The organism is Microbacterium sp. C-MGS6 (assembly GCF_058140415.1).
The window spans coordinates 1628607-1739802 of the sequence record NZ_CM176934.1; the positions used below are offsets into that span (position 1 = coordinate 1628607).

The 111196-nt window shown below is 70.0% G+C and carries 113 protein-coding genes, 3 tRNA genes and 1 pseudogene (2 of these 117 only partly in view); 78 read left to right on the forward strand and 39 right to left on the reverse strand.

Annotation, left to right across the window (positions count from 1 at the left end):
* A protein-coding gene (gene rsmD / locus AC3B5L_RS07800; RefSeq protein WP_259951674.1) for a 16S rRNA (guanine(966)-N(2))-methyltransferase RsmD crosses the window boundary here: on the reverse strand, positions 1–292 show its 5' portion. The gene continues 323 nt to the left of window position 1, outside the view; the window shows 292 of its 615 coding nt (coding positions 1–292); the start codon lies at positions 290–292; the stop codon falls past the left edge of the window.
* A gap of 60 nt (positions 293–352) precedes the next feature.
* Between rsmD and AC3B5L_RS07805 the strand changes: the two genes are divergently transcribed.
* The 6 genes from AC3B5L_RS07805 (at position 353) to mutM (ending at position 5451) form a co-directional block, all read left to right on the forward strand.
* A complete protein-coding gene (locus AC3B5L_RS07805; RefSeq protein WP_187663964.1) occupies positions 353–2527 on the forward strand; it encodes an ATP-dependent DNA helicase RecG in 2175 nt (724 codons plus the stop codon).
* Between the two features lie 31 nt (positions 2528–2558).
* Positions 2559–3056, forward strand: a complete 498-nt coding sequence (gene coaD, locus AC3B5L_RS07810) for a pantetheine-phosphate adenylyltransferase (protein ID WP_187663965.1) — start codon at positions 2559–2561, stop codon at positions 3054–3056.
* A gap of 129 nt (positions 3057–3185) precedes the next feature.
* Positions 3186–3680, forward strand: a complete 495-nt coding sequence (locus AC3B5L_RS07815; protein ID WP_025103319.1) for a YceD family protein — start codon at positions 3186–3188, stop codon at positions 3678–3680.
* Positions 3681–3682: 2 nt separating this feature from the next.
* Positions 3683–3892, forward strand: a complete 210-nt coding sequence (rpmF, locus tag AC3B5L_RS07820) for a 50S ribosomal protein L32 (protein ID WP_013586329.1) — start codon at positions 3683–3685, stop codon at positions 3890–3892.
* A gap of 10 nt (positions 3893–3902) precedes the next feature.
* Positions 3903–4595, forward strand: a complete 693-nt coding sequence (rnc, locus tag AC3B5L_RS07825) for a ribonuclease III (RefSeq protein WP_060923098.1) — start codon at positions 3903–3905, stop codon at positions 4593–4595.
* The gene (gene mutM, locus AC3B5L_RS07830; protein ID WP_490096370.1) at positions 4588–5451 is read left to right on the forward strand and encodes a bifunctional DNA-formamidopyrimidine glycosylase/DNA-(apurinic or apyrimidinic site) lyase; all 864 of its coding nucleotides are present in this window, start codon (positions 4588–4590) and stop codon (positions 5449–5451) included. Before rnc ends, mutM begins: the two co-directional genes overlap by 8 nt.
* Positions 5452–5482: 31 nt before the next feature.
* Here the strand turns inward: mutM and AC3B5L_RS07835 are convergent, their stop codons facing one another.
* From AC3B5L_RS07835 to AC3B5L_RS07850, 4 genes are all read right to left on the reverse strand, one after another.
* On the reverse strand, positions 5483–6802 hold the full coding sequence (locus tag AC3B5L_RS07835) for an FtsX-like permease family protein (protein WP_187663967.1): 1320 nt from the start codon (positions 6800–6802) through the stop codon (positions 5483–5485).
* On the reverse strand, positions 6799–7494 hold the full coding sequence (locus AC3B5L_RS07840; RefSeq protein WP_187663968.1) for an ABC transporter ATP-binding protein: 696 nt from the start codon (positions 7492–7494) through the stop codon (positions 6799–6801). The genes AC3B5L_RS07835 and AC3B5L_RS07840 overlap by 4 nt, the downstream gene beginning before the upstream one ends.
* Positions 7495–7593: 99 nt before the next feature.
* Positions 7594–8673: a GNAT family N-acetyltransferase gene (locus AC3B5L_RS07845; RefSeq protein WP_187663969.1), complete on the reverse strand. Its 1080-nt coding sequence runs from the start codon at positions 8671–8673 to the stop codon at positions 7594–7596.
* Positions 8674–8781: 108 nt separating this feature from the next.
* Positions 8782–9066, reverse strand: coding sequence for a hypothetical protein (locus AC3B5L_RS07850; RefSeq protein ID WP_187663970.1), 285 nt, complete (start codon positions 9064–9066; stop codon positions 8782–8784).
* Between the two features lie 519 nt (positions 9067–9585).
* Here AC3B5L_RS07850 and smc point away from each other — a divergent pair.
* A complete protein-coding gene (gene smc / locus AC3B5L_RS07855; protein ID WP_490096371.1) occupies positions 9586–13131 on the forward strand; it encodes a chromosome segregation protein SMC in 3546 nt (1181 codons plus the stop codon).
* A gap of 124 nt (positions 13132–13255) precedes the next feature.
* On the opposite strand, the gene AC3B5L_RS07860 is transcribed toward smc, so the two are convergent.
* Positions 13256–13933, reverse strand: a complete 678-nt coding sequence (locus tag AC3B5L_RS07860) for an alpha/beta hydrolase (protein WP_490096372.1) — start codon at positions 13931–13933, stop codon at positions 13256–13258.
* Between the two features lie 28 nt (positions 13934–13961).
* On the opposite strand from AC3B5L_RS07860, the gene ftsY reads away from it, so the two are divergent.
* Positions 13962–14834: a signal recognition particle-docking protein FtsY gene (gene ftsY / locus AC3B5L_RS07865; RefSeq protein ID WP_025103328.1), complete on the forward strand. Its 873-nt coding sequence runs from the start codon at positions 13962–13964 to the stop codon at positions 14832–14834.
* A gap of 43 nt (positions 14835–14877) precedes the next feature.
* Positions 14878–15378, forward strand: a complete 501-nt coding sequence (locus AC3B5L_RS07870; protein ID WP_060922216.1) for a DUF2004 domain-containing protein — start codon at positions 14878–14880, stop codon at positions 15376–15378.
* 10 nt (positions 15379–15388) lie between these two features.
* On the opposite strand, the gene lipA is transcribed toward AC3B5L_RS07870, so the two are convergent.
* Positions 15389–16378 (reverse strand): lipoyl synthase, encoded by a 990-nt coding sequence (gene lipA / locus AC3B5L_RS07875; RefSeq protein WP_490096373.1) that lies wholly within the window; start codon positions 16376–16378, stop codon positions 15389–15391.
* Complete coding sequence (lipB, locus tag AC3B5L_RS07880) at positions 16375–17025, reverse strand: lipoyl(octanoyl) transferase LipB (RefSeq protein WP_187663974.1); 651 nt, start codon at positions 17023–17025, stop codon at positions 16375–16377. The genes lipA and lipB overlap by 4 nt, the downstream gene beginning before the upstream one ends.
* Positions 17026–17112: 87 nt before the next feature.
* Here lipB and AC3B5L_RS07885 point away from each other — a divergent pair, with 87 nt between their 5' ends.
* The 4 genes from AC3B5L_RS07885 (at position 17113) to ffh (ending at position 20451) form a co-directional block, all read left to right on the forward strand.
* Positions 17113–17700, forward strand: coding sequence for a TetR/AcrR family transcriptional regulator (locus tag AC3B5L_RS07885; RefSeq protein WP_490096374.1), 588 nt, complete (start codon positions 17113–17115; stop codon positions 17698–17700).
* Between the two features lie 66 nt (positions 17701–17766).
* The gene (locus AC3B5L_RS07890; RefSeq protein ID WP_490096375.1) at positions 17767–18369 is read left to right on the forward strand and encodes a hypothetical protein; all 603 of its coding nucleotides are present in this window, start codon (positions 17767–17769) and stop codon (positions 18367–18369) included.
* Positions 18366–18875, forward strand: a complete 510-nt coding sequence (locus AC3B5L_RS07895) for an RNA polymerase sigma factor (protein WP_490096376.1) — start codon at positions 18366–18368, stop codon at positions 18873–18875. The genes AC3B5L_RS07890 and AC3B5L_RS07895 overlap by 4 nt, the downstream gene beginning before the upstream one ends.
* Before the next feature lie 13 nt (positions 18876–18888).
* Positions 18889–20451 (forward strand): signal recognition particle protein, encoded by a 1563-nt coding sequence (gene ffh / locus AC3B5L_RS07900; RefSeq protein WP_490096377.1) that lies wholly within the window; start codon positions 18889–18891, stop codon positions 20449–20451.
* A 12-nt stretch (positions 20452–20463) separates the two neighbouring features.
* Here the strand turns inward: ffh and AC3B5L_RS07905 are convergent, their stop codons facing one another.
* Positions 20464–21372, reverse strand: a complete 909-nt coding sequence (locus AC3B5L_RS07905) for an EamA family transporter (protein WP_490096378.1) — start codon at positions 21370–21372, stop codon at positions 20464–20466.
* A 78-nt stretch (positions 21373–21450) separates the two neighbouring features.
* Between AC3B5L_RS07905 and AC3B5L_RS07910 the strand changes: the two genes are divergently transcribed.
* On the forward strand, positions 21451–22335 hold the full coding sequence (locus tag AC3B5L_RS07910) for a LysR family transcriptional regulator (RefSeq protein ID WP_280567973.1): 885 nt from the start codon (positions 21451–21453) through the stop codon (positions 22333–22335).
* A gap of 152 nt (positions 22336–22487) precedes the next feature.
* Here AC3B5L_RS07910 and glpK read toward each other — a convergent pair whose 3' ends face one another.
* The 3 genes from glpK to AC3B5L_RS07925 form a co-directional block, all read right to left on the reverse strand.
* Positions 22488–24002 (reverse strand): glycerol kinase GlpK, encoded by a 1515-nt coding sequence (gene glpK, locus AC3B5L_RS07915; RefSeq protein ID WP_187663980.1) that lies wholly within the window; start codon positions 24000–24002, stop codon positions 22488–22490.
* Between the two features lie 36 nt (positions 24003–24038).
* Positions 24039–24812, reverse strand: coding sequence for an MIP/aquaporin family protein (locus tag AC3B5L_RS07920; protein ID WP_490096379.1), 774 nt, complete (start codon positions 24810–24812; stop codon positions 24039–24041).
* 92 nt (positions 24813–24904) lie between these two features.
* A complete protein-coding gene (locus AC3B5L_RS07925) occupies positions 24905–26614 on the reverse strand; it encodes a glycerol-3-phosphate dehydrogenase/oxidase (protein WP_187663982.1) in 1710 nt (569 codons plus the stop codon).
* 102 nt (positions 26615–26716) lie between these two features.
* Between AC3B5L_RS07925 and AC3B5L_RS07930 the strand changes: the two genes are divergently transcribed.
* Entirely contained in the window at positions 26717–27688 is a 972-nt protein-coding gene (locus tag AC3B5L_RS07930; protein ID WP_187663983.1) for a sugar-binding transcriptional regulator, read from the forward strand.
* A gap of 12 nt (positions 27689–27700) precedes the next feature.
* Here AC3B5L_RS07930 and AC3B5L_RS07935 read toward each other — a convergent pair whose 3' ends face one another.
* A complete protein-coding gene (locus AC3B5L_RS07935; protein ID WP_490096380.1) occupies positions 27701–28852 on the reverse strand; it encodes a glutamate--cysteine ligase in 1152 nt (383 codons plus the stop codon).
* A gap of 208 nt (positions 28853–29060) precedes the next feature.
* Between AC3B5L_RS07935 and rpsP the strand changes: the two genes are divergently transcribed.
* From rpsP to AC3B5L_RS07965, 6 genes are read left to right on the forward strand one after another with little or no spacing between them, the layout of a single operon-like run.
* Positions 29061–29498, forward strand: coding sequence for a 30S ribosomal protein S16 (gene rpsP, locus AC3B5L_RS07940; RefSeq protein ID WP_280567961.1), 438 nt, complete (start codon positions 29061–29063; stop codon positions 29496–29498).
* 6 nt (positions 29499–29504) lie between these two features.
* Positions 29505–29735: an RNA-binding protein gene (locus tag AC3B5L_RS07945; protein ID WP_025103341.1), complete on the forward strand. Its 231-nt coding sequence runs from the start codon at positions 29505–29507 to the stop codon at positions 29733–29735.
* A complete protein-coding gene (gene rimM / locus AC3B5L_RS07950) occupies positions 29719–30336 on the forward strand; it encodes a ribosome maturation factor RimM (RefSeq protein ID WP_187663986.1) in 618 nt (205 codons plus the stop codon). The genes AC3B5L_RS07945 and rimM overlap by 17 nt, the downstream gene beginning before the upstream one ends.
* Positions 30337–30355: 19 nt before the next feature.
* Positions 30356–31060, forward strand: coding sequence for a tRNA (guanosine(37)-N1)-methyltransferase TrmD (gene trmD / locus AC3B5L_RS07955; RefSeq protein ID WP_280567952.1), 705 nt, complete (start codon positions 30356–30358; stop codon positions 31058–31060).
* A 46-nt stretch (positions 31061–31106) separates the two neighbouring features.
* Positions 31107–31841 carry a class I SAM-dependent methyltransferase gene (locus AC3B5L_RS07960; RefSeq protein ID WP_280567949.1) on the forward strand — a complete coding sequence of 245 codons (735 nt, stop codon included), beginning with the start codon at positions 31107–31109 and terminating at the stop codon, positions 31839–31841.
* Complete coding sequence (locus AC3B5L_RS07965; RefSeq protein ID WP_187663989.1) at positions 31838–32320, forward strand: pyrimidine dimer DNA glycosylase/endonuclease V; 483 nt, start codon at positions 31838–31840, stop codon at positions 32318–32320. Before AC3B5L_RS07960 ends, AC3B5L_RS07965 begins: the two co-directional genes overlap by 4 nt.
* On the opposite strand, the gene map is transcribed toward AC3B5L_RS07965, so the two are convergent.
* Positions 32283–33065 (reverse strand): type I methionyl aminopeptidase, encoded by a 783-nt coding sequence (gene map / locus AC3B5L_RS07970; protein ID WP_280567943.1) that lies wholly within the window; start codon positions 33063–33065, stop codon positions 32283–32285. The genes AC3B5L_RS07965 and map overlap by 38 nt on opposite strands.
* A 108-nt stretch (positions 33066–33173) precedes the next feature.
* Here map and AC3B5L_RS07975 point away from each other — a divergent pair, with 108 nt between their 5' ends.
* The 9 genes from AC3B5L_RS07975 (at position 33174) to AC3B5L_RS08015 (ending at position 40212) form a co-directional block, all read left to right on the forward strand.
* Positions 33174–33662, forward strand: coding sequence for an MFS transporter permease (locus AC3B5L_RS07975; RefSeq protein ID WP_280567940.1), 489 nt, complete (start codon positions 33174–33176; stop codon positions 33660–33662).
* A gap of 169 nt (positions 33663–33831) precedes the next feature.
* Positions 33832–34182 carry a 50S ribosomal protein L19 gene (gene rplS, locus AC3B5L_RS07980; protein WP_025103348.1) on the forward strand — a complete coding sequence of 117 codons (351 nt, stop codon included), beginning with the start codon at positions 33832–33834 and terminating at the stop codon, positions 34180–34182.
* A gap of 119 nt (positions 34183–34301) precedes the next feature.
* The gene (gene lepB / locus AC3B5L_RS07985) at positions 34302–35027 is read left to right on the forward strand and encodes a signal peptidase I (RefSeq protein ID WP_187663992.1); all 726 of its coding nucleotides are present in this window, start codon (positions 34302–34304) and stop codon (positions 35025–35027) included.
* Complete coding sequence (gene rnhB / locus AC3B5L_RS07990) at positions 35024–35683, forward strand: ribonuclease HII (RefSeq protein ID WP_280571768.1); 660 nt, start codon at positions 35024–35026, stop codon at positions 35681–35683. The genes lepB and rnhB overlap by 4 nt, the downstream gene beginning before the upstream one ends.
* A 56-nt stretch (positions 35684–35739) precedes the next feature.
* Positions 35740–36066, forward strand: a complete 327-nt coding sequence (locus tag AC3B5L_RS07995; protein ID WP_017204525.1) for a DUF2469 family protein — start codon at positions 35740–35742, stop codon at positions 36064–36066.
* Positions 36067–36177: 111 nt separating this feature from the next.
* Positions 36178–36540, forward strand: a complete 363-nt coding sequence (locus tag AC3B5L_RS08000; RefSeq protein WP_187663994.1) for a YraN family protein — start codon at positions 36178–36180, stop codon at positions 36538–36540.
* On the forward strand, positions 36537–38066 hold the full coding sequence (locus AC3B5L_RS08005; protein ID WP_280567138.1) for a YifB family Mg chelatase-like AAA ATPase: 1530 nt from the start codon (positions 36537–36539) through the stop codon (positions 38064–38066). Before AC3B5L_RS08000 ends, AC3B5L_RS08005 begins: the two co-directional genes overlap by 4 nt.
* On the forward strand, positions 38063–39253 hold the full coding sequence (dprA, locus tag AC3B5L_RS08010; RefSeq protein WP_280567137.1) for a DNA-processing protein DprA: 1191 nt from the start codon (positions 38063–38065) through the stop codon (positions 39251–39253). Before AC3B5L_RS08005 ends, dprA begins: the two co-directional genes overlap by 4 nt.
* Before the next feature lie 56 nt (positions 39254–39309).
* On the forward strand, positions 39310–40212 hold the full coding sequence (locus tag AC3B5L_RS08015) for a tyrosine-type recombinase/integrase (protein ID WP_280567136.1): 903 nt from the start codon (positions 39310–39312) through the stop codon (positions 40210–40212).
* Between the two features lie 23 nt (positions 40213–40235).
* On the opposite strand, the gene AC3B5L_RS08020 is transcribed toward AC3B5L_RS08015, so the two are convergent.
* Positions 40236–40844 carry a murein hydrolase activator EnvC family protein gene (locus AC3B5L_RS08020; RefSeq protein WP_280567135.1) on the reverse strand — a complete coding sequence of 203 codons (609 nt, stop codon included), beginning with the start codon at positions 40842–40844 and terminating at the stop codon, positions 40236–40238.
* Between the two features lie 304 nt (positions 40845–41148).
* Between AC3B5L_RS08020 and rpsB the strand changes: the two genes are divergently transcribed.
* From rpsB to AC3B5L_RS08065, 9 genes are all read left to right on the forward strand, one after another.
* The gene (rpsB, locus tag AC3B5L_RS08025) at positions 41149–42090 is read left to right on the forward strand and encodes a 30S ribosomal protein S2 (RefSeq protein ID WP_259951634.1); all 942 of its coding nucleotides are present in this window, start codon (positions 41149–41151) and stop codon (positions 42088–42090) included.
* 41 nt (positions 42091–42131) lie between these two features.
* Positions 42132–42959 (forward strand): translation elongation factor Ts, encoded by an 828-nt coding sequence (tsf, locus tag AC3B5L_RS08030; RefSeq protein WP_187664000.1) that lies wholly within the window; start codon positions 42132–42134, stop codon positions 42957–42959.
* Positions 42960–43049: 90 nt separating this feature from the next.
* Positions 43050–43766 carry a UMP kinase gene (pyrH, locus tag AC3B5L_RS08035; protein ID WP_025103358.1) on the forward strand — a complete coding sequence of 239 codons (717 nt, stop codon included), beginning with the start codon at positions 43050–43052 and terminating at the stop codon, positions 43764–43766.
* Between the two features lie 67 nt (positions 43767–43833).
* Positions 43834–44388, forward strand: a complete 555-nt coding sequence (gene frr / locus AC3B5L_RS08040; RefSeq protein ID WP_187664001.1) for a ribosome recycling factor — start codon at positions 43834–43836, stop codon at positions 44386–44388.
* Between the two features lie 5 nt (positions 44389–44393).
* Complete coding sequence (locus AC3B5L_RS08045) at positions 44394–45527, forward strand: phosphatidate cytidylyltransferase (protein WP_187664002.1); 1134 nt, start codon at positions 44394–44396, stop codon at positions 45525–45527.
* Positions 45528–45547: 20 nt separating this feature from the next.
* Positions 45548–46129: a DivIVA domain-containing protein gene (locus tag AC3B5L_RS08050; RefSeq protein ID WP_187664144.1), complete on the forward strand. Its 582-nt coding sequence runs from the start codon at positions 45548–45550 to the stop codon at positions 46127–46129.
* Between the two features lie 66 nt (positions 46130–46195).
* Complete coding sequence (locus AC3B5L_RS08055; protein WP_187664003.1) at positions 46196–46888, forward strand: aggregation-promoting factor C-terminal-like domain-containing protein; 693 nt, start codon at positions 46196–46198, stop codon at positions 46886–46888.
* Between the two features lie 9 nt (positions 46889–46897).
* Positions 46898–47185, forward strand: coding sequence for an Rv1322 family protein (locus tag AC3B5L_RS08060; protein WP_232089226.1), 288 nt, complete (start codon positions 46898–46900; stop codon positions 47183–47185).
* Between the two features lie 2 nt (positions 47186–47187).
* Entirely contained in the window at positions 47188–47904 is a 717-nt protein-coding gene (locus tag AC3B5L_RS08065) for an alpha/beta hydrolase (protein WP_268776563.1), read from the forward strand.
* A gap of 18 nt (positions 47905–47922) precedes the next feature.
* On the opposite strand, the gene AC3B5L_RS08070 is transcribed toward AC3B5L_RS08065, so the two are convergent.
* Positions 47923–48984: an AI-2E family transporter gene (locus AC3B5L_RS08070; RefSeq protein WP_060922797.1), complete on the reverse strand. Its 1062-nt coding sequence runs from the start codon at positions 48982–48984 to the stop codon at positions 47923–47925.
* A gap of 178 nt (positions 48985–49162) precedes the next feature.
* Between AC3B5L_RS08070 and AC3B5L_RS08075 the strand changes: the two genes are divergently transcribed.
* Entirely contained in the window at positions 49163–51106 is a 1944-nt protein-coding gene (locus AC3B5L_RS08075; RefSeq protein WP_268776363.1) for a DUF8094 domain-containing protein, read from the forward strand.
* Between the two features lie 5 nt (positions 51107–51111).
* Positions 51112–52038 (forward strand): tetratricopeptide repeat protein, encoded by a 927-nt coding sequence (locus tag AC3B5L_RS08080; protein WP_370428569.1) that lies wholly within the window; start codon positions 51112–51114, stop codon positions 52036–52038.
* A gap of 54 nt (positions 52039–52092) precedes the next feature.
* On the opposite strand, the gene glgB is transcribed toward AC3B5L_RS08080, so the two are convergent.
* From glgB to glgX, 3 genes are all read right to left on the reverse strand, one after another.
* Complete coding sequence (gene glgB, locus AC3B5L_RS08085) at positions 52093–54294, reverse strand: 1,4-alpha-glucan branching protein GlgB (protein ID WP_187664006.1); 2202 nt, start codon at positions 54292–54294, stop codon at positions 52093–52095.
* Positions 54291–56360 (reverse strand): alpha-1,4-glucan--maltose-1-phosphate maltosyltransferase, encoded by a 2070-nt coding sequence (locus AC3B5L_RS08090; RefSeq protein ID WP_187664007.1) that lies wholly within the window; start codon positions 56358–56360, stop codon positions 54291–54293. The genes glgB and AC3B5L_RS08090 overlap by 4 nt, the downstream gene beginning before the upstream one ends.
* 64 nt (positions 56361–56424) lie before the next feature.
* Entirely contained in the window at positions 56425–58497 is a 2073-nt protein-coding gene (gene glgX / locus AC3B5L_RS08095) for a glycogen debranching protein GlgX (protein WP_490096381.1), read from the reverse strand.
* A gap of 101 nt (positions 58498–58598) precedes the next feature.
* Between glgX and AC3B5L_RS08100 the strand changes: the two genes are divergently transcribed.
* From AC3B5L_RS08100 to ligA, 3 genes are read left to right on the forward strand one after another with little or no spacing between them, the layout of a single operon-like run.
* Positions 58599–59774 carry a cysteine desulfurase family protein gene (locus tag AC3B5L_RS08100; RefSeq protein WP_490096382.1) on the forward strand — a complete coding sequence of 392 codons (1176 nt, stop codon included), beginning with the start codon at positions 58599–58601 and terminating at the stop codon, positions 59772–59774.
* A gap of 9 nt (positions 59775–59783) precedes the next feature.
* The gene (mnmA, locus tag AC3B5L_RS08105) at positions 59784–60881 is read left to right on the forward strand and encodes a tRNA 2-thiouridine(34) synthase MnmA (protein WP_259951627.1); all 1098 of its coding nucleotides are present in this window, start codon (positions 59784–59786) and stop codon (positions 60879–60881) included.
* A gap of 38 nt (positions 60882–60919) precedes the next feature.
* The gene (gene ligA / locus AC3B5L_RS08110; RefSeq protein WP_490096383.1) at positions 60920–63235 is read left to right on the forward strand and encodes an NAD-dependent DNA ligase LigA; all 2316 of its coding nucleotides are present in this window, start codon (positions 60920–60922) and stop codon (positions 63233–63235) included.
* Between the two features lie 3 nt (positions 63236–63238).
* On the opposite strand, the gene AC3B5L_RS08115 is transcribed toward ligA, so the two are convergent.
* The 3 genes from AC3B5L_RS08115 to AC3B5L_RS08125 are packed head-to-tail and all read right to left on the reverse strand — an operon-like array spanning position 63239 to position 67315.
* Entirely contained in the window at positions 63239–63718 is a 480-nt protein-coding gene (locus AC3B5L_RS08115) for a GNAT family N-acetyltransferase (protein ID WP_187664012.1), read from the reverse strand.
* A gap of 11 nt (positions 63719–63729) precedes the next feature.
* A complete protein-coding gene (locus tag AC3B5L_RS08120) occupies positions 63730–65568 on the reverse strand; it encodes a DEAD/DEAH box helicase (protein WP_490096384.1) in 1839 nt (612 codons plus the stop codon).
* 46 nt (positions 65569–65614) lie between these two features.
* Complete coding sequence (locus AC3B5L_RS08125; RefSeq protein WP_490096385.1) at positions 65615–67315, reverse strand: long-chain-fatty-acid--CoA ligase; 1701 nt, start codon at positions 67313–67315, stop codon at positions 65615–65617.
* A 65-nt stretch (positions 67316–67380) separates the two neighbouring features.
* Between AC3B5L_RS08125 and gatC the strand changes: the two genes are divergently transcribed.
* The 6 genes from gatC to AC3B5L_RS08155 are packed head-to-tail and all read left to right on the forward strand — an operon-like array spanning position 67381 to position 72933.
* The gene (gatC, locus tag AC3B5L_RS08130; RefSeq protein WP_025103377.1) at positions 67381–67680 is read left to right on the forward strand and encodes an Asp-tRNA(Asn)/Glu-tRNA(Gln) amidotransferase subunit GatC; all 300 of its coding nucleotides are present in this window, start codon (positions 67381–67383) and stop codon (positions 67678–67680) included.
* The gene (gatA, locus tag AC3B5L_RS08135) at positions 67677–69194 is read left to right on the forward strand and encodes an Asp-tRNA(Asn)/Glu-tRNA(Gln) amidotransferase subunit GatA (RefSeq protein ID WP_490096386.1); all 1518 of its coding nucleotides are present in this window, start codon (positions 67677–67679) and stop codon (positions 69192–69194) included. Before gatC ends, gatA begins: the two co-directional genes overlap by 4 nt.
* Entirely contained in the window at positions 69194–70708 is a 1515-nt protein-coding gene (gatB, locus tag AC3B5L_RS08140; RefSeq protein ID WP_259951623.1) for an Asp-tRNA(Asn)/Glu-tRNA(Gln) amidotransferase subunit GatB, read from the forward strand. The genes gatA and gatB overlap by 1 nt, the downstream gene beginning before the upstream one ends.
* A 48-nt stretch (positions 70709–70756) precedes the next feature.
* The gene (gene dinB, locus AC3B5L_RS08145) at positions 70757–72013 is read left to right on the forward strand and encodes a DNA polymerase IV (RefSeq protein WP_187664016.1); all 1257 of its coding nucleotides are present in this window, start codon (positions 70757–70759) and stop codon (positions 72011–72013) included.
* 37 nt (positions 72014–72050) lie between these two features.
* Positions 72051–72368 carry a hypothetical protein gene (locus AC3B5L_RS08150; protein ID WP_071328758.1) on the forward strand — a complete coding sequence of 106 codons (318 nt, stop codon included), beginning with the start codon at positions 72051–72053 and terminating at the stop codon, positions 72366–72368.
* On the forward strand, positions 72352–72933 hold the full coding sequence (locus tag AC3B5L_RS08155) for a nucleoside/nucleotide kinase family protein (protein WP_187664017.1): 582 nt from the start codon (positions 72352–72354) through the stop codon (positions 72931–72933). The genes AC3B5L_RS08150 and AC3B5L_RS08155 overlap by 17 nt, the downstream gene beginning before the upstream one ends.
* 6 nt (positions 72934–72939) lie before the next feature.
* Here the strand turns inward: AC3B5L_RS08155 and AC3B5L_RS08160 are convergent, their stop codons facing one another.
* From AC3B5L_RS08160 to orn, 6 genes are all read right to left on the reverse strand, one after another.
* Positions 72940–73437: a DUF2017 family protein gene (locus tag AC3B5L_RS08160; RefSeq protein ID WP_268776352.1), complete on the reverse strand. Its 498-nt coding sequence runs from the start codon at positions 73435–73437 to the stop codon at positions 72940–72942.
* Positions 73434–73727 (reverse strand): ATP-dependent Clp protease adapter ClpS, encoded by a 294-nt coding sequence (clpS, locus tag AC3B5L_RS08165; RefSeq protein ID WP_268776351.1) that lies wholly within the window; start codon positions 73725–73727, stop codon positions 73434–73436. Before clpS ends, AC3B5L_RS08160 begins: the two co-directional genes overlap by 4 nt.
* Positions 73724–74071 carry a metallopeptidase family protein gene (locus AC3B5L_RS08170; protein WP_187664020.1) on the reverse strand — a complete coding sequence of 116 codons (348 nt, stop codon included), beginning with the start codon at positions 74069–74071 and terminating at the stop codon, positions 73724–73726. The genes clpS and AC3B5L_RS08170 overlap by 4 nt, the downstream gene beginning before the upstream one ends.
* 30 nt (positions 74072–74101) lie before the next feature.
* Complete coding sequence (locus tag AC3B5L_RS08175) at positions 74102–74731, reverse strand: LysE family transporter (protein WP_187664021.1); 630 nt, start codon at positions 74729–74731, stop codon at positions 74102–74104.
* 87 nt (positions 74732–74818) lie between these two features.
* Positions 74819–74894 (reverse strand) — tRNA-His (locus tag AC3B5L_RS08180).
* Positions 74895–74930: 36 nt separating this feature from the next.
* Positions 74931–75557 carry an oligoribonuclease gene (orn, locus tag AC3B5L_RS08185; protein WP_187664022.1) on the reverse strand — a complete coding sequence of 209 codons (627 nt, stop codon included), beginning with the start codon at positions 75555–75557 and terminating at the stop codon, positions 74931–74933.
* 61 nt (positions 75558–75618) lie between these two features.
* On the opposite strand from orn, the gene AC3B5L_RS08190 reads away from it, so the two are divergent.
* Positions 75619–75694: transfer RNA gene (locus tag AC3B5L_RS08190), tRNA-Arg, on the forward strand.
* Between the two features lie 27 nt (positions 75695–75721).
* Here AC3B5L_RS08190 and AC3B5L_RS08195 read toward each other — a convergent pair.
* A complete protein-coding gene (locus AC3B5L_RS08195) occupies positions 75722–75997 on the reverse strand; it encodes a hypothetical protein (protein ID WP_187664023.1) in 276 nt (91 codons plus the stop codon).
* Positions 75998–76203: 206 nt separating this feature from the next.
* On the opposite strand from AC3B5L_RS08195, the gene AC3B5L_RS08200 reads away from it, so the two are divergent.
* The 4 genes from AC3B5L_RS08200 to AC3B5L_RS08215 all read left to right on the forward strand — a co-directional run bounded on the left by AC3B5L_RS08200 (position 76204) and on the right by AC3B5L_RS08215 (position 79410).
* Positions 76204–76659, forward strand: a complete 456-nt coding sequence (locus AC3B5L_RS08200) for a single-stranded DNA-binding protein (protein ID WP_490096387.1) — start codon at positions 76204–76206, stop codon at positions 76657–76659.
* 9 nt (positions 76660–76668) lie between these two features.
* Positions 76669–77154, forward strand: a complete 486-nt coding sequence (locus AC3B5L_RS08205; protein ID WP_490096388.1) for a DUF6993 domain-containing protein — start codon at positions 76669–76671, stop codon at positions 77152–77154.
* Positions 77155–77234: 80 nt separating this feature from the next.
* The gene (gene ettA / locus AC3B5L_RS08210) at positions 77235–78914 is read left to right on the forward strand and encodes an energy-dependent translational throttle protein EttA (RefSeq protein ID WP_025103391.1); all 1680 of its coding nucleotides are present in this window, start codon (positions 77235–77237) and stop codon (positions 78912–78914) included.
* A 7-nt stretch (positions 78915–78921) separates the two neighbouring features.
* Positions 78922–79410, forward strand: a complete 489-nt coding sequence (locus tag AC3B5L_RS08215) for an acyl-CoA thioesterase (protein ID WP_268776348.1) — start codon at positions 78922–78924, stop codon at positions 79408–79410.
* A gap of 8 nt (positions 79411–79418) precedes the next feature.
* Here the strand turns inward: AC3B5L_RS08215 and AC3B5L_RS08220 are convergent, their stop codons facing one another.
* Positions 79419–80306 carry an acyl-CoA thioesterase gene (locus AC3B5L_RS08220; protein WP_490096389.1) on the reverse strand — a complete coding sequence of 296 codons (888 nt, stop codon included), beginning with the start codon at positions 80304–80306 and terminating at the stop codon, positions 79419–79421.
* A 50-nt stretch (positions 80307–80356) separates the two neighbouring features.
* Here AC3B5L_RS08220 and AC3B5L_RS08225 point away from each other — a divergent pair, with 50 nt between their 5' ends.
* The gene (locus AC3B5L_RS08225) at positions 80357–81022 is read left to right on the forward strand and encodes a DUF8185 domain-containing protein (protein WP_259951560.1); all 666 of its coding nucleotides are present in this window, start codon (positions 80357–80359) and stop codon (positions 81020–81022) included.
* A gap of 35 nt (positions 81023–81057) precedes the next feature.
* Here the strand turns inward: AC3B5L_RS08225 and AC3B5L_RS08230 are convergent, their stop codons facing one another.
* From AC3B5L_RS08230 to pepN, 4 genes are all read right to left on the reverse strand, one after another.
* Positions 81058–82722: an FAD-binding dehydrogenase gene (locus tag AC3B5L_RS08230; protein ID WP_490096390.1), complete on the reverse strand. Its 1665-nt coding sequence runs from the start codon at positions 82720–82722 to the stop codon at positions 81058–81060.
* Complete coding sequence (locus tag AC3B5L_RS08235; protein ID WP_187664029.1) at positions 82719–83168, reverse strand: globin; 450 nt, start codon at positions 83166–83168, stop codon at positions 82719–82721. The genes AC3B5L_RS08230 and AC3B5L_RS08235 overlap by 4 nt, the downstream gene beginning before the upstream one ends.
* A complete protein-coding gene (locus AC3B5L_RS08240; protein ID WP_187664030.1) occupies positions 83165–84241 on the reverse strand; it encodes a mechanosensitive ion channel family protein in 1077 nt (358 codons plus the stop codon). The genes AC3B5L_RS08235 and AC3B5L_RS08240 overlap by 4 nt, the downstream gene beginning before the upstream one ends.
* A gap of 80 nt (positions 84242–84321) precedes the next feature.
* Positions 84322–86874, reverse strand: a complete 2553-nt coding sequence (gene pepN / locus AC3B5L_RS08245) for an aminopeptidase N (protein ID WP_280566290.1) — start codon at positions 86872–86874, stop codon at positions 84322–84324.
* Positions 86875–87043: 169 nt separating this feature from the next.
* On the opposite strand from pepN, the gene AC3B5L_RS08250 reads away from it, so the two are divergent.
* Genes AC3B5L_RS08250 through AC3B5L_RS08270 form a run of 5 tightly spaced genes read left to right on the forward strand, consistent with a single transcriptional unit; the run spans position 87044 to position 91922 of the window.
* Positions 87044–88228: a ferrochelatase gene (locus AC3B5L_RS08250; protein ID WP_268776343.1), complete on the forward strand. Its 1185-nt coding sequence runs from the start codon at positions 87044–87046 to the stop codon at positions 88226–88228.
* A gap of 31 nt (positions 88229–88259) precedes the next feature.
* Positions 88260–88745, forward strand: a complete 486-nt coding sequence (locus AC3B5L_RS08255) for a ribose-5-phosphate isomerase (protein ID WP_136052822.1) — start codon at positions 88260–88262, stop codon at positions 88743–88745.
* Position 88746: 1 nt separating this feature from the next.
* On the forward strand, positions 88747–89745 hold the full coding sequence (locus AC3B5L_RS08260) for an Fpg/Nei family DNA glycosylase (RefSeq protein WP_025103401.1): 999 nt from the start codon (positions 88747–88749) through the stop codon (positions 89743–89745).
* Positions 89746–89787: 42 nt separating this feature from the next.
* Positions 89788–90429, forward strand: coding sequence for an FMN-binding negative transcriptional regulator (locus AC3B5L_RS08265; protein ID WP_280566285.1), 642 nt, complete (start codon positions 89788–89790; stop codon positions 90427–90429).
* The gene (locus AC3B5L_RS08270) at positions 90426–91922 is read left to right on the forward strand and encodes an amidohydrolase (RefSeq protein ID WP_490096391.1); all 1497 of its coding nucleotides are present in this window, start codon (positions 90426–90428) and stop codon (positions 91920–91922) included. The genes AC3B5L_RS08265 and AC3B5L_RS08270 overlap by 4 nt, the downstream gene beginning before the upstream one ends.
* A gap of 63 nt (positions 91923–91985) precedes the next feature.
* Here the strand turns inward: AC3B5L_RS08270 and AC3B5L_RS08275 are convergent, their stop codons facing one another.
* Positions 91986–92471 (reverse strand): Dps family protein, encoded by a 486-nt coding sequence (locus AC3B5L_RS08275; RefSeq protein ID WP_025103404.1) that lies wholly within the window; start codon positions 92469–92471, stop codon positions 91986–91988.
* 129 nt (positions 92472–92600) lie between these two features.
* On the opposite strand from AC3B5L_RS08275, the gene AC3B5L_RS08280 reads away from it, so the two are divergent.
* From AC3B5L_RS08280 to AC3B5L_RS08315, 8 genes and pseudogenes are all read left to right on the forward strand, one after another.
* Positions 92601–93137: a gamma carbonic anhydrase family protein gene (locus tag AC3B5L_RS08280; protein WP_187664036.1), complete on the forward strand. Its 537-nt coding sequence runs from the start codon at positions 92601–92603 to the stop codon at positions 93135–93137.
* A 28-nt stretch (positions 93138–93165) separates the two neighbouring features.
* Positions 93166–93239, forward strand: a tRNA-Ile gene (locus tag AC3B5L_RS08285).
* Between the two features lie 94 nt (positions 93240–93333).
* Positions 93334–93846: a DoxX family membrane protein gene (locus AC3B5L_RS08290; RefSeq protein ID WP_292795194.1), complete on the forward strand. Its 513-nt coding sequence runs from the start codon at positions 93334–93336 to the stop codon at positions 93844–93846.
* Between the two features lie 306 nt (positions 93847–94152).
* Entirely contained in the window at positions 94153–95916 is a 1764-nt protein-coding gene (locus AC3B5L_RS08295) for a DUF5979 domain-containing protein (RefSeq protein ID WP_490096392.1), read from the forward strand.
* Between the two features lie 147 nt (positions 95917–96063).
* Complete coding sequence (locus tag AC3B5L_RS08300; RefSeq protein ID WP_268776338.1) at positions 96064–96570, forward strand: hypothetical protein; 507 nt, start codon at positions 96064–96066, stop codon at positions 96568–96570.
* 89 nt (positions 96571–96659) lie between these two features.
* Positions 96660–97037 (forward strand): annotated as a pseudogene (locus tag AC3B5L_RS08305) (globin domain-containing protein); the annotation flags it as partial.
* 147 nt (positions 97038–97184) lie between these two features.
* A complete protein-coding gene (locus AC3B5L_RS08310; RefSeq protein ID WP_490096398.1) occupies positions 97185–97874 on the forward strand; it encodes a ferredoxin reductase domain-containing protein in 690 nt (229 codons plus the stop codon).
* A 104-nt stretch (positions 97875–97978) separates the two neighbouring features.
* Complete coding sequence (locus tag AC3B5L_RS08315; RefSeq protein ID WP_187664041.1) at positions 97979–98239, forward strand: DUF6458 family protein; 261 nt, start codon at positions 97979–97981, stop codon at positions 98237–98239.
* A gap of 53 nt (positions 98240–98292) precedes the next feature.
* Here the strand turns inward: AC3B5L_RS08315 and AC3B5L_RS08320 are convergent, their stop codons facing one another.
* Both AC3B5L_RS08320 and AC3B5L_RS08325 read right to left on the reverse strand, forming a co-directional pair.
* Positions 98293–98610 carry a DUF7882 family protein gene (locus AC3B5L_RS08320; RefSeq protein ID WP_060921991.1) on the reverse strand — a complete coding sequence of 106 codons (318 nt, stop codon included), beginning with the start codon at positions 98608–98610 and terminating at the stop codon, positions 98293–98295.
* Positions 98611–98794: 184 nt separating this feature from the next.
* Positions 98795–99709: a helix-turn-helix transcriptional regulator gene (locus tag AC3B5L_RS08325; protein WP_268776336.1), complete on the reverse strand. Its 915-nt coding sequence runs from the start codon at positions 99707–99709 to the stop codon at positions 98795–98797.
* 134 nt (positions 99710–99843) lie between these two features.
* Here AC3B5L_RS08325 and AC3B5L_RS08330 point away from each other — a divergent pair, with 134 nt between their 5' ends.
* A complete protein-coding gene (locus AC3B5L_RS08330; RefSeq protein ID WP_187664043.1) occupies positions 99844–100743 on the forward strand; it encodes an alpha/beta fold hydrolase in 900 nt (299 codons plus the stop codon).
* Here AC3B5L_RS08330 and AC3B5L_RS08335 read toward each other — a convergent pair.
* On the reverse strand, positions 100715–101188 hold the full coding sequence (locus AC3B5L_RS08335; RefSeq protein ID WP_025103414.1) for an Lrp/AsnC family transcriptional regulator: 474 nt from the start codon (positions 101186–101188) through the stop codon (positions 100715–100717). The two genes, AC3B5L_RS08330 and AC3B5L_RS08335, sit on opposite strands and share 29 nt — an antisense overlap.
* A gap of 171 nt (positions 101189–101359) precedes the next feature.
* Here AC3B5L_RS08335 and pdhA point away from each other — a divergent pair, with 171 nt between their 5' ends.
* From pdhA to AC3B5L_RS08350, 3 genes are read left to right on the forward strand one after another with little or no spacing between them, the layout of a single operon-like run.
* Positions 101360–102475 (forward strand): pyruvate dehydrogenase (acetyl-transferring) E1 component subunit alpha, encoded by a 1116-nt coding sequence (pdhA, locus tag AC3B5L_RS08340; protein ID WP_268776561.1) that lies wholly within the window; start codon positions 101360–101362, stop codon positions 102473–102475.
* A gap of 2 nt (positions 102476–102477) precedes the next feature.
* Positions 102478–103488, forward strand: coding sequence for an alpha-ketoacid dehydrogenase subunit beta (locus AC3B5L_RS08345; RefSeq protein WP_490096393.1), 1011 nt, complete (start codon positions 102478–102480; stop codon positions 103486–103488).
* Complete coding sequence (locus AC3B5L_RS08350; protein WP_490096394.1) at positions 103485–104864, forward strand: dihydrolipoamide acetyltransferase family protein; 1380 nt, start codon at positions 103485–103487, stop codon at positions 104862–104864. The genes AC3B5L_RS08345 and AC3B5L_RS08350 overlap by 4 nt, the downstream gene beginning before the upstream one ends.
* On the opposite strand, the gene AC3B5L_RS08355 is transcribed toward AC3B5L_RS08350, so the two are convergent.
* Entirely contained in the window at positions 104857–105459 is a 603-nt protein-coding gene (locus tag AC3B5L_RS08355) for a TetR/AcrR family transcriptional regulator (RefSeq protein ID WP_259951545.1), read from the reverse strand. The two genes, AC3B5L_RS08350 and AC3B5L_RS08355, sit on opposite strands and share 8 nt — an antisense overlap.
* 112 nt (positions 105460–105571) lie before the next feature.
* Here AC3B5L_RS08355 and AC3B5L_RS08360 point away from each other — a divergent pair, with 112 nt between their 5' ends.
* The 5 genes in view from AC3B5L_RS08360 to AC3B5L_RS08380 are tightly spaced (at most 9 nt apart) and all read left to right on the forward strand, a layout consistent with a single transcriptional unit that may run on beyond the window.
* Positions 105572–107125, forward strand: coding sequence for a carboxyl transferase domain-containing protein (locus tag AC3B5L_RS08360; protein WP_259951544.1), 1554 nt, complete (start codon positions 105572–105574; stop codon positions 107123–107125).
* Positions 107126–107130: 5 nt separating this feature from the next.
* Positions 107131–109065 (forward strand): acetyl/propionyl/methylcrotonyl-CoA carboxylase subunit alpha, encoded by a 1935-nt coding sequence (locus AC3B5L_RS08365; RefSeq protein WP_490095636.1) that lies wholly within the window; start codon positions 107131–107133, stop codon positions 109063–109065.
* Positions 109065–110213, forward strand: a complete 1149-nt coding sequence (locus AC3B5L_RS08370) for an acyl-CoA dehydrogenase family protein (RefSeq protein ID WP_490096399.1) — start codon at positions 109065–109067, stop codon at positions 110211–110213. Before AC3B5L_RS08365 ends, AC3B5L_RS08370 begins: the two co-directional genes overlap by 1 nt.
* A gap of 9 nt (positions 110214–110222) precedes the next feature.
* Positions 110223–110711, forward strand: a complete 489-nt coding sequence (locus AC3B5L_RS08375; protein ID WP_259951542.1) for a MaoC family dehydratase — start codon at positions 110223–110225, stop codon at positions 110709–110711.
* Positions 110708–111196 carry the 5' portion of an HpcH/HpaI aldolase/citrate lyase family protein gene (locus tag AC3B5L_RS08380; RefSeq protein ID WP_363444026.1) on the forward strand. The gene runs 318 nt beyond the window's last position, so 489 of the gene's 807 nt are visible here — the first part of the coding sequence; the start codon lies at positions 110708–110710; its stop codon lies beyond the right edge, outside the window. Before AC3B5L_RS08375 ends, AC3B5L_RS08380 begins: the two co-directional genes overlap by 4 nt.

The window sequence follows — 111196 nt, forward strand, 5'->3', positions numbered from 1 at the left end:
CGGACGCGGCGCCGGATGCCTTCGTCACTGCCGCGACGTTGCGGCGTACGACGGCTGCCGCCTGCCGGTTGCGCTCCACGAGGTCGGCGCTTCGGGCGCCGCGGCTCAGGGCCTCGAGCCCGAGCGCGCCGGAGCCCGCGTAGAGGTCGAGCACCCTGGCACCCGCGATCGCGTCGAGCGACTCCAGGGCGCCGAACAGCGACTCGCGCACGCGATCGCTCGTCGGCCGTGTCCCGGCACCGGGGACGTCGAGCCGGGTGCCGCGTGCCGTTCCGGCGATGATCCTCGTCACCCGTTCACGATACGACAGGGCGCGGGCGGTCGTGTCCGTGCGGTTCCCTAGACTCGGAGCATGTCGCTCACGCTCGAATCCTCGCTGGAGGAGGCCCTCGGTGCGGCGTCGGCCAAGACGCTCGACCGCGCCTTCGGCATGAAGACCGTCGGCGATCTGCTCGCGCACTATCCGCGTCGGTACGCCGACCCCGGCGAGCTCACCCCCATCCGCGACCTCCCCATCGGAGAGACCGTCACCATCGTCGCGGAGGTCCTCTCGTCGAGCTTCCGTCGGATGCGCAACCGGCCGGGAGCCATGGTCGACGTCGTCATCGGCGACGGCGTCGGTCGCATGTCGTTGACCTTCTTCGCGAAGAACGTCGGCGCAGCGGAATGGCGCTCCAAGGATCTGGCGGTCGGACGCCGTGGCGTGTTCTCCGGCAAGGTCGGCGAATTCAACGGGATGACCCAGTTCGCCCACCCGGAGTACGAACTGTTCGACGACGAGGACGCGGCGCGGCGGCGTGCCGATGCCAGGGCAGCCGTGCCGATCCCGATCTACCCGGCCACCTCCGCGATCCAGACGTGGCAGATCGCCCGGCTCGTCGGTCGTGTCCTGGACGACCTCCCGACCGTGCCGGACCCGCTGACCCCGGAGATCCGCACCCGCGAGGAGCTGCTGACGGCGCGGGAGGCGCTGGAGGCGATCCACCGCCCGCGCTCCCGCAACGACATCGATCCCGCGGTGCGCACATTGCGCATGCACGAGGCGCTGACCCTGCAGACGGCCCTGCTCCAGCAGCGTGACGCGGTGCGGGCTCTGGCCGCCACCTCGCGGCCGGCGACCCCAGGCGGCCTCCTGGAACGCTTCGACGCCGCCCTGCCCTATACGCTCACGCCCGACCAGGAGACGGTCGGTGCGCAGATCGCAGACGACCTCGTCGGCTCCTGGCCGATGAACCGACTGGTGCAGGGCGAGGTCGGTTCGGGAAAGACGCTGGTGGCCCTGCGGGCGATGCTGCAGGTCGCCGAGAGCGGGGGACAGGCGGCTCTGATCGCGCCGACGGAGGTCCTCGCGGGGCAGCATCTGCGTTCGATCACGAAGATGCTCGGTCCGCAGCTCGCCCCCCTGCTGATGCCGACCCTGCTCACCGGGCAGATGCCGGCTGCCGACCGTCGCAAGGCCGCGCTGCGCGTCGCCTCCGGCCAGGCGCTGATCGTGGTCGGCACCCATGCGCTCCTCGGGGAGAAGACCACGTTCGCCGACCTCGGGCTGGTCGTGGTCGACGAGCAGCATCGGTTCGGGGTCGAGCAGCGGGAGGCGCTGCGTGCGAAGGGATCCAGCCCGCACGCGCTCGTCCTCACCGCGACGCCCATCCCGCGGACGGTCGCGATGACGGTCTTCGGCGACCTCGACACCTCGGTCATCCGCACGATGCCGGCCGGCCGCGCCGGCATCGAGTCGTACGTCGCGCCGTTGGCCGAGCATCCCGGCTGGTTCAACCGGGTGTGGGAACGGGCAGCGGAGGAGATCGCGCAGGGCCGGCAGGTGTTCGCCGTCTGCGCGGCCATCGACACCGCAGCGAAGACGGCCGAGGCGGGGGAGCAGGCGCTGCTCGCCCCCGAGGGCGGCAAGGGCCCCCGCTGGGGCGTGGTCCAGCTCGACGAGGCCTTGGCCACCCATCCGACCCTCGGCGGGCTCCGGCGGGCGGTGCTCCACGGGAAGATGCCCTCCGAGGAGAAGGACGCCGTCATGCAGGCCTTCGCTCGCGGGGAGATCGACCTCCTCCTCGCGACGACCGTGATCGAGGTGGGCGTGGACGTCCCCAACGCCTCGACAATGATCGTGCTGGACGCGGACCGCTTCGGGGTCTCCCAGCTGCACCAGCTCCGCGGTCGGGTGGGGCGAGGCGGCGTCCCGGGACTCTGCCTGCTTGTGACCGAGGCCGAGGCCGGATCGGTGGCCCGTGAGCGTGTCGACGCGGTCGCCGCCACCCTCGACGGCTTCGCGCTGGCCGAGGTCGACCTCGAACTCCGCGGCGAGGGCGACGTGCTCGGCGCGGCACAGGCCGGTGTGCGGTCGTCCCTCAAACTGCTGCGCGTCGTCAAGGATGCCGCCCTCATCACCCGGGCTCGCGAGCTCGCGGAGGACATCCTCGCCATCGACCCCGAGCTGGCGGCGCATCCCGGGCTCCGGGAGGCCATCGGACGGCGCGTCACCGACGAGGATCGCGCGGCGCTCGCGAAGAACTGATCGCCGTTCCGGGTGCCCTAGGCTGGATGCCATGAGCAGCCGGATCGCCGTCGTCCCGGGTTCCTTCGATCCGCCGACCCTGGGTCACCTCGACGTGATCCGGCGTGCGGCCGCCCTCTACGACGAGCTGCACGTGCTCGTCGTGCACAACCCGGGCAAAGAGGCGATGCTGCCGATCGCGCAGCGGCTGGCACTCCTGGAGCGCTCGATCGCCGAGGACGGCATGGCGGGCGACATCGTCATCGGGTCCTGGAGCATGGGTCTGCTCGTCGACTACGCGCGCGATGTGAACGCCGGCGTGCTCGTGAAGGGGATCCGCTCGCAGGTCGACGTGGCGTACGAGTCGCCGATGGCGATCGTCAACCGGCACCTCGCCGACATCGAGACCGTCTTCCTGCTCCCCGACCCCGCGCATGCGATGGTCTCGAGCTCCCTGGTGCGGCAGGTCGCGAGCCTCGGTGGAGACGTGTCGCCGTTCGTGCCGCCGGCGGTCGCCTCGTTCCTCGACACCGGCGCGCGCGGGATCTGATCCGCGTCCCGCTCCCGGCGGTCTCCCGGCCCTCCTCTCCGGTGACCCGGGTAGCATGGCGGGGTGCGTTCCCGACTCAACAGCCCTTTCGTCCTCCCCGTCCGTGACATCGTCCGGCGCCCGGGGGAGATGCGCGAGCACTCCTTCTCGGTGCCCCTGACGGAGCAGTGGGGGGAGGGGATCGTCTCCTTCGAAGCGGGCTCGGAGCTCGATCTCGACGTGCGCCTGGAGTCCGTCCACGAGGGCATCCTCGTCACCGGAGAGGCGGAGGGCGAGTACGTCGGCGTGTGCGGTCGATGCCTCACCGACATCGCCCGGCCCGTCGAAGTCGAGTTCCAGGAGCTTTTCGCGTATCCTGGTGAGGAAGAAACTGACTTCGAGGTTCAAGACGACCACGTGGATCTTGAAACTCTCGTCAGGGATGCGGCCGTTTTGGCCCTTCCTTTTCAGCCGGTGTGTCAGCCGGATTGCCTCGGGCTCGACCCGGTCACAGGCGAGAGGCTGACCGAGAGCACCGGAACGGAGCAGGCCGCTCCCATCGATCCTCGGTGGAGCGCGCTCCAGCAGATCACAGACCAGGACGGCACGGCAGAACGCGGTGCCGCCGAGAAAGAAGAGAGCTAGTCATGGCTGGTAACCCCCCGAAGCGCAAGGTCTCCCGTTCGAACACCCGCTCGCGCCGCGCGCAGTGGAAGGCGGAGGCCCCCGCGCTCGTCAAGACCATCGAGAACGGCAAGGTCGTCTACAGCCGTCCGCACCAGGCGAAGGTCGTCACCGACTCGCAGGGCACCGAGCTCTTCCTCGAGTACAAGGGCCGCAAGGTCGCCGACGTCTGAGTCGCGAACCGTGACGGAGGTCCCCGGGGGGACGAGGCCTCTCCCAGACAAGCTCCGCGTCGATATCGACGCGGAGCTTCTGGAGTTGGCCCTCACCCACCGCTCCTACGCGTACGAGCACGGCGGCATCCCGCACAACGAGCGTCTCGAGTTCCTCGGCGACTCGGTGCTGGGGCAGGCCGTCACGGTCATGCTGTTCACACGGCACCCCGAGCTCGACGAGGGGGAGCTGGCGAAGCGTCGGGCGAGCGTCGTGTCGACGGTCGCCCTGGCGGAGGTCGCTCGCGGCATCGATCTGGGCAGTCACCTGCTGCTCGGACGCGGTGAGGAGCAGACCGGTGGTCGCGACAAGGACTCGATCCTCGCGGACACCATGGAGGCCGTCATCGGCGCCACCTACCTGTCCGCCGGGCCCGAGGCCGCGACGGCGCTCGTCCTGCGTCTGACCGAGCCGTTGCTCGCCGATCCCGAGCGGTACGGCGCGGCGATGGACCCGAAGACCAGCCTGCAGGAGCTCGCGGCACGCCTCGGCGCCACGCCGCCGCAGTACTCGGTCGAGGCCAGCGGCCCCGACCACGACCGGCGCTTCACCGCGACCGTGGCCGTCGGCGACGTTCGCATGACGGGTGCCGGCAGCAGCAAGAAGACGGCGGAGATGGCGGCGGCACTCAGCGCCTGGCGCACCCTCAGCGAACGTGCCTGAGCTCCCCGAGGTCGAGGTCGTCCGCTCGGGCCTCGCCCCGGCCGCGGTGGACGCCGTCATCACCGGCGTCAGCGTCTTCGACGAACGCGCGCTCACCCGGCACACTGCCGGAGCCGCGGACTTCGTCCAGCGTCTGGAGGGTCGCCGCTTCACCGCGGCCGCGCGGCGGGGCAAGTTCCTCTGGTTGCCGCTCGATTCCGACGACTCCGCTCTGATCACGCATCTGGGCATGAGCGGCCAGATGCTGCTCCGCGCGCCGGACGCTCCATCCGAGCGGCACGAGCGGATCCGTCTGAGTATCGAGCACCCGCGACACGGCGAGCTCGCGATCGTGTTCGCCGATCAGCGCACCTTCGGATCGCTGGCCGTCGACGCCCTCGTCCCCGACGGCCCCTCCCGCATCCCGACACAGGTCGCGCACATCGCACGCGACCCGCTCGACCCGTTCTTCGACGACGCGGTCTTCCGGGCCGCCCTCGCCCGGCGGCACAGCGCGATCAAGCGGGTGCTGCTGGACCAGGGTGTCGTGAGCGGCATCGGCAACATCTACGCCGACGAGTCGCTGTGGGCGGCCCGCATCCATCCGGAGACACCGGCCGACGCCCTGCCGACCCGGGCGGTGAATCGCCTGCTCGCCGAAGTGCGATCCGTGCTGCAGAAGGCTCTCGCCGAGGGCGGCACGAGCTTCGATGCCCAGTACGTCAACGTCAACGGGCAGGCCGGCTACTTCGCGCACTCCTTGAACGCCTACGGTCGTGGTGGGAAGCCCTGCCCGCGCTGCGGCACGCCGATCACCCGTGCCGCCTTCATGAACCGCTCCTCGCACTTCTGCCCGCGCTGCCAGCGGAGGCGCTGACCCGGGCCGGTATCCCCGGCCCGCGACCGCATCACGCCGGAGCGAAAGCACGATCCAGCAGCGGACGGGTCGCCCAGGTGCTCGCCCACACGACTCCGATGCCGACGGCGACGACGGTCGCGATCGTCATCAGCGAGAGGGGCGCGACGATCAGCGCGATCCCCACCAGCGGGAACACGAGCACCGCAGCGCACAGCGCGGATCCCACCGCCGTGACGAGCAGCGGCGACATGATCGCGCGACGGCGCGCGCGGTCCACGGTCTCGACGGGCATACCCAGGTGGTGCAGGCTCCGGTGCAGGTCGCTCTTGTCGAGCACGTCCGAGGCCTGATTCACACCGACGGAGGCGGCAACCATGAGGAACGAGCCGACGAGGGTGATGATGAGCCCGGTGCGGATGTCCTCCGCGAGCGCGATGCTGGAGGGATCGTCACCGGCCCCGATCGTGTCGAGGAGGGCGACGCCGGTGCCGGCGAAGACGGCCATGAAGCTCGCCATCGCGATGCCGCCGACCTGACGCCAGGCCGCCTTCGGAGCGTCGAGCACGAGGCGTGCGGCCAGCAGCCGTTCGGGACGCTCCGCCCGCCGAAGCTGACGTCCCGCCGACACCTTCAGCACCCATGGGCCGAGCACGTTCAGGACCGTGAGGGCGAGCGCGAACGTCGCCGCGAGCACCGCGATCGTCGCCACGATCCCGCCGATCATCGGGAAGACCTTGACGAGCACGAACGCGAAGGCGATGCCCACCACCGCGATGACGGCCCGGACCCAGTGCACGTTCGTCGGCGCCGTGCGCGTTCGGACTCCGAGTGGCGAGATGACGACGCGGCGCAGCCCCACGACGGCACTTCCGGCGGCGAGCACGAGCACGCCGGCCACGACAGCGGCGATCATCACCGGAGGGAGCACGACCGCAGGCAGGCCGAGCGGCTCGCCACGGAACGGGATCAGACCGATGAGCGGGCTCAGGGCCAGATGGCCGCCGACACCGATGATCGCGCCGGTGGCGGCGACGAGGACGGACTCGACGACGGTCGCCGTCGTCACCCCGCCCGGAGTCACCCCGAGCAGACGCAGAGTGGAGAGACGTTCGTCGCGGCGTCGGGCGGACAAGCGGGCGGCGGCGCCGCCGAGCGAGGCCAGCGGCACGACCAGGAGGACCAGGGCGATGGCGGCGAGCGCCTGGTACAGGACGGCCTCGTCGTCGGTCCAGGTCCAGAAGGCCTGGGCCCCGCCGACGACGGTGAGGACGAGGGTCGTGACCACCGCGAAGGCGACGATCGGGAGCGCGAGGACGCTCCGCTGTCCGGGAGCGGGACGCAGGAGCAGGCCGAGGACGGAGAGGTTCACGCGTTCACCGCCGAACCGAGGATGCGGCCGTCCCGGACAGCGACCGTGCGGGTGCAGCGGGCGGCGACGTCGGCGTCGTGCGTGACGACGATGAGGGTGCGGCCCTGTCCGGTCGTGGACCAGAGGAGCGCGTCCATGACCTCGGCGGAGGTGTGCGAGTCCAGGGCGCCGGTCGGCTCGTCGGCGAAGACGAGGTCCGCACCCGTGGCCTGGGCTCTGGCGATGGCCACGCGCTGGGCCTGTCCTCCCGACAGCTCGCCGATGCGCCGTTCCTCCATGCCGCCGAGACCCAGTGCCGCGAGCCACGACGCCGCGTGGGGGAGTGCGTCCTTCTTCGCGACACCGTTGATCATCGAGGCGAGGGCGACGTTCTCCACTGCCGTCAGCTCGGGGATCAGCAGTCCCTGCTGGAAGACGAACCCGAATCGCTCGCGACGCAGCCGGGAGCGCGCCGCCTCGCCGAGCGCGGTCACCTCGATGGGCGTTCCGGTGGACGGGTGGAAGACCACGCGCCCGCTGTCCGGGGCGGTGATGCCCGCCAGCACGTGCAGGAGTGTGGTCTTGCCCGACCCCGACGCTCCCATGATGGCGACGGACTCGCCGCGGTGCACGGTGAGGTCGACTCCGGCGAGGGCGTGTGTGACGCCGTAGGTCTTCACGAGGGCGTGGGCTTCGATCACGGGAGTGTTCATGTTCCCAGCCTCGCCGGAGACCTGTGCCGGTGTCGTCGGTCAGGCGGATGAAGCTGAGCGGTAGCCGTCATCCGAGAGGATGACGGCTACCGCTCGTCCTCAGATCTTCTTCTGCCACGCGCCCGCGTACGACACGGGGACGAAGCCGATCGCCTCGTTGATGTCGAGCATCGGCCGGTTCTCCTCGGCGTTGAACGTGGAGACCACGTCCGAATCCGGGACGAGCTCCCGCCACCGCAGGAGGTTGGCGCACTTCACGATCGTTCCGAGGCGATGGCCGCGGTGGTCCTTGGCGACCAGCGTCCCGAACTGGTGGGTGGTCCCGGTCTTCTCCGCACCGATCAGCAGCTCGTTGTACGCGACGAGGGTGCCGGACGGGACATGCTCCACGGCGACCACGGACACCGTCTGGCCGGCGCCCGTGAGACGAGCATCGCGGCGGACGACCCGATCGGCGTCGTAGACCTCGGCGACGAAGTCCATGTCGCCACTGGGGGCGTCGGTCGACAGTCGGGCGAGCACCGCGGCGTATCCGTCGCGGAACTCCGGCGGGGTGGGCAGCTCCCACTCGACCACGCGGTAGTCCGGACCCGCCGCCGTGAGCGCCGCGCCCAACGCGCGGCGCAGGGGCTCCGGGTCGGCACGCAGGTCGAGCTCGCTGTTGCGCTCCACCTGCTCCAGCGTGAAGCCGCGGGCTTCGACCACGTCGCTCAGCGCTGTCGCCGGGATGCGCCCCCATCCCGTGCGCGGTTGGAGCATGCGGTCGGCCTCCTCGGGGCGGTGGAGGGTCCAGATCTGCAGGACGCTCCGGCCGCGCTCCCTGGCCTCGGTCTCGGCGCGGTCGAGCAGCGCGTCCTCGACACCACGCCCGGTGTGGGCGGCCGGGACGAGGAGGTCGAGCTCGGCGGCGTGCGCGTCCTCCTCCTGTGCGAAGGACACCGTCACCATGCCGATGATGTCGTCCCCCTCGCGCGCCACGAATCCGAGGTCCAGCGCATCGGAGTCGTCCTGCCAGTTGGGCAGCATCTGCGCGGCGTCCGGGGCGAGGTCGGGGAGGCCGACCTGCTCGTCGCAGATCTGTCGATTGAGGGCGCCGTAGGCGCGGAAGTCCGCGGCGTTCGCATCGGCGAGGGTGGCCGGGACGATCAGCGGCGTGATCGTCAGTGCGGCGGTCGTCATGTCGGGTCCTTCGTGTCGGAGGGAGGAGGAGGTGCCGGGTGGCCCGGCGTCCGTCCGCAGCTGTACGGACGGACGCCGGGTCGGCGTCGATGCGGTCGTCATCGTCTGTCAGCGCATTCCGCGCTGCATGTCGTGCATGAGGAGGGCGTGCGCCTCCGCAGCCGAGCGGTGACGCTGCTCTCCGACGAGGAACAGGTCGCCGGGATCGACGGTCCACGACCGGCGCGGACGCCGGGGCCGCTGCGCCCGCTGGAACAGCCAGAGGCCGATCCGGAGCGAGAGGCGGTCCGCGATGCCGAGCTGACGCAGCTCGTCGTCGCGGGGGATCTGGAGGACCTCGCGGTCCTCGGTATCGGGCGGATGGGTGGTGCTGCGTGACAGCGTGATGTTCACGATGGTTCCTTCGAAAGGGATGGATGGGGTGCGGAAGCACCACGTCAGGACCGAGTCGTCGGCCGCGACGGGTGCGGACGAGAGCAGCGCCTGTGGAGCCGCGGAATGCGGAGGCCGGAGGCGGGGATCCATGATCCGAGGGGATCAGAGGGTGGGACGCGACAGAACAGGCGGGAGAAGACCCGGATCGGGTCTGCGTTCCCAGGCTGCGGTTCTAGCCGAGCGAGCCGTGACGGACGCCGGCGGTCACCGATGCCGCGTGGCGCGGCGCAGAGTGCGCAGGCGCGGCGAGGCCAAAGACCTCTGCGGTGTGCTGAGTGATCATCATCGGTAACCTCCTTTCGTGTGGCGATCCGGAGGCCACCGTAGCGAAACTCACAGGAGATCGTCAAGCATTTCGTGCTAGCACCGGCGTGTCGCGATCGAGCCGGGGTCCGTGACGACCGCGCGGGATACCGGCCGTTCCGCGGGATTCCGGTAGCGTAGCGGCGTGAATCTCCCCGGACGAGCGGTCGCCCCATGCACCTGAAGAGCCTGACGCTCAAGGGGTTCAAGTCGTTCGCACAGCCGATGACCTTCGTGTTCGAGCCCGGCGTCACGTGCATCGTCGGACCGAACGGCTCCGGCAAGTCCAACGTCGTCGACGCCCTCGCCTGGGTGATGGGGGAGCAGGGAGCGAAGACGCTCCGCGGCGGGAAGATGGAGGACGTCATCTTCGCCGGCACGTCGACCCGCGGCCCCCTCGGGCGTGCCGAGGTGCAGCTCACCATCGACAATGCGGACGGCGCGCTGCCCATCGAATACGCCGAGGTGACCATCAGCCGCACGCTGTTCCGCAACGGCTCCAGCGAATACGCGATCAATGGGGAGGGCTGCCGTCTCCTCGATGTGCAAGAGCTGCTCAGCGACTCCGGCCTCGGCCGCGAGATGCACGTCATCGTGGGTCAAGGACGGCTCGACACGGTGCTCCAGGCCTCGCCGGAGGATCGACGCGGCTTCATCGAGGAGGCGGCGGGCATCCTCAAGCACCGTCGGCGCAAGGAGAAGACGCTGCGCAAGCTCGACGCGATGGAGGCCAACCTCACGCGTCTGAGCGATCTCGCGGGGGAGATCCGCCGCCAGCTCAAGCCGCTCGGCCGCCAGGCCGAGATCGCGCGCGAGGCGCAGACCATCGCCGCCGTCGTCCGCGATGCCAAGGCCCGACTGTTCGCCGACGACGTCGTTGCGCTGCGCACAGCCCTCGCCGACCACACCCGGACCGAGCAGGAGCGGCACACCGAGCGCCTGGTGCTGTCCGACCAGGCCGAGACCGTGCGCGCCGGGATCGCTCGGCTGGAGAAGAACCAGAACTCGATCGCCGTCGACGAGGCGCGCAGCGTCGCCTTCGGGCTCGAGCAGGTGCAGGAGCGGGTGCGCGGGCTCTACACTCTCGCCAACCAGCGCCTCGCGCTTCTCGGGTCCGAGGAAGACGACGCGGCCGTGACCGCGGTGACCGTCACACAGGCGACGATCGACGAGGCGAAGGAGGACATCGAGACGATCTCGTCCGGCCTCGGCGATGCGCAGGACGCCGCGGCTGCGGCGAGTCGCGAGGTCGTGAACGCCCGCGCCGAGCTCGACACGCTCGACGTGGACATCGCGGAGCAGAGCGCGCTCGTCTCCGAGTACGACATGCGACTGTCCTCGCTCCGCGGGAACGCCGATGCGGCGGCATCGGCCCTGGCCGCCGTCCGCGGCGCCGTGCTCCGCCAGGAGAACGCCCTCGAAGCCGCGCACGCCCGGCGACGAGAGGCCGAAGAAGCCCTGGAGGCGATCGACGACGCCGAGGCCCCCGAGGGCACGGCCGTCGAGTACGCCGCGGCCTACGAGAGCGCTCAGCGTGCGGCGACGGCGGCGGAGGCGGAACGGGAGAGCCTGCGCGAACGGCTGCATGCCGCCGAGCGCGAGGTCGACGCCCTCACCGCGAAGGCCGCCGCCCTGAGCAGTGCCCTGTCGCTGTCGGGAGGCGCCGCCGAGATCGTCGCCGAGGGGGGTCCAGGGGTCCGCGGTCTCGTCGGTGATGCCGTGCAGGTGCGGGCGGGATACGAAGCCGCGATCGCGGCCGTCCTCGGTCCGCTGGCCGAGGGTGTGCTGGTCGGTTCCGCGGAGGATGCGTTCATCCTCGCGGCGGAGGCCGCAGAGCGCCGCCGGGGCGTGGTCGACTTCGTGGTCGCCGATGCCCCGAGGGAGCAGCCGACACCCCCGGCCGTCGACGGCGTGATCGCCGCGACGGAGACGGTGACCGCGCCGGACGGGATCCTCGGCATCCTGGCGCACGTTCTCATCGCCGACGACCTCGATGCGGCGCGTGCCGCGCGGCGCGTTCTCGACGCGAGAGGCGACACCTCGACCACGATCGTGACCACCGGCGGCGACGTCATCACCGCTCAGACCCTGCGCACGGGTTCCGGAGGGGAGCGTTCGCGCCTCGAACTCGCGGCGGAGCGGGACACCGCGACCGAGCGGCTCACCGAGATCCAGGTCGTCGTCGACTCCCTCCGCGAGGCGCGTATCGACGCCGACGAGGCCGTGGAGGAGACGCGGCGTCAGGCGAAGGACGCGCTGCGCGCGTTGCGCGAGCACGACGCCGCCCTCGCGACGCACGCGGAGCAGCTCAACAAGGTGACCGTGCGTCACGAGGCCGCTGTCGCCGAATGCGATCGCCTGGAGACCGGACTCGCCCAGGCGCAGGCCGCCGTGGCCGACGCGGAGGCGAAGGCGGAGGCGGCGAAGGCGGAGCTCGATGCCGCGGTCGCCGCACCGCGTCCGGTGCTCGACGCCTCGGCGCGCGACGGTCTGTTGGAGGCACTGGAGAGCGCCCGCGAGGGCGAGGTCCGGGCTCGTCTGGAGGTCGAGACCCTGCGGGAGCGGGTCCGGGCGGCGCAGTCCCGGGTGACCGCATTGGAGCGGCAGCGCGAGCAGGAGCGGGACGCCGCGGCAGAGGCCGCCCGACGCGCCGTCATCCGCCGGGCGCAGCGCGAGGCGGCATCCGGAGTCGTGGACGAGCTGCCGCGCATCCTCGACTCCCTCGACCGCTCCGTGACCGAAGCCCGCGTCGCTCTCGCGGAGGCGGAAGCCGCCCGGTCGGCGCAGAACGAGGAGCTCGTCGCGCTGCGCGCCCAGGAGTCGTCGCTGCGGGAGCGTCTGGCCGGGCTCACGGAGAGCGTTCACGGCCTGGAACTGCAGATCCACGAGAAGAAGCTCCACCTGAACAGCCTGTTGGAGCGCGTCTCCTCGGAACTCGCGCTCGACGAGGACGTGCTCGTCGCCGAGTATGGGCCGGACCAGCTCGTGCCGCGGGATCCCGGGGCGGAGCCGGCCGATGGCGAGCTGCTCGACGACACCGCGATCCCGTTCGACCGCCGCATCCAGCAGCGGCGTCTCGCGGACGCGGAGCGGAAGCTCGCGCAGCTCGGGCGGGTCAACCCGCTGGCACTGGAGGAGTTCGCCGCCCTGGAGCAGCGTCACGCGTTCCTCACCACGCAGCTCACGGACCTGACGCAGACCCGGCAGGATCTGCTGACCATCATCGCCGACCTCGACGAGCGCATGCAGACGATCTTCGCCAGCGCGTTCGAGGACACCAAGGAGGCGTTCGGCCAGGTCTTCCCGCTGCTGTTCCCCGGCGGCACCGGCAGCATCTCGCTGACCGATCCGGACAACATGCTGACGACGGGCATCGAGGTCTCGGTCCGTCCCGTCGGGAAGAAGATCGAGCGGCTGTCGCTGCTGTCCGGCGGCGAGCGGTCCCTGGCCGCGGTGGCGCTCCTGGTGGCGATCTTCAAGGCGCGTCCCAGCCCGTTCTACATCCTCGACGAGGTCGAGGCCGCCCTTGATGACGCGAACCTGGGCCGGCTCCTCACCGTCTTCGAGCAGCTGCGGGAGAGCTCCCAGCTCCTCGTCATCACGCACCAGAAGCGGACGATGGAGATCGCCGACGCGCTCTACGGCGTGTCGATGCGTCAGGACGGCGTCTCGGCCGTGGTGGGTCAGCGCGTCGGCGACCGCGCCGCCGCCGCCGTCTGAGTCCTGCCGCCCTCCCTCGGCGCGCACAGCTTCGGAGATCATGGCCCTCATCCGGCGTGTCGATGGTCGGATCCGGCGTGTCGCCCGCGGTCTCCGAAGCTGTGACCGGACGGACGGGGCCGGGTCACATCGCGAGGGAGCGTTCGAAGCCCGTGATCACAGTCGGGAAGTCGGGATGGTCCTGCGGGCGGTGAGCGAAGCCGGGGAGCATCATGTGGTCGGCTCCGACGTCGACGAGCCTGCTGGCGATGATCTCGTACTCCTCGTTCCATCCGCCGGTGACCACGAGGGTCGGCACGCCGGCGAGACAACGCTCCCGGATGCCGTGACCCCAGGGAAGGTTCGTGGTCGCCCACCGCTGCGCGACCGCGCGCTCGTCCTCCCAGCGCTCCCGGGTGGACGGGCCTCCGAACATGAGCGGGCGCAGGATGGACCAGAAGCCGAAGAGGTCGCCCTGCGTCACCCTCGCCCGTGCCTCCGTCACCACCGCGATATGCCGCTCGATCGGAGCTTCACCGCGGGCGATGTCGTACAGGGCGGGCTCGACGAGGACGAGGCCGGACACCCGCAGGCCGTCGGCGACGGCGCGGACGGCGGTCACCGCGCCGATCGAGTGCGCGAACACGAGCGGCGTCCGGTCATGCTCTCCCTCGACGAGAGCGCCCGCCTGCGCTTTGACGGACGACTCCGGCGGGAAGCTGAGGAAGGTCCCCGACTCCGGATCCTGCGAGGGCCACGCGGTGGTGCCGCGTCTCCCGGCACCGTGCAGGAACACCCGGTGCGGGAGCGGCGCGCGGTGCATCCCTGGATGCTACCCGTAGGCTGGACGCATGGCAGAGAAGTCCTGGTCTCTCGGTCGCGCGCTGCGCGGCATGTTCGTGAAGCCCACCATCGACGAGACGACGTGGGAAGACCTGGAGACGGCGCTCATCACGGCGGACTTCGGCCCCGACATCAGCGAACGCATCGTCGAAGAGCTGCGCGACAAGGTCGCGAAGTACCGCACCACCGACCCCAAGGACCTGCAGCGCATGTTGCGGGAGACCCTGGAGGAGCACTTCGCGAAGTTCGACACCACTCTGAAGCTCACCGAGCGGCCCGCCGTGGTCCTCGTCGTGGGTGTGAACGGCGTGGGCAAGACGACGACGATCGGGAAGTTCACGAAGTTCCTTCGCGGCTACCAGCGGAGCGTGGTGGTGGGGGCTGCCGACACCTTCCGTGCGGCCGCCGTCGACCAGCTCGCCACCTGGGCCCAGCGCGGGGGAGCGGCGATCGTCCGCCCGCAGCAGGAGGGGCAGGACCCGGCCTCCGTCGCCTTCCAGACCGTCGAATACGCGAAGCGCGAGGGTATGGAGATCGCGATCATCGACACGGCGGGACGCCTGCACACCAAGGGCGGACTCATGGACGAACTGGGCAAGATCCGCCGTGTCGTCGAGAAGCAGGCTCCCATCAGCGAGGTGCTCCTGGTCCTCGATGCGACGACGGGGCAGAACGGCGTCATGCAGGCGGAGACCTTCCTGCAGCACGCCGGCGTCACAGGTCTCGTGCTCACCAAGCTCGACGGCTCGGCCAAGGGCGGCTTCGTGCTCGCGGTGCAGGAGCGCACGGGCATCCCGGTGAAGCTCCTCGGCCAGGGCGAGGGCATCGACGATCTGACCGGTTTCACGCCGCACGTGTTCGTGCAGGCGCTGGTCGGCTGACACAGGGCTTCCGCCCCGAGCACCAGGCTGGTTTCATAGCGTTATGGCGATCGAACACGACTACTTCGGACTGCTGTCGTCGGGCCCCGACGGCTCGATCTTCTGGTCGGAGACGGTCGAACTCGGCGACCAGAGCGTGACCGTGGACCTGACGGCTCCGGACCAGGACGACGTCTCCGCCGACGCCCTCGACATCGCCGCCGGACTCATCGCCGGTCTGGAGAACGTGGACGCGACCGCGCGCCGCGGAATGCTCGCCGAGGTGGACGACCGCACGAGTGAGGTGACCGAGTACATCCTGCAGCAGCAGGAGGTGTTCGGCGACGACCTCCCCGACGTCCTCATCGACGTGTCCGGGGACGCGGCCGTGGACATCATCCGGTCGCTGCGCCTGATGAGCATGACGATCCTCGCCGACGAGCATGGCGGCTCCGAGCCGTTCGCCGTCCTGGAGTACGCGCTCGATGACAGCGCCACCGACGACGTGCTGCTCGTGAACCTCGGTTCCGACGGCAGCGTGCAGTCGGTGATGAGCGCCGACTGACCGCCGCCCGTCAGACGGCCTGCGCGAACCCGAGGTCGGCGCTGTCCGCGATGTGCGCGAGATGAGCGGGGATCTCCCGTCCCTTCGAGGTCATCGACTGCGCCCAGAGCCGCCCGGCGCGGTACGAGGAGCGCACGAGAGGACCGGCGAGCACCCCGAGGAAGCCGATCCGCTCCGCCTCCTCCTTGAACTCGACGAACTCGGCGGGCTTCACCCACCGGGAGACCGGAAGGTGCCGCGGCGTCGGGCGGAGGTACTGGGTGATGGTGATGATGTCGCAGCCGGCGTCGTGGAGGTCCTGCAGCGCCTGGACGACCTCCTCCGGCTCCTCGCCCATGCCGAGGATGAGGTTCGACTTCGTGATGAGTCCGGCATCGCGAGCCTGCGTGAGCACGTTCAGCGAGCGCTCGTAGCGGAACGCGGGGCGGATGCGCTTGAAGATGCGGGGCACGGTCTCCACGTTGTGCGCGAACACCTCGGGGCGTGCATCGAAGATCTGGCCGAGGAAGGTGGGGTCGGCGTTGTGCTCGTTCGCCAGCAGCTCCACTCCGGTGTTCGGGTTGAGCTCGTGGATCTTCCGCACCGTCTCGGCATTGAGCCAGGCTCCGGTATCGGGGAGGTCGTCGCGGGCCACGCTCGTCACGGTCGCGTAGCGGAGGTTCATCCGCTGCACGCTCTCGGCGACGCGTCGTGGCTCGTCGGTGTCGTAGTCCGCGGGCTTGCCGGTGTCGATCTGGCAGAAGTCGCAGCGGCGCGTGCACTGCGACCCGCCGATGAGGAAGGTCGCCTCGCGGTCTTCCCAGCACTCGTAGATGTTCGGGCAGCCGGCCTCCTGGCACACGGTGTGCAGGTCCTCGCTCTTCACGAGGGAATGCAGCGCCGAGTACTCCGGCCCCATCTTGGCCTTGGTCTTGATCCACTCGGGCTTGCGCTCGATCGGGGTCTCGGCGTTGCGGATCTCGAGGCGGAGGAGCTTGCGCCCCTCGGGGGCGGCGGTCATGCCGGGACTCCTGTCAGGTCGGGTGCGTGGGCGGTGCGGAAGGCGTCCTGCACGGCGTCGACGAGGTCGAGCGGGCCGACCACGCGGCCGGACACCTCGCTCACCGTGGTCACGCCGGCGTCGGTGATGCCGCAGGGGATGATGTCGCGGAAGGGCGCGAGGCTGTTGTCGCAGTTGATGGCGAAACCGTGCATGGTGACGCCCTGCTGCACGCGCACGCCGATCGCGGCCACCTTGTCCTCCGACAGCGGTCGACGCACCCACACCCCGCTCCGCCCCTCGACCTGGTGACCGTCGACTCCGAACGGGCGCAGCACCTCGATGAGGATCCGCTCCAGACGCCGCACGTGCGCGACCACGTCCATCGGCTCCGGCAGCCGGAAGATCGGGTAGCCGACGAGTTGCCCCGGCCCATGCCAGGTGATCTTCCCGCCCCGGTCGACGTCGATGACCGGGGTCCCGTCCTGGGGGCGCTCGTGGTCCTCCGTGCGCTTCCCCGCGGTGTACACGGCCGCGTGCTCGAGCAGGATGAGGGTGTCCGGGCGGGCGCCGGAGACCACGTCCGCGTGCACGCGGCGCTGCAGGGCCCAGCCCTCTTCATAGGGGACGGGGGTCGGCATGAAGCCGGGAGTGAGGATGTCGAGCATGTGTCGTCGCTTCCCTCGAATACATGGATTGCGTCCAACAATACATCCTCGTCCGGGCCGCGGCGTCCCGCGCGGTACCGTGAAGTCATGAACCGGACTGGTCGCGCCGGCCGCCCGAAGGCTTCCTCGCGCGAGACCCTCGCCGAGGCCGCCTGCGAGCTCTTCCTGGAGCGCGGGTACGAGGCCGCCTCCATCGCCGACATCACCCAGCGGGCGGGGGTCAGCCGGTCGAGCTTCTTCAATTACTTCACGTCGAAGAGCGACGTGCTGTGGTCCGGCATCGACGAGCGCATCGGCGTCGCGATCGCCGCGCTGGACGACCTCGGCCGCGAGGCCACGGGGACGCGGGTGCGCGGGATCCTGCAGGGGATCGTGGACGATTTCGCCCCGGATCCGTTGGCGTTGGCGCTGCGGAATGCGGAGGCCATGGCGCTCGAGGTGGAGCTGGTGCGGGAGACGGGTGTCCGTCTGGCCCGCCTCGCCGCCGCGGTCTCCCGTGCGGCGTGCGCGGCGGGTATCGATGTGATGCGTGCGGACGTGCTGGGAGCGGCGCAGGCGGCCGCCGTCCTGTCCGCCCTGCGCGTCTGGGCCGAGGAGGGGGCAGGCCGCGGCACGCCGGAGTCCGTGCTCCGCGAGGCGCTCGCCCGCGTGCACGATCTGCCCTGGGGGGAGTGACGCGCGGACGGATCGGTGTCGGCCGGACACGTCAGTGATGAAGGCATCCCTGACGAGGAGGACACCATGACCACGGATCCGCTGGACGACCTGCTGGACGGCTCGGCGCCGCCCACCCCCGCCCTCGCTGGACACGAGCTGCGGGCGATGATCGACGCGTCCCGTGGGCGCGCTCGGCCCCGCCTCCGGTCGCGCGGTGTGATCGCCGCGGTCACGGCGGTGGTCCTGGTGGGCGGCGCCGGGGTGGCCACCGCCTCCTCCGACTGGCTCTGGGGCGACGGCCTCGAGGATCCCGCGCGGAGCTACCGGTTCACCGCGCCGACCTGGGGAGAGTGCGAGATCCGCTTCAGCCGCCTGGACACGCACAACCCGCTGATCCAGGCCGATGTCGATCGTGTGATCGATCAATGGTTCGCCTCGGCGGATGTGGAGGCGGAGGCCGCGCCCTACGTGGACGGCCAACTGCGGATGCTCGAGCAGGGCGACGAGGCCGCGGGTGTTCCGACGACGGATCAGAATGCGGCGGACACCCGCGCCTGGATGGCTCATGAGGGCGCGTTGAACGAGGCGCTCCACGCCGAACTCGAGGAGCACGGGTTCGGTCCGATCCCCGGAGCCGACTCCCACTCCCAGGTGCATTGCGACGACGAAGCCTGGAGCGGCGAGTGAGCAGCCGTGCCGACGACGCGGCGCTGATCGGCGCGTTCGAGGCGTGCGCCCCGGATCTCCTGGCCTACCTCGCGCGTCGGGTCGGGGCGGATGACGCCGGCGACCTGCTCGGCGAGACGATGGTCGTCGCCTGGCGGCGCGTCCGGCATCTGCCCGACGACCCCGAACGGGCGCGGATGTGGCTGTTCGGAGTCGCTCGCAAGACCCTGCTCAACCACGCCCGCGGTGAGAGGCGTCGGCGCGCCCTGCACGAACGGATGCGGGGAGAGGGAGAGGGATCCCGGCTGCAGGCACCGCCGGCGGACGGGGGCGCGGAGGTGCGCGACGCCATCGCCCGCCTGGATCCCGACCTCGCGGAGGTCATCCGCCTGGTGCACTGGGACGGATTCAGCCTGACCGATGCGGCCGCACTGCTCGGGGTCCCCGCGTCCACGGTCCGGGGGCGTCACCAGCGGGCCAAGACACTGCTCCGTGCCGCGCTGAGCGTGGAGGCTCCGCTCGCGTAGAATCGTAGGCACCATGGCTACCTTTGGCACGCTCTCCGATCGGCTCACCGACACCTTCCGCAACCTGCGCACGAAGGGAAAGCTCACCGCCGCCGACGTCGACGGCACGGTGCGCGAGATCCGTCGTGCTCTGCTCGACGCCGACGTCGCGCTCGCGGTCGTCAAGGACTTCACCGCCAAGGTGCGCGAGCGCGCTCTCGGCGACGAGGTCAACAAGGCGCTGAACCCCGCGCAGCAGGTGGTGCAGATCGTCAACGAGGAGCTGGTCCAGATCCTCGGCGGAGAGCAGCGGCGCCTGCAGTTCGCCAAGACCGCGCCGACCGTGATCATGCTCGCCGGTCTTCAGGGCTCGGGAAAGACGACGTTCGCCGGCAAGCTGGCCAAGCAGCTCGAGGGCGAAGGGCACACGCCCCTCCTCGTCGCCGCCGACCTCCAGCGCCCGAACGCGGTGAACCAGCTCCAGGTGGTCGCCGAGCAGGCCGGAGCCACGGTGTACGCGCCCGAGCCGGGCAACGGCGTCGGCGATCCCGTCAAGGTGTCGCGCGACGGCGTCGAGTACGCCCGCCGCCAGCAGCACGACGTGGTCATCATCGACACCGCCGGCCGCCTCGGCGTCGACGCCGAGCTCATGAAGCAGGCCGCCGACATCCGCAAGGCCGTCGACCCGGACGAGGTGCTCTTCGTCATCGACGCGATGATCGGTCAGGACGCGGTCAACACCGCCAAGGCCTTCCAGGAGGGAGTGGACTTCACCGGCGTCGTCCTCTCGAAGCTCGACGGCGACGCCCGAGGCGGAGCGGCGCTCTCGGTCGCCTCGGTCACGGGGCGTCCGATCATCTTCGCCTCGACGGGCGAGCGGCTGGAGGACCTCGAGCCGTTCCACCCCGATCGTATGGCCAGCCGCATCCTCGACCTCGGTGACATCCTCACCCTCATCGAGCAGGCGCAGCAGGCGTTCGACGAGGACGAGGCGCGCAAGGTCGCCGAGAAGCTCGCGAACGAGGCCTTCACCCTGGAGGACTTCCTCGAGCAGCTTCAGCAGATGAAGAAGATGGGCTCGATGAAGAAGATGCTCGGGATGCTCCCGGGCATGGGGCAGATGAAGCAGCAGCTCGAGGACTTCGACGAGCGCGAGATCGACCGCACCGAGGCCATCATCCGCTCCATGACGCCGGTCGAGCGTCGCAACCCCAAGATCCTCAACGGTTCCCGTCGTCTGCGCATCGCGCGCGGCTCCGGCATGACCGTCACCGACGTCAACCAGCTCGTGCAGCGCTTCGAGCAGGCCGCGAAGATGATGAAGACCGTCGCTCGTGGCGGCACGCCGAACATCCCGGGCATGGGTCCGGTGCCCGGAATGGGCAAGCCCGGGGCCTCGTCGAAGCGCGGCAAGAAGGGCAAGGGCGGCGGCGGAAACCGCTCCCGCTCCGGCAACCCGGCGAAGCGCGCTGCGGAGAACGCCGGCCTCGCGGCTTCCACGGCACCCACCGGCTCGGGCTTCGGCCTCGGCGGGGGAGCGGAGGCACCGTCGGAGGCCGACCTCGCCGAGATCCAGAAGCTGTTCGGCAAGGGCTGAGCGGCCGGGACCTCAGCGCACGGCGACGGGCGCGGCCGATTGCTCGACCGCGGTCGCCGGCGTTCCTCGCGGCCGCGCCGCGAACTGCCCGCCGACGAGGGCGGCGAGCGTGATCAGGATGCCCGCCACCTGGACCATGGTGAAGCTCTCGCCGGCGATGAGCACGCCGAGCAGCGTCGCGACGATCGGCGAGAGCAGTGCGAGGAGGCCCGGCACGATCACGGGCAGGCGCTGGATACCGCGGAACCAGAGCGTGTAGGCGATGATTCCTCCCGCTGTCGCGAGCCAGAGGTAGCCGAGGAGCGCACCCGCGTCGAGGGCAGGAGGCGGGCCCTCGACCACGAAGGTGAGGGGGAGGAGCAACAGCCCTCCCGCCGTGAGCTGCCACCCCGCGTAGGCCACGGGACCGACGCCGGAGGGGCGGCCCCAGCGCTTGGTGAGGATCATCCCGAGGCCGGTGGCGGTCACGCCGCCGAGAGCCGCGACGAGGCCCCAGAAGTCCAGCGCGGCGGCAGGGCCGAGGACGACGAGGGCGACCCCCGCTGCCCCGGCGACGGCGGCGGCGGCGGATACCGGTCGGACACGTTCCCCGAGCACGATCGCTCCGAGCCCTAGCACGATCAGCGGCTGCGCTCCGGCGACGGCGGCGGCAACCCCACCGGGGAGGCGTTCGGCCGCAAGGAACAGCAGCGGGAAGAACGCGCCGATGTTCAGGGCCCCGAGCACGAGCACCTTGCCCCACCAGGACCCGTGCGGCAGACGGCGGGCCAGCAGCACCGCGAGGAGACCCGCAGGAAGCGAGCGGAGGAGGCCGGCGAGGAGCGGATGTCCGGCGGGGAGCAGCTCCGTCGTCACCAGGTACGTCGTACCCCACGTCGCAGGGGCGAGAGCCGTGACGAGGGTGAGGGTGAGGCGGTTCATGTCTCCAGGGTGCGCGCATCCGGGGTATGAGTCCAACGCATTCTTGTCACATGATCTATGAAGCGAGATCATGAGTGGATGGAGCTCCAGCATCTGCGGTATGTCGTCGCGGTGGCGGACACCGGTTCGTTCACCCGCGCGGCGGAGCGCTGTCATGTCACGCAGTCGGCGCTTAGCCACCAGGTCGCCGCTCTCGAACGCGAGTTGGGCGTGCGGCTGTTCGCGCGCACCAGTCGCAGCGTCCGCGCGACCGAGGCCGGAGAGGCGTTCCTCCGCCCCGCGCGTCTGGCGGTCCGCGCCGCAGACCAGGCCCGGGAGGATGCGGCGGCGGCGAGCGGGAAGGTGGTGGGCACGCTGCGACTGGGCGTCATCCCCACGGTGAGCGCTGTCGACGTCCCGGCGCTCCTCGTGGCCTATCGCGCCGCGCATCCAGCCGCCCGCGTGGAGCTCCGTGAGGGGAACAGCGATGCGCTCGTGGCGGCGATTCGACAGGGCGATCTCGACGCCGCATTCCTCGGGCTCCGGGAGGGCGTCGAGCCCGAGGGGGTCGCCTCCCGCGCGCTGTCCCGGGAACCGCTGGTGGCCGTGGTGCCCCGCGGGCATGAGCTGGGCCGGGCGAGGGAGGTGCAGCTGAGCGACCTCGCGGACTCCGCGTTCGCCGACTTCCCCGCCGGCACGTCGGGGCGAGCCCAGAGCGACGCGGCATTCCTGGCCGCGCGGGTGCGGCGTGATGTGGCTTTCGAATCCGACACGGCCGCGAGTCTGATCGGTCTGGTCGCGGCGGGCCTCGCCGTCACCCTGCTGGCGCCCGCGGTGGTGCGGGGGTACCGGGAGGTCGTCGACACGGTGGCGGTCCAGGATGGCCCGGTCCGTGTCGAGCACCTGGCCTGGGACGCCGCGGCAGCGCGCAGCGCCGCGCGCGCCTTCCTCGACATCGTCGCGGAAGGCCTCCTGAGCCCCTGATCGGTCTGCACGACCAGGGAACGGGTGTACGACGGAACCGCCGGAACGGGTGGGCAACCGTATTCGGATCGTGCAGGTGAACGGGCGGATGGCGGCCCGGAGACGACGAAGCGGGCCCGGGAAGAACCCGGACCCGCCTCGTCATGCGGTGATCAGCGCACGTCGTCGTCGACCCAGTCCATCGACTTGGTGACGGCCTTGCGCCACAGGCGCAGCTGACGGTCGCGCTCATCCGCGTCGAGCGAGGGCTCCCAGCGGCGGTCCTCCTGCCAGTTCGCGGACAGGTCGTCGAGACCGCTCCAGAAGCCGACCGCGAGACCGGCCGCGTAGGCCGCACCGAGCGCCGTGGTCTCCGCCACGACCGGACGCACGACCGGGACACCGAGGATGTCGGCCTGGAACTGCATGAGCGCGTCGTTGGCGACCATGCCGCCGTCGACCTTGAGCTCGCTGAGATCCACTCCGGCGTCCGCGTTGACCGCGTCGAGCACGTCACGGGTCTGGAAGGCCACGGCCTCCAGGGCGGCGCGCGCGATGTGGTTCTTGTTCGCGTAGCGGGTGAGGCCGACGATCGCGCCGCGGGCGTCAGGACGCCAGTACGGCGCGAAGAGACCCGAGAACGCGGGGACGATGTACACGCCGCCGTTGTCCTCGACCTTCTCGGCCAGCTCCTCGACCTCAGGGGCCGAGGAGATGATGCCGAGCTGGTCGCGCAGCCACTGGATGAGCGAGCCGGTGACCGCGATCGACCCCTCCAGCGCGTAGTGCGTGGGCTGGTCGCCGAGCTTGTAGCCGACGGTGGTGAGCAGTCCGTTCTTCGAGCGGACGATCTCCTCGCCCGTGTTGAAGATGAGGAAGCAGCCCGTGCCGTAGGTGTTCTTGCTCTCGCCCTTCTGGAACGCGGCCTGGCCGAACGTCGCCGCCTGCTGGTCGCCGAGGATGCCGGCGATCGGCGTCTCGCGGAGCAGCGATGAGCTCTCGGCCGCACCGTAGACCTCGGAGGAGGAGCGGATCTCCGGCATCATCGAGCGCGGCACGCCGAACGCCTCGAGGATGTCGTCGCGCCATTCCAGCGTCTCGAGGTCCATGAACATCGTGCGCGAGGCGTTGGTGACGTCGGTCGCGTGCACGCCGCCGTCGATGCCGCCCGTGAGGTTCCACAGGACCCAGGAGTCGGTCGTGCCGAAGAGCAGGTCTCCGGCCTCGGCCTTCTCGCGGGCGCCTTCGACGTTCTCCAGGATCCAGGTGATCTTGGTGCCGGAGAAGTACGTCGCCAGGGGGAGCCCGACGATCGACTTGAACCGGTCGACGCCCTCGTCGCCCGCGAGGCGGTTGACGATCTCCTGCGTGCGGGTGTCCTGCCAGACGATGGCGTTGTAGACCGGCTTGCCCGTGGTCTTGTCCCACACGACCGCGGTCTCGCGCTGATTCGTGATGCCCACGGCGGCGATGTCGTGGCGGGTGAGATCGGCGCGACCGAGGGCCAGACCGATCACCTCCTGGACATTGCGCCAGATCTCGGCGGCGTCGTGCTCGACCCATCCGGCCTTGGGAAGGATCTGCTCGTGCTCCTTCTGACCGGTGGCGACGATGCTGCCCTTCTTGTCGAAGATGATCGCGCGGCTCGACGTGGTGCCCTGGTCGATCGCGATGATGTAGTCAGCCATGTGTTCTCCTTTGAATTCCCGAGCGGTTGAGGGGGATCAGCCGGCGAGGCTGAGAAGGCCGGGGGCGGCGAGGGCGGCGATGACACCACCGATGAGCGGACCGACGACGGGCACCCACGAGTAGGACCAGTCGCTGGAACCCTTGCCCTGGATCGGGAGGATCGCGTGGGCGATGCGAGGACCGAGGTCACGCGCCGGGTTGATGGCGTATCCGGTCGGACCACCGAGCGATGCACCGATCGCGACCACCAGCAGGGCGACCGGAAGAGCGGTGAGCGGGCCGAGGCCACCGGGCGTGCCGACCTCGATGTCGCCGTAGTCCGCGAACGCGAAGATGACGAAGACGAGGACGAAGGTGCCGATGATCTCCGTGACGAGGTTCCAGCCGTACGAGCGGATGGCGGGGCCGGTGGAGAAGACGCCGAGCTTGTTGGCGGCCTCCGGCTCCTGGTCGAAGTGCTGCTTGTAGGCGAGCCAGACGACGATGGCACCGATGATCGCGCCGAGGAGTTCCGCCCCGGTCGCGGTGAGGAACATCGTGAAGTCGATGCCCTTGGCGGGATCCAGCAGGTTCTGCACCCAGAGGCCGATACCGACGGCCGGGTTCAGGATGGCACCGGAGTACGCCGAGACGAGCACACCCGCGAACACCGCGAGACCCCATCCCCAGTTGACCATCAGGAAGCCGCCGCCGAAGCCCTTGTTCTTCGCCAGGGCGACGTTCGCCACCACACCGCAGCCGAGCAGGACCAGCATCGCTGTGCCGACGAGCTCCGAGAGGAAGTAGAGACCGAGACTGACGTCAGTCATGTCTTCGTTGACCTTTCTTGCGGGTCGGGGCCCCTCTGCCCCGACCCCTTATGGGGTAGCACCGCGAGGAGGGCGCGGTGGTCGGGGCCCCGTCAGCCGCGGGTGCGGGACGGGATGTCGAGTCCGTGTCGCTCGTTCAGCAGCAGGCGCGTCTGCTCCACCTCGGCGTCGTGACGCTCTCGGTCCCATCCGAGGAGCGGTGCCAGGGCGTCGGCGATCTCGTCGAGGACTTCTGCCTGCGCTCCACCGGTGAAGGCGATGCTGGTGCGGCGGAGGATGACGTCCTCGAGACGGGCGACCATCTCCTCGTTGACCATCCACTCCAGCTCACGGGTCGACAGGTCGCCGCCGGCGAGGGGGGCGTCGTCCCCCTGCTCGACGAACGCCCAGACGGCCGCCGCTCCGGTGCCGTAACGGGCGAGGAGCTGATCGGCCCGAGCGCCGGCGCCGGCGAGGTTCTCCTGGATCCAGATCCGCTTCGCCTTCTCGGTGCGCGGGAACTCGCGTCCGCCGCCGATCGCGCGTCCGGCCGTGGAGACGGTGCGCGTGCGGCCGAGGAGGCCGAGCACGGTGTCGGAGAGCGACTCTCCCAGGGCGCGGAACGTGGTCCACTTGCCGCCCACGAGGCTCACCAGCGGGACGGCGCCCTTGCGGTCGACCTCGACGCGGTAGTCGCGCGAGACGAATCCGGGAGCGGTGTCCTCGTGGCGGGGGAGCGGCCGGATGCCGGAGAAGTTGTAGACGATCTGCTCGCGGGTCACCGAGATCGACGGGAACACGTGGTGGATGAGGTCGAAGAAGTAGTCGATCTCCTCCTCCGTGCACACCGGCACCTCGCGCGGGTCGGCGTCGATGTCGGTGGTGCCCACGAGGACGCGCCCCTTGAGCGGGTAGATCAGCACGATACGGCCGTCGGAGTGCTCGAAGAAGATCTCGCGACCTCGCGTCGCCTCGAGCAGCTCCGGGTGGTCGAGCACGATGTGCGAGCCCTTGGTGCCGCCCATGAAATGGGTGTCGGTGCCGAGCGCGTCGTTCGTGAGGTCGGTCCACGGGCCGGAGGCGTTCACGACGACATCCGCGGTCACGGTGAACTCGGTGCCGCTCTCGCGGTCACGGAGGGTGATCTGCTCGCCGTCGCGGCCGATCGCCTCGACGTAGTTGAGAGCCACCGCACCCGGGTGGCTCGCGCGGCCGTCCTGCAGCACGTCGAGCGCCAGGCGCTCCGGATCGTGCATCGAGGCGTCGTAGTACGTGGCCGTGTACTTGATCTTCGGGTCCATCGACGGCAGCTCGGCAAGGGACTTCTTGCGTCCGAGGAAGCGGTGGCGGGGCACGGTGCCGCCGTCGCGGGAGAACGTGTCGTAGATGGTGAGGCCGACCTTGATGAGGAAGGCGCCGCGCTCCTTCGGCTTCCCGCTCTTGTGCGTGAGGAACCGGAGGGGAGCGGAGAGGATCCCCGAGAACGTGGAGTAGATCGGGATCGTCGTCTGCAGCGGCTTGACGTAGTGCGGGGCGATCTTGAGCAGGCCGTTGCGCTCTTCCACCGACTCCCGGACGAGGCGGAACTCGCCGTTCTCGAGGTAGCGGATGCCGCCGTGGATCATGTGGCTCGAGGCCGCGGAGGCACCGGAGGCGAAGTCGCCGCGTTCGACCAGGACGACGTCCACACCCTGCAGGGCCAGATCACGGAACGTCGAGATGCCGTTGATGCCGCCGCCGATGACGAGGACGCTGGTGCGCCCGGATTCCCGGAGCGCGCGGACCGCGTCCCGCTCCGGGGACGTGTGGGTGGAATCGATCATCATCGACCCTCTCTTCCTTGCTTGCCACCAGCATCGACCTCCGTGACGCCGCGCGCAAGCTGGCTGCACATATGTGCAAGGATCGAGGGAGAGGAGGTCATCATGGCGGGATCCGGAGCACCGTCGCGCGACGGGAAGCTGATCGCCGCGCTCACGGCCGCGCAGCTGTACTACATGCAGGACAAGACCATGGAGGTCATCGCGCAGGAGCTCGGCACCTCCCGGTCGTCCGTGTCACGGTTGCTCAGCTTCGCGCGGGAGAGCGGCCTCGTCGACATCCGGATCAACTCCCCCCTGGAGCGTCTGGGAATGCTCGAGCAGCGCATCAGGGATCGGCACCGCGTGGTGGCGCACGTCGTGCCGATGGCGGAGATCGTGAGCGAGGTCGAGCGACTGGAGCGCGTGGCGCTGACCGCAGGACGCCTCCTGTCCCAGTTCGTCGACTCCAACATGATCGTCGGCGTGGCGTGGGGATCGACGATCAGCGCGGTCAGTCGCGGTCTCACCCAGAAGGAGACGCACAACACGACGTTCGTGCAGCTCAACGGCGCCGGGAACACCCAGACCAGCGGTGTGGAGTACTCCAGCGACATCCTGCAGCGCTTCGGGAGCGCGTTCGGTGCGCAGGTGCAGCAGTTCCCCGTGCCCGCCTTCTTCGACGACCCCGCCACCCGGGAGGCTATGTGGCGCGAGCGCAGCACCCGCCGCGTGCTCGATCTGCAGGCGAAGATGGACATTGCCGTGTTCAGCCTCGGGTCTCCGGCGGCGGAGGTGCCCAGCCGCGTCTACGTCGGCGGTTACCTCGGGCGGGAGGACTACCGCAGTCTGCGGGAGGACCATGCGATCGGCGACGTGGCGACGGTCTTCTTCCGTGCCGACGGCTCCTGGCGCGACATCCGGCTCAACGCGCGGGCGACGGGGCCGGGACTCGACCGGCTCCGGCGGGTGCCGCGTCGCGTGTGCGTCGTCTCGGGTGTGCCCAAGCTCGCGAGTCTGCGGGCGGCGATAGCCGCCGAGCTGATCACGGACGTGGTGCTCGACGAGGGTCTCGCACGTCGACTCGTCGAGGACTGAGTCGCGTCCGCGTCACTCGCCTTCGATCGACGACTGCGGTCCGGTCCGGAACTCCCGGATGAGGCGCTGGACCACGGCGCGGAGATCGCCGTCCGTGGCGTCGGCGACCGCGAGCTGACGGGCATAGCTCGCCCCGCCGTCGAGGATCGACGCGATGCTGCCGAACTCCCGGACGCATCCGAGCTCGACGGCGACCGGGGCCAGTTCCTCGATCTTCTCGGTCAGGTGCTCGCGAACGGGGCGCTGCGTGCCGATCGTGTCGACGATGACGCGCGCGTCCAGGCCGTATCGGGCCGCGCGCCACTTGTTCTCGCGGTGGAACCAGGCCGGAAGATCGGGGAGTGCCGCGCCTTCGTCGAGAAGTCGGGAGAAGTGCTCGACGAGGACCTGTACGAGCGCGGCCACCGCGGCCATCTCGGAGAGCGTCGAGAGGCCGTCGCACGCGCGGACCTCGATCGTGCCCCAGCGCGGAGCGGGGCGGATGTCCCAGCGCACCTCGGTGGCATCGGCCATCACGCCGGTGCGGACCATGTCGTCCAGATACCGCTCGAACTCCGACCAGTCCCGGAGCGGCCAGGGCAAGCCCGCCGTCGGCAGCTGCTGGAAGACGAGCGCGCGGTTGGAGGCGTACCCCGTGCGCTCCCCGGCCCAGAACGGACTGGACGCCGACAGAGCCTGGAGATGGGGAAGATACGCCGACAGTGCGTTGATGATGGGGAAGACCTTGCGCTGCTCGTCGACGCCCACGTGCACGTGGATACCCCAGATCATCATGTTGCGCCCCCACCACTGGGTGCGCTCGATGAGGCTGTGATAGCGGGTCTTGTCTGTCACCGACTGGTCGTACCACTGGGCGAAGGGGTGGCTTCCGGCGGAGAGCAGCTCGATGCCGGCCGGATCGGTGGCCGACCGCACCGCCGCGATCGCGTTCGCGATGTCATCGACGGCGTGCGCGACGGAATCGCCGATCCCGCTGGTCACCTCGATGGTGTTCGTGAGCAGCTCGCCGGTGACGGTGTGGCGCTCGTCCTCGCTCTCCGCCTCCAGTGCGGCGAGGAGCTCCGGTGCGCGACCGACGAGATCACCGGTCTCGGGATCGGCGAGCATGATCTCCCACTCGAGACCGACGGTGGAGCGGGCCGAAGCGGCGAAGTCGAGCTGCACGGGGACAGTCTGACACGGGCCGGGGCCGACTCCGCAACGCCGTGTCGCCGGGTTTCGCGCCCGGCGCGCGCATCTGGCAGAATAGAGGGTCGGACGACGTGCTCGACCCTCTATCCAGCACTCGTCCTCCTCATTTGAGCTTCCGCCGGGTGTGCACCCCACGCTCCAGGCGACCGGTTCGTTTCCTTCCACACCATTCAGGAGAATCGTGGCTGTCAAGATTCGTCTCAAGCGCATGGGCAAGATCCGCGCGCCGTACTACCGCATCGTCGTCGCCGACTCGCGCACCAAGCGCGACGGTCGTGTGATCGAGGAGATCGGCAAGTACCACCCCACCGAGGAGCCCTCCTTCATCGAGGTCGACTCCGAGCGTGCGCAGTACTGGCTCTCCGTCGGCGCGCAGCCGACCGAGCAGGTCACCGCCATCCTCAAGATCACGGGCGACTGGGGCACCTTCAAGGGCGACAAGGACGCCAAGTCCACCCTCAAGGTCGCCGAGCCGAAGGCCGCCTTCGAGGTCGACGCCTCCAAGAAGTCCGTCGTGAAGCCCAAGGCGGAGAAGAAGGAGGAGGCCCCCGCTGCGGAGGCCCCCGCCGCTGACGCCGACGCGGAGGCCGCTGAGGCTTCCGCCGCCGACGCCGAGTAATCCATCGTGCTCGCCGCCGCGCTCGAACACATCGTCAAGGGGATCGTCGATCACCCCGAAGATGTGCGCATCCACGAATCCTCGTCGCCCCGTGGCGACCTGCTCGAGGTGCGTGTGCACCCCGACGACCGTGGACGCGTGATCGGGCGCGGCGGCCGCACGGCCAAGGCCCTGCGCACCCTCGTGAGTGCACTCGCCGACGGGCGTCGTGTCCGCGTCGATGTCGCGGACGACTGACGTGGTGTCGCAGGACCGCACCCAAGGCCGTAACCAACTGCGCGTCGGGCGCCTGGTCAAGGCTCACGGGCTCAAGGGCGCGCTGAAGCTCGAGCTCTACACCGACAATCCGGAGCGGCGCTTCGTCCCCGGGGCCGCGTTCACGTTGCAGGTGCCAGAGGCATCTCCGTGGCACGGCAAGGAGATCGTCGTCCGCGAATACCGCGTGATGAACGGCAACCCCGTCGTCTTCTTCGAGGACGTGGACGATCGCACCGCCGCCGAGAGCCTCGTCCGCGCCATCCTCTGGATGGACCAGGACGAGGACGAGACCGAGGACAACGCCTGGTTCGACCACCAGCTCGTCGGCCTGGACGTCGTGCGGGACGAGGTCGTCGTCGGCCGCGTGGTCCGCGTCGAGCACCTGCCGGCGCATGACCTCCTGATCGTGAAGCCGTCGTCGGGCGGGAGCACGGACGAGGTGATGGTCCCGTTCGTCGAGGCCATCGTCCCCACCGTCGACGTCGCGGCCGGACGGGTCATCGTCACCCCTCCCGCCGGGCTCTTCGAGGAGCTTCCCGAGTCGGAGGACGAGACCACCGCCTCCGACGCTGCCGAGTGACCGCTGATACGGTTCCCCCGTGCGCATCGACGTCGTCTCCATCTTCCCCTCGTACTTCGACGGACTGACGCTCTCCCTGCTCGGCAAGGCCCGCGGCTCGGGTCTGCTCGACCTCCAGGTGCATGATCTTCGCGACTGGACGCACGACCGCCATCGCACCGTCGACGACACTCCGTACGGCGGAGGAGCGGGCATGGTCATGAAGCCCGAGCCGTGGGGGCTCGCCCTCGACGAGCTCACCGCGGATACCGCCGCGCCGCCGACCATCATCTTCCCGTCGCCGGCGGGCGAGGTCTTCACCCAGGCGACCGCGCGGGAGCTCGCGGGGCGCGACCACCTCGTGTTCGGCTGCGGGCGCTACGAGGGCATCGACGAGCGCGTCTTCGAGTACGCCGCCGAGCGTGGCGAGGTCCGGCTGCTGAGCCTCGGTGACTACGTGCTCAACGGCGGCGAGGTCGCGACGATGGCCATGATCGAGGCCATCGGCCGTCTCATCCCCGGGGTCGTCGGCAATCCGGAGAGCCTGGTCGAGGAGTCGCACGAGGACGGCCTCCTCGAGTACCCGTCGTACACGAAGCCCTCCGTCTGGCGTGACCGTGCGGTACCGGATGTGCTCCTCAGCGGCAACCACGGGGCGATCGCGGCATGGCGGCGCGAGCAGCAGCTCGTCCGCACGCGGCTGCGCCGCCCCGATCTGCTTCCGGACGCGCCGACCGACGACTGACCGCACCGCGACCGTCTGCGGCGACGACTGCTGTTAGCGTCGAGACATGGTGGATGTGACACGCGCGCGATCGTTCGAAGGCATCGGCGAGGAGTACGACCGCTACCGACCGGGCTTCCCGGAGCGTGCGGCCGACATCATCGTTCCGGCGCCGGTGGCCACGGCGCTCGACCTCGGCGCCGGCACCGGCAAGTTCACCAGCCTGCTCGTCGAGCGTGCGGCGCGGGTGATCGCCGTCGAGCCTTCCGCGCCGATGCTCGCCGTCCTCGCCCGGACGCTGCCGACGGTCGAGGCGCGGCCAGGGACCGCGGAGAGCATCCCCGTGCCGGACGGTTCCGTCGATGTCGTCAGCGTCGCGCAGGCGTTCCACTGGTTCGACCGGGATACGGCGGCGGCCGAGATCGCCCGCGCACTCGTCGCCGACGGGACGCTCGGGCTGCTCTGGAATCGCGCCGACCCCGCCTGTGCGTGGGATCTCGCCTGCCATCGGGTGGCGCATCCCGCGGTCGGCGCGGACGACGACACCTCCGCATCGGCGACCGACATCCCCGGCTTCGTCCTGGAAACCCACGAGGAGGTGCGCTGGACGGAGCGGATCAGCCGCGAGGTCTACCTCCGACGCTGGGGCACGGTGAGCAGTCTCCTCGTGGCGGACGACGCGGAGCGTGCAGGGATGGTGGCGGCCCTGGAGGCGGTGCTGGACGGCGCGGACGAGACGCGCGGGAAGGCGGAGTTCGGCCTCCCCCATCTCACCGATGTGTTCCGCTACCGCCGCGTATGAGGATCTGGTCGCTGCACCCTGAGTACCTCGACCGTCAGGGTCTCGTCGCCTGCTGGCGGGAGACGCTGCTCGCGCAGGCGGTGCTCGCCGACGCCACGAAGGGGTATCAGCGACACCCGCAGCTCGAGCGCTTCCGGGAGGCAGCGGATCCGCTGGCCGCGGTGGGCGCGTACCTCGTCGCTGTCGCCGACGAGGCGGACGCCCGCGGCTACCGTTTCGACCGCACGCGCATCCGGCGCCGGGAGCCTGCCGTTCCGACCATGCCGGTCACCGCGGGCCAGCTCGCGCGGGAATGGGAGCACCTGCGTGCGAAGCTCGCCGAGCGCAGTCCTGAGGTGCTTCAGCGGCACGGGGATGTGGCGCTCCCGAAGGCGCACCCGCTGTTCACCGTCGTGCCGGGGCCGGTCGCATCCTGGGAACGCGCCGACCCGGCGGCCGAGGTCAGTCCACCCCGAGGAACGAGCGATCCGTCAGGATGATCGGCCCGTCGTCGGTGATCGCGATGGTGTGCTCGGAGTGCGCCCCTCGGGACCCGTCCGCGCTGCGCAGCGTCCACCCGTCGGGGTCGGTGACCAGCTCGTCCGTGGTCGCGAGGAACCAGGGCTCCAGCGCGAGCACAAGGCCGGCGCGGAGCGGGAACCCGCGGCCCGCGCGGCCGTCGTTCGCGACGTGGGGGTCGCCGTGCATCGTGCGGCCCACGCCATGCCCGCCGAAGTCGGTGTTGATGGAGTACCCCTCGCCGTGCGCGATCTCTGCGATGGCAGCGGAGATGTCACCGATGCGGTGCCCGACCACCGAGGTCTCGATCGCGGCGGTCAGCGCGCGCTCGGTGGTGTCGATGAGACGCAGGTCCTCATCCCGCGGCGTGCCCACGACGAAGGAGACCGCGGAATCCGCGACCCAGCCGTCGACCGAGACGGCGAAGTCGAGGGTGACGAGGTCGCCGTCCTTGAGTGCGTAGTCATGGGGGAGACCGTGCAGCACCGCGTCGTTCACCGAGGTGCAGATGACCTTGCCGAACGGGCTCGCGCCGAACGACGGGTGGTAGTCGATGTAGCAGGACTCGGCGCCCGCCTTGCGGATCATGTCGTGGGCCCGGCGGTCGATCGCCAGGAGGTTGGTGCCGACCTTCGTCTCGTCGCGCAGGGTCGCCAGCGTCTCGGCGACGAACCGGCCTGCCGCGCGCATCTCATCGATCTCGGCAGGGGTGCGCAGCTCGATCATCAGTGTCCTCTCGTCCCGTCCATTCTCCCTGATCGTGCGGACACCCGGCGCCTCCCGCTCTCAGCGAACACCTGTGACGCGGACGTGACGTCCCCGTAGCATCGGAGCATGTGGATCCGACAGGCCTTCTTCCGCTGGCTGCTGCCCTCGGCCTTCCTCCTGCCGCTGTGGCTGCTCATCGGCTGGGCCGTCTTCCAGGGCGGGTGGTCGATCCTCTGGGTGCTGCTCATCGCGATGCCCTCGGTCTTCGTGGGACAGCTCCTGCTCACGCTGCTGACGCGTTCCCGGCCGTCTGTCCGCGCCGAGCGCGCCCTGTCGTGGTGGGACGTCGCCGGGTTCGGTCTCTGGCACGCGCTGACGATCGCGGTCGGCTTCTTCATCGATGGCGCTTTCGGTTGGCTCCTCGCCGCCGCCATCGTGGTGGGCATCGGACTGGTGTGGCTGCAGCTGTGGCAGCTCTGGAACGAAGCACGGGGGAGTGGAGCGCGGATTCGCGAGACCATCTCCTGGTCGACGATGACCGCGCCCCGCGCGGAGACGACGCAGACCAGCGTGCACGAGGTGATCGTGGTGCGGGAGACCGACGACCGGCCCTGAGCGCTCGTTTTGGTGGGGCCTGCCATCCGTGGCAGAATGGTTCTTTGTGCCGTGACCGGCTCTGCCCCAGGGGAGCCCGCGGACGCGTCAGCGCCGTTCGGCACACTCCCATTCTTGTTCCTTCCTAATCCGTGCATCCGACCTGAGGCGAGTGCAGAGAGAGACGATCATGCAGATCCTCGACGCCGTCGACGCGGCTTCGCTCCGTTCCGACATCCCCGAGTTCTTCCCCGGTGACACCGTCAAGGTGCACGTCAACATCACCGAGGGCAACCGTTCTCGTATCCAGGTCTTCCAGGGCGTCGTCATCGGCCGCCAGGGCGACAGCGTCCGCGAGACCTTCACCGTCCGGAAGATCAGCTTCCAGGTGGGCGTCGAGCGTACTTTCCCCGTGCACTCCCCGGTGATCGACCACATCGAGGTCGTCACCCGCGGTGACGTGCGTCGCGCCAAGCTCTACTACCTGCGCGAGCTCCGCGGCAAGAAGGCGAAGATCAAGGAGAAGCGCGTCAACAACTGACGCGAAGCTTCTTCACAGCACCCCGGGACACGATGTCCCGGGGTGCTTTCGTTCTGTCCCCGGTGTGCGAACCTTGTTACTGCCGTGCGCTCACGGTGCACTCTTCGAGAAGGAACCAGATGACTGACTCTCCGTCCGCACGCCCGACACGACGGCGGCGCGGGTTCCTGGTCTTCCTCCGTGACGTGCTGGTCATCGTCGTCATCGCCGCGCTGGTGTCGTTCGTCATCAAGACGTTCGTGGTCCGATCGTTCTACATCCCGTCGGCCTCCATGGAGCGCACGCTGCTGATCGACGACCGCATCCTCGTCGACGAGCTCACCCCGCGCTGGACCGGCTATGAGCGCGGTGACATCGTCGTCTTCAAGGATCCGGGCGGCTGGCTCGACCCGATGCCGCAGACACCTGCACAGCCGCCGCTGGTCCAGGCCATCGACTGGGTGCTCACATTTGTCGGCATCTCGGCAACCGACACCCAGGACCATCTGGTCAAGCGGGTGATCGGCGTCGAAGGTGACCATGTGGTGTGCTGCAACGCGCTGGGGCAGATCACGATCAACGGTGCCCCGATCGATGAGCTGAGCTACCTGAACCTCCCCGAGGGCGACACCGCGGCCTCCAACGAACCTTTCGACGTCGTCGTGCCCGAGGACTCCGTGTGGCTCCTCGGCGACAACCGGGACCGCTCCCGCGACGCCCGTGCACACCAGGAGCTGCCCAGCGGCGGTTTCGTCCCGGTGTCCAACATCGTGGGCAAGGCGTTCCTGACGACCTGGCCGCTCGACCGCTTCGGACCGATCGACGGCCACCACGAGATCTTCAACGGAGTGCCGGACCCCGAATGACTGTCATCGCGCCTCGACTGACCCTGGAGCGGAAGCTGCTGGGGGAGTGCGACCTGATCATCGCCCTCGACGAGGTCGGTCGCGGGGCGCTGGCCGGGCCGGTGGCCGTCGGGGCGGCGGTGATGGACGCCAAGGGGGCTCGTCGCCGCGTGCCGGAGGGGCTGCGCGACTCGAAGCTCGTCCCCGAGCGCCGGCGCCCCGACGTCGCCGCCCGCGCGGCTGCGTGGGTGCAGGCCTCGGGCGTCGGCTGGGCGACCGCCGCGGAGGTCGACGAGGTCGGGATCATGCGGGCGCTGGGCCTTGCCGCCTCCCGCGCCGTGCTGGCGGTGGTGGCGCAGGGTGCCACGGTCGAGAACGCTCTGGTCCTCCTCGACGGCAACCACGACTACGTCTCGCGCGTGCATCCTGGGCCCTTGAACGTCCGGCCGGTCGTCAAAGCGGACCGCGACTGCGCCTCGGTGTCGGCGGCGTCGGTGATCGCGAAGGTCGCCAGGGACGGGTACATGGCCGAGCTCCACGAGGATCACCGCGATTACCAGTGGGACCGCAACAAGGGATACGCGAGTCCGGAGCACCGGGAGGCAATCCGGTCGTTCGGCCTCTCACCGTTCCACCGTTCGTCGTGGGCGATCGCCGACGCACCGACGCTCTTCTGAGCGGTCGCGGCCGGGATGCCGCGACCGGCGCCCGCCGACCATAGGATGGACTCATCATGGATGAGGAAGCCTTCGACGACTACGACCGTGAGCTCGAGCTCGCGCTGTTCCGCGAGTACCGCGACGTCGTCTCTCAGTTCCAGTACGTCGTGGAGACCGAGCGTCGCTTCTACCTGGCCAACGAGGTCAACGTCGTGCGCCGGGACACCGAGCACGACTTCTACTTCGAGATCTCCATGAGCGATGTGTGGGTGTGGGACATCTACCGTGCGGACCGGTTCGTGAAGGCCGTCCGGGTGCTCACGTTCAAGGACGTGAACGTCGAGGAGCTGCAACGCCGCGAGTTCGAACTGCCGCAGGAGCTCTCGCTCGACGGAGAGTGACTCCAGCCGCCGTTCCTGCACAACGGTGACGTTCTCCGTTGTTTCCACAGCGGCCGGGCTGTCTGCTCCGGACCGCGGGGGTCACGGGGTGGCCCCGGGAATCCTGTGGGGATGGCAGCGAAAGACGACCTCGGGCGAGCCGGGGAACAGCAGGCAGCGGACTACCTGACGAAGCGCGGGTATCGCATCGTCGATCGAAACTGGCGGTGTCCGCAGGGCGAACTGGACATCGTCGCCGTCGTCGGTCGGCATCTGTCCGTGGTCGAGGTGAAGACACGGCGGTCGGCGTCCTTCGGGCACCCGTTCGACGCCATCGACGACCGGAAGCGCCGGCGGCTGTGGCAGCTCGCCTATGCGTGGCGGGCTGCGCATCCGGATCTGGCAAGGGGACGGGTGCTGCGGGTGGAGGCGGTCGGCATCGTGGGGGCGGTTCCGGAGACCGCGTCCATCGAGCACCTCGAGGACATCGCGTGAGCACCGCTCGGACGTGGTCGGTGGCCCTCACCGGGGCGGAGGGGCATGTCGTCGAGGTCGAGGCCGACCTCTCGCCGCAGACGCCGGAGTTCCGCATCATCGGCCTCCCCGACAAGTCTCTGGGCGAGGCGGTGCAGCGCGTGCACAACGCCTGCGTGAACTCCGGGCTCTCGCTGCCCCGGCGGCGTCTGACGGTGAACCTCTCGCCGGCGAGTCTGCCCAAGCACGGGTCCGCCTTCGACCTCGCGATCGCGGTCGCCTCCCTCGCCGCGAGCGACATGCTCGCTCGTCGTGCCGTGCGGCAGACGGTGCACCTGGGGGAGGTCGGGCTGGATGGCCGTCTGCGGCCCGTCCCCGGTGTGCTTCCCGCGGTCTTCGCCGCTGCACGCGCCGGCTTCGAGCGCGTGATCGTGCCGCACGGCAACGCGACGGAAGCCGGTCTCGTCGCCGGCGTCGAGGTGCGCGCCGCCGCGTCGCTCGCCGAGGTGGCAGTCTGGCACGGGGCCGAGGTGGAGGTGCCGGATGTCGAGCCGGTTCCCGGCCCGCAGCCGCCGGAGGGAGAACCGGACGACCGGGACCTCAGCGATGTCCTCGGACAGGAGGAAGCCGTCGAGGCCCTCATCGTCGCGGCCGCGGGCGGCCACAACATGCTCCTGAGCGGTCCGCCGGGAGCAGGCAAGACGATGCTCGCCGGGCGACTGCCCGGGATCATGCCGCCGCTGACGGAGCAGGAGGCCATCGAGGTCGCTTCCGTGCGCTCCCTCTGCGGCGAGGCCGTGACCGGGCTCGACCACCAGCCTCCGCTGGTCGCTCCGCACCACAGCGCCTCGGTGGCGGCGATGGTCGGCGGCGGGTCGCGGACGGCGCGCCCCGGCGCGGTCGCACGGGCTCATCGGGGCGTGCTCTTCCTCGACGAAGCGGCCGAGTTCCCCCGGGTGGCCTTGGACGCGCTCCGTCAGCCACTCGAGACCGGCTTCGTCGACGTGCATCGATCCGGCTTCGTCGTGCGGTTCCCGGCGCGGTTCCAGCTGCTCCTGGCGATGAACCCGTGTCCGTGCGGGAACCGGGGGGTGCGTGACGGCGACTGCATCTGCCCACCGCAGGCGCTGCGACGCTACGCGACTCGCCTCTCCGGGCCATTACGCGATCGTCTCGACATCGATCTGCCGGTCTCGCGCGTCGCCGCCTCACGCTCGCTCGCGGGGGAGCGCTCCGGGGTGACCACCGTCGAGGCCCGGCGCCGCGTCGGCGAGGCGCGCGCTCGAGCGGAGCGGCGATGGCGTGGCACGCCCTGGCGACGCAATGCGGAGGTTCCCGGGACCCTGCTCCGGCACGGCGGATTCCGCCTCCCGCCAGACGCGCGGGCCGGTCTCGATCGGGCACTGGAACGAGGGGCGTTGACGCTCCGCGGATACGACCGCGTCCTCCGGGTGGCCTGGACCATGGCCGACCTCGCCGGACACGACCTCCCCGGAACGGACGAGATCGGCCGCGCGCTCCTTCTGCGGACGGGGGTGGCGCGGTGATCGACGAACTCGTCTCCCAGCAGGATGCGCTCGACGCCGCTCGGAGACTGCGCGGCACCGACGACGTGGCGGAGGCGCTCGCACGTGTCGCCTGGTCCGTCATCGCCGATCCCGGGGACGCCGTCGCCGCGACCCTCGTGCGCGAGTTCGGACCTGTCGACGGCATGCGTTTCGCTCTCGACGCGCGGGGACGGTCATGGCCGATGGTCCGCGCCGCGGGCGCACGACGGGCGCTCGACGAGGCGCGGGCGCGGTGGCGACAGCGTGCCGATCCGGCGGCTGTGATCGATGCCCTCCGGCGGGCGCAGACGACGGGCGCCCATCTGCTCCTTCCGGGAGATCCCGACTGGCCGCTCGCCGTCGACGATCTGGATACGGAGGGTCCGGTGGTGCTGTGGGCGCGCGGGCGCCCGGAGCTCCTGACCAGCGCGGCACGCGTCGCCATCGTGGGCGCCAGGGCGGCCACCGCCTACGGGGAGCGCGTCGCCGCCGACCTCTCCGGCGATCTGGCCGCCGCGGGGACGGCTGTCGTGTCGGGCGGCGCGTACGGCATCGACGGGGCAGCCCACCGCGCCGCGTTGACTGTCGGTGGGGGGACGATCGCGGTTCTCGCCGGAGGCGTGGACCGCCCGTACCCCGCCGGGCACCGCAACCTTCTCACGCGGATTGCTGTCGACGGGGTCGTGGTCAGCGAGGTGCCCTGCGGGACGGCGCCGACCCGGTGGCGCTTCCTCGCCCGCAACCGACTGATCGCGGCACTGGGGCAGGCGACGGTGGTCGTCGAGGCCGGGTGGCGCAGTGGCTCCCTCAACACGGCGGGGCACGCGGCAACGCTCGGCAGGCCACTCGGCGCGGTGCCCGGTCCCGTCACCTCCGCCTCGTCGGCCGGCTGTCATCGGTTGCTCCGCGAGTACGACGCGGTGTGCGTCACCTCCGCGGCGGAGGTGGCCGAGATGCTCCCGATCGACGCGCGGTCGCCGCACGCACACGATGCCACGGAGGAGGGGCGGGTCCTGCTGCTCCGTGCCCTGAGCACCCGGACCGCTCGGACGGAGGCGGAGCTCGCGCAGCGCGCGGATCTCACCGTCGAGCGGACCAGGGCACTGCTCGGCCTCCTCGATCTCGACGGCCTTGCGCGGCGGGACGGGGACGGCTGGCGCGGGATCGGCGCGGCACGGACGTCATAGGACGGCTCGCGGCGGGGCGCGCGGCTCGGGGGGCGGGGGCGGGCCAGGGTGGAGGTATGGACTTCGCGGTCGCTGTCGAGGCGTTCGCCGACCACCTGGAGAAGGTGCGCCGGCTGTCGCCCGCGACCGTGAAGGCGTATCGCTCCGACCTGCGGGACCTCGGGGCGAGCGTGGCGGGCGGTCCGGTGGACCGGATCGACCTGGAGATGCTGCGTGAATGGCTGTGGCAGGCGACCCAGCGCGGCGACGCGCGAGCGACCCTGGCCCGACGTGCGGCCACCGCGCGAGCGTTCTTCGGCTGGGCGCGCGAGCAGGACATCATCCCCATCGACCCGAGTCTTCGGCTCGTGGCGCCGAAACGGGCCAAGACGCTGCCGACCGTGGCATCGAAGGACGCGATGTCCGAGCTGTTGGAACGCCATCGGCAGGCCGCATCCTCGGGCGAGCCCGTCGCCCTCCGTGACCACGCCGTCCTGGAGCTTCTCTACGGCTCCGCGGTCCGCGTCTCCGAGCTCTGCGGTCTCGACATCGACGACCTCGATCTCGACCGCGGGACGGCTCTTGTGCGGGGCAAGGGCGACAAGGAGCGCGTCGTGCCATTCGGTGCCCCGGCCAGGGATGCACTCGGTGCGTACCTGCGCCGCGCTCGCCCGGCGCTCCTCAGCAGGGCCGCGGGTGCCTCGCCTGCCGTCTTCCTCGGAAGCCGCGGCGCCCGGCTGGGACCGCGGACGGTCTACGAGGTGGTCGCCCGTGCGCTCGCACCCGTCGTCGGCGCGGAGACCGTCGGGCCGCACGCCCTCCGCCACACGGCAGCGACGCATCTGCTCGACGGCGGCGCCGACCTGCGCGCCGTGCAGGAGATCCTGGGGCACGCGAGCCTCGGCACGACGCAGATCTATACGCATGTCTCGGCGGAGCGGCTGACGGCGACGTACCGGCTGGCGCATCCTCGCGCCTGAGCGGCTGCCCGCTCGGTCGGAGATCAGGTCCCGCAGCAGGGCAGGAGACGGGCCCGCAGGACGGCGCCGAACAGCAGCATCGGGTTGATGTACTCCCCATCGCGCCGCACACCGACATGCAGCGCGCCAGGAGCCGTGTGCCCACCTGTGGAGACCCGACCGATCTCCTGACCCCGGCTGACCGTGTCGCCCGCCCGGAGCGAAGACTCCAGCGGCTCGAACGAGCTCACCAGGCCATCTGTGTGTCGGATGGTCAGCACGGGACGATCGACGACCACGCCCTGGAATGCGACCACTCCGTCCGCCGGAGCGCCGACAGCGGTACCGACGGCGGCGGTGACGTCCATGCCCCGGTGTCCGGGACCGTAGGCGTGCGCCGGTGCGCGATACGCGGCGCTCACATGGCGGCCACCGTCGACGGGCCATCGCCATGCACCCTCCGAGGCGGAACTGTCGGCCGGGGACGGGCCGGAGCGGGATGCCGTCGCCGTGTGTACGGACGCAGGGGCGGCGAGTGGGGCGCCGCCGCCGCCCAGAAGCACGAGACAGGCGAGCGCCGCCGTGATCGCGACGCGAGCGGCACGAGACGAGTGTGAACGGACAAGGTGAGGGGAACCGGAGGGAGAAGTCATGCGGTGAGTGTGCGCCGGGGGCGATCGCGCGGACCGGACGCCCGGGGGAAGAACCCTGTAGCGGGGGAGAAGGGCGAGGATTGCGCTCCTGTGCAGGACGAGCCGGCGGCGCATGATCCTGTATGCTGGACGAGCACCTCGATCTCGGGGTGACTACGCGTGCCCAGAGCGACTCCGTCGTGGCATCCACTCCCGCAGGTCCCGTTCTCCGAACGGGTGGGCGTGAGCCGGGCACCAGGATGTCCGACCGTCCGGTCGGCATGACAACCTCAACGGCGCTCCGCGCCAGAATCAGGAGACGACCATGGCTGTGGTCACCATCCGCCAGCTGCTCGACAGCGGCGTGCACTTCGGACACCAGACCCGTCGGTGGAACCCGAAGGTGAAGCGCTTCATCCTCACCGAGCGCAGCGGCATCCACATCATCGACCTCCAGCAGTCGCTCGGCTACATCGACAAGGCGTACGACTTCGTCAAGGAGACCGTGGCGCACGGCGGCACGATCCTCTTCGTCGGCACCAAGAAGCAGGCGCAGGAGATCCTCGCGGAGCAGGCCACGCGCGTCGGCCAGCCCTACGTGAACCAGCGCTGGCTCGGCGGCCTCCTCACCAACTTCTCCACCATCGCGAAGCGTCTCGCCCGCATGAAGGAGCTCGAGGAGCTCGACTACGAGAACCCCTCCGCCTCCGGCTTCACGAAGAAGGAGCTGCTGCTCAAGAAGCGCGAGCTGGACAAGCTCCACAAGTCGCTCGGCGGTATCCGCAACCTCACCAAGACGCCGTCCGCCCTCTGGGTGGTCGACGCCAAGCGTGAGCACCTCGCCATCGACGAGGCCAAGAAGCTCGGCATCCCGGTGATCGGCATCCTCGACACCAACGCCGACCCGGACGACTTCCAGTACCCGATCCCCGGCAACGACGACGCCATCCGTTCGGTGTCGCTGCTGACGCGCATCATCGCCGACGCCGCCGCCGAGGGCCTGCAGCAGAAGCACAACCCGGAGTCGGGCGACGCCGAGCCGCTGGCCGAGTGGGAGAAGGAGCTCCTCGAGGCTCCCGTCCAGGAGTCCGCTGACGCCGCCGAGGTCGTTACCGCCGACGACGAGGCCGCTGTCGTCGAGACCCCTGCCGCCGACGCCACCGCCGCCGACGAGGCCGGTGCCGAGGCGCACGACGAGGCGATCGCCGCCGCTTCCGGTGAGGAGACCGCCGAGGTCGCCGCCGCCGAGGCCGCAGACGCCAAGTAATCCCTCGTACACCCACACAACGAAGCAAGGAGCCACCACACATGGCCAACTTCACCATCGCCGACCTCAAGGCGCTGCGTGAGCAGCTCGGCACGGGAATGGTCGACACCAAGAAGGCACTCGAGGAGGCCGACGGCGACGTCGAGAAGGCCACCGAGATCCTGCGCCTGAAGGGTGCGAAGGGCAACGCCAAGCGCGCCGACCGTTCGACCAGCGAGGGCCTCGTCGTCGCTCGCGAGCAGGACGGCGCCGTGACGCTCGTCGAGCTCGCCTGCGAGACCGACTTCGTCGCGAAGAACGAGCGCTTCATCGCGCTGGCCGACAAGGTCGCCGACGCCGTCGCCGCCGTGAAGGCCGACTCGGTCGAGGCCGCTCTGGCCGCTCCGGCGGGCGACAAGACCGTCGAGCAGCTCATCTCGGAAGAGGCCGCCATCATCGGCGAGAAGGTCGAGCTCCGTCGCGTGCGCACCGTCACCGGTGACAGCGTCGAGGTCTACCTGCACCGCACGAGCAAGGACCTGCCGCCGCAGATCGGTGTCGTCGTCGCCTACACGGGTGACGACGCCGAGACTGCGCGCAGCATCGCCCAGCACATCTCGTTCGCCAACCCGTCGTACCTGTCCCGCGAGGACGTGCCGGCGGATGCGGTCGAGAAGGAGCGCGAGATCGTCACCGAGATCTCCCGCAACGAGGGCAAGCCCGAGGCCGCTCTGCCGAAGATCGTCGAGGGCCGTGTCTCCGCGTTCATCAAGCAGGTCGCCCTGCTCGAGCAGGACTACGCGAAGGACAACAAGCTCTCCGTCGCCCAGGTGGCGAAGGACGCCGGTATCACCGTGACGGACTTCGCGCGCTTCAAGGTCGGCGCGTAGCACTGTCGAAGGGGTTCGGATCGCTCGATCCGAACCCCTTCTTCATGCCCACCAGGCACTATCTTGAATCGGGACGAGAGGACATCCCCCATGACTGAACGCACCGGACGCCGTCGCGTCCTCCTCAAGCTCTCCGGAGAGGCGTTCGGCGCCGGGCAGCTCGGCGTCAACCCCGACGTGGTCAGCCAGATGGCGCGCGAGATCGCCGCTGCGGTCGACCGGGTCGAGGTGGCGGTCGTCGTCGGCGGCGGCAACTTCTTCCGCGGGGCCGAACTCAGCCAGCGGGGCATGGACCGGGGGCGGGCCGACTACATGGGCATGCTCGGCACCGTGATGAACGCGCTCGCGCTGCAGGACTTCCTGGAGCAGGCGGGCGCGGCGACGCGCGTGCAGTCGGCGATCTCGATGACCCAGGTCGCCGAGCCCTACATCCCGCGTCGCGCGGAGCGGCACATGGAGAAGGGCCGCGTGGTCATCTTCGGTGCCGGTGCGGGCCTGCCGTACTTCTCCACCGACACGGTCGCCGCGCAGCGCGCACTGGAGATCGGTGCGCAGGAGGTCCTCGTCGCCAAGAACGGCGTCGACGCGATCTACACCGCCGACCCGAACAAGCACGCCGACGCCGAGCGCATCGAGCGCGTGACCTACCGCGATGCGCTCCAGCAGGGCCTCAAGGTCGTCGACTCGACGGCGTTCAGCCTGTGCATGGACAACAACATGGACATGCGCGTCTTCGGCATGGAGCCGGCGGGCAACGTCACCCGCGCTCTCCTGGGCGAGCCCATCGGCACGCTCGTCACCGCCTGAGCGCCTGCACGGGACGGGGGCCCGCTCCCGATAGAATTTCCAGAACACCCCGACGATAGGAGCCACCGTGATCGCGGACGTCCTCGCTGAAACCACCACCCGCATGTCCCGGGCCGTCGAGGCTGCCAAGGAGGACTTCTCCACGGTGCGCACGGGTCGTGCGAACCCGCAGCTCTTCCAGAAGGTGCTGGTCGACTACTACGGCACGCCGACGCCGCTCGCTCAGCTCGCGTCGCTCGCGAACCAGGAGGCGCGCACGCTCATCATCACGCCGTACGACAAGTCGGCGCTGAAGGCGATCGAGCAGGCCATCCGCGACATGCCGAACCTCGGCGCGAACCCGACGAACGACGGCAACCTCGTGCGCGTCACGATGCCCGAGCTCACGGCGGAGCGCCGTAAGGAGTACGTCAAGCTCGTGAAGTCGAAGGCGGAGGACGCCAAGGTCCACGTCCGCGGCATCCGCCGGAAGGCGAAGGACGAGCTCGACGGCCTGAAGAGCGAGCTCGGCGAGGACGAGATCTCCCGTGGTGAGAAGGAACTCGACGCGCTGACCCGTCAGCACGTCGACCTCATCGACGACGCGCTGAAGCGCAAAGAGGCAGAACTCCTCGAGGTGTAGTCCGCATGTCCGACGAATCGCGAGGCACCGACGAGGGCGCTCCGGTGGCGCGGCCGGAGGTCGGCCCCGACGGCGGCGTGCCGCTCGGCGACGCGGCCTTCCCGGCCTTCGACGCCGACCGCGTGCCCCCGCGACCGCCGCTTCCGGCGACGCCGGGTGCAGCGCCGGTGACCGCCGACCGGCTGGACACCGCGGATCACAATGCGATCCGCGAGCAGTGGCGCCAGGCGCGGGACGAGTTCGGCACGCACGTGTCGCATGCGCGGGATCAGCTCGACCAGGCGAACGAACGCATCAAGCAGCGCACCGGACGTGACCTCGTCCTCGCGATCCTGATCGGCCTCGCCTTCGGTGCGGCGCTCCTCGGCTCGCTGCTCTTCATCAAGGCGCTGTTCGTCCCGTTCGCGTTGGCCGCGGCGCTCCTCGGCGTCTACGAGCTCTCGCGCGCGCTGCGCGCCGCCGGGCGTCGCGTCGACGTGATCCCGCAGTTGATAGCGGCGACCTTCCTCGTGCTCTCCGCGTACTTCGCGGAGCCCTGGCTGAGCTGGGTCATGCTGTTCGTCTCCGTGGCGTTCGTCATCGTCTGGCGCCTGCTCGCCCAGATGGTCGCGAAGGATGGGCGCACGTACGGCGATGTGCTCACCGACGCCGTGATCGGCGGGTTCGTGCAGGTGTACGTGCCATTCCTCGCGGGTGTGGCCCTCATCCTGCTCGAGCAGGAGGGTGGCCAGTGGTGGGTGCTCAGCTTCATCGCGATCGCCGTGGCGGCCGACACCGGCGCTTACGCCGCGGGGCTCGCGTTCGGGCGACACCCGATGGCGCCGCGGATCAGCCCCAAGAAGACCTGGGAGGGCTTCGGCGGTGCGGTGGTGGCGTCGCTCGCGGCGGGCGTCCTCCTGGCGATGTTCCTGCTCGACCTGCCCTGGTGGGGCGGTGTGATCTTCGGGGCCGCGATCCTGCTGTCCGCCACGCTCGGAGACCTCGGCGAGTCGATGCTGAAGCGGGATCTCGGGATCAAGGACATGAGCTCCTGGCTCCCCGGGCACGGTGGGCTCCTCGATCGGCTGGACAGCATCCTGCCGTCGACCGTCCCGGCCCTCTGCCTGTACTTCCTCCTCTCTCCCTGGTTGGTGCTGTGATGAACGACAGTGGTGCTGTGATGAACGACGACCGTCGCGAGGTCGCCACGCAACGCGCGGCCACGCCGGCCTTCGCGCTCACGACCGGACGCACGAAGGGGTACCACCGTGCCGCGGTGGACGGATTCCTCGCCTCGGCACGGCGGGCGTTCGAGAGCGGCGCGGACGATCTCACGGCCGATGACGTCCGCACCGTCTCCTTCCCCCTCGTCAAGGAGGGGTACGTGGTGGCTGACGTCGACGCGGCCCTCGGACGGGTCGAGGACGCTTTCGCCGCCCGAGAGCGGGAACGCGCCGTGCGGTCTCTCGGAGCGGGCGCCTGGGTGGAGCAGGCCAGAGCCGACGCGCAGGTCATCCTGGACCATCTGGCGCGTCCGCGTCGCCACCGGTTCGCCCGTACCGGCTTCCTCACGTTCGGGTACCGCGTCGACGAGGTCGACCACGTCACCTCCCGGATCGTCCGCTACCTGCGGGACGGCGACGCGCTGTCCGCTGAGCAGCTGCGGTCCGCAGCGTTCCGCATGCAGCGTGGCGGCTACCGCGAGGAGCAGGTCGACGCGCTCCTGGACGCCACCATCGACGTGATCCTGGCGGTCCGCTGAGCCGTCTGATGGCCTCTTCAGGCAGGTATGCGTAAACTGTCCTCCATCGTGAACTCCCGAAACGACATGATTCCCGAACGAAGCGACGCCGTGCTGGTACCCGCAGCCACGGCTGCATCAGCCTCCCGCGGCACGCGCCGCTGGTCGCGCCGCCGCGGTGTCGTGGGCGTCTTCAGCTCGCTCGCGGTCGTCGCATTCGCGGCCGCGATGGTCGCGCCCACCGGCGTCGCGCTCGCTCAGCCCGTCGCCACGGAGGCCCCGGACTCCGTGTATGCGGTGGCCCTGGCGGACACCCAGAACCTCACGGTCACGGTGGAGGGCGCGGCGATCACTCCCGTCGAGCGCGGCTCCTTCGACGTCTACGTCAAACCCAAGCCGAAGCCCAAGCCGAAGCCGGCCCCGGTGACCACCTCCTCGTCGTCGTCCGAGGGCTCGCAGGGCGGGTCGTCCGGGGGCGGCGGACTCCCGCCGTACAGCGGCGGAGGCGCACCCGCGGAGTGGATGGCAGCCGCCGGGATCGCGCAGGGCGACTGGCAGTACGTCGACTACATCGTCTCGCGGGAGAGCGGCTGGAACCCCAACGCGACGAACTCCTCCTCCGGTGCCTGCGGCCTCGTCCAGGCCCTGCCCTGCAGCAAGGTGCCGGGGAACGGCTACAACCCGGTCGACAACCTCCGCTGGGCGACCGGATACGCCACGGGTCGCTACGGCAGCTGGGCCGGCGCGTACAACTTCTGGGTCACCAACCACTGGTGGTGAGCCGGCACCATGCCCCGCTCACGCCGACGTCCTTCCGCGCGCCCTGAGGGCGAGGACTCGTTCGACCGTCTCCTCGCCGGCTGGAAGCGCACCGAGGTCCGCCGAGGCGTGGAGTGGACGGTGCAGCCCGTCTCCGCGCTCCAGGCGCAGAAGGCGTACATCTGCCCGGGCTGCGGACGATCCGTCGAACCGGGTACCGCCCATCTCGTGGCCTGGCGCGCCGACGGCGTGCTCGGCGATGCCGCAGCCCTGGCTGACCGCAGACACTGGCACAACCACTGTTGGAGGATCGCATGACCATGGAGATCCGGGGACCGCTGGAGCTCCCGGCGCGCCGCGAGGACATCGAGCTGCACACCGCGGACGGCCTGACGCTCGTCGGCGAGCTCGCGACGCCGGAAGCCGCAGCCCCGGTGGCGACGCTGGTCACGCTGCACCCGTTGCCGACCGCCGGTGGCTTCATGGATTCGCACATCATCCGCAAGGCGTCCGCGCGTCTTCCCGCCCTGGCCGATCTCGCGGTGCTGCGGTTCAACACCCGTGGTACCACCTCGCCGCGCGGCACCAGTGAGGGGACGTTCGACGGCGGCGCTGCAGAGCAGTTCGACGTCGCGGCCGCCATGGACGTCGTCCGCGACCGCGCGCTGCCGCGCCCCTGGCTCGTCGGGTGGTCGTTCGGGACGGAACTCGCCCTCAAGTACGGTGCCGACCACGACATCGAGGGCATCATCCTCCTCTCGCCGCCGCTGCACCGCGCGACGGCGGAGGAGGTCGCCGCCTGGGGGGAGACCGGCCACCGCGTGGTCATCCTCGTGCCCGAGTTCGACGACTACCTGCGCCCGGCGGAAGCGCGGGAGCGCTTCGCGACGATCCCGCAGGCGCAGCTGATCGCCGTCGAAGGGGGCAAGCACCTGTGGGTGGGGGAGACGCAGACGCGCCGGGTGCTCACCGAGATCGTCGCCGCCGTCAATCCGTCGGCGCTGCCGCTGCCGACCCACTGGCCGGCAGCGGACTGACGGCGAGGCCCGCCCCGGTCACCGCTCGTTCATGCGCGGGATGAGCACCTGCCGGTAGAGGATCAGGATGCTGGCCGCCACGGGGATCGCGATGAGCGCCCCGAGCAGGCCCAGCAGGCTTCCTCCCGCGAGGGCTGCCACCACGACGACGGCGCCGGGCACGGAGACGGCGCGGCTCATGATGCGCGGCGAGATCACGTACGCCTCGATCTGCATGTAGATCAGGTAGTAGATCGCCGCCGCGAGAGCCGTGCCGGGGGAGCCGAGGCCCGGGATGAGGCAGACGAGGACGATGATCGTCGAGCCGGTCAGGGTGCCCACCAGCGGGATGAGCGAGAAGAAGAACGCGACGACCGCGAGAACGGCGGGGAACGGCGCGTCGATGATCGTCAGGTAGATCGCGCTGAGGACGCCGTTGATGACGCCCTGGCTGACCTGGCCCATGACGTAGTAGCCGACCGAGTCGGTGATCTGCTCGGAGAGATCGATGAAGCGATCCCGCTTGGACGCCGGGACCAGCTGGTACACCGCGCGCTTGAGCGAGGGTGTCGAGGCCGTGAGATAGATGGTCAGGATGAGGACGATGAAGGCGCCGAACACGCCGCTGAGCACGGCGCCGCTGGCGATCAGCACGCCCTGACCGATAGACCCGCCGATCTCCGCGAGATTGGTCGTCAGCCAGTCCTCCACATACGCGAAGACGTCGTCGACGAGGAGGTTCGGGAACGTCTCCTGGATCCAGCTCCTCAGATCCTCGATCGCGGTTCCCCGTTGCACGATCGCCGTGATCTGGGCGATGAGCTGCGAGATCTGGTCGACCAGCACGGGCAGCACGATGAGGATGATCCCGACGAAGACGGCCAGCACGGCGACGATCGTCACGAGGACCGCGAGCCAGCGGGGCAGGCGTCGACGCTCGAGGAACGTGACGAGAGGGTCGAGGCCGAGGCTGAGGAAGAGGGCGGTGCCGATGTAGAGCAGCACGGTCGACAGCGTCTGGACGCTGCTGATCAGGACGATCCCGAGCCCCACGCCGAGTGTCGCCACGAGGGCGGTGCGGAACGGGTTGTGGATCTTCATGCAGACTCCTCGGTACGGCTGCAGCAAGGCTACCCATGCCGCGGCTCGACGCGCCGCCGACGTGCCGGGCGACGGACGAGGGAGGGCCCTCGTGGTCAACACACAGGTGGGTTCGCTAGTCTGAAATGTCGAGTGTGGCGTCGTGGGCGGGAAGCCGCGATGCGTGAGGAGACTATTCGTGCGTTTCGTATGGGCCGTGGTGGCCTTCGTGCTGGCTGCCGTGCTGATCGGTGCGGGGATCGCCCAACGCACCATCTTCGTCGGCCCTTCGTCCGAGGAGGCTCGCGTCGACATCGAGGAGCCCGCGCCCTTCGTTCTCCTGGACGGCGACGTCCTGCGGATCAACGCCGGCGCGCAGAAGCTGCTCATCCGCGGCGAAGGGGAGATCTTCACCAGCTACGGGCGCACGGCCGACATGGAGGCCTGGCTCTCCGACTCCGAGTACAACCACGTGGCCGTCGGGGACGAGGACGAGCTCGTCGTCGAGCATGTCGCCGCAGCGGACGACGAGGGGTCCACCGAGACGCCGGCGCCCGAGACGACCGCGACCCCGGCGCCGGGGGAGGACGCCGACGCGCCCGCGGGCCGGAACCCTGCCGGCTCCGATCTGTGGCTCGACTCCTTCAGCGAGGAGAACTTCCTCGCCACTGACAAGATGCAGCTCCCGGAAGGGACCAGCGTGCTGATCGCCTACGACGGCACCAAGGACGCGCCGGACGACATCGTGGTCTCCTGGCCGCTGGACACGCGGACGCCGCTGGCGGGCCCGCTCATGGCGGCAGGCGGGTTGGTGCTCCTCGTGGGCCTGGTCCTGTACGTGCTCGCGATCCGTCACCAGCGCCGTGGCCGCGGCCCGCGCCGGAAGGGGCCCGGGCCGCTTCCCACGACGCAGCCGATCGACGTGGCGGCCCTTCCGCCGTCCGAGCGCGAGGCCCTGGAGGCCACGGACGGCGAGCAGGCGCCGACACCGGCGAGGAAGGACGACGTGGAGGACGCGGAGATCGTCGACGAGAAGGAGCAGGACGGGAAGAGCACGATGCGCGCTGAGCGCCCGAGGCGTCGTCGGCGCCTGCTCGCCCTCCCCGCCCTCGGCCTGACCGCCCTGCTGGCCTCCGGCTGCACGGCGGAGTCCTGGCCGGAGTTCGGGGCCCCCTCCGCATCGCCGTCTCCGACCCCGACCGTGATCGCCCCCGAGAACCAGAAGCCGCCGGCGGTCACCGAGACGCAGGCCGAGCGGATCCTCCGGGAGGTCTCCGAGACCCTGGTGCAGGCCGATGAGGCGAAGGATCTGGACCTCGCGGCCACCCGTCTCGACGGCGCACCTCTCACGACGAGGACCACCGACTACGCCCTGCGCGCGAAGCTCCCGGATCGGGCCGCGCCCGCCGCGATCCCGACGGACGACGTCGAGGTGGTCCTCCCCGAGGCGACGGACCGCTGGCCACGCACCGTCCTCATGCTCTCGAAGAGCACCGGCGACGACACCGTGCCGCCGGTGGTGCTGACCATGACGCAGGCGGACCCCTGGTCCAACTACAAGGTCACGAACATGGCGGAGATGTCGGCGGACGCGGCGTTCCCCGAGGTGGCGGCCAGCTGGCTGGGGACCTCGCTGGTCCCGGCGGATTCGGCCTTCCTGTCGGTGCCGCCGAACGAGGTCGCCGCGGCTTTCGCCGACGTCGTCGACAACGGTGAGAAGAGCGCCTCCTACGGGCAGTTCGACGATCTGGCGCTGAACCTGGCGACATCGATCAGGGACAGCCGACAGAGCCTGGTGAAGGGACTCGCCGACGCCGGGGCTGCGAAGACCTCCAAGGCCGCGTTCGACATGAAGCCGACGACGACGGAGCCCGTCTCGATGACGACGCTGGACAGCGGCGCCATCGTCGCCGTCTCCGTCCTCGATGTCGAGACCATCACGCCCACGTCCTCCGATGTCGTCATCCGCTTCGGTGACAACAAGGAGGCCAAGGCGCTCACCGGGGCCAACGAGTCCGCGAAGGGCGCCCAGACGACCTATGAGTTCCAGCTGTTCTTCGCCGTCCCGTCCCAGGGGTCGAGCGAACCGATCCGTCTCCTGGCGTCCCGTCAGGATCTCGTGTCCGTGAAGGTGATCAAGTGAGTGAGATGTCTCCCGCGGCCCTGCGTGGCGCCGTCGATCTGTCCAGCCTGCGCAACCGTCCGTCCCCGCCGGCGGGTGGTGCAGCGGCGCCCGCGACCGCACCGGTGGCTGACGTCGTCGTCGACGCGACCGACGAGAACTTCGGTCAGGTCCTGGAGCTGTCGCGCACCGTCCCGGTGGTCGTCGACCTGTGGGCCGAGTGGTGCGGGCCGTGCAAGCAGCTGAGCCCGATCATCGAGAAGGTCACTCGGGAGCTCGGCGGCCGCGTGCTCCTGGCGAAGGTCGACGTGGATGCGAACCCGCAGCTCGCGCAGAGCTTCCGCGCGCAGTCCATCCCGATGGTCGTCGCCCTCATCGCCGGCCAGCCGGTGCCGATGTTCACGGGCGCCGTACCGGAGCAGCAGGTGCGTGAGGTCTTCGCGCAGCTGCTCCAGGTGGCGGCGCAGAACGGCGTCTCGGGAACGCTCCCCGTCGGCGACGCCGAGACCGGGGAAGCCGAAGCCGCTGCCGAGCCCGAGCTGCCGCCGCTGCACGCGGAGGCGTTCGCCGCCATCGAGCGCGGCGACTACCGTGCGGCCATCACCGCCTATGAGAAGGCACTCGCGGAGAACCCGCGCGACGAGGACGCCATCGCCGGCCTGGGCCAGGTCCGCCTGCTCGACCGTGTGCAGGGACTCGACCTCCAGACCGCCCGAGCCGCGGCCGCAGCGGCTCCGCTGGACGTGCAGGCCCAGTTCGACGTCGCGGACCTCGACCTCGCCGGTGGACATGTCGACGACGCCTTCGGCCGGCTCCTCGACCTGTTCGCTCAGCTGCCGTCCGACCAGCGCACTCCCGTCCGGGAGCGTCTCATCGAGCTCTTCGGCCTCATCGGCGCCAGCGACCCGCGCGTGATCGCGGCTCGGAACCGACTCTCCTCGCTGCTCTTCTGATCGGCCTGCGCGGGGATTGTTCCTCCGCGCAGACCGATCGTCGCCGGCCGTCCGTCAGCCGTTGTTCACCGTCGGCACGTGCGGCTCGGGCTGGTGGCGGAGCCAGAGCGTCGACAGCGCGGGCAGCGTGATCGACGCCGTGGGGGCGCCGGCGTCCGCGGGCTCGGCGATCACCATCCCGAGGTTGCCCGACCCCCGTCCGCCGTAGGCGACGGCATCGGAGTTCAGGATCTCCTGCCACACGCCCTCTCTGGGCAGCCCGAGACGGTAGCCGGTGCGTTCCACTCCGGCGAAGTTGCTGACGACGACGAGGCGCCCGCCGTGCGCGTCCCGTCGTTCGAAGGCGATGACCGACGGGTCCCAACTCGGGGCGCCGAGGCGGGTGAACCCGGAGCCGTCGTTGTCGCGCTCCCAGAGGGGGGCCTGCGACCGGTACACCCCGTTCATCGCGGCGACGAAGTCCTGCAGCTGGGCGTGGGAGGGCTGGTCACGGAGCCACCAGTCCAGCTCCCGACCCTCCGACCACTCCGCGAGCTGACCGAACTCCTGTCCCATGAACAGCAGCTTCTTCCCGGGATGCCCCCACATGTAGGCGAGGTAGGCACGGACGTTCGCAAGCTTGTGCCAGTGGTCGCCCGGCATCTTGGACAACAGGCTGCCCTTGCCGTGCACCACCTCGTCGTGGCTGATGGGCAGGACGTAGTTCTCGCCGAACGCGTACACGAACGAGAACGTCATCTCGCCCTCGTGGTGCGCGCGGTACATCGGATCGCGTCCGATGTACTGGAGCGAGTCGTTCATCCAGCCCATGTTCCACTTGAAACCGAACCCGAGGCCGGCGTGATCCGTCGGTGCCGTGACGCCGGGGAAGCTCGTGGACTCCTCGGCGATCATCAGGATGCCGGGGTGGAGCCGGTAGGCGGTGGCGTTGACCTCCTGGAGGAAGCGGATCGCCTCGAGGTTCTCGCGTCCGCCGTGGATGTTCGGCTCCCACTCGCCCTCCCGGCGCGAGTAGTCGAGGTAGAGCATCGACGCCACGGCGTCGACCCGCAGGCCGTCGACGTGGAACTCGTCCAGCCAGTAGAGGGCGTTGGCGACGAGGAAGCCGCGTACCTCGGGCCGGCCGTAGTCGAAGATGAGTGTGCCCCAGTCCTGATGCTCGCCGCGGCGGGGATCGGGGTGCTCGTACAGGGGCTGGCCGTCGAAGCGGGCCAGCGCGAAGGCGTCCTTGGGGAAGTGCCCGGGGACCCAGTCCATGATGACGCCGATGCCGGCCTGGTGCAGGCGGTCGATGAGGTAGCGCAGGTCGTCGGGGGAGCCGTACCGGCTCGTCGGTGCGTAGTATCCACTGACCTGGTAGCCCCACGAGCCGCCGAACGGATGCTCGGCCAGCGGCATGAACTCGACGTGGGTGAACCCCGTCTCCTGCACGTGTGCGATCAGCGGATCGGCCATCTCGCGGTAGCCCAGCCCCTCGCGCCAGGAGCCGACGTGCACCTCGTACACCGACAGCGGCTGCGCGACGGCATGGGTGGCGGCGCGACGGGTCATCCACGCGCCGTCCTGCCAGGCGTAGGACGAGGCGGTGACGACCGACGCGGTCTCCGGCGGCACCTGCGCCGCCAGCGCCATCGGGTCGGCCTTGAGGATCCAGGCGCCGCTCCGGGTGCGGATCTGGTACTTGTAGCGGGTGCCGACGGGCAGGTCGGGGATGAAGATCTCCCAGACGCCGCTGGCGCCGAGCGAGCGCATGGCGTGGCTCTCGCCGTTCCAGCCGTTGTGATCGCCCACGACCCGGACGGCCGAGGCATCGGGGGCCCAGACCGCGAAGGACACGCCCTGTTCGTCGCCCTGCGTACGGGGATGCGCCCCCAGCGCCTCCCACAGACGCTCGTGCCGCCCCTCGGCGATGAGGTGCAGGTCGAGTTCGCCCAGTGTCGGTGCATGCCGGTACGGGTCGCCGGAGACGATCTCCTCCTCGCCGCGGTAGCGCGTCGCGATGCGGTAGGGGAGCGGTGGCCCGGGGTGCGTGCCCTCCCAGAGGCCGTGCGCGACGTGGGACAGGGCGAGTCGGCTTCCATCGCTGAACACGGCCTCGACGCTCTCGGCGAGCGGTCGGCGGACGCGGATGGCGGTGACGGTACGGTCGGCGGCATCCTTGGCGGGGTGCGCGCCGAGCAGGGAATGCGGGTCGTGATGCTGACCGGCCGCGACGGCCTCCCACTCGGCGTTCGGGGTGTCCTCGATGCGGCTCATGCGCGCTCCCTCACCTTCAGGATGTGGACGGGCTCGGCGAAGGCGTCGAGCCGGACGTAGTTGTGATCGCTCCAGGTCCAGACGGCGCCGGTCAGGAGATCCTCCACCTCGAAGGTCTCGCCCAGGGGGACTCCCCAGCGCGTGGTGTCGAGGTGGACGGTGGTCTCGCGCACCGAGTGCGGGTCGACGTTCGCGACGACGATGAGGGTGTCCGGTCTCCCGGTACCGGTGAAGGCGGCGTCGAGATGCTTGCTGAACACGAGGATGGCGTCGTCGTCGCTCCAGTGCAGCTCGAGGTTGCGGAGCTGGCGCAGCGCGGGATGCGCCGCACGGATCTCGTTGAGCCGCCGGAGCAGCGGGGCCAGCGACTCCCCGCGTTCCTCGGCTCCCGCCCAGTCGCGGAACTTGTACTCGTACTTCTCGTTGTCGATGTTCTCCTCGGAACCCGGGCGAGCCACGTTCTCGACGAGCTCGTACCCCGCGTAGACCCCGTACACGGGCCCTGCCGTCGCGGCGATGCAGGCGCGGATGCGATACGCCGCGCGTCCGCCGAACTGGAGGTACTCGGTGAGGATGTCGTGGGTGTTCACGAAGAGGTTCGGACGCATGTAGTCGGCCGTCTCGTGGGAGATGGAGGTGAGGAACTCCTCCAGCTCGGATTTGGTGTTGCGCCAGGTGAAGTAGCTGTAGCTCTGCTGGAAGCCCACGGCGGCGAGCGCGCGCATCACGGCGGGCCGGGTGAAGGCCTCGGCGAGGAAGATGACGTCGGGATCCGTCGCGTTGACCGTCGCGATCAGCCACTCCCAGAACTGGAGCGGCTTGGTGTGCGGGTTGTCCACGCGGAAGATCCGCACACCCTCGGCCACCCAGTGCCGGACGATCCGGAGCATCTCGGCCGCGATGCCCTCCGGGTCGTTGTCGAAGTTCAGCGGATAGATGTCCTGATACTTCTTGGGCGGGTTCTCCGCGTACGCGATGCTGCCGTCCGGGAGGGTGGTGAACCACTCGGGGTGTTCGCGGACCCACGGGTGGTCGGGGGATGCCTGCAGCGCGAGATCCAGGGCGACCTCCAGCCCCTCCTTCCGCGCGGCGCGCACGAACGCGCGGAAGTCCTGCGGGGTGCCGAGGTCGGGATGGATGGCGTCGTGCCCCCCTTCAGTGGCGCCGATCGCGTACGGCGAGCCCGGGTCTCCCGCCTCGGCGACGAGCGTGTTGTTGCGCCCCTTGCGATTGGTGCTGCCGATGGGGTGGATCGGGACGAGGTAGATCACATCGAAGCCCATCCCGGCGACCTCGGGCAGGCGCTTCGCCGCCGTGCGGAACGTGCCGCTGCGCACCGTGCCGTCCTTGAGCCGTCTGGCACCTTCGGAGCGTGGGAAGAACTCGTACCAGGCGCCCACGCCCGCACGGGTGCGCTCGACGCGGAGGACCTGCTCCGCGGAGAGGGAGCGGAGGGTCGCGATCGGGCGGTCGCGGAAGATCGTTGCGAGTTCGGGGTCGACGGCCATCGCCGCAGTGGTGGTGGCGTCGCCGGCCTGGAGCTCATCGGCTCGGACGCGCAGGCGCGTGCGCTGTGCCGCGGGGCGATCCTTCTCCGCCGCGGCCCGCCGCAGCAGCTCCGCGCCGAGCGCGGCCATCACCTCCACATCGACGCCTGCGGCGACCTTGACGTGCGCGGCGTGCGCCCAGGTGGCGAAGTCGTCGGAGAACGCCTCGAAGTGGAAGTGCCAGACGCCCTCCGCGTCGAGGGCGATCTCCGCCTCCCAGCGGTCGGTGCCGTCCGCGAGGGCGGTGAGCCGGTGCAGGCTCTCCTCGCCGGTCGGGGACGTCAGCCGCACGTGCACGCCGATGAGGTCGTGACCTTCCCGGAAGGCGACCACGCGGAACGGCACGACCTCGCCGGCGAAGGCCTTGGCCGGGAAGCCACCGGGGACCGCGGGGCTCCCGTCGAGCAGCGGGATCCGCGTCGTGCGCAGCGCTCCGGGGCGGTCCGCGTCGGCGGCGCGCGTCGGGATCTGAACGGGGCTCCGCAGAGCCGTGGGCCGGGTTCCAGCACGAGCAGTCACATGCCGAATCTACCGGTCGGGCGTGCGGGAACCTACCGCTCGACCAGGGCGGCGAACCGTGCTATCACTCGACGCGGAACAGGCGCATCGAGGTGCCGGGGATCGGCAGCACCTCGCCCGGTACGAAGGTCTCCTCGGCGTCCGACGGCCGCTCATCCGCGCTCGACCAGAGCGAGACGAACCGGGTGGCGCCGTCGATGTCCTCCGGGAGCCGGACGTCGATCGGAGCCTCCGTGCCGTGCACGATCAGCAGGATCCGGTTCGCGGCTTCCTTGTCCGGCGTGGACGCGGCGACGTACTGCAGGGTGCGGTTGCCGGGGTCCGTCCACTGGGCCGGCTCCATCGTCGCGCCGTCCTGGTCGTACCAGTCCATGACCGACGCGTTCGGGATGTGCTCGCCGAGGCGCGCGTACCGGCTCGGGCGCAGCGCGGGGTTCTCCTCACGGAGCCGGAGGAGGCGCGCGACGTGGGCGCGGAGGTCCTCCTGCCACGGCTCGAACTCCCAGGAGAGCCAGGACAACGGAGAGTCCTGCGCGTAGGCGTTGTTGTTGCCCCGCTGCGTCCGTCCCACTTCATCCCCGGCGGTGAGCATCGGGATGCCGGCCGAGAGCAGCAGGGTGCCGAGCAGGTTGCGCATCGCCTTCCGCCTGGCGGCGAGGATCATCGGATCGTCGGTGGGGCCCTCCACGCCGTGGTTGAAGGACCGGTTCAGATCCGCGCCGTCGCGGTTCTGCTCGCCGTTGGCCTCGTTGTGCTTCACGTCGTACGACACGAGGTCGTGGAGAGTGAAGCCGTCGTGCGCGGTGACGAAATTGATGCTCGCGAGCGGTCCCCGATCCTCGCTGAAGGTGTTGGATGAGCCGGCCAGACGTGTCGCGAAACCGCCGATCCCCACCGGTGCCGAGGCCCGCCGGGCGTAGTCGATGTCGCTGAGCCAGAAGTTGCGCACCCGGTCGCGGTAACGGTCGTTCCACTCATGCCAGCCCGAGGGGAAGTTCCCGGTCTGCCAGCCGCCCAGACCGACGTCCCAGGGTTCCGCGATGAGCTTGGTCTCCGCGAGCACGGGGTCGGCGGCGATCGCCTGCAGAAGGGGATGGTCGGGGGTGTAGGTGTGCGCGCCGTCGCGGGCGATCGCCGTGGCCAGATCGAAACGGAATCCGTCGATCTGCATCTCCTCGGCCCAGTACCGGAGGGAGTCCACGACGAGGCGCGCCCCGGCCTCGGTGGCGGTGTTGAGCGTGTTGCCGCATCCGGTGGTGTCGATGTAGACGCCCGCGTCGTCCTGCCGGTAGTACCGGGCGTTGTCGAGGCCGCGGAGGCTGGACCGCGGGCCGCCGATCCCCTCCTCGGATGTGTGGTTGTACACGACGTCGAGGATCACCTCGAGACCCGCTTCGTGCAGCAGCCGCACCATGCCCTTGAACTCGGCGATGATCGCCTCGGGCCCGGCCTTGCGCGCGCCCTCGGTGGCGTACGCGGCGTGCGGTGTGAAGAAGTTCAGGGTGTTGTAGCCCCAGTAGTTCGTCAGACCACGCTCGAGGAGTCGGGGTTCCGGGACGAACGCGTGGACGGGGAGCAGCTCCACCGAGGTCACCCCGAGCGTGCGGAGGTGCGCGATCATGGCGGGATGCGCGAGGCCCGCATACGTCCCGTGCAGCGCCGGCGGGATGTCGGGGTGACGCTTGGTCAGCCCTTTCAGGTGGCCCTCGTAGATCACGGTCCGGTCGGCCGGGACCCGCGGCTTGGTGGAGTCGCCCCAGTCGAAGCCGTCCTCGATGAGCACGCCGCGCCACTCCTGGTAGCCGTGGCCCTGGGCGAGACCACGCGCGTACGGGTCGAGGAGCAGCGTCTCGGGGTTGAACGTGTTGCCGGGGCCGTGCGGTCCCTCGACCCGGAGGGCATACCGCACGCCCGGCTGGAGCAACGGCGTCGTGACCTCCCAGACCCCTCCGGGCCGCCTTTCCAGCGCCGCCTGGTCGACCACCCAGTCGAGGTCCGTGGCGTCGAACACGACGAGCTCGACGGCCGAGGCGTTCTGCGACCAGACCCGGAGAGTGCCGACGTCGTCGTGCAGGCGAACGCCGAGATCGTCGAGGGTCGCCCCACCGGGCACGACGGAGGCGGGGGACGAAGGCATGGATACACCCTAAACGTGTTGCATTTCAGTCTCATGACAGGACGCACCCGGTCTCACGCGCAGACGGAGCGTCCGCCGCGCGGATCGGGGAGAATCGACGTATGCGGCACTATCTCGACCACGCGGCGACGACCCCGCTGCGCCCGGAGGCCAGGGACGCGTGGCTGGAGGCGTCCGTCATCGTCGGCAACGCCTCGTCGACGCACGGGGCAGGGCAGGATGCGCGCCGGGTGCTGGAGGAGTCCAGGGAACGCGTGGCCGCGGTTCTCGGGGCCGACCCGATCGAGGTGGTGCTGACCTCCGGCGGGACCGAGTCCATCAACCTCGCTCTCCAGGGCCTGTGGCGCTCGCGTCGTCCGGGCTCTTCGGCGGTCGTCGTGCCGGACGGTGAGCATCACGCGACGATGGACACGGTCGCCGCCCTCGTCTCCGACGGAGCCGAGGTGCGCGCTGTTCCTCTCTCTGCCCAGGCGCGCATCGACGGAAGCCGCTTCGCGTCGGCCCTGCCCGGTGCGGCGTTCGCGACCGCGCTCGTCGCGAACAACGAGACCGGGACGGTCAACGACGCGGCGGCTCTGACCGCGGCCGCCGCCGATGCCGGAGTGCCGCTGCACCTCGACGCGGTCGCCGCGCTCGGGCACCTCCCGCTGTCGTTCCGGGAGCTGAGGGGCGGTGCGGACGAGGGGACGGGCCTGGTGGCGCTCAGCGTCGCCGGTCACAAGGTCGGCGCGCCCGTGGGCGTCGGTGCGCTGGTGGTCGCTCGGTCCGCCCGACTGACCCCGCTTCTGCGGGGCGGGGGCCAGCAGCGGGGTCTGCGTGCGGGTACGCAGGATGTGCCGGGAGCCGCGGCACTGGCGACCGCGCTCGAGCTCGCCGAACGGGAGCGGGCCGCCGAGACCGTCCGGGTGGGCCGCTTGCGCGACGGTCTCGTCGAGGGGGTCCGTGCGCGGGTGCCGACGGCCGAGCTCCTGGGCGACCCCGATCACCGTCTTCCCGGGACCGCGCATCTGCTCTTCCCCGGTGCCGTGGGGGAGAGCCTGCTGTTCCTGCTGGACGTGGCCGGGGTCTCGGCCTCCACGGGATCCGCCTGTCAGGCGGGGGTCGCCGAGCCCTCGCACGTCGTGATGGCGATGGGGCGCAGCGAGTCGGACGCCAGGAGCGTGCTGCGATTCTCTCTCGGCCGGACCTCGACGGACGCCGACGTCGACGCGGTGCTCGGGGCGATCGGCGATGCCTACGCCCGGGCATCCGGGGCCCGTGCAGCCGAGCGCTCGTAGACTGGACCCATGCGAATCCTTGCGGCCATGAGCGGCGGTGTGGACTCCGCCGTCGCGGCCGCCAGGGCCGTCGAGGCGGGGCACGATGTGGTGGGCGTGCACCTGGCGCTCTCCCGCGCCGGGGGGACCCTGCGCACCGGCAGTCGAGGCTGCTGCACGATCGAGGACGCGCTGGACGCCCGCCGGGCCGCCGACCTCCTGGGCATCCCCTTCTACGTGTGGGACTTCTCCGAGCGCTTCCGGGATGACGTGATCGACGACTTCGTCGCGGAGTACCGCGCCGGTCGTACTCCGAACCCGTGCATGCGGTGCAACGAGAAGATCAAGTTCGCGGCCCTGCTGGAGCGCGCCCTGGAGCTCGGCTTCGACGCCGTCTGCACCGGACACTACGCGACCCTGGTGGACGGTCCTGAGGGTCTCGAGCTGCACCGGGCCTCGGACAACGCGAAGGACCAGTCCTACGTGCTCGGTGTCCTGACGGCCGACCAGCTCGCGCACACCTATTTCCCGCTCGGGACCACGCCGTCGAAGGCCCTCGTGCGGGCGGAGGCGGCGCAGCGCGGTCTCAGCGTGGCCCAGAAGCCGGACAGTCACGACATCTGCTTCATCCCCGACGGCGACACCCGGGGGTGGCTGGCCGAGAAGGTCGGCACGGCCACCGGTGAGATCGTCGATCGCACGGGCGCGGTCGTCGGCGCGCACGAGGGCGCGCACGCGTTCACCGTCGGCCAGCGGCGCGGGCTCAAGCTCGGTGTCCCGGCGCCGGACGGCAAGCCCCGCTTCGTCCTCGAGGTGCGTCCCGTGTCGAACACGGTGGTCGTCGGCCCCAAGGAGGCCCTGGCGATCGCCGAGATCGCGGGGCAGCGTTTCAGCTGGGCCGGCGCCGCACCTGCCGCGTCGACGTTCGCGTGCGATGTGCAGATCCGCGCGCACGCCGAGCCGGTGCCCGCCACGGCCACCGTGACCGCGGAGGGCGTTCGCGTGGTGCCGCAGACTCCGCTCGACGGCGTCGCTCCGGGACAGACCGCCGTGCTCTACGTCGGCACACGAGTGCTCGGGCAGTTCACGATCGATACGACCGTCTCCGCCGTTCCGGTCGGCGTCTGATCCGGGTGGATGTCGGTCCCCGCTCCTAGACTGGCGGGGTGCCGGAGAACATCTCACTGGAAGACGCCCGCAGCGAGGCGGAGGAGCTGACCACCCGCATCCTCGAGGCGAAGGACGCGTACTACGGGCGCGACACGTCGCTCGTCGACGACGCGACGTACGACGGCTGGATGCGGCGCCTGGAAGAGCTCGAGCGCCTGCACCCCGAGCTCCAGGGTCAGGACTCGCCGACGCAGATGGTCGGCGCGGCCGAGGCGACAGGGCTCGCGACCATCGAGCACGCCGAGCGCATGCTCAGCCTCGACAACGTCTTCTCGATCGAGGAGTTGCGGGAGTGGGCGCAGAAGACGCGGGCGGCCGCCGGGCGCGACGTCGATTGGCTGACCGAACTCAAGATCGACGGGCTCGCGATCAATCTGCGATACGAGCACGGCGTCCTGACGTCGGCCGCGACCCGCGGTGACGGGCGGGTCGGCGAGATCGTCACCGAGAACGCGCTCCGGCTCCCCGAGATCCCGGAGCGGCTCGCCGGGGGGGGACACCCGCCGATCGTCGAGGTCCGCGGAGAGGTCTTCATCCCCGTCGCCGCGTTCGAGCGTCTGAACGCGGCGCAGGCGGCTTTCCGCGACCGCGCGTATGCCGACGCCCTCGCGCGGTGGGAGGCCAGGGGCGGCGCGAAGAGGCCGTTCGATGAGGAGAAGGCGCGCACCGCGGCGGCGCGGCGCTTCCCGGCCTTCGCCAATCCCCGCAACGCCGCCAGCGGCGGCCTGCGTCAGCAGATCGACAAGAAGGACGGCCTGGAGCTCGAAGCGGGCCTGCTGCGCATCGAGTCGCTCGCGCTCTACGTGCACGGCATCGGCGCCTGGACGAACCCGCCGGTCGCGGCGCAGAGCCAGGTCTACGAGCTGCTGGCCGCCTGGGGGCTGCCGACGAGCCCGCACACCAAGGTGTGCCGCAGCATCGAGGACGTCGTCGCCTTCGTCGAGCACTACGGGGAGCATCGGCACGACATCGAGCACGAACTGGACGGCATCGTGGTCAAGGTCGACGAGCTCGACCTGCACGACGAGCTCGGGGCCACGAGCCGGGCCCCCCGCTGGGCGATCGCCTACAAGTACCCGCCGGAGGAGGTGCAGACGAAGCTCCTCGACATCGTCGTCTCCGTCGGGCGCACCGGTCGCGCCACTCCCTTCGCGGTCATGGCACCGGCTCACGTCGCCGGATCCGTGGTCCGTCAGGCCACGCTCCACAACAAGGACGTGGTCAAGGCCAAGGGCGTGCTCATCGGCGACACCGTGGTGCTCCGGAAGGCGGGCGACGTGATCCCCGAGGTGCTCGGCCCCGTGGTCGAGAAGCGGGACGGGACGGAGCGGGAGTTCGTCATGCCGGCCGACTGCCCCGAGTGCGGCACGCCGTTGCGCGCCATGAAGGAGGGCGACATCGACCTCCGGTGCCCGAACGCGCGGTCGTGCCCTGCGCAGGTGCGCGGACGCGTCGAGCACATCGGTTCCCGCGGCGCCCTCGATGTCGAGGCCCTGGGCGAGGTCACCGCGGCGGCCCTGACCCAGCCCACGACTCCGGCCGAGCCCCCTCTGAGCACGGAGGCAGGGCTGTTCGCCCTCACGCTGGAGCAGCTCGTGCCGATCGAGGTCGTCGTGCGTGATGCGGAGACGGGTCTGCCGCGCGAGGACGAGGACGGCCTCGTGAAGACGCGCGCGCCGTTCCGACGGAACCCGACCGCCGCCGAGAAGAAGTCGGGTCTGGAAGGTCCGCAGCCGTCCTCGCAGGCGCTGACACTGCTCGCGGAGCTGGAGAAGGCGAAGACCAAAGACCTCTGGCGGCTGCTCGTCGCCCTCAACATCCGCCACGTCGGACCGGTCGCGGCGCGGGCGCTCGCGCAGTGGTTCGGGTCGCTCGACGCGATCCGGGAGGCATCGCGGGAAGAGCTCGCCGCGGTCGAGGGCGTGGGCGGCATCATCGCCGACTCCTTGCTCGCGTGGTTCGACGTCGACTGGCACCAGGACATCGTCCGGCAGTGGACGGATGCGGGCGTGCAGTGGGCGACGCCGGGCCACCCCGGGCCGGGAGCAGCTGTCGCCGCCGGGGGAGTGCTGGAAGGCCTCACGGTGGTCGCGACGGGATCTCTCGACGGCTACACCCGCGAGGGCGCGCAGGAGGCGATCATCAAGGCCGGCGGCAAGGCGGCCTCGAGCGTCTCCAAGAAGACCGACTTCGTGGCCGCGGGTCCCGGCGCCGGCTCCAAGCTCGCGAAGGCGGAGGAGCTCGGCGTCCGCATCCTCGACGCCGCGCAGTTCCACGTGCTGGTCACGGAGGGCCCTGCGGCGCTGGAGTGAGGCTCAGGCGCTCTCCGGGGCCGCCGTGGTGGGCGCGAGGAACTGTCGCAGCCGCGGTGAGTCCGCGAATCCCAGCTTCTGGTAGAGACCCACGGCGGCCTCGCTCGAATGCACGGTGATCCGCTCGGCACCGACGGACACGGCGTGCGCGCAGGCGGCGGCGACGAGGCCGCGGCCCGCTCCGCGCCCTCGATGCTCCGGGAGGACGAAGACGCTCTGGATGTCCGCGGAGATGCGATCGACCGCCCCGGGCCGCGGCACACGCGGCACGAGGGCGACCCAGGCGGCACCGACGATACGGTCATCCTCCTCGGCGCGCGCGACGAAGGCGACGTGGGTGCGGGCGTGCGCCTGCCACCAGTCGCCGAGTTCCGCGGTGTACGTGTCGAGCGATCGACCGGCCGTCAGGTCCCTCGGCACGTCCTGCCACTTGAGCTGGGCGAGCGCGGGGAGATCCTCCCTGCCGGCGCGGTCGATGCGCATCGTCGGTCCGCTCAGGCCTTGTGACGGGGCTTCCGGAAGGGCTTCTCCTCGCGGTCGCCGTGCGCCGGGCGCTCGTCGCGGTCGCGCTTGTCGTAGCGGGTCGGGCGACCACGGCCGTCGCCGTCGCGCGAGGACGACCCGCGTCGCGCCCCGGGGCCACGGTCGGGAGCGATCTCGATCAGTCGTCCCGAGATACGGGTGTCGCGGAGCTTGTCGAGGACGGCGGGGTCGAGGTTCGCCGGAAGCTCGACGATCGAGAAGTCGGGACGGATGTTGATCGCCCCGAAGTCGTCGCGGCCCAGACCGCCCTCGTTCGCGAGCGCGCCCACGATCTGTCGCGGCTCGACGCGGTGCCGGCGACCCACCTCGATGCGGTACGGCGTGTAGTCGCCGCGGCCGCGACGCTCCCGGGGTTCGCGCGGCTCCCGCGTCTGCCGCTCGCGCGGCGGGCGGTTGTCGGCGGCCACGGCCTGCGACAGGGCGTCCTGGGCGGGGTCGAGGAGCAGCGGCGTGGCGCCCTGGGCGACCACGGCGAGAGCGGCCGCGACGTCGCCTTCCGGCACATCGTGATGCCGCACGTAGTGGGCGATGATGTCGCGGAACGCGTCGATGCGCGTCGTCTCCGAGAGCGCGGTCGTGATGGCGTCGTCGAAGCGGGCGAGCCGCGTCGTGTTCACGTCCTCGGTGCTCGGGAGCTGCATCTGCGTGGGCTGCTGACGCGTGGCCTTCTCGATGTGCTTGAGCAGGTAGCGCTCGCGCGGGGTGATGAAGCTGATCGCGTCACCCGTCCGGCCGGCCCGCCCGGTCCGTCCGATGCGGTGGACGTACGACTCGGTGTCGGTGGGGATGTCGAAGTTGACCACGTGGCTGATGCGCTCGACGTCGAGGCCGCGGGCGGCGACGTCCGTGGCGACGAGGATGTCGAGCTTGCCGTCCTTGAGCTGGTTGACGCTGCGCTCGCGCTGCACCTGCGGCACGTCGCCGTTGATCGCGGCGGCGGAGTATCCGCGGGCGCGGAGCTTCTCGGCCAGGGTCTCGGTCTCGTTCTTCGTGCGGACGAAGACGATCATCCCGTCGAAGTTCTCCACCTCGAGGATGCGGGTCAGAGCGTCCACCTTCTGCGCGTAGGAGACGACGAGGTAGCGCTGGGTGATGTTCGTGTTGGTCGCGGTCTTGGACTTGACCGTGATCTCCTCCGGGTCGCGGAGGTACTGCTGCGCGAGGCGGCGGATCTGCGCGGGCATCGTCGCCGAGAACAGGGCGACCTGCTTCTCCTCCGGCGTCTGCGCGAGGATCTGCTCGACGTCTTCGGCGAAGCCCATCTTCAGCATCTCGTCGGCTTCGTCCAGCACGAGGTACTGCAGCTCGGAGAGGTCGAGCGTGCCCTTGGCGAGGTGGTCCATGATGCGGCCGGGGGTTCCCACGACGACGTGCACGCCACGGCGGAGCGCGGACAACTGCACCCCGTAGCCCTGACCGCCGTAGACGGGGAGCACGTGCACGCCCTTCATGCGCGACGCGTAGGACTCGAAAGCCTCGCAGACCTGCAGCGCGAGCTCGCGGGTCGGGGCGAGGACGAGGGCCTGCGGCGTCTTCTGCGTGACGTCGAGCCGCTCCAGCACGGGGAGGGCGAAGGCGGCGGTCTTGCCGGTGCCGGTCTGCGCCATGCCGACCACATCGCGGCCGGCGAGCAGCGTCGGGATGGTCGCGGCCTGGATGGGCGAGGGGGTCTCGTAACCGAGATCCTTGACGGCCTTGAGGACCGGCCCGGTGATGCCGAGGTCCTCGAATCCGGGGGTTGCGGGGGACTCGTCAGGGGCGTCGGTGGGGGTCACTTCTTCAGGGGTCACTTCCCAAGGGTAGCGCGCCCGGCGACCCGCTTCCTGTGCGACCGGGTCAGACGCCCGAGGTGAGGGCGAGCAGCTTCTCCTTCACCTGCCGGCGGAGCACCTTGCCGATCAGCGACGTCGGCAGCTCGTCGACGACGAAGACGCGGCGCGGCACCTTGTACGGCGTGAGGATGCTGCGGGCGTACTCGCGGATCGCCTCGACATCGACATCGGCCCCGGGGTCGACGACGATCGCCGCCACGACCTCCTCGCCCGAGTGGTCGCTGGGCAGTCCGACGACCGCAGCGTCGACGACCGACGGATGCTGGCGCAGCGCGTTCTCGACCTCGGTGGGGGCGACGTTGAAGCCGCCCGTGATGATGAGCTCCTTGATCCGGTCGACGATCCGCACGAATCCGGCGTCGTCGATCGTGACGATGTCGCCCGTCCGGTACCAGCCGTCGACGAACACGGCCTCCGTCTCCTCGGGCTTTCCGTAATACCCGGAGAAGACCTGAGGGCCGCGCACGACGAGCTCGCCGGCGGAACCGGCCGGGACGTCCTCGGTGGGGTCCTCCGGATCGACGACGCGGCACTCCGTCCCGGGGAGCGGGAGGCCCACCGTGCCGGGGACACGGTTGTCGGCCACCGGGTTCGCCATGAGGACGGGGGAGCACTCGCTCAGACCGTAGCCCTCGACGAGATAGCCGTGCGTCGCGGCTTCGAACGGGACGACGAGTTCGTGCGGCAGCGCCATGGCGCCGGAGATCGCCACTTCGATGCCGTCGAGGGAGACGCCCTTGGCGTTGGCGGCCGCGAGCAGCCGGTCGGCGATGGGCGGCACGAGCGGCAGGAACGTCGCCGGGTGCTTCTTGACCACGTCCAGCACGAGATCGGGATCGAACTTCGGGAACAGCACGAGGCGCGCCCCCATCGACATCGCGAAGGTGAGGCAGAGGGTCAGGCCGTAGGCGTGGAACATGGGCAGCACGGCGTACACGACGCAGCCCTTGCCGCGCTGGATGGATGGGACCCAGGCCTGGGACTGTGCCGCATTGGCGAGGAGGTTGCGGTGGGTGAGGGCGGCGCCCTTCGGCGTGCCCGTGGTCCCCGACGTGTACTGGATGATCGCCAGGTCGTCCGTGCCGGGCTGCGGGTGCGAGGCGGGGATCGGGGCACCGGCGACCACCGACTCCCAGAGGACGGTGCCGCGGACGCGCTCGGTCAGCGCCGCCCGCGATTCCCTCGCCTTCGCCACCGGCAGCCGGAGCGCGAAGCGGGTGAGTGCGGGCATGGCGCGAGTGACGTCAACGGACACGAGCGTCGAGACGGCCAGGTCGCTCGGGAACTCCTGAACCGTCGCCACGACCTTGTTCCAGACGATCGCGTGCTTGGCGCCGTGGTCCTCGAACTGCTTGCGCAGCTCGCGGGGGGTGTAGAGCGGGTTGTGCTCGACCACGACCGCTCCGAGTCGCAGCACGGCGTAGAACGCCACGATGTGCTGGGGGCAGTTCGGCAGGACGATGGCGACCGGGTCGCCGGCGCGCACGCCGAGATCCCGGAGCCCCGCGGCGGCGCGATCGATCGCCTCCTGCAGCTGTGCGTAGGTGGTCTCCCTGCCGAAGAACTGCAGGGCCGGGGCATCGGGATAGTCCCGCGCCGACGCGGCGACGATGTCCACGAGGGAGCCGCTGACGGGGGCGAGGTCCTCCGGGACGCCGTCGGCGTAGCTGGCGATCCACGGGCGAGGGGGCTGGAACGTGCTCACGCGCCCAGCTTAGGCGGGCCGCGCCGCACCGAGCGGCGGGCGGCTCGCCAACTAGACTGGGGAGCGTGTCTGAAATCACCCCTGATCTTGTGCGCCATCTCGGCGTGCTCGCGCGCATCCAGCTGAACGACGACGAGGTGACGCGGCTCACCGGCCAGCTCGACGCCATCGTCGACAACATCGCCAAGGTGTCCGAGGTCGCGACCGCCGATGTCGCCGCGACCAGCCACCCGATCCCGCTGAGTAACGTGTTCCGTCCCGACGTGGTCGGCGAGACGCTGACGCACGAGCAGGTGCTGCAGAACGCCCCGGACCAGGCCGACGGCCGGTTCCGCGTCACCGCGATCCTGGGAGAAGAGCAGTGAGCGACATCATCCGACTGACGGCGGCGGAGCTCGCCGACAAGCTCACGACGCGCGAGGTCTCCAGCGTCGAGGCCACGCAGGCGCACCTCGACCGCATCGCCCAGGTCGACGGCGCCGTGCACGCGTTCCTGCACGTCAACGAGCACGCGCTCGAGGCCGCGGCCGACATCGACGCCCGCCGTGCCGCGGGGGAGGACCTCGGGCCGATCGCCGGTGTCCCGCTCGCGATCAAGGACGTCCTCGTCACGACCGATCAGCCGACCACGAGCGGCTCGCGGATCCTCGAGGGCTACCGCTCGCCGTATGACGCGACGGTCGTGGCCCGCTCCCGTGCCGCCGGACTCATCCCGCTCGGCAAGACGAACATGGACGAGTTCGCGATGGGCTCGTCGACGGAGCACTCCGCCTACGGCCCGACCCGCAACCCCTGGGATCTCGACCGGATCCCCGGGGGCTCGGGTGGGGGCTCTGCCGCCGCCGTCGCCGCCTTCGAGGCCCCGCTCGCCCTCGGCTCCGACACCGGCGGATCGATCCGTCAGCCTGCGCACGTGACCGGCACGGTCGGCGTGAAGCCGACGTACGGCGGTGTCAGCCGATACGGCGCCATCGCGTTGGCGTCGAGCCTCGACCAGGTCGGCCCGGTCACCCGCACGGTGCTCGATGCCGGTCTGCTGCACGACGCGATCGGCGGCCATGACCCGAAGGACTCCACGTCGCTCGACGAGCAGTGGCCGTCCTTCGCGGCGGCCGCACGCGAGGGTGCGCGCGGCGACGGCCTCAAGGGTCTGCGCGTCGGCGTCATCCGCGAGCTCCCCGACAGCGTTTTCCAGCCGGGCGTCGCGGCGTCGTTCCGCAGCGCGCTGGCGCTGCTCGAGGCGCAGGGCGCGGAGATCGTGGAGATCGGTGCGCCGCACTTCGAGTACGGCGTGGCCGCCTACTACCTGATCCTGCCGGCGGAGGCCTCGAGCAACCTGGCCAAGTTCGACTCGGTGCGCTTCGGTCTCCGCGTCACCCCGGCCGGGAACCCCACCGTCGAGGACGTGATGTCCGCCACGCGCGACGCCGGCTTCGGCGACGAGGTCAAGCGCCGCATCATCCTCGGCACCTACGCGCTGTCGGCGGGCTACTACGACGCGTACTACGGCAGCGCGCAGAAGGTCCGCACGCTGATCCAGCAGGACTTCGCCGCGGCCTTCGCCGATGTCGACGTCATCGCGACCCCGTCGGCCCCGACCACCGCGTTCAAGCTCGGTGAGAAGATCGACGACCCGCTGCAGATGTACCTCAACGACATCACGACGATCCCGGCGAACCTCGCCGGTGTCCCCGGCATCTCGATCCCGAGTGGTCTTGCGGACGACGACGGCCTGCCCGTCGGCATCCAGTTCCTCGCCCCGGCGCGGGAGGACGCTCGTCTGTACCGCGTGGGCGCCGCCCTCGAGACGCTGCTCGTGGACTCCTGGGGCGCGCCGCTGCTGTCCCGTGCCCCCCAGCTGGAAGGAGGCGCGCGCTGATGGCCGCTGCCAAGCTCATGGACTTCGACAAGGCGCTCGAGATGTTCGAGCCGGTCCTCGGATTCGAGGTGCACGTCGAGCTCAACACGAACACGAAGATGTTCTCCGACGCGCCCAACCCCGCGAACGAGGCGTACCACGCGGCGGAACCGAACACCCTGATCGCGCCGGTCGACCTGGGTCTGCCCGGTTCGCTGCCGGTCGTCAACGAGACGGCCATCCGATCCTCGATCAGCCTCGGCCTCGCGCTCGGCTGCTCGATCGCCGAGTCCAGCCGTTTCGCCCGGAAGAACTACTTCTACCCGGACCTCGGCAAGAACTATCAGATCTCCCAGTACGACGAGCCGATCGCCTTCGAGGGCTCGGTGGAGGTGGAGCTCGAGGACGGCACGATGGTGACGATCCCGATCGAGCGCGCGCACATGGAGGAGGACGCCGGCAAGCTCACGCACATGGGCGGCTCGACCGGGCGTATCCAGGGTGCCGAGTACTCGCTCGTCGACTACAACCGTGCCGGTGTCCCGCTCGTCGAGATCGTGACGAAGACCATCTTCGGCACCGATCACCGGGCCCCCGAGGTCGCCAAGGCCTACGTCGCCGCGATCCGCGACATCGTCCGCGGGCTCGGGATCTCCGAGGCTCGCCTCGAGCGCGGCAACCTCCGTTGCGACGCCAATGTGTCTCTCCGTCCTCGTGGCGAGGAGAAGCTCGGCACGCGCACCGAGACGAAGAACGTCAACTCGATGCGCTCGGTGGAGCGTGCGGTGCGGTACGAGATCCAGCGCCAGGCGCAGATCCTCGCCGACGGCGGCACCATCACCCAGGAGACGCGGCACTGGCACGAGGACACCGGGACCACCTCTCCCGGCCGTCCGAAATCGGACGCCGACGACTACCGGTACTTCCCCGAGCCCGACCTGCTTCCGGTGCAGCCTCCCCGTGAGCTGATCGAGGAGCTGCGTGCGGCGCTGCCCGAGCAGCCCGTCGCCCGCCGTCGCCGGCTCATGGACGAGTGGGGCTTCACCCCGCTGGAGTTCCAGGACGTGCGCAACGGCGGTCTGCTCGACGTCGTCGAGGCCACGATCGCCGCCGGGGCCACGCCCGCCGCGGCACGGAAGTGGTGGACGGGGGAGATCACCCGCCTCGCCAACGCGCAGGAGAAGGACGCGGTCGACCTGGTCAGCCCGGAGAGCGTCGCCGCACTGCAGCAGCTCGTCGATGCCGGCACGCTGACCGACAAGCTCGCGCGCCAGGTGCTGGAGGGCGTGATCGCCGGGGAAGGCACGCCGCAAGAGGTCGTCGACGCCCGTGGTCTCGCCGTGGTCTCGGACGACGGCGCCCTCATCGCGGCGATCGACGAGGCTCTCGCCGCGCAGCCCGACGTGATGGCCAAGATCCAGGATGGCAAGGTCCAGGCGGCCGGTGCCATCATCGGCGCGGTCATGAAGGCCATGAAGGGCCAGGCCGACGCCGCACGCGTCCGCGAACTCATCCTCGAGCGCGCCGCGCAGTGATTCTCGCCCCCGGGCCTCCGTGTCGGAGGCCCGGGGGACAATGGACTCATGGGACACGGTGATGGCAGAGGCCGCATGGTGTCCTCCGCCGACGCCGACGATTCCGGGACGCGGATCCTCCACGTCGACATGGATGCGTTCTACGCCGCCGTCGAGGTGCTGGATGATCCGGGTCTTCGCGGGCTGCCGCTGATCATCGGATCCCCGGACGGACGATCGGTCGTCTCCAGTGCTTCCTACGAAGCACGGCGCTACGGCGTGCGCTCCGCCATGCCCGTGTCGCAGGCTCTGCGGTTGTGTCCCACCGCACGTATCGTCCCGCCGCACTTCTCTCGGTATCAAGAGGTCTCGCGGCAGGTGATGGCGATCTTCGAGTCGTTCACGCCGCTCGTGGAACCGCTGTCGGTGGACGAGGCCTTCCTCGACGTGCAGGGTGTGCGCCGGCTCTGGGGGAGTCCCGCCCGGATCGCCGCCCAGATCCGCGAGCGCGTCCTCGCGGAGGTCGGCATCACCTGCAGCGTCGGCGTGGCCGCGACCAAGCACGTCGCGAAGATGGCATCGACCATGGCAAAGCCCGACGGAATGCTCGTGGTCGCCGAGCACGACACTCTCGCGTTCCTCGCGCCGCGCCCGGTACGGGCGCTGTGGGGAGTGGGGCCGAAGGCGGCGGAAGCTCTGGAAGCCCGCGGCCTCCGCACGATCGACGACCTGCGCACGGCGCCGCCGGAGATGCTGGACCGGGCGGTCGGGCCGGCGCTCAGCACGCGGCTCGCGCAGCTCGCCCGGGGAGAGGACCCCCGCGCCGTCGACACCGAGCGCGTGGAGAAGAGCATCGGCCACGAGGAGACGTTCGACCAGGACATCACGGATCGAGCGTTCCTCCGCGCCGAACTGCTCCGGCTCGCCGATCGCGTGGGCGCCCGCCTGCGTCGGGCCGGGTGGGAGACCTCCACGGTCGCGATCAAGATCCGCTTCGACGACTTCCGGACCGTCAACCGATCGCAGACGCTGAGTGAACCCACCGCGGTCGGGCAGCGCATCGGCGAGGCGGCGCAGGGTCTGTTCGCGCTCATCGAGCGTCGCGACCCGATCCGCCTCGTGGGAGTCCGCGCCGAGAACCTCCGGCCTGCGGGAGGCAGCGCGCTGGCGCTCTGGGATGACGACGAGGGCTGGCGCAAGGTCGAGGGGGCGGTCGACGAGGCCATGGCACGGTTCGGTTCGGCGACGATCAGCAGAGCGCGCCACATCGGACGAGGTGAAGGACGAGGTGCCGCTCGCCATCCGAAGGATCACGGCGTCGATTGACCGCGCGCCGGAGGCCGCCGTCGGCTACCGTGGGAACATGCCGAACATTGCACTGGAACTCGGGAATCAGGTCGCGTCCTTCGGCGTGAAGAGCGCATACGGGGAGCCGCAGGAGATCGACGGTGTCACCGTCACTCCGGTGGCGTTCACCTACGCCGGCTTCGGCGGCGCCAGCGGCGACGGAGGAGAAGGCGGCGGGGGCGGCGGCGTGTCGGTCCCGGTCGGTGTCTACGTCCGTCGCGAAGAGGGACTGCGCTTCGAGCCGAACATCGTGACGCTCCTGGTCGTGGCCGTGCCCTTCGTCTGGGTCACAGGTCGGGCACTCACGCGCATCATCCGTGCCCTCAAGAAGTGACGACGCGGTCGCAGCTGCTCTCTCGCACGCCGCGACACTGATCGTCGAGGACGTCCGCGCACTCGCGGCGTCCAATCCTGTCGTGATCATCGACGGGGGAAGCGGCGCCGGCAAGACCTCTCTGGCTGCGCGTGTGGCACATGCCTGGCCGGTTGCCGGCCGCGTGCAGGTCATCGCGCTGGATTCGCTGTACCCGGGCTGGGACGGACTCGACGGGGGCGCGGAGAAAGCGCTGGAGGGCATCCTCCGCCCGCACGGACGCGGCCTGCTCGGCGCCTGGCGTCGCTGGGATTGGGAGCGCGGCGAGGAGGCGGAGACCCACGCCGTGGATCCCGCACTCGGGGTCATCGTCGAGGGCAGCGGGATCCTGCGTCCGTCCACGGCACGGCTGGCGGATGTCCGCGTCTGGGTGGAGTCCGGGGAACAGTCACGCAAGTCACGGGCGCTCGCCCGGGACGGAGACACCTACCGCCCGCACTGGGACCGCTGGGCGGCGCAGGAGCGCCGTCACGTCGAGCGGGACCACCCCCGCGAACTCGCCACCCGAGTCGTCGAGGTTCCCTGAGCGCGCTCAGCGGAGGGCGTCGGCGTCGCTCTCATCCACGGCTTCGATGAGGAGCTCGAGGCGGTATCCCAGCCAGTCGTACACCGCTTGGCCATCGCCCCCGACGTCGGGCTCGTCGTCGGTGATGCCGAGGCGCGTCGCGATCACGAGGCGGATGGCGGTGAGGGTGCGCAGCCAGGCGTCCACGTGGTCACGGCGCACCACGACATCGCGGGGGATCCGGGCGTCGGCATCGGTCACCTCGGCGTCGGGGTCGAACATCTGCAGCGATGCGCGAACCGTGCGGGCGTCGTGCAACCGCCGGTCGAGGAGGTCCGCGCGCGTGGCGGAGGCGAATGCGGCCGACGCATCGTCGTCGTCCGGGTAGGCGTTCGGGGTCAGCCGGGCCACTCCCGGGTCGTCCTGTTCGGAGTCCCGCAGCACCTCCATGAAGTCATCGACGAGTCGGGCCAGGTGCATCCCCTCGATCGTGGCGACGGAGACGGTGATCGGCGTGGCGTTCATGCGGCCTTCCTGACGGTCGCCCAGAGTCCGTAGTCGTGCATCGCCTGAGCGTGCACCTCCATGGTCTCTCGCGGGCCGGTGGCGACGATCGCGTGGCCGTCGTGATGAACGGCGAGCATGAGGCGGGTGGCGTGTTCGGTCGTGTAGCCGAAGTAGGTGCGGAAGACGCGCACGACGTAGCTCATCAGATTCACGGGGTCGTTCCATACGACGACCTCCCAGGGCTCCAGCGGAGCAGCGAACAGGTCAGTGGTCTCCTCGACCTCGGGAAGAGCGGTCGACATGGTCATGCCCACCCGAGCTCATGCAGCTGCGCGTCGTCGATGCCGTGGAAGTGCGCGATCTCATGGACGAGCGTGGTGTGGATCTCGTCACGGAGTTGGTCGATGTCGTCGCACTGTGCGAGGTGCGGCTCCCGGTAGACGATGATGCGGTCGGGGAGCTCGCCCATCCCGTATTGCGTGCGCTCCGTCAGCGCCAGGCCGTCGTACAGGCCGAGCAGGTCGAGGCCGCCGTCCTCCGGACGGTCCTCCACGACGAAGACGACGTTCTCGAGCTGCTCGACCATCTCATCGGGCAGCTGGTCGAGCTCGTCGATCACGAGGGCCTCGAAGGCCGCGGCGTCCATGTCCATCCCCTCCAGCCTACGGCGACGGCCGGGTGCTCAGTGCAGAAGGACGAGGAGGGCTGCCACGCCGATGAAGAGGGTTCCGAACACCGTGTTGAGGATCCGCTGTCCCTGCGGGGAGCGCGTGAGACGCCGGAAGGGACGCGCCGCTGTGGCGAAGAACCCCCACATCACCAGGACATCGACGACCACGACCGTCGCGACGAGTGCCAGGTACTGGGGGAGCGGTGGCTGGTCCAGTCGGATGAACTGCGGGATGAACGCGAGGAAGAACACGATCGCCTTCGGGTTCAGCAGGTTCACCCAGAACCCGCGGCGCATCATCGACCAGTGGCTCTCCCGGGCGTCCACAGGATCCGGCGCGTCGTCGAGTGCCGGCGCGGGCCGGGTCAGGATCAACCGGATCCCGAGGTAGACGAGGTAGGCGGCGCCGGCGTACCGGATGACGTTGAACAGGAGATCCGAGCGTGAGACGAGGAGCCCGACTCCAGCGGCGACGATCACCACATGGACGATGAGCGCGATCTGTTGGCCGATGATGCCCCAGATCGAGCGCTTCCAGCCCTGGGTGAGGGAGTTGGACATCGTGTTGATCGCGCCGGCTCCCGGCGTGAAGCTGATCACCACGGATGCGGTGAGAAGGGAGAACCAGACCGCCAGTGACACCAGGACAGTCTAGGGCCGCGCGACCACGGGGCCGGACCGGCCGAAAGGCGAAGAGGCTCGGACCGAACGGTCCGAGCCTCTTCGAGCTGGGGTGAGTAACGGGGCTTGAACCCGCGACCTCCTGGACCACAACCAGGCGCTCTACCAGCTGAGCTATACCCACCATGCGCCCGCCGAAACAGGCAACCCCACGAGTCTATTACATGTTCGAGGTGAACTCCGACACCGTGCGGGCGGCGATCTCCTTCGCATCATCGCTGGAAGGTCCCGGTTCGTCGACGAAGACGGCTTCGCGGTAGTAACGCAGCTCGCGGATCGACTCGAGGATGTCCGCCAGCGCGCGGTGCCCGCCGTCCTTGGCAGGTGCCTGGAAGAACACCCGCGGGTACCAGCGGCGGGAAAGCTCCTTGATGCTGGAGACGTCGACGTTCCGGTAGTGCAGCCACTGGTCGACCTGTGGCATGTACTTCGCGAGGAACATCCGGTCGGTGCCGATCGTGTTGCCGGCGAGAGGCGCGCGGCGCTCCAGCGGGACGAAGCGGCGGATGTAGGCCAGCGTCTGTTCCTCCGCCTCCTCGAGGCTGATCCCCTGCGGGATCTCCTCGATGAGCCCGGAGGTCTCGTGCATCGCGGTGACGAAGTCGTTCATGTGCGCGAGGGCGTCCGCGCTCGGACGGATGACGACCTGGAAGCCGGGGTCGAGCGGACGCAGCTCGAAGTCGGTGACCACCACCGCGATCTCGACCAGTTCATCGATGGCGAGATCGAGTCCCGTCATCTCGCAGTCGATCCAGACGAGGCGGTCGTTCTCGGAAGCAGTCACCATGTCGCCATCCTATCGACGGCCCCGACATCCGCCGGGGGAGCGCGGTACGGTAGAGATGTCCGCCTCCGTAGCTCAGGGGATAGAGCAGGAGCCTTCTAATCTCTTGGTCGCAGGTTCGAATCCTGCCGGGGGCGCCAGTGATCGCCGGTCACGTCGACCGGAGGTCAGCAGTGTCGCAGCGCGTCGACGGCGTCGTCCGCGCGCCAGAACTCGCCGATCAGCCGGAAGCCGCCCGTCGCCAGATGGAGCCGCTCCGCCCGGTAACGGAGGCCGAGAGGATCGGCCACCACGCGCAGGTGGCCGAGGACGTGCTCGCGGCTGTCCTGTACGCGCCACAGGTGATCGGCGGCACGGACGAGGTGCTCTCGCCGGGACGCGAGCGGCGGGGCTACGAGGGGGATTCCGGGAGCAGGGATCGAAGCGGTGGTGGTGGCGGTCATGGTCTCTCCTTCCATGGTTCGAACATACGACCGACCACCGACATTGGCCCGCGCCTCGATATCCGGCCGTGGCCTGGCTTCTTCTGCACGGATGACGGTTGCCTTAGCCCGTCCACAGATCGCGCGATCGTGCCCCTGCAACGTGCTCCGCGAGGTGCACGCTGGAGGGCATCCGGCCACTGAGCCGGCAGCGAGAGGACGAACGCATGATCGACACCGTGACCATCGTGGGGAGAGTCGCGACGGAGCCCACCCCGGGGCGGACGAGTGCGGGGGTGCCCGTCACGAACTTCCGGCTGGCGAGCACGCACCGGCGCTTCGATGCAGCGAGCGGCTCGTGGGTGGACGCGGGGACCAACTGGTTCTCGATCGCCGCCTTCCGCCAGCTCGCGGAGCATGCGCGCGCATCGCTCAGGGTCGGCGACAGCGTCATCGTCTCGGGACGACTGCGCGTACGACCGTGGGAGAGCAATGGCAAGCAGGGGACGAGCGTCGACATCGACGCCGACACGATCGGACACGATCTGCGGTGGGGGACCACCGCGTACCGACCGAGCACCCGTCCGTCTCCCACGGATGCGGAGGAGAGCGGGGACGTCCCGACGACCGATGAGGAAGGGCGCGACGCGTGGGAACAGCCGGCGGAGGGCGAGGCGGCCTAGACTCTGCTCGTGCTCCGATCGGTCCTGAACTCCCGCGCTGTGGCGCTCGTGCTCGTCGCCGGTCTCTCGGCAGCCGTCCTCGCCGGATGCGCCCCGGAGCCGGAGGTGACGCCGACCCCGACCGGGACGGCCAGTGCCACGCCGACACCGCCGGCCGCGCCTGCTCTGGTGCCGGGCGGGAGCGCCGCAGACAACCTTCCCGTGTTCACCGCAGTGGCCGAACAGGTGTGGGGCACGGAGCAGCGTGCGGAGGGGCGGGCATACGTCGACGGTCTCGTCGCGGCGGGATTCGATCGGGACGCCATGCAGCTCACGCCGGACCAGTCCACGGTCGGGAACCCGGCGGAGAGCATCCAGTTCTCGGTCCGCTGGGGCGAGGAGGAGTGCCTGATCGGACAGGTCGGGCCCTCCACCGGCGCCGTCGTGACCACCGTCATGCCACAGCTCGCCGGCGCGCGCTGTCTGGTGGGCGTGACGCGGCCGATCGACTGGTGACCCGCGTACACAGATAAGCCCGCTCACGGCCGGTAGGCTGGAGTGTCGATCTTCGACGCCAACAGAAGGAGCGGTTTTCGGTGGCTGAGTACATCTACTCCATGGTTCGTGCCCGCAAGGCGGTGGGTGAGAAGCTCATCCTGGACGACGTCACGATGGCGTTCCTGCCGGGCGCGAAGATCGGCATGGTCGGCCCCAACGGCGCCGGAAAGTCGACGATCCTCAAGATCATGGCGGGGCTCGACACGCCCTCCAACGGTGAGGCCAAGCTCTCGCCGGGCTACTCCGTAGGCATCCTCATGCAGGAGCCCGAGCTCGACGAGTCGAAGACGGTCCTGGAGAACATCCAGGACGGCATCGCCATCAAGGCCAAGGTCGACCGGTTCAACGAGATCTCCGCGCTGATGGCCGACCCGGACGCCGACTTCGACGCGCTGCTCGCGGAGATGGGCACGCTGCAGGAGGAGATCGACGCGGCGGACGGCTGGGACCTCGATTCCCAGCTCGAGCAGGCGATGGACGCCCTGCGCACCCCGCCCGGCGACGCGGCCATCGCTCCGCTCTCCGGTGGCGAGAAGCGCCGTGTGGCGCTGGCCAAGCTGCTGCTGCAGAAGCCCGACCTGCTGCTCCTCGACGAGCCCACCAACCACCTCGACGCGGAGAGCGTGCTCTGGCTCGAGCAGCACCTCCAGTCGTACAAGGGCGCCGTGATCGCGATCACCCACGACCGGTACTTCCTCGACCACGTGGCCGAGTGGATCGCTGAGGTCGACCGCGGCCGCCTCATCGGCTACGAGGGCAACTACTCGACGTACCTGGAGAAGAAGGCCGAGCGCCTCGACATCCAGGGCAAGAAGGACGCCAAGCTCGCGAAGCGCCTCAAGGACGAGCTCGACTGGGTCCGCTCCAGCGCGAAGGGCCGCCAGACCAAGTCGAAGGCCCGTTTGGCCCGGTACGAGGAGATGGCGGCCGAGGCGGAGCGGACGAGGAAGCTGGACTTCGAGGAGATCCAGATCCCTGCCGGTCCTCGACTCGGCAACGTCGTCATCGAGGCGAAGAACCTCAAGAAGGGCTTCGACGGGCGCTCGCTCATCGACGGCCTGAGCTTCAGCCTCCCGCCGAACGGCATCGTCGGCGTCATCGGTCCGAACGGCGTCGGAAAGACGACCCTGTTCAAGACCATCGTCGGTCTCGAACCGCTGGACGGCGGAGACCTGAAGATCGGCGAGACCGTCAAGATCAGCTACGTCGACCAGTCGCGTTCGTCGATCGACCCGAACAAGACCCTGTGGGAGGTCGTGTCCGACGGTCTGGACTTCATCACGGTCGGCAAGACCGAGATCCCGTCCCGTGCCTACGTGTCCAAGTTCGGGTTCAAGGGTCCGGACCAGCAGAAGAAGGCCGGCGTGCTCTCCGGTGGAGAGCGCAACCGTCTGAACCTCGCGCTCACCCTCAAGGAGGGCGGCAACCTGCTCCTCCTCGACGAGCCGACCAACGACCTCGATGTCGAGACCCTGAGCTCCCTGGAGAACGCGCTGCTCGAGTTCCCCGGCTGCGCCGTGGTCATCACCCACGACCGGTGGTTCCTCGACCGGATCGCGACGCACATCCTCGCCTACGAGGGCACAGACGAGAAGCCCGACCAGTGGTACTGGTTCGAGGGCAACTTCGAGGCTTACGAGCAGAACAAGATCGAGCGCCTCGGGCCGGACGCGGCCAAGCCCCACCGCTCGACCCACCGCAAGCTCACGCGCGACTGAGCCGGTCATGAGCACCGACTCGCCGGGTTCCCGCCTGCACATCCCGATCCAGCTCCGCTGGGGCGATCTGGATGCGTTCAACCACGTCAACAACACCTCGATGCTCAAGCTGCTCGAGGAGGCGCGCGTGCGCGCGTTCTGGCGTGCGGGACCCGGCGAGGAGGCGCCGTCCACCGCCGTCCTCGACTCCGGGATCGAGGAGGGGATCCTGACGCTCATCGCGCGGCAGGAGATCGAGTACCTCGCTCCCGTTCCGTACCAGCGGCGCCCGCTCGAGGTGCAGATGTGGTTCGGGAAGCTCGGCGGGTCCAGCGTCGAGGTCTGCTACGAGGTGCACAACGACCCCGCCGCCGAGCCGCGTGAGCTCTACGCGCGATCCACCGCGATCATCGTGCTCGTCGACGCGGGCACGGGACGGCCGACACGCCTGACGGCGGAGATGCGCGAGGCGTGGGAGCCGTACGTCGGTCCCTCCATCGAGTACGCACACCGCTGAGCGCAGCGTCAGCGATCCTCGGGAACCCGGATCATGATCTCCTGAGCGACGCTCGCCACGAGCGTGCCCTCTCGGGTGTACACGCGCCCCGTGGCCAGGCCGCGACCGCCGCGGGCGCTCGGTGACTCCTGCACATAGAGGAGCCACTCGTCCACGCGCGCCGGACGGTGCCACCACATCGCGTGGTCCAGGCTCGCGACCTTCAGGCCGGGAAGTGACCAGGAGACCCCGTGAGCGCGCAGAATCGACTCCTGGATCGTCATGTCGCTGAGGTAGGCCAGGGCTGCCCGGTGCAGCCGCTGGTCGTCGGGGAGCGGGGCGCGCAGTCGCATCCACACCGCCTGCCGGGGGACCCGTTCGTCATCGTTCGGAAGGTAGAGGGGGGAGTCGACGTGCCGGATGTCCGCCGCACGCTCGCTCAGCATGCGTCGCGCACCTCCGGCGAGTCCGTGCACACGGTCCTCATCGGGGGCGAGGTCTTCCGGGACGGGCACACCGGCGGGCATGGGCTCCGCGTGCTCTACCCCGGGGTCGGCATCCTGGAACGAGGCGATCATCGAGAAGATCGGCACGCCGTTCTGGTACGCCTGGGTGCGGCGAGTGGAGAATGAACGTCCGTCGTGGATCCGGTCGACGGCGATGGTGATCCCCTGGCTCGCATCGCCGGGACGGAGGAAGTAGCCGTGCATCGAGTGGACGGCGCGGTCCTCCGGCAGCGTGCGCTCGGCGGCCACGAGGGTCTGCGCGAGCACCTGTCCGCCGTAGATGCGGCCGCTCGGCATCGGGTGCGACGAGCCCGTGAAGATGTCCTCGGTGGTCCGCGCCTGGGTGGCGTCGAGGTCGAGGACGTCGAGAAGACGCTCCACGGTCTGGATGGCGTGCTCGTCGGCGCTCATGTGTTCCCCTCCGCGGCCCCGGGTCGCCGCTCGTTGGTAGTTTAGAACGCGTGACCCCTCAGCTCCTGCTCGCCGATCCGGACACGGCGAAGGATGTCCTCACGTTCACGGGCCGCGCGGCCCGGGTGTCCGACGAAGGGGTTCGCCTGCAGGCCCATCACGGCGTCCTGGCGCTCACGACGGCGGTCCTCGCACCTCAGGGGCTCTTCGACCAGACGCCGACGATCCTCGCCATGCGCATCGTCCGTGCCGATCCGGAGCTCGAGTGCGACCTCGTGATCGACGCCCTGAGCCCGACGGACGACCCGCAGCGCCTCGGGCTGCCCGAGACCGCCCTCTCGCCCGCATGGGCCGGCGTCGCGCCCCCGCGGCAGGGCTGGCTCGCGGAGTCCGTCCTGCCCGCCTCCATCATCGCGCAGCGCGCACAGTGGGGCATCTCCGCGGTCGCCCACGGTGCGGGGCCGGGGTCGGGTGAGGAGGCCGTGCGCGCGCTTCGCGCGGCCATCTGGGGCGAGCCGGACGACGACCTCGGCGGATTGCCGCGGGGCGTGGCGTTCGCCGCGGACGCGCTGGGCTTCATCTCCGGTGAAGAGGACGTGACCGTCACGCGGTCCGGCCGCTGGACGAGGCTCGCGTTCCGCCGCGGCCACGTCCTCGCACGGGGCCCCGTCGCCACCGGACTGACGGGGGTGCGGGCCACCGGCTCCACAGCCTGACGTGACCGCAGGCAGGACCAGGGAACAGTGCCGGTTCAGCCGAGCGCAGCCGCCGCGCGTCCCGCCTGACGGCCGGAGAACAGGCACCCGCCGAGGAATGTCCCCTCCAGGGCGCGGTAGCCGTGCGCGCCCCCGCCGCCGAAGCCGCTGGCCTCACCGGCGGCGAAGAGGCCAGGAATCGGTGCGCCGCCTACGTCCAGGGCACGACCGTCGAGATCGGTGTTGATCCCGCCGAGGGACTTCCTGGTCAGCACGTGCAGCTTGACCGCGATCAGCGGTCCTGCGGAGGGATCCTGCAGCCGGTGCGGCGCCGCGGTGCGGATGAGCTTGTCCCCGCGATAGGCCCGCATCGAGCGCAGCATGCCGATCTGCGCATCCTTGCTGAAGTCGTTCGCCATCTCGCGATCGCGAGCGACCACTTCCCGGCGCACGGCATCGATGTCCAGGAGCTCGCCGCCGGGATGAGCCGCCATCTGCTCCAGCAGCGACTCCAGGTCGTTCTCGACGATGAAGTCCTCGCCCTCGTCGAGGAATGACTGCACCGGTCCCGTCGGCCCCTTCGCGAGGCGGGACTTGAGCAGCAGCGCCACATCCTTGCCGGTGAGGTCGGGGTTCTGCTCGCTGCCGGACAGCGCGAACTCCTTCTCCACGATCTGCCGCGAGGTCACGAACCAGGAGTGGTCGTGGCCCGTCCGCCGCAGGTGCTCGAGCGTGCCGAGGGTGTCGAAGCCGGGGAAGAGCGGAACGGGGAGCCGGTGTCCGGTCGCGTCGAGCCACAGCGACGACGGCCCTGGCAGGATGCGGATGCCGTGCTGCGGCCACACCGGGTTCCAGTTCGTGATGCCCTCCACGTAGTGCCACATCCGGTCGCCGTTGATGAGGCGGGCGCCGGCGGTGGCGCTCACGGCCTGCATCGAGCCGTCGACATAGGCGGGCACGCCGGAGAGCATGTACGCCGGGGGAGTGCCGAGGCGCGGGGGCCAGGCCGCGCGGACGAGGTCATGGTTTCCGCCGATGCCCCCCGAGGCCACGATCGTCGCCGTCGCGTCGATCTCGAAGGCGCCGATGACCTCCCGCGAGGAGGGGATGCCGCGTGCGGCACCATCCGACGCCAGCACGCTCCCGCGCGCGCCGGTCACGCGTCCGTCGGTGAGGATGAGCTCCTCGACGCGGTGTCGGGCGAGGACGGTGAGCCGTCCCTCGCGCTCTCCCTGCTCGACGGCGGCCGCGAACGGGGCGACGATCCCCGGCCCGGTGCCCCAGGTGATGTGGAAGCGAGGGACCGAGTTCCCCGGTCCGAGGGCACCATAGCCGCCGCGCTCGGCCCAGCCGACCACCGGGAAGAAGCCGACGCCGCGGGAGCGGAGCCACGACCGCTTCTCGCCGGCTGCGAACTGCAGGTAAGCCTCGGCCCAGCGCCGAGGCCACTCGTCCTCGGGTCGGTCGAATCCGGCGGTACCGAACCAGTCCTGGGTCGCGAGCTCGAGCGAGTCGCTGATGCCGAGGCGGCGCTGCTCGGGGGAGTCCACGAGGAACAGGCCGCCGAACGACCACCACGCCTGCCCGCCGAGATTCGTGCGGGGCTCCTGGTCGACGATGACGACGCGACGTCCGGCCTCGAGGGCTTCCGCGGCGGCCACGAGCCCCGCCAACCCCCAACCGATCACCAGGACGTCTGCGGTCGGGGGTGTCGTCGTCATGGGTTCTCCGTTGATTCCTGACGGGATCGGGTCTCCAGGGTCGTGCGGCCCTGAGGTGCCGTACCGATACCGGACGGCTCGAATGTGTTCACCATGGCATAGGCGGCGCGCTCCAGGTAGTCCCAGAGAGTGGTTTCGTGCAACGGGGACAACTGCGCCTCGTCCACGGCGGTGCGCATATGACGAAGCCAACGATCCCGGGCGTCGGGATCGACCCGGAACGGCATATGGCGCATCCGCAGGCGGGGGTGCCCTCGGGTCTCGCCGTAGGTGGTCGGGCCGCCCCAGTACTGCTCGAGGAACAGCAGCAGCCGCTCCTCCGCGGGACCGAGGTCTTCCTCCGGGTACATCGGCTTGAGCACGGGATCGAGGGCGACCTCGCGATAGAACACCGAGACGATCTTCGCGAACGTCTCGCGGCCGCCGACCTCGTCGTAGAACGTCACTTGTCTGCACTCCCGTCGCCGCCGGTGTTCTTCTTGCGTCGCCAGATGCCGCGGTCGGGGATGACGGGCACCCCGGTGACGGCGTTGGGGCGCGTCTTCGGCGGGTTGGCGCCCCGGACGCGGCGCGCGCCCTCCAGTCCGGTGGGCACGACGTCCGCGAGACGCGGCACGTCGATCTCCTTCTCCAGCAGAGCGGCCCGGAGGCGGCGTCGGAGCTCCTGTGCCACGTCGTCCCGCGCGTTCGCCCTGGTCTTGATGACGGCCCGGACGACGAGCGCATCCCCGTCGATGGACTCGAGGCCCCACAGCTCCGGCTTCTCCACGATGCGCGTGCGCCACTTCGGGTCCTTCGCCAGTCCCTGCGCGGTCTCCAGAAGGATCTGCTCGACCTGCTCGAGGTCGGAATCCGGGGCGACACCGATGTCGACGATCGCCCGCGCCCAGCCCTGCGACATGTTCCCGATGCGGGTGACCTCGCCGTTGCGGACGTACCAGAGCGTCCCGTTCACGTCCCGTACCTGGGTCACGCGCACGCTGACGTATTCGACGACGCCGCTCGCCAGCCCGAGGTCGACGACGTCTCCGATGCCGATCTGGTCCTCGGCGACGAGGAAGATCCCGTTCAGCACGTCCTTGACGATGTTCTGGGCGCCGAAACCCAGGCCGGCGCCGACCGCTGCCGTGAGGAGGGTGAGCGATCCGAGGAGAGCGTTGTCGATCGCGTTGACGATGAGGATGATCGCGATGATGACAAGCATCACGTTCACGATGTTCTGCAGGATGGTGCCGAGCGTTCGGGTGCGCTGCACGAGGCGCATGTCCGCGAGCGGGGAGCGTTCCAGCGCCTGCGTGTCGTCGACGGCGGCCTTGTTCTTGGCGGTGTCCACGATGCGGTGCACGACGCGGGTGATCACCCGGCGCAGCACGAGCGCGATGAGGACGCAGGCGCCGATGATCATCGCGATCTGGAGGAGCTTGCCGCCGACCGTGGTCAGCACGGCGAGCATGTCCTGCACCCACGGCGGGAGTTCGGCGGGCGTCGGCGCGGGGGTCGTCTCGGCGGAAATCAGCATCGTCTCGATGGTACCGAGCGGGCCTCTGCGCCGGCTGGAAGAGCGGCGGCAGAGGCCCGTGTCGTGTCGGTGGCGGAGGGTCAGTCCTCGGCGTCGCGGGACTGCGCGGCGAGAGCGCGCTCCACGTCCGCGAGGTTCTCCAGAACGAGACGGCGCAGCGCGGGCGGCGCGTCCTGATGCGCGGAGAGCCATCCGCGCGTCGCGTCGCGCAGGGCGACGTCCGCGAGCGCGGTGGGGAACAGCCCGACGACCAGGTACTGGGCGATCTGGTAGGTCCGCGACTCCCACACCGGCAGGAGCATGTCGAAGTACTGCGACACGAAGGCACCGAGCACCTCGGCACCCGCCGGGTGGACGAAACCGAGGGCTGCGGAGCGGACGATCGTGTTCGGGGCGTCGTCGCGCGCGATCAGCGCGTCCCAGGCCTGCTGCTTCGCTGCGGCGTCCGGAAGAGCCGCGCGCGCCTGCGCGGCGAACTCCGCGCCCTTGGCCGTGTTGTCGGCGGCCAGCGCGGCGTCGATGGCACCGGCGTCGGTCGCACCGATCGTCGCAAGGCCGACGAGGAGCTGCCAGCTCAGGTCGGCGTCCACGTCGAGTCCGGGGAGCGTCTCCTCGCCCGAGCGCAGACGGCCGACGATGCCGGCGTGCTCCGGCGTCACCAGGTTGTTCGCGAAGGCGGTGACGAACTGGAGCTGGCTGTCGCTGCCGGCCTCCGCCGACTCGGCGAGCGCCCAGAGACCGTCGGCCACCTTCAGCCGTGCGGTTTCGCGCTCCGCCGGAGCGACGTAGAGCGTCGCGGCCGTCCGCAGCTGCGCGAGCGTGGTCCGGACCGTGGTGGACTCGGTCTCCCGACCGATGTTGCCGAGGACGAGGTCGATGTAGTCGGATGCGGGCGTCTCCGCGTCGCGGGTCTGGTCCCAGGCCGCACCCCACACGAGCGAGCGGGCGAGGGGGTCGTGGATGTCGGCGAGGTGGGCGATCGCGGTCGCGAGCGACTTCTCGTCGAGACGGATCTTCGCGTACGCGAGGTCGTCGTCGTTGAGGAGGATGAGATCGGGGCGAGCCAGGCCCTGGAGCTCGGGCACCTCGGTGCGGTCACCGTCCACGTCCACCTCGATGTGGTGGGTGCGCGTGAGCGCGCCGTCCTGCAGCGAGTAGAAGCCGATGCCGAGACGGTGCGGACGGATGGTCGGGTAGTCGGCCGGAGCCGTCTGAGTGATGGCGAAGCGCGAGATCTTCCCGTTGTCGTCCTCGGCCACGACCGGCTCGAGAGTGTTGACGCCGGCCGTCTCCAGCCACTTCTTGGACCAGGTGCCGAGGTCGCGACCGCTCGTGGCCTCCAGCTCGGACAGCAGGTCGCTGAGCTCGGTGTTACCCCAGGAGTGCTTCTGGAAGTACTGCGAGACACCGGCGAAGAACGCCTCGATGCCGACCCACGCGGCGAGCTGCTTCAGGACGGAGCCGCCCTTGGCGTAGGTGATCCCATCGAAGTTCACCTGCACGTCCTCGAGGTCGTTGATCTCGGCGACGATCGGGTGGGTCGAGGGGAGCTGGTCCTGGCGGTAGGCCCAGGTCTTCTCCATGGCGTTGAACGTGGTCCAGGCTTCGGTCCACTCGGTCGCCTCGGCGGTCGCGATGGTCGAGGCCCACTCGGCGAACGACTCGTTCAGCCAGAGGTCGTTCCACCACTTCATGGTGACGAGGTCGCCGAACCACATGTGCGCGAGCTCGTGCAGGATCGTGACGACGCGACGCTCCTTGACGGCGTCCGTGACCTTGCTGCGGAAGACGTACGTCTCGGTGAACGTCACGGCGCCCGCGTTCTCCATGGCGCCGGCGTTGAACTCCGGCACGAAGAGCTGGTCGTACTTGGCGAACGGGTACGGCACGCCGAACTTCGACTCGAAGTAGGCGAAGCCCTCTCGGGTCTTGTCGAAGATGTAGTCGGCGTCGAGGTGCTGCCAGAGGCTCTTGCGGCCGTAGACGCCGAGCGGGATCACCCGGCCGGACGCGCTGGTGAGCTCCGAGAAGGTGGCCTCGTACGGTCCTGCGACGAGAGCCGTGATGTAGGAAGAGATCCGGGGCGTGGGCTCGAAGCCCCAGGTGGCCGAGACGCCGTCGTCGTGGACGATCGGCTCGGGCGTGGGGGAGTTGGAGACGACCTTCCACTCCGCGGGAGCGGTCACCGTGAACTGGAAGGTGGCCTTGAGGTCGGGCTGCTCGAAGACGGCGAACACGCGACGGGAGTCGGGCACCTCGAACTGCGAGTAGAGGTACACCTCGCCGTCCACCGGGTCGACGAAGCGGTGCAGGCCCTCGCCGGTGTTCGTGTAGAGGCAGTCGGCGTCGACGACGAGGACGTTCTCCTCCTGCAGACCGGCGAGCGCGATCCGGGAGTCTGCGAAGACCTCGCGCGGGTCGAGCTGCTCTCCGTTGAGCGAGATCTCGCGCACGTCACGGGCGATGAGGTCGATGAAGGTGAAGCTGTCGGGGGACGCGGAGAAGCGCACGACGCTCCGGGAGCCGAAGACCTCGGCGCCCTTGGTCAGATCGAGGGCGACCTCATAGGAGTGCGTGTCGACGACGTCGCGGCGCTCCTGCGCTTCGGTTCGGGTGAGGTTCTCTCCAGGCAAAGCTGTACTCCCAGGGGTGAGGGGATGTAACCGGGGTCGGCGCAGTTGGCGCCGACGGCAACCATGACAGCCTACGCCAGAGCGACGCGCGCGCCGTCGATCCGCACGGACCGGGGATAGTCACGGTCGTGCGGACGCTCGTCGTCCGCGGAGGTGGGAAGATGGAGGGGTGACCGCGATCGAGCCGAATGTCGTTCCCTTTGCCTCGCCCGCCGCTGCCGGCGGCGACCCCTATGTGACCACGCCCGTCGCCTACGACGCCATCCTCTTGGCGAGCTTCGGCGGCCCGGAGGGTCAGGAGGACGTGATCCCCTTCCTCCGGAACGTGACGCGCGGTCGGGGCATCCCGGATGAGCGTCTGGAGGAGGTCGCGCACCACTACCGTCACTTCGGCGGGGTGAGCCCGATCAACGGCCAGAACCGTGTGCTCAAGGACGCGCTGGAGAAGGCGCTCGTGGCCCGGGGGATCGACCTCCCCGTGTACTGGGGCAACCGCAACTGGGGTCCGTACCTGGAGGACGTGCTGCCCGAGGCGTCCGCGAACGGTCACACCACCCTCCTCGCCTTCGCCACGAGCGCGTACAGCTCGTTCTCCAGCTGCCGCCAGTACCGCGAGGACTTCGCTCGCGTACTGACGGACACCGGCCTCGGCGAGACGGTCACCATCGACAAGATCCGTCCCTTCTACGACCACCCCGGCTTCGTCGAGGCCTTCGAGGCGGGCGTGCGGGAGTCGGTGCAGGGCTATCTCGACCAGGGCTTCGCGCCGACCGAGATCCAGGTCCTCTTCTCCACGCACAGCATCCCGACGGCCGACGCCGAGCGCTCCGGCGCCCGCGATATCGACTGGGGCGAGGGTGGGGCTTATGCCGCGCAGCACCTCGCCGTGTCGGAGTGGACGATGGAGCAGGTGCGGGCGGCCATCCCGGGAGCCGCCGATGTGCCCTGGGAGCTCGTCTACCAGTCCCGTTCGGGCCCCGCGTCGCAGCCCTGGCTGGAGCCCGATGTCTGCGACGTGATCGCGGAGCTCCCGGTGCGCGGTCGTAAGGCGGTCATCGTGGTCCCCGTCGGCTTCATGAGCGACCACATGGAGGTCCTCTGGGATCTCGACACCGAGGCCGCCGAGGCCGCGGAGGAGGCGGGCCTCGCCTTCGTCCGCACGCCGACGCCCGGCGTCCGCGAGGCGTTCGTGGAGGGCATCGTCGATCTCATCGAGGAGCGCCTGCAGGGTCGCCCGAACGCGGAGCGTCCGCACGTCACCGATCTGCCCGGCGCGTTCGACGTCTGCCGTCCCGGGTGCTGCGAGAACGTGCGCGCGGGGTTCAAGCCCGCGGCGGCCGGCATCGCCCCCTGAGTCCCGGACACCGGATCCTAGGATGGAGACCATGCGCATCCACATCGCCACCGATCACGCCGGACTCGAGTTCTCGACGCGGCTGCAGGAGCATCTCCGCGCCGCGGGGCACGAGGTGATCGACCACGGTCCGGTGGAGTACGACGCGCTCGACGACTACCCGGCCTTCTGCATCCGGGCGGCGCAGGCCGTCGTCGTCGATCAGGCGACAGGGGTGCCGGCGCTCGGTATCGTCTTCGGCGGCTCGGGCAACGGCGAGCAGATCGCCGCGAACAAGGTCGCCGGGGTCCGCGCGGCGCTCGTCTGGAACCTCTCCACGGCCGAGCTCGCGCGGGAGCACAACGACGCGAACGTCATCTCCATCGGCGCGCGTCAGCACACCTACGACGAGGTCACGGCGTTCATCGACAGGTTCATCGCCACGCCGTTCTCCGGCGACGAGCGGCACGTCCGGCGCATCGGACAGATCGCCGACTTCGAGCGCGACGGCTCGCTCCTCCCGGACCCCCGGGCCTGACATGCCCGAGGGACATTCCGTCCACCGCATCGCGCGGCAGTTCGATCGCAACTTCGTCGGCAAGACGATGAGCGCCTCCAGCCCGCAGGGACGTTTCGCCGAGGGCGCCGCCGTGCTCGACGGGCGCCAGGCCGTGAGCGTGCAGGCCGTCGGCAAGCAGATGTTCCTCGAGGCGGAGGGCGACCTCTGGCTGCGTGTGCACCTCGGCCTCTACGGCGCGTGGGACTTCGCGGGGGAGATCCTCGTCGATCCCACCATCGCGTCGGCCAACGGACGGATGGGGCAGACCAATCAGCGCGGCACCACACTCGACGAGGCGATCCTCGACGACGCGGGGGAGAACTCCCTCGCCTCGATCGGGGCTCCGCGGCGCGCCAGGGTCCACGTGCGGATGTCCGAGCAGACCAAGGGGCTGACCGACGAGGTCGACGAATGGCCTCCGCCCGTGGTGGGTCAGGTGCGTCTCCGTCTCATGACCGACATCACCGTGGCCGACCTGCGCGGTCCCACCGCGTGCGTGCTGCAGACGCCGGAGGAGATGCTGGCGACCGTGGCCAAGCTCGGCCCCGATCCGCTCGTCGGCGATCCGGCGGAGAACGAGGAGCGGTTCGTCCGCGCCGTGCGGAAGAAGCCCACCCCGATCGCGCTGCTGCTGATGGACCAGGCGGTCGTCAGCGGCATCGGCAACGTGTACCGCGCCGAGATGCTCTACCGGCAGCGGCTGAACCCGCACACGCCGGGCCGCGACGTCCCGGAGGACGTCGTCAGGGCGCTCTGGCACGACTGGGTGCGGCTGCTGGCCATCGGTGTGGAGACCGGTCAGATGATGACCATGGACGGACTGTCTCCTGAGCAGTACCGCGCCGCGATGGCCAGCCGCGACGACCGCCACTGGGTCTACCACCGCGCCGGCCTACCGTGCCGGGTGTGCGGGACCGAGATCGCCCTGGAGGAGATCGGCGCCCGCAAGCTGTACTGGTGCCCGCGCTGTCAGGCCTGAGGGCGGGATCCCCGGGGCTTCCGCCGCTCTAGGCTGGGATCCATGCGACAGAATCCGAGCTTCACGCTCGCCGATGTGGCCGAGATCCGCCGCGTCATCGACGCCAACCCGTGGGCGACGGTGGTGAGTGCGCCTGAGGATGGTCTGGTCGCCTCGCACTATGCCGTCCTCCTCGACGACGACCGCGATGATCTGACGGTCGTGGGGCACGTGGGCCGCCCGGACGACGCCATCCACGGTCTGGGGGACCGGGAGATCCTGCTCGCCTTCCAAGGGCCGCACGGGTACGTCTCGCCGGGCTGGTACGGCGACGTCCCCGCCGTCCCCACCTGGAACTACACCGCGGTGCACCTGTCGGGCGTTCCCGAGATCCTCAGCACCGCGGAGAATCTCCGTGTGCTCGATGCCCTCGTCGCGCGGTTCGAGTCGCGCCTGCCCGACCCGCGCCTGATGTGGGAGCGTCCGAACGACGCGGCCTTCATCGAGAGACTCGAATCCGGAACGGTCGGCTTCCGCCTCACCCCGACGAAGGTCGTCGCCAAGCGGAAGCTGAGCCAGAACAAGCCCGCGGAGACCATCGAGGCGGTGATCGCGGCGCTGCACGCCGAAGGGCCGTACGAGAACGCCGCCCTCGCCGCGGAGATGCGTCGTGCACAGGACGCACGGACGGGTGGCGGCGCGTGAGCGCCCTCGGAGTCGAGGTCGGAACGGTCCGTGCCGTCCGCCCCGTGGGTCCGGGGCGGGAGTTCCTGCTGGACGATGAGCCGGTCGACCTCCACCTCGCCGACGGGCACATCGTCGACATCGCACCGACCGGAGCGCTGCCCGCCCGTGGAGAGGTCATCGAAGCGGACGGTGCCTGGGCGGTCCCCGGGCTGTGGGACAACCACGTGCACACCGTGCAGTGGGCTCTGGCGGCGGAGCGCGTGCCCTTGGACGAGGCGGACTCGGCCGCAGCGGCCGCGAGACTGATGCGCGACGCTCCGGTCCTCCCCGATGGAAGACGGATCGGCACGGGGTTCCGGGACGCGCTGTGGCCTGACCGGCCATCCGTGTCCGCGCTCGATGCCGAAACCGGCGTCGTGCCGACCTACCTGATCAACGCGGACGTGCACAGCGTCTGGCTGAACTCGGCGGCCTTGGCGCGCGAGGGCTTCCGCGGGGACGACGGTCTGCTCCGCGAGGAGGACGCGTTCGAGATCTCCCGACGCCTGAATGCCGTCGACCCTGCCCACAGCGATGAGGCGGTCATCCGTGCGGGGGCGGCGGCCTCAGCGCGTGGCGTGACCGGTCTGGTCGACTTCGACATGGCGTGGAACGCCGATGCCTGGCCGCGACGGATCCTCGCGGGCTTCGCCGCGCACCGTGTCGAGTTCGCGTTCTATCGGGCGGATCTCGATCGGGCGATCACCGCGGGCCTCCGGACGGGGGAGCGCCTCGTGGTGTCGGATTCGACCGGGCTGGTCGGATCCCTCGTGCGGGTCGGGTCGTTGAAGGTCATCAGCGACGGCTCGCTCGGCACCCGTACCGCGGCCTGCTCACATTCCTACCCCGGCGACCCCGCGAACTACGGGGTGCTGACGGTGCCTCCGGACGAGCTCACGTCGCTGCTGACCACTGCGGCGGGAGCCGGGATCGAGGTCGCCGTGCACGCGATCGGCGATCGCGCCGTGACGGCGGCCCTCGACGCCTTCGGGGCCTCCGGGGCCACGGGATCGATGGAGCATGCGCAACTGGTGCGGCACGCGGATCTGGCTCGATTCGCCCGGCTCGGGGTGCGCGCGAGCGTCCAACCCCAGCATGCGGTGGACGACCGCGACCTGGTCGAGCACCACTGGGCCGGTCAGACGGCCATCGGCTATCCGCTCGCTTCGCTGCGGGCGGCAGGCGCGGAGGTGCGCTTCGGGTCCGATGCGCCGGTCGCCCCGCTCGACCCCTGGCACGCGATCTCCGCGGCCGTCTGGCGGACTGACGACGACCGTGCTGCCTGGCATCCGGAGGAGCGGCTGACGCTGGAGCAGGCGCTCGAAGCGAGTGTCCGCACATCTCTCCGTCCCGGTCAGAGCGCAGACATCGTGATCCTCGGGACGGATCCTCGCATCGCTGACGCGGCGGGGCTCCGGACGATGCCCGTCACCACGACGCTGCTCGGCGGCCGCCTCACGCACGTCGCCTGAGGCGGCGCGCACACGACGAAGGGCGGCCCCGTATCGGAGCCGCCCTTCGTCGTGAACGTGGTGTCAGGCCGCGATGTGCGACACGAGGAACCAGCGGTCCTTCTCGAGGCCGCGCTGGATCTCGATCGCCACATCCTGGCTCGTGAGGTCGACCTCGTCGAGGCCTTCCACAGCTGCCTTCACATCGACGAGGATCGCGTCGATGTCGGCGATCACGGCGCGGATCAGCTCGTCCGACTGCGCGAAGCCGGCCGGAACGCCGGTGGCGCCGGCCTTCTCGGCGACGGCGTTCACACGCGCGTCGATCGGGAGGCCCAGAGCGACGATGCGCTCGGCGGCGGTGTCGGCGAAGTCACCGGCGTGGGCGACGATCGTGTCGAGCAGCTCGTGCACGCCGACGAAGTTGGCGCCGCGGACGTGCCAGTGCGCCTGCTTGCCGTTGACGGTCAGCGCCTGGAGACCGAGGACGACGGGGGAGAGGAACTGCGCCGCACCGGCGGCGACAGTCGGGTCGATGGCGGTGGTGGAAACGGTCTGGGCCTTGCTCATCTTGTGCTCCTCCGAATGAAGTTCTCTGACTGACGAGTACAACGCTACTCAGCCTCAGACATTCCGCAAGCAAGCTGAGGCTCCACTCACTTCCGCGTGATTCCGGGGGAGTGAGGGTAGTCTCGCCTCATGAGCATCGCTGCCGGAGCTTCCATCCTCGCCCTCCCGGATCGCATCCCCGAGCTCGACGACACGGCCTTCGTCGCGGACGGCGCCCGCATCGTGGGCGCGGTCTCCCTCGGACCCGGTGCGAGCGTCTGGTACAACGCCGTGCTCCGCGGTGACTCGGCGCCCATCATCATCGGTCCGGGCAGCAACGTCCAGGACAACGTGTCGATCCACGTCGACGCCGGGCATCCCGTCGTCGTCGGCTCCCAGGTGTCCATAGGCCATAACGCGGTGGTGCACGGCTGCACGATCGGTGACGGCTCTCTCATCGGCATGGGGGCCGTCGTCCTCAGCGGTGCCGTGATCGGAGAGGGCTGCCTGATCGCCGGCGGAGCCGTGGTGCTCGGCGGGACCGAGGTGCCGCCGGGTTCCCTGGTCGCCGGTGTTCCCGCGAAGGTGCGCAGGGCGCTGTCGGACGACGAGCGTGCCTCTCTGGTGGCGAACGCGGCGATCTACCTGGAGCACGCGGCGACGCACGTCCGCGCAACGGAAGCGTAAGGCCCTGCCCCGCTAGGCTGGGCGGTACGGGGCGGTGGCCAAGCTGGTTAAGGCAGTGGGCTCATAACCCAACGATCGTCGGTTCAAGTCCGACCCGCCCTACTACCCGTCTCGTCCGTCGTAATCGTCGCCGCGTTCTCCCGTCTCTCCTCTGGAGGTCTCGACGCCCGTCAGCCTCCGGATCGGAGCAGGAGCCATGACGACCACGAGTGTGCCGAACGCGGAGACCCGTCGTCGGATCGAGGACGTGGGGCAGATCGCGTTGCGTCTCGCGATCGCGGCGAGTTTCGCCCTCGCCGTCGCCGACCGCTTCGGGCTCCTCGGCGGCCCGGGGGCTGATGGCGTGTCGTGGGGATCGTGGACGATCTTCCGTGCGTACACGGCGCAGCTTGTCCCTGTCCCCGTCGACCTGGTGGTGGACACGGCGGCCGTGCTGGCGACGGCTCTGGAGACCGTCCTCGCTCTGCTGCTGGCCGTCGGGCTGTGGACCCGGCTCGCGGCGGGAGTCGCCGCGCTGCTCACGGTGACGTTCGGCGTGACGATGCTCGTCTTCCTCGGGCCGCTTGCGCCGTTCCGATACCCGGTCTTCGTCTTCACGGCCGCCGCGATCCTGCTCGGTGGGCTGAAGCGCTACCGGTGGAGCATCGATGCGCTGCGAAAGGAGGTGCCGGGAGCGGGGAGAGACAACGATGCTCCCGGCACCAGGTAGACGGCGAATGCCTCTACAGACGGACGGACGCGTCGGAAGGGGAAGCGATCCGTCACAGGAGAGATGACGAGGTGACCGTTTCATGACGCCGTTTTCCGCAGGATCACGGCATATTGCACGTGGCGCGAGAAACCCGTTCGACCGAACCGCGTAACAGAACGCGCCGTTCTGCATCCCTTCCTGGGGACATCACTCGTGCGGAAGAAGCCATCCGCGCGAGTTCATCGATCATCTGGGGAGTCGAAAGTGCCAGTCATTCAGCATGCAATCAGATCGGGCGCGCGGGGAACGCGCCTGAGGACGTTCGTGGGTGCTCTGCTCGCGATCTGTCTGGCGGCCCTGGCGGCCGTCATCGCGACGCCGGCCACGGCCCGCGCTGCGGAGGTCGCGGGGATCACCTCGTTGACCATCACCGAACCCACCGACCAGATCAAGGTCTGGGACCGGATCGCGTTCGAAGCGACCTGGGCAGTGCCGGACACGGCGACCGCGGGAGACACGTTCCGCCTCGCCTTCCCGACGAGCCCGAGCCTGACCGGGGTGCGGGATTCCTTCGCCCTGACGGCGCCGGATGGCCAGACCGTCGGAACGTGCGAGGTGTCGACCGGTGAGCTCGTGTGCACGCTCACGGACTACGTGGACAGCCACACCGACGTCAGCGGCACCCTGCACTTCCGCGCCAGGGCGGACGAGGAGACCACACTGACGGAGATCCCGTTCACGACGGGCGGCGGAACCGTCGTCCCGGTCGACGTTCCCGGCGGGATCGGGCCGGTCCCGGAGTTCCCTGCGCCGACGACCCCGACCAAGTGGGGCGACGTGACGCTCGACGGTCGGAACATCGCGTGGGGCGTGAACATCCCGTCGTCGGCACTGGCCGGGGAGGCCCCGACGCTCACCGACACGTTCACGGCCGGCCTCGTGCTCGATCCCGCCTCCGTCACCGTGGCGTACGTGCTCGCGAAGGACTGGGCGGGAGGCAAGTACACCGTGTCGACCGGGCTGCAGTCGGGCAGCGACTTCACCGTCACGGAGGTCAGCTCCGAGTCGTTCACTGTGACGGTGGACGCGCCGATCGTCGCCGACGCGATCTACGTGCTCCGGTACAAGACCGCACTGCCCGCCGACGTCCGTCCCGGTGATGCATTCCACAACACCGTGACCGGCTCCCGGTGGGTCGCCGAGAGCACGCCGGTCATCTACTCGCAGGGTGGGGGAGACGGCGAGGGGGTGATTCCGGTCGGGGGGTTCACGGTGACCAAGACGCTCAGCGGTCCGGGGGCGGCTCTGGTGCCCGACGATCGCGAGTTCCGGGTGGCCTACTCGTATCAGCGCGCAGGACAGACGGTGGAGGGCGAGCTCGCCTTGCGATCCGGACAGACCGATGGTCTGAAGGATCTGCCGGTGGGCACGGTCGTCACCCTGTCTGAGGTCACGCCTGCGGACGTCGACGGCGTGACCTGGCAGGCGCCGGTCTTCTCCGGCACCGATGTGGCGATCACCGATGGCGGCGCGACCGTCACCATCGCACGGGGCACGACAGTCGCGGTGACGCTCACCAACCCGACGACGGTCACGCCGCCGCCGGTCGGGGGGTTCACGGTGACCAAGAAGGTCACGGGGGCCGGGGCCTCCCTCGTTCCTGCGCACCAGACCTTCACCGTGGAGTACTCGTACGAGCTCGCGGGGCATTCCGTCACCGGTGAACTCGCGCTCCGTGCCGGCGAGAGCGAGGGACTCGCGGATCTGCCGGCGGGAACGGTCGTCACGCTCCGCGAGAAGGCGCCGATCGCCGTGGAGGGCGTCACGTGGAAGAGCCCGCACTTCACCGGCGCAGGAGTCGACGTCGGCGACGACGGCGCGACGCTCACGATCTCCGAAGACGCGACGCTCGGGGTGGTCCTCACCAATGGGACCGCCGTCACTCCGCCGCCCCCTCCGGGTGGTGAGCTCGCCTTGACCGGATCCGAGGGACCCGCCGGCCCGTTCGCCCTGGGAGCGCTGCTGCTGCTTGCGGGACTGACAGCGCTCGGCGTCCGCCGTCGGGTGGCGGGTCGCGCCGGTGATTGAGGACTAGGAGAGGCCGGGCAGATCGATCGCGCGACGACTTCTTCGTCGTCGCGTGATCGATCGTGCCATTCGGCGTCTAGTGGTCGTCGAGGAGTTTCCCTCGACGACCACGCCGACGCCGCAGCGCGTCGGAGAAAGGCATCTCTCATGACCAAGACGCTCATTGCCCGTGCCTCTGCCGCCCTCGGCGTCGCGGCCGCTCTTTCGCTCGGTGGAGCGACGCTCGCTCCCGCCGCTCACGCGGAGGCGACACCTGCGGACCCGGCCGTGTCGAAGCCGCTGAGCACGGGCGTGCTCGCGCAGCGCGTCGGGCCTGCCTGTCTCTTCTTCCAGTACACGTTCAACATGAGCCCGACCGATCCCCAGGTGGGGGACACCGTGACGTACACCATGCAGTTCCTCAACAACGGCGAGGTGGACTCCACGAAGAGCGCGCTCACGTTCCGCCTGGACGGCCTCCTCGACGACTCGACCTGGGCAGCGTCGACGCTGGAAGCGACCTCCGGCCGCCCTTCCGCGGCGGAGAACGCCGTCACGTGGAACGGGCCGCTCGACGCCGGAGACGATGTCGTGCTGCGCTTCACCGGCGTGTGGACGGGCGAAGGCGATGGCCTCGCGTTCCCGCGGGTCGAGTCTTACGGCTACGTGAGGTGAAAGCGGGGCGGAGTCCTGTTTTCCACGGTATCCGCGGCGACGTGGCGCGCTCGTCGTCGAGAGGCTGAACGGACACCGACCGAAAGGCAGCCATGCAGCTCTCCACGGATTCCGAAGCCATCGTCCGCGCCACCGCCGGCGTCGTCGCCTCACACGCCGACGAGATCACCACCCTGTTCTATCGGCGCATGTTCGAGGCGCATCCGGAGCTGTTGAACGTCTTCAACCGCGCGCATCAGGCGCAGGGCGATCAGCCCAAGGCACTGGCGGCGTCCGTCGTGGCGTTCGCCGTCCACCTCATCGATCCCGACGCGCCGGACTTCTCCCCGGTGATGCGACGTATCGCCCACCGCCACGTCTCGCTGGGGGTGTCGGCCCGTCAGTACACGATCGTGGGCCGCTATCTCCTGGCCGCCGTCGATGAGGTCCTCGGCGAGGCGGTCACACCGGCGGTGCACGCCGCGTGGGATGAGGTGTACTGGCTCTTCGGCTGCTCGCTCATCGCGGAGGAGGCGCGGCTCTACGCGGAGGCGGGCACAGACCCGGACCACCCGTGGCGGCCGCACCGCGTCATCGAGCGGGTGGAGGAGGCCCGCGACGTCATCTCCCTCGTCATGGAGCCGGTGGACGGTCAGCGGGCGCCCCATCGGACCGGGCAGTACGTGGCCGTCGCCGTCGACCTCCCGGACGGCACGCGCCAGCCCCGGCAGTACACGATCTCCTCGTTTGCACCCGGGGCAGCGCTGCGCGTCACCGTGAAGCGTGTGCGTCGTGTGGACGGCGCACCGGACGGTCAGGTGTCGACCTGGCTGCACGAGAACGCGCTGGTCGGTACGGTACTCGATGTCTCCCAGCCCGCCGGCGACCTGCTCCTCGACGACTCCGATGACGCGCTGGTCCTGATCTCGGCGGGAATCGGCATCACTCCCGTCGCGGCGATGGTGGACGACCTCGCACAGCGGCGTCCCGACCGGCCGGTGCACCTGTTCCATGTGGACCGGGAGCCGGACACGCACGCCCTCGTCTCTGCCGTGCGCGGTCGTGCGCAGCATCTGAGCGACGTCCGCGCCCTGACCTGGTACACGGCGGGCGTGGAGGAGGGGCCGTCGGTGCGGTCCGGCCGGATGGATCTCGCCGGCATCGACCTTCCGCCGACGGCACGCGTCTTCCTCTGCGGGCCGCTGTCGTTCATGCAGGCCGTTCGGGGCGGACTGACGGCCCGCGGGATCGCGCCGGACCGTATCGACTACGAGGTCTTCGGCCCTGACCTCTGGGCTCGGCACCCGGAGTCCGGTGCGGCCTGAGAGTCCCGGAGACCTGAGCGTGGCCGTGTCAAGCCCCTCCTCGACGCCACGAGGTGCTGCCATGCTCCCCGAGAGCGGCACCGCGCCGCGGAACGGGAGAGACAATGAGCATCGGCAGCGGAATCGCGCTCTTCGTCATCGGAGCGATCCTCGTGTTCGCGATCAACGTCGACGTGCCGTGGGTCAACCTGGACATGGTCGGCTACATCCTCATGGGTGCCGGCGTGATCATCTTCCTCATCGGCATCGTGCTGCTCGCCCGCCGACGTCGCACGGAGACCGTGTCGCGCACGTACGTCGACCCGGCGACGGGGGAGCCCACGACCCGGCGTTCGGTCAGCTCCAGTTCGGACGAGGGCCTCTGAGCTGACTCATTCGGAAACGAGAAGGGCCGCGGGGAAACCCTCGGCCCTTCTCGTCAGACGACGTCTGCGCCTTCGAGATGTTCCTCGACGAGGGTGATGCCTCCGCTCGAGTTCGCGGAGTGCGCGAGTTCCTCGATCCAGCGACGGCTCAGCTCGGGCGTCTCGGCCTCGTCGAAGACGAACCGGAGCGGGATGGACGGGTGCAGCCACAGCGTGGAGCGGCCGGGGGCGTCGCCCTCGGGGTGGCGCCAGGAGAGGGTGAAGCTCTCGTTGCGCCGCAGCTTGGTGGCGATGACGACCTTGAGGTGCGCGAGTGCGCGGTCTTCGATCTGGATCGGCGTCTGGGTGTCGCCGTAGTACAGGCTGCCCATCGTCAGCCGACCTTCGCGCGGGAGGCGGGGGTGTTCATGGCGCTCCTTCGGAACGTGCAGGGGGAAGACGGCAGACCGCTCCCGGGGATACTTGGACTCTACCCAATTTGCGCACGACATCGTGCGCATCGCCGGGACTCGCCGTCGGGCGCGAACAGAGTATGCGCGCGGTGTCAGTCCGGCGTCACAGGGCCGCCAGGACGGGCGGATTCCCGTACGCCTCGCGATAGGCGGTGGCGAACCGGGAGACATTGCTGAAACCCCATCGGCGGGCGACGGCCGACACGGAGGCTCCCTTGCCGTGTCGCAGATCCCGATGCGCGCCATCGAGCCGAGCACGCCTCAGGGCCTCGTTCGGTGTGATGTCGAGTGCGCGGCGGAACGCATACTGCAGGCCACGCGTGGACATGTACGCGGCCGCGGCGACGTCGTCGACCGTGATCGGCAGATGTGCGTTGTCCTCGATGTACGCCAGGGCACGACGCACCGAGGCCGGTGCCGCAGAGCGCTGCGCGGGACGGTGCAGCGACTCGCTGAACGTGGTGGGGAACGCCGACATCGTCAGCAGGAGGGCGTGGCGTTCGAGTTCTGCGGCGATGAGAGGGGCGGCGCCGTCCGGTCCGAACGAGCCGTCGATATAGGAGAACATCTGCTCCCACCGCGCTCCGTCCTCCCGCGTATGCGGAGCGAGTCCGGTGGCCCGGAGCTCGAGGCGGTCGTCGCCGGTGATCTGCCTGATCGAGTCGCGCGCTGCGGTCCGATCGAACACGAGGGCCCGGACCCGGGCCACCTGATTCCATTTCGCTTCCACGCGGACGCCGTCCGTCAGCCACGGCTGGGCGGCGTCCAGTCCCTGGCGCCCCGACCAGATCCGGGCATCGGCGGCATCCACGCGGCACACCAACAGCTGATCCTCGGGCTCGGCGCGGGAGTGCACCTGGGCGGCGAGCTGGTAACGGACCAGCGACATCGAGGGTGCCTCCACCGAGCGCCAATCGAAGCGGAACCGGCGCGGGTCCACGTCCTGCAGGGTCGCCGAGGGCACGAACTGCTGCCAGGTGGTCTCCACCTGCTCGATGTCCGTGGATGTGAACTGCACCGACACTCCTTGCTGCGCCCTCTTCCGGGCGGCCGGGGCTTCTTGGACAGTAGCCCATGCCACTGACAGCACGGTGGGGATGCTCCGCGGGCCCGCGGGCGGGCCGCGCGGTCGGGGCCTCGTAGACTCGGATCATGAGTGTGCCTTCCCCGTATGCGGAGCGATTGAGCCGGATTCCGGTGCAGCGCCATGAGGTGGAGGTCCGCGGCGGATCGACGGCGTACTGGGCGTACGGTCCGGACGACGCCGAGACGACCGTCATCGCGGTCCACGGCTTCCGGGGCGAGCACCACGGTCTCGAGTCGGTCCTGGCCTTCCTGCCTGAACTCCGGGTGCTGGCTCCCGACCTCCCCGGATTCGGGGAGTCCGCGCCGTTGCCCGGTCGCCGCCACGATCTGGCGGAGTACGCGGGATGGCTCACCGACTTCACGGCGGCCACGGCACCTGGTGCCGTGATCCTCGGCCATTCGTTCGGTTCCATCGTGACTGCCGCCGCCGTCGCCGGGGGGCTGGAGACCCCGCGGCTGATCCTCGTGAACCCCATCGGCGCGCCCGCGCTGGAGGGACCGAAGGGCATCATGACCCGACTGGCGGTGCTGTACTACGCTCTCGGTGCCAAGCTTCCGCCGCGGATCGGCACCGCGCTCCTGCGCAACCGGGTGATCGTCCGTGTCATGAGCGTGACCATGGCGAAGACGCGGGATCCGGAGCTGCGTCGCTTCATCCACGACCAGCACGACACCTACTTCTCGCGGTTCTCCGACCGGGAGGTCCTGCACGACGCGTTCGTCGCGAGCGTCTCCCACGACGTCAGGGAGTTCGCGCCGTCGATCGACGTTCCCACGCTCCTGATCGCCGCCCAGAAGGACGACATCACCCCGATCGAGGCGGAGCGCGCGCTGGTCACTCTCTTCCCGGACGCGTCCCTCGTCGAGATCGCGCACGTGGGTCACCTGATCCACTACGAGACCCCGGCCGAGGCGGCCGGAGCGGTCCGTCGGTTCCTCAGGATTCCCGTCGCGCGAGGCCGATGAGTCCGGCCACCCGAAACGGGATCACCTCGCCCATCGCGAGCGAGGTCTCCGTGCGCTCCACGCCCTCGATCGAGAGGATCCGGGCGTCCGTGTCGAACAGGTGACGCGCGTCGCGGCATGCCACGCGCGCCAACAGGTCGATGGAGCCGCTCAGGCCGTGCGCCTGGACGACCTCCGGGATGCGCGCGAGCTCGTTGATGATCCGGGGAAGCTCGGTCTGGCGGACGCCGATGCTGACGAACGCCTGCAGCGGGAACCCCAGGACATCGGGGGAGAAGGCGCGCTCGTAGGAGAGGAACACGCCGCTCTGCTCCAACCGCGCCATCCGCGCCTGGATGGTGTTCCGTGACAGGCTCATGCGCTCGGCGAGAGCGACGATGGTCACGCGCGGGTCGTCGGCGAGCGCGGCGAGAAGCTCCAGGTCGATCCGGTCCAGTCCAGGCATAGTGCCAAACCCTAGCAGCACGCGACCGGAGAAAAATGAGCAACATGCTCAATCCAGGTTGAGTTGCTTGAGCGAGGTGTTCACCGGACGTACCCTCAGACCATGCCGGTGATGACGCCGGCACCATTGCGCGTCGCCCCACGAGGGCCGCCAGGGACGAGGAGGACGATGATGTCGCCGCAGACCACCCCCATTGCGGACACCGCCCAGGATCTGGAGCTGTCGGAGCGCATCCTCGCTCCGGACGGGACCCGTGTCGCCAACGACCGCCTCGACCCGTTCGTCACCGATGTCGACGCCGCGCAACTGCGGGCACTGCACCGCGACATGGTCATCCTCCGCCGCATCGATGCCGAGGGCGTGGCCCTGCAGCGTCAGGGGCAGCTGGGACTCTGGGCGCCGTGCCAGGGCCAGGAAGCCACGCAGATCGGTACGGCCAGGGCGCTCGATCCGCAGGACTACGTCTTCCCGAGCTACCGGGAGACCGGCGTGATCTACGCGCGCGGCGCGCAGCCGGGGGACTACGTGCGGATGTGGCGCGGTGAAGAGGGGGCGGCCTACGATCCCGCGGCCCTCCGCGTCGCTCCGTTGCAGATCATCATCGGCGCCCAGACCCTGCACGCGGTCGGGTACGCGCTCGGCATCCAGCATGAGAAGGCACCGGAGGTCGCCGTGACCTACTTCGGTGATGGGGCGACCAGCCAGGGGGATGTGAACGAGGCGATGATCTTCGCCGCGTCGTATCAGGCGCCGGTCGTCTTCGTCTGTCAGAACAACCACTGGGCCATCTCCGAGCCGGTCGCCGTGCAGTCGCAGTATCCGATCGCCGGGCGCGCGCCCGGGTTCGGGATCCCGAGCCTCCGTGTGGACGGGAACGACGTCCTCGCCTGCCTGGCGGCGATGCGCTGGGCGTTGGACCACGCGCGCTCCGGGAAGGGCCCGGCCTACATCGAGGCCGTGACATATCGGATGGGCCCGCATACCACCGCGGACGACCCCACCCGGTACCGGGACGAGGCCGAGCTGGAGTCCTGGCGCCGCCGCGACCCCATCACGCGACTGGAGGCGTACCTCCGTGCGACCGGGGACCTCACCGAGGAGCATCTCGCCGAGACGCAGGCGGCTGCGGACGCGGTCGCCAAGGAGATGCGCGCGACCTGCCTCGGCATGGTCACCCGTCCGCCGCTGGCGGTGTTCGACGGCGTCTATGCCGAGCCGCACACGGGCCTGGAACGGCAGCGCGACGAGTACGCGGCATACCTCGCGTCGTTCGAGGGCGAGGCGTGACCATGACCGAACTCACTCTCGGCAAGGCGCTGGGCGCCGGCCTCCGTCAGGCGATGCGCGACGACGAGAAGGTGGTGCTCCTGGGCGAGGACATCGGCAAGCTCGGCGGCGTCTTCCGGATCACCGACGGCCTCCTCGACGAGTTCGGGGCGGCCAGGGTCATCGACACACCGCTCGCGGAGTCCGGGATCGTCGGCACGGCCGTCGGTCTCGCGTTCCGCGGCTACCGCCCGATCGTCGAGATCCAGTTCGACGGGTTCGTCTACCCCGCCTTCGACCAGATCGTCTCGCAGGTCGCCAAGCTGCACTACCGCACCCAGGGGCGGGTGAAGATGCCGATCACGATCCGGATCCCGTGGGCCGGCGGAATCGGTGCCGCCGAGCATCATTCCGAGTCGCCGGAGGCCTACTTCGCCCACACGGCGGGCCTCCGTGTCGTCGCCGTCTCGAACCCGGAGGACGCCTATCGGAGCCTCCGGCAGGCGATCGCGTCGGACGACCCCGTCGTGTTCTTCGAGCCCAAGCGGCTCTATCACCACAAGGGCGAGGTCGACCTCGAGGCCCCGCTCGCGGATGCGCCGCCGATGGGACTCGCCCGGGTCGTGCGCTCCGGGACGGACGTCACGGTCCTCACCTACGGAGCCATGGTGAGCACCGCGCTGCAGGCGGCGGAGGCCGCGGAAGACGAGGGCGTCGCCCTGGAGGTCATCGACCTGCGATCGCTCTCTCCGGTGGACTACGACTCCATCGCCGCCTCGGTGCGGAAGACCGGACGAGTGGTCGTCGCGCACGAGGCCTCCCGGGAAGCCGGCCTCGCCGCGGAGGTCATCGCGAGCGTGACCGAGCTCTGCTTCGAGTACCTCGAATCCCCTCCGCTGCGAGTCACCGGGCATGACGTGCCGTACCCGCCTGCCAAGCTCGAGAAGTACCACCTGCCGGATCTCGACCGGATCCTCGATGCGGTCGATCGCGTGATGGATCGCCCGCACAGCCTGACGGGAGCGGACGCATGATCGCCGAATTCCGTCTCCCCGACCTCGGCGAAGGACTCACCGAGGCGGAGGTCGTGCAGTGGCTCGTCGCGCCCGGCGACAGCGTCGCGCTGAATCAGACCCTCGCGGAGGTCGAGACGGCCAAGGCCGTCGTCGAGCTGCCGTCGCCCTATGAAGGCACGGTGTCGACCCTGCACGCGGACGCGGGAGAGACCGTCGCCGTGGGAGCACCACTGATCGCCTTCGACATCGAGGGGGACGATCCTCCGGCGGCGTCGTCCGGTGGCGAGGAAGAGGCCTCCGCGGAGAAGGCGCAGCCGAACCTCGTGGGCTACGGAGCCGCCCCGACATCGAGTGGACGCCCCGCGCGCCGGGCGCGGCGCCGGAGTGCCGCCCAGGTGGCCTCGGCGGCCGACACCGCCGTTCTCGAGGCAGCGCCGCACGACGCGACGCCATCGGTCTCGGTCGAGCCCGTTCTGGAGCGACCACGGTCAACCCCTCCGGTGCGCGCCTACGCCAAGCGACGGGGCGTCGACCTCGTCCTCGTCGCCGCGGAAGTCGGTGACCGCGTGATCACGAGGGCAGACGTGGATGCGTACGCGGAGCGTATCGGAGCGGAGCCGTCACGGCCCGCCGGGACGCCTGAGCGCGAGACCACCGCGGCATCCGGAACCCTTCCGCGCGCGGAGGGGAGGCCGCGGGAGACGCGCGTCCCGATCCGCGGGGTCCGCAAGCACACGGCGGCGGCGATGGTGCAGAGCGCGTTCACCGCCCCGCACGTCACGGTCTTCCACACGGTCGATGTGACCGCGACCATGGAGATGCTGGCACGTCTCCGCGAGGACCGAGCGCTTGCGGAGCAGCGGATCGGCCCGCTCGCCGTCGTCGCGAAGGCCGTCTGTCTCGCTCTGCGCCGGGCGCCCGGCCTGAATGCGCGCTGGGATGAGGAGTCCGGCGAGATCGTCCACTACAGCTATGTCGACCTGGGGATCGCCGCGGCGACCGATCGGGGTCTCATCGTGCCGATGATCCGGGATGCGGAGCGGATGAACCTGGTGGAGCTGTCGACCGCGGTCAGGCGGCTCGCCGACACCGCTCGCGCAGGGAAGACCTCCCCGGCCGAGCTCGCCGGGGGCACGTTCTCCCTGTCGAACATCGGGGTGTTCGGGGTGGAGGCCGGAACGCCGATCCTCCCGCCAGGGCAGTCCGGGATCCTCGCGGTCGGCGCGGTGCGGCGGCAGCCGTGGGAGTACCGCGGTGAGATCGCACTCCGTCAGCTCATGACGCTGAGTCTGTCCTTCGATCATCGCCTCGTCGACGGGGCCGAGGGCGCGACGTTCCTCAAGGACGTGGCCGACATCCTCGAGGATCCGGGACGGGCGATGCTGCTCAGCTAGCGGCGCGCAGTGCAGCCTCGGCCATCGCGACCAGCACGGTCGCGGTGGCCGTGTGCCTTCTCGTCGCGGCCCGCGTGCTGTGCGGGGTCGAGTTGATGAGACCGAAGCACGCCTGCACGCGGAGCCGGAGTTCGTCCCGGTCGAGCGGTTCCGGACGCTCGAGCGCGGCGAGAGCGTCCATCCAGAGCTCGATGTAGGCGCGTTGCAGTCGGCGGACCTCGGCGCGATCGTCCTCGTCGAGGAAGGCGAGATCGCGATCCTGCACCTGGATGACCTCGGCGTTGCCGAGCGCGAACTCCACATGGAAGCGGATGAGCCCGCGCATGCGCTCGTCGGGTGCGCTCGTCTCCTCGGACACGCGTCGTCCGCCCGCGACGAGGTCCTGGCTGACCTTCACCAGGACCGCTCCGAGAAGGGCCTGCTTCCCGGCGAAGTGGCGGTACACCGCGGGCCCGGACACACCGACGGCAGCGCCGATGTCCTCCAGGCTCACCCCGCTGTACCCGCGCGCGGCGAAGAGCCGAGCCGCGGCATGCAGAAGGGCGTCGGAGCGTTCTGCCTTGGCGCGGTCACGGGCGGTGGCGGGGCTTGTCATCTCAGTTAATCCTCGCTAACCTGAATCAACGGGTTAGTGAACACTAACCGAGAATGCATGCAGCGCGCCAGGTTCCCCGCCCGGCGCGACGTGGGTCGAGGAGGACGTCACGATGCCGGCAACCCAGGAAGCACTCGCCCAGCGGCTCCGTGACCGTCTCGCGACCGCAGCGCAGGGTGGCCCCGCGGCCTCCCGCGAGCGACATGTCGCCCGCGGGAAGCTCCTCCCGCGCGACCGCGTCACCCGTCTCCTCGACGAGGACAGCCCGTTCCTCGAGATCGCCCCGCTCGCGGCCGACGGTCTGTACGGCGGGGAGGCGCCGGGGGCCGGTGTCATCGCCGGCATCGGCCTGGTCCACGGCCGGCACGTCATGGTCGTCTGCAACGACGCCACCGTGAAAGGCGGAACGTACTATCCGCTCACCGTGAAGAAGCACCTGCGGGCGCAGGAGATCGCCCTCGAGAACCGTCTGCCGTGCCTCTACCTCGTGGACTCGGGCGGCGCCTTCCTTCCTCGACAGGACGAGGTCTTCCCGGACCGCGAGCACTTCGGACGCATATTCTTCAACCAGGCCCGGCTGTCCGCGCAGGGAATACCGCAGCTCGCGGCGGTCCTCGGATCGTGTACGGCGGGTGGCGCCTACGTTCCCGCGATGAGCGACGAGACCGTCATCGTCCGCGGACAGGGCACGATCTTCCTCGGCGGGCCTCCTCTGGTGAAGGCTGCCATCGGCGAGATCGTCACGGCGGAGGAGCTCGGCGGAGGGGAGCTGCACGCCCGGCGCAGCGGCGTCGTGGATCACCTCGCCGACGACGACGAGCACGCGCTGGAGATCCTCCGCGACATCGTGGCCACGCTGCCGCCGCCGCTCGCCCCGGCCTGGAACGTCGGGGAGAGTCGCGCCCCGGCGGAGATCGGCTCCCTGTACGACGTGGTTCCCGTGGACGTCAACGCCGCGTACGACGTGCGCGAGGTGATCGCACGCCTCGTCGACGGCGACACCTTCCATGAGTTCAAGGCCGAGTACGGCACCACACTGGTGACGGGTTTCGCGCGGCTGCACGGCCACCCCGTGGGCATCGTCGCGAACAACGGCGTGCTGTTCAGCGAGTCGGCGCTCAAGGGCGCGCACTTCATCGAGCTCTGCGATCAGCGCGGCATCCCACTGCTCTTCCTGCAGAACATCACCGGGTTCATGGTCGGCTCCGATGCGGAGGCGGGAGGGATCGCGAAGGACGGGGCCAAGATGGTCACGGCGGTGGCGACCACCCGGGTCCCCAAGCTCACCGTCATCATCGGCGGCTCCTTCGGGGCGGGCAACTACTCGATGTGCGGGCGCGCCTACTCGCCGCGATTCCTCTGGACCTGGCCGGCGAGCCGGATCTCGGTGATGGGCGGGCCTCAGGCCGCCTCGGTGCTCGCCACGGTGAAGGACGACCAGCTCGCGGCGCGCGGGGAGGCGTGGACCGCGGAGGAGCGTGCGGCGTTCGAAGAGCCGATCCGGGCGCAGTACGAGGAGCAGGGCGAACCGTACTACGCGACCGCACGGCTGTGGGACGACGGCATCGTCGACCCGGAGCAGACCCGTGACCTCCTCGGTCTCGCCCTGGACGTCGTCGCCCGCAGCCCCCTGCCCGAGCCGCGCTTCGGCGTCTTCCGGATGTGAGCCCCATGTCGCACTCGCCTTCCCTCTCGTTCTCCTCGGTCCTCGTCGCGAACCGCGGCGAGATCGCGCGCCGCATCTTCCGGACCCTCCGCGACCTCGGCATCCGCAGCATCGCGGTCTACAGCGATGCAGACGTCGACGCGCCGCACGTCCGCGAGGCGGACGCCGCCGTGCGGATCGGGCCGGCGCCGGCGGCGGAGTCCTACCTCGACATCGACGCCGTCATCGCCGCGGCCCGCGCTTCCGGAGCGGAGGCCGTGCATCCCGGCTACGGATTCCTCTCCGAGAGCGTCGGGCTCGCGGAGGCCTGTGCGGAGAGCGGCATCGTGTTCATCGGCCCGACGGTCGAAGCACTCCAGATCATGGGAGACAAGGCGCGAGCCCGTGAGCATGTGAGCCGCAGCGGCGTGCCGGTGGTGCCGGGGTTCGACGCCAGGGGCCTCTCGGATGCGGAGATCCGCGAGGAGGCGGAGGCGGTCGGGTTCCCGCTCCTCGTCAAGCCGAGTGCCGGCGGGGGTGGGAAGGGTATGGAGGTCGTCGTCGACAGCGCGGGTCTTCCCGGCGCGCTCAGTTCAGCCCGACGCGTCGCGGCATCCGCCTTCGGCGACGATGCGCTCATCCTGGAGCGTCTCATCCGCCGACCGCGTCACATCGAGGTGCAGGTGTTCGGCGATGCGCACGGCACCGTCGTGGCGCTCGGCGAGCGCGAGTGCACGCTCCAGCGTCGTCACCAGAAGGTGATCGAGGAGGCGCCGTCAGCCGGGATCCCGCCCGCGACCCGCGACCGGCTGCTCACGGCAGCCGTGCGCGCCGCGGAGAGCGTCGCCTACGTCGGAGCGGGGACCGTGGAGTTCCTCGTCGACGCCGATGCTCCCGACGACGTCTTCTTCATCGAGATGAACACCCGGCTGCAGGTGGAGCACCCGGTGACCGAGGAGGTCACCGGACTCGACCTCGTCGCACTCCAGCTCCGCATGGCCGACGGACAGCCGCTCGACGTCGCACCCCGGACGACCGGGCATGCCGTCGAGGCCCGTGTGTACGCCGAGTCGCCGGAGCGCGGGTTCCTGCCGTCGACCGGCACCGTGCTGCTCTTCGACCCGCCTTCCGGTGTCCGCGTGGACGCGGCCGTGGAATCCGGGAGCGTGGTGAGCGGGTTCTACGACCCGATGATCGCGAAGATCATCGCGTGGGCGGAGGACAGGGCGACAGCGCTGCAGCGACTCGACGATGCCCTCGCCCGCACCGTGGTGCTGGGAGTGGAGACGAACATCGCGTTCCTGCGCCGGCTCCTCCGGGACCGTCGCGTGCTCGAGGGCGACCTCGACACCGGTCTCATCGACACCCTGCTCCCGCTCGAGCCGATGAGCCCGTCGGCGGCGCAGGTCGCGGCAGCTGCCGGACTGGTGGACGCTCGTCGCGAGACCGCCGCATCACCGGGCGGCGCCGGACCGCTGTGGCGCTCCCTCCCCGGGTGGCGTCTGGGGGCAGCACCGCACGCGCCCGAACCGTTCACCCTGCTCACCGACGACGACGAGATCGTACGCACGACACCGACGCTGCCCCCGCCCGACCGCGTGTGCGCGGCCCGCGATGCCGAGGGCGCGATATGGGTCTGCGAAGACGGGCGGACGCTGCGGCTCCGCCCCCTGGATCGCCGCGGCCGGATGCGGAGGCGACTCGCCGCCGCGGAGCGGGAGGCCCGCGCCACCGAGCCCGAGGCGCGCGCCCCCATGCCGGGCGGTGTCGTGGCGGTCCATGTCGAGGACGGTGCGGCGGTCCGCGCGGGAGAGCCTCTCGTATCGATCGAGGCGATGAAGATGGAGCACCCCGTGGTCGCGCCGCACGACGGCGTGGTGCGGATGCTGGTCGCGGTGGGCGATCAGGTGCGGCGCGATCAACCGGTCGCCCGCGTGTCGATGACGGAGGAGGACCGATGATGCACGATCTCACCGAAGAGGAGCGCGAACTCGCCGCGATGGCACGCGAATTCGCCGACACGGTGGTCGCCCCGCAGTCCTACGAGGCGGATCGCACCCACACGCTCTCGATGGACGTCGTGCGGCAGATGGGCGAGCTCGGCCTCTTCGGGCTGCCCTTCCCCGAGGAGTACGGCGGGCAGGGCGGCGACTACATGGCGCTCGGCCTCGCCATCGAGGCTCTGGGACGAGTCGACCAGTCGAGCGCGATCACCCTCGAGGCCGGCGTGAGCCTCGGGGCGATGCCCGTCTTCCGCTTCGGCACCGAGGAGCAGAAGCGCGAGCTGCTGCCGGATCTCCTCGCCGGTCGTGCCCTCGCCGGGTTCGGACTCACGGAACCCGAGGCGGGGAGCGATGCCGGGGCGACGCGGACGACAGCGCGGCTCGACGGCGACGAATGGGTGATCGACGGCTCCAAGCAGTTCATCACGAACTCGGGCACCCCGATCACACGGTTCGTGACGGTCACCGCCGTCACCGGTCAGAACGAGGGGCGCAAGGAGATCTCCACGATCATCGTCCCGAACGGAACGCCGGGGTTCACGGTCGAGCCGCCCTACGACAAGGTGGGCTGGAACGCCTCGGACACGCATCCGCTGACGTTCGACGGGGCACGGGTGCCGGCGGGCAACCTCCTCGGCGAACGGGGGAGCGGCTTCCGGAACTTCCTCAGCATCCTGGACGAGGGGCGCATCGCGATCGCCGCCCTCTCGACCGGCGCCGCGGAGGGCTGCCTGGAGGCCGCGGTCGACTACGCCAAGAGCCGCACCATCTTCGGCAGCGCACTCAGCACTCGGCAGAACGCCCAGTTCACCCTGGCGCGCATGCGAGCCCGCGTCCACACGGCACGACTCGCCTGGCACCACGCCGCCCGCCTCCGCGACGCGGGAGAGGCGTTCGCCGAGCAGGCGGCGATCGCGAAGCTCGTCGCCGGGGAGGCCGCGATGGACAACGCCCGCGACGCCACGCAGATCTTCGGAGGCAACGGCTTCATGAACGAGTTCCCGGTGGCGCGCCACTACCGCGACTCCAAGATCCTGGAGATCGGCGAGGGGACCACCGAGGTCCAGCTCCTCGTGATCGCCAGGGCGCTCGGACTCGCCCGGTAGCGTGGAGGCATGACCATGCGCGAGATCGTGCAGCGCGGCCTGTACTACGAGGAGTTCGAGACCGACGTCCGGTACGTGCATCGCCCCGGTCGCACGGCTACGGAGGCGGACAACGTCCTCTTCACGACCCTGACGATGAACACTCAGGCGCTGCACCTGGACGCCGCGTTCGCCGATGCCCAGGAGCCCTTCCACGCGCGCCTCATGAACTCCATGTGGACGCTGTCGACGATGGTGGGCTCCTCCGTCGCCCAGCTCACGCAGGGGACGCTGGTGGCGCAGCTCGGCCTCGGCGACATCGCCTTCCCGCATCCGCTGTTCGCCGGTGACACGCTCACGACCGAGAGCGTCGTCGTCGATAAGCGGCTCTCGTCGTCCCGCCCCGGTCAGGGCGTCGTGCAGATCGCGCACACCGGACGCAATCAGGACGGCACGGTGGTCGCGACGGCCGTCCGCACGGTGCTCGTGCGCTGCCGGCCGGAAGGGGAGGCGGTATGACCTTCGAGCTCGGTCCTGCCCTGCTTTTCTGCCCGGCGGACCGCCCCGAGCGCTTCGCGAAGGCGCAGGAGCGGGCCGATGCCGTGATCCTCGACCTGGAGGACGCCGTCCTGCCGGCTGCGAAGGCCGAGGCCCGGAAGAACGTCGTCGCCGCTGACCTCGATCCCGCGCGCGTCATCGTGCGGGTGAACGCCCCGGACTCCGCGGCCTTCGCTGACGACCTCGAGGCCCTGGCACGGTCGCCCTTCCGGACCGTGATGGTGGCGAAGACGGAGAGCGCGGAGAGTCTGGACGCCTTCGGCGCGGACTACTCGCTCCTCGCGCTGTGCGAGACGGCGCGCGGGATCCATGCGGCGCCCGACATCGCCGCGCATCCGACGGTCGCCGGACTGATGTGGGGAGCGGAGGATCTGGTGGCCTCGCTCGGCGGCACGTCATCCCGGAACGACGAGGGCGGGTACCGGGACATCGCCCGCTACGCCCGT

Bases quoted from the DNA above. Each gene is read 5' to 3' on its own strand.
- AC3B5L_RS07805 (WP_187663964.1), top strand. From the start codon at position 353: ATGTCGCTCACGCTCGAATCCTCGCTGGAGGAGGCCCTCGGTGCGGCG.
- coaD (WP_187663965.1), top strand. From the start codon at position 2,559: ATGAGCAGCCGGATCGCCGTCGTCCCGGGTTCCTTCGATCCGCCGACC.
- AC3B5L_RS07815 (WP_025103319.1), top strand. From the start codon at position 3,186: ATGCGCGAGCACTCCTTCTCGGTGCCCCTGACGGAGCAGTGGGGGGAG.
- rpmF (WP_013586329.1), top strand. From the start codon at position 3,683: ATGGCTGGTAACCCCCCGAAGCGCAAGGTCTCCCGTTCGAACACCCGC.
- AC3B5L_RS07840 (WP_187663968.1), bottom strand. From the start codon at position 7,494: ATGAACACTCCCGTGATCGAAGCCCACGCCCTCGTGAAGACCTACGGC.
- AC3B5L_RS07845 (WP_187663969.1), bottom strand. From the start codon at position 8,673: ATGACGACCGCCGCACTGACGATCACGCCGCTGATCGTCCCGGCCACC.
- smc (WP_490096371.1), top strand. From the start codon at position 9,586: ATGCACCTGAAGAGCCTGACGCTCAAGGGGTTCAAGTCGTTCGCACAG.
- AC3B5L_RS07860 (WP_490096372.1), bottom strand. From the start codon at position 13,933: ATGCACCGCGCGCCGCTCCCGCACCGGGTGTTCCTGCACGGTGCCGGG.
- ftsY (WP_025103328.1), top strand. From the start codon at position 13,962: ATGGCAGAGAAGTCCTGGTCTCTCGGTCGCGCGCTGCGCGGCATGTTC.
- AC3B5L_RS07870 (WP_060922216.1), top strand. From the start codon at position 14,878: ATGGCGATCGAACACGACTACTTCGGACTGCTGTCGTCGGGCCCCGAC.
- lipA (WP_490096373.1), bottom strand. From the start codon at position 16,378: ATGACCGCCGCCCCCGAGGGGCGCAAGCTCCTCCGCCTCGAGATCCGC.
- lipB (WP_187663974.1), bottom strand. From the start codon at position 17,025: ATGCTCGACATCCTCACTCCCGGCTTCATGCCGACCCCCGTCCCCTAT.
- AC3B5L_RS07885 (WP_490096374.1), top strand. From the start codon at position 17,113: ATGAACCGGACTGGTCGCGCCGGCCGCCCGAAGGCTTCCTCGCGCGAG.
- AC3B5L_RS07890 (WP_490096375.1), top strand. From the start codon at position 17,767: ATGACCACGGATCCGCTGGACGACCTGCTGGACGGCTCGGCGCCGCCC.
- ffh (WP_490096377.1), top strand. From the start codon at position 18,889: ATGGCTACCTTTGGCACGCTCTCCGATCGGCTCACCGACACCTTCCGC.
- AC3B5L_RS07905 (WP_490096378.1), bottom strand. From the start codon at position 21,372: ATGAACCGCCTCACCCTCACCCTCGTCACGGCTCTCGCCCCTGCGACG.
- AC3B5L_RS07910 (WP_280567973.1), top strand. From the start codon at position 21,451: ATGGAGCTCCAGCATCTGCGGTATGTCGTCGCGGTGGCGGACACCGGT.
- glpK (WP_187663980.1), bottom strand. From the start codon at position 24,002: ATGGCTGACTACATCATCGCGATCGACCAGGGCACCACGTCGAGCCGC.
- AC3B5L_RS07920 (WP_490096379.1), bottom strand. From the start codon at position 24,812: ATGACTGACGTCAGTCTCGGTCTCTACTTCCTCTCGGAGCTCGTCGGC.
- AC3B5L_RS07925 (WP_187663982.1), bottom strand. From the start codon at position 26,614: ATGATCGATTCCACCCACACGTCCCCGGAGCGGGACGCGGTCCGCGCG.
- AC3B5L_RS07930 (WP_187663983.1), top strand. From the start codon at position 26,717: ATGGCGGGATCCGGAGCACCGTCGCGCGACGGGAAGCTGATCGCCGCG.
- rimM (WP_187663986.1), top strand. From the start codon at position 29,719: ATGTCGCGGACGACTGACGTGGTGTCGCAGGACCGCACCCAAGGCCGT.
- AC3B5L_RS07960 (WP_280567949.1), top strand. From the start codon at position 31,107: ATGGTGGATGTGACACGCGCGCGATCGTTCGAAGGCATCGGCGAGGAG.
- AC3B5L_RS07965 (WP_187663989.1), top strand. From the start codon at position 31,838: ATGAGGATCTGGTCGCTGCACCCTGAGTACCTCGACCGTCAGGGTCTC.
- map (WP_280567943.1), bottom strand. From the start codon at position 33,065: ATGATCGAGCTGCGCACCCCTGCCGAGATCGATGAGATGCGCGCGGCA.
- AC3B5L_RS07975 (WP_280567940.1), top strand. From the start codon at position 33,174: ATGTGGATCCGACAGGCCTTCTTCCGCTGGCTGCTGCCCTCGGCCTTC.
- rplS (WP_025103348.1), top strand. From the start codon at position 33,832: ATGCAGATCCTCGACGCCGTCGACGCGGCTTCGCTCCGTTCCGACATC.
- lepB (WP_187663992.1), top strand. From the start codon at position 34,302: ATGACTGACTCTCCGTCCGCACGCCCGACACGACGGCGGCGCGGGTTC.
- rnhB (WP_280571768.1), top strand. From the start codon at position 35,024: ATGACTGTCATCGCGCCTCGACTGACCCTGGAGCGGAAGCTGCTGGGG.
- AC3B5L_RS07995 (WP_017204525.1), top strand. From the start codon at position 35,740: ATGGATGAGGAAGCCTTCGACGACTACGACCGTGAGCTCGAGCTCGCG.
- AC3B5L_RS08000 (WP_187663994.1), top strand. From the start codon at position 36,178: ATGGCAGCGAAAGACGACCTCGGGCGAGCCGGGGAACAGCAGGCAGCG.
- AC3B5L_RS08015 (WP_280567136.1), top strand. From the start codon at position 39,310: ATGGACTTCGCGGTCGCTGTCGAGGCGTTCGCCGACCACCTGGAGAAG.
- AC3B5L_RS08020 (WP_280567135.1), bottom strand. From the start codon at position 40,844: ATGACTTCTCCCTCCGGTTCCCCTCACCTTGTCCGTTCACACTCGTCT.
- rpsB (WP_259951634.1), top strand. From the start codon at position 41,149: ATGGCTGTGGTCACCATCCGCCAGCTGCTCGACAGCGGCGTGCACTTC.
- tsf (WP_187664000.1), top strand. From the start codon at position 42,132: ATGGCCAACTTCACCATCGCCGACCTCAAGGCGCTGCGTGAGCAGCTC.
- pyrH (WP_025103358.1), top strand. From the start codon at position 43,050: ATGACTGAACGCACCGGACGCCGTCGCGTCCTCCTCAAGCTCTCCGGA.
- AC3B5L_RS08045 (WP_187664002.1), top strand. From the start codon at position 44,394: ATGTCCGACGAATCGCGAGGCACCGACGAGGGCGCTCCGGTGGCGCGG.
- AC3B5L_RS08050 (WP_187664144.1), top strand. From the start codon at position 45,548: ATGAACGACGACCGTCGCGAGGTCGCCACGCAACGCGCGGCCACGCCG.
- AC3B5L_RS08055 (WP_187664003.1), top strand. From the start codon at position 46,196: ATGATTCCCGAACGAAGCGACGCCGTGCTGGTACCCGCAGCCACGGCT.
- AC3B5L_RS08060 (WP_232089226.1), top strand. From the start codon at position 46,898: ATGCCCCGCTCACGCCGACGTCCTTCCGCGCGCCCTGAGGGCGAGGAC.
- AC3B5L_RS08065 (WP_268776563.1), top strand. From the start codon at position 47,188: ATGGAGATCCGGGGACCGCTGGAGCTCCCGGCGCGCCGCGAGGACATC.
- AC3B5L_RS08070 (WP_060922797.1), bottom strand. From the start codon at position 48,984: ATGAAGATCCACAACCCGTTCCGCACCGCCCTCGTGGCGACACTCGGC.
- AC3B5L_RS08080 (WP_370428569.1), top strand. From the start codon at position 51,112: ATGTCTCCCGCGGCCCTGCGTGGCGCCGTCGATCTGTCCAGCCTGCGC.
- glgB (WP_187664006.1), bottom strand. From the start codon at position 54,294: ATGAGCCGCATCGAGGACACCCCGAACGCCGAGTGGGAGGCCGTCGCG.
- glgX (WP_490096381.1), bottom strand. From the start codon at position 58,497: ATGCCTTCGTCCCCCGCCTCCGTCGTGCCCGGTGGGGCGACCCTCGAC.
- AC3B5L_RS08100 (WP_490096382.1), top strand. From the start codon at position 58,599: ATGCGGCACTATCTCGACCACGCGGCGACGACCCCGCTGCGCCCGGAG.
- mnmA (WP_259951627.1), top strand. From the start codon at position 59,784: ATGCGAATCCTTGCGGCCATGAGCGGCGGTGTGGACTCCGCCGTCGCG.
- AC3B5L_RS08115 (WP_187664012.1), bottom strand. From the start codon at position 63,718: ATGCGCATCGACCGCGCCGGCAGGGAGGATCTCCCCGCGCTCGCCCAG.
- gatB (WP_259951623.1), top strand. From the start codon at position 69,194: ATGGCCGCTGCCAAGCTCATGGACTTCGACAAGGCGCTCGAGATGTTC.
- dinB (WP_187664016.1), top strand. From the start codon at position 70,757: ATGGGACACGGTGATGGCAGAGGCCGCATGGTGTCCTCCGCCGACGCC.
- AC3B5L_RS08150 (WP_071328758.1), top strand. From the start codon at position 72,051: ATGCCGAACATTGCACTGGAACTCGGGAATCAGGTCGCGTCCTTCGGC.
- AC3B5L_RS08160 (WP_268776352.1), bottom strand. From the start codon at position 73,437: ATGAACGCCACGCCGATCACCGTCTCCGTCGCCACGATCGAGGGGATG.
- clpS (WP_268776351.1), bottom strand. From the start codon at position 73,727: ATGACCATGTCGACCGCTCTTCCCGAGGTCGAGGAGACCACTGACCTG.
- AC3B5L_RS08170 (WP_187664020.1), bottom strand. From the start codon at position 74,071: ATGGACATGGACGCCGCGGCCTTCGAGGCCCTCGTGATCGACGAGCTC.
- orn (WP_187664022.1), bottom strand. From the start codon at position 75,557: ATGGTGACTGCTTCCGAGAACGACCGCCTCGTCTGGATCGACTGCGAG.
- AC3B5L_RS08195 (WP_187664023.1), bottom strand. From the start codon at position 75,997: ATGACCGCCACCACCACCGCTTCGATCCCTGCTCCCGGAATCCCCCTC.
- AC3B5L_RS08200 (WP_490096387.1), top strand. From the start codon at position 76,204: ATGATCGACACCGTGACCATCGTGGGGAGAGTCGCGACGGAGCCCACC.
- AC3B5L_RS08215 (WP_268776348.1), top strand. From the start codon at position 78,922: ATGAGCACCGACTCGCCGGGTTCCCGCCTGCACATCCCGATCCAGCTC.
- AC3B5L_RS08220 (WP_490096389.1), bottom strand. From the start codon at position 80,306: ATGAGCGCCGACGAGCACGCCATCCAGACCGTGGAGCGTCTTCTCGAC.
- AC3B5L_RS08230 (WP_490096390.1), bottom strand. From the start codon at position 82,722: ATGACGACGACACCCCCGACCGCAGACGTCCTGGTGATCGGTTGGGGG.
- AC3B5L_RS08240 (WP_187664030.1), bottom strand. From the start codon at position 84,241: ATGCTGATTTCCGCCGAGACGACCCCCGCGCCGACGCCCGCCGAACTC.
- AC3B5L_RS08255 (WP_136052822.1), top strand. From the start codon at position 88,260: ATGCGCATCCACATCGCCACCGATCACGCCGGACTCGAGTTCTCGACG.
- AC3B5L_RS08260 (WP_025103401.1), top strand. From the start codon at position 88,747: ATGCCCGAGGGACATTCCGTCCACCGCATCGCGCGGCAGTTCGATCGC.
- AC3B5L_RS08265 (WP_280566285.1), top strand. From the start codon at position 89,788: ATGCGACAGAATCCGAGCTTCACGCTCGCCGATGTGGCCGAGATCCGC.
- AC3B5L_RS08275 (WP_025103404.1), bottom strand. From the start codon at position 92,471: ATGAGCAAGGCCCAGACCGTTTCCACCACCGCCATCGACCCGACTGTC.
- AC3B5L_RS08280 (WP_187664036.1), top strand. From the start codon at position 92,601: ATGAGCATCGCTGCCGGAGCTTCCATCCTCGCCCTCCCGGATCGCATC.
- AC3B5L_RS08290 (WP_292795194.1), top strand. From the start codon at position 93,334: ATGACGACCACGAGTGTGCCGAACGCGGAGACCCGTCGTCGGATCGAG.
- AC3B5L_RS08300 (WP_268776338.1), top strand. From the start codon at position 96,064: ATGACCAAGACGCTCATTGCCCGTGCCTCTGCCGCCCTCGGCGTCGCG.
- AC3B5L_RS08310 (WP_490096398.1), top strand. From the start codon at position 97,185: ATGGAGCCGGTGGACGGTCAGCGGGCGCCCCATCGGACCGGGCAGTAC.
- AC3B5L_RS08315 (WP_187664041.1), top strand. From the start codon at position 97,979: ATGAGCATCGGCAGCGGAATCGCGCTCTTCGTCATCGGAGCGATCCTC.
- AC3B5L_RS08320 (WP_060921991.1), bottom strand. From the start codon at position 98,610: ATGGGCAGCCTGTACTACGGCGACACCCAGACGCCGATCCAGATCGAA.
- AC3B5L_RS08330 (WP_187664043.1), top strand. From the start codon at position 99,844: ATGAGTGTGCCTTCCCCGTATGCGGAGCGATTGAGCCGGATTCCGGTG.
- AC3B5L_RS08335 (WP_025103414.1), bottom strand. From the start codon at position 101,188: ATGCCTGGACTGGACCGGATCGACCTGGAGCTTCTCGCCGCGCTCGCC.
- pdhA (WP_268776561.1), top strand. From the start codon at position 101,360: ATGTCGCCGCAGACCACCCCCATTGCGGACACCGCCCAGGATCTGGAG.
- AC3B5L_RS08345 (WP_490096393.1), top strand. From the start codon at position 102,478: ATGACCGAACTCACTCTCGGCAAGGCGCTGGGCGCCGGCCTCCGTCAG.
- AC3B5L_RS08350 (WP_490096394.1), top strand. From the start codon at position 103,485: ATGATCGCCGAATTCCGTCTCCCCGACCTCGGCGAAGGACTCACCGAG.
- AC3B5L_RS08355 (WP_259951545.1), bottom strand. From the start codon at position 105,459: ATGACAAGCCCCGCCACCGCCCGTGACCGCGCCAAGGCAGAACGCTCC.
- AC3B5L_RS08360 (WP_259951544.1), top strand. From the start codon at position 105,572: ATGCCGGCAACCCAGGAAGCACTCGCCCAGCGGCTCCGTGACCGTCTC.
- AC3B5L_RS08365 (WP_490095636.1), top strand. From the start codon at position 107,131: ATGTCGCACTCGCCTTCCCTCTCGTTCTCCTCGGTCCTCGTCGCGAAC.
- AC3B5L_RS08370 (WP_490096399.1), top strand. From the start codon at position 109,065: ATGCACGATCTCACCGAAGAGGAGCGCGAACTCGCCGCGATGGCACGC.
- AC3B5L_RS08375 (WP_259951542.1), top strand. From the start codon at position 110,223: ATGACCATGCGCGAGATCGTGCAGCGCGGCCTGTACTACGAGGAGTTC.